The 114350-nt window shown below is 71.5% G+C and carries 96 protein-coding genes and 2 pseudogenes (1 of these 98 running past the window's edge); 43 read left to right on the top strand and 55 right to left on the bottom strand.

Translation table 11 applies throughout. The annotated features are described in order from the left end of the window. Nucleotides 1-22 precede the first annotated feature (22 nt). The 4 genes from rimO (at nt 23) to PWG71_RS01390 (ending at nt 3112) form a co-directional block, all read left to right on the top strand. The gene (rimO, locus tag PWG71_RS01375; protein WP_274807598.1) at nt 23-1471 is read left to right on the top strand and encodes a 30S ribosomal protein S12 methylthiotransferase RimO; all 1449 of its coding nucleotides are present in this window, start codon (nt 23-25) and stop codon (nt 1469-1471) included. After that, entirely contained in the window at nt 1468-2073 is a 606-nt protein-coding gene (pgsA, locus tag PWG71_RS01380; protein WP_274807599.1) for a CDP-diacylglycerol--glycerol-3-phosphate 3-phosphatidyltransferase, read from the top strand. Before rimO ends, pgsA begins: the two co-directional genes overlap by 4 nt. Further along, complete coding sequence (locus PWG71_RS01385) at nt 2070-2597, top strand: CinA family protein (RefSeq protein ID WP_446724958.1); 528 nt, start codon at nt 2070-2072, stop codon at nt 2595-2597. Before pgsA ends, PWG71_RS01385 begins: the two co-directional genes overlap by 4 nt. A gap of 158 nt (nt 2598-2755) precedes the next feature. Further along, the gene (locus PWG71_RS01390) at nt 2756-3112 is read left to right on the top strand and encodes a helix-turn-helix domain-containing protein (protein ID WP_073375890.1); all 357 of its coding nucleotides are present in this window, start codon (nt 2756-2758) and stop codon (nt 3110-3112) included. Nucleotides 3113-3252: 140 nt separating this feature from the next. Here PWG71_RS01390 and PWG71_RS01395 read toward each other — a convergent pair whose 3' ends face one another. From PWG71_RS01395 to PWG71_RS01415, 5 genes are all read right to left on the bottom strand, one after another. After that, nucleotides 3253-3717, bottom strand: a complete 465-nt coding sequence (locus PWG71_RS01395; RefSeq protein WP_274807600.1) for an RrF2 family transcriptional regulator — start codon at nt 3715-3717, stop codon at nt 3253-3255. A gap of 242 nt (nt 3718-3959) precedes the next feature. After that, complete coding sequence (locus PWG71_RS01400) at nt 3960-5426, bottom strand: glycoside hydrolase family 3 protein (protein WP_274807601.1); 1467 nt, start codon at nt 5424-5426, stop codon at nt 3960-3962. A 204-nt stretch (nt 5427-5630) separates the two neighbouring features. Continuing rightward, nucleotides 5631-6545 carry a carbohydrate ABC transporter permease gene (locus PWG71_RS01405; RefSeq protein ID WP_274807602.1) on the bottom strand — a complete coding sequence of 305 codons (915 nt, stop codon included), beginning with the start codon at nt 6543-6545 and terminating at the stop codon, nt 5631-5633. Beyond that, the gene (locus PWG71_RS01410) at nt 6542-7534 is read right to left on the bottom strand and encodes a carbohydrate ABC transporter permease (RefSeq protein ID WP_274807603.1); all 993 of its coding nucleotides are present in this window, start codon (nt 7532-7534) and stop codon (nt 6542-6544) included. The genes PWG71_RS01405 and PWG71_RS01410 overlap by 4 nt, the downstream gene beginning before the upstream one ends. A 99-nt stretch (nt 7535-7633) precedes the next feature. Further along, a complete protein-coding gene (locus tag PWG71_RS01415; RefSeq protein ID WP_274807604.1) occupies nt 7634-8914 on the bottom strand; it encodes an extracellular solute-binding protein in 1281 nt (426 codons plus the stop codon). Between the two features lie 255 nt (nt 8915-9169). Here PWG71_RS01415 and PWG71_RS01420 point away from each other — a divergent pair, with 255 nt between their 5' ends. Beyond that, nucleotides 9170-10384 carry an ROK family transcriptional regulator gene (locus PWG71_RS01420; protein ID WP_274807605.1) on the top strand — a complete coding sequence of 405 codons (1215 nt, stop codon included), beginning with the start codon at nt 9170-9172 and terminating at the stop codon, nt 10382-10384. A gap of 47 nt (nt 10385-10431) precedes the next feature. Here PWG71_RS01420 and PWG71_RS01425 read toward each other — a convergent pair whose 3' ends face one another. From PWG71_RS01425 to PWG71_RS01435, 3 genes are all read right to left on the bottom strand, one after another. Further along, nucleotides 10432-12312: a serine/threonine-protein kinase gene (locus PWG71_RS01425; RefSeq protein WP_274807606.1), complete on the bottom strand. Its 1881-nt coding sequence runs from the start codon at nt 12310-12312 to the stop codon at nt 10432-10434. A 100-nt stretch (nt 12313-12412) separates the two neighbouring features. Continuing rightward, entirely contained in the window at nt 12413-12895 is a 483-nt protein-coding gene (locus tag PWG71_RS01430) for a GNAT family N-acetyltransferase (protein WP_274807607.1), read from the bottom strand. A 68-nt stretch (nt 12896-12963) separates the two neighbouring features. Continuing rightward, nucleotides 12964-17553 carry a DEAD/DEAH box helicase gene (locus PWG71_RS01435; protein ID WP_274807608.1) on the bottom strand — a complete coding sequence of 1530 codons (4590 nt, stop codon included), beginning with the start codon at nt 17551-17553 and terminating at the stop codon, nt 12964-12966. 105 nt (nt 17554-17658) lie between these two features. Here PWG71_RS01435 and PWG71_RS01440 point away from each other — a divergent pair, with 105 nt between their 5' ends. The 4 genes from PWG71_RS01440 to PWG71_RS01455 all read left to right on the top strand — a co-directional run bounded on the left by PWG71_RS01440 (nt 17659) and on the right by PWG71_RS01455 (nt 20264). Continuing rightward, nucleotides 17659-17853: a DUF3046 domain-containing protein gene (locus PWG71_RS01440; RefSeq protein ID WP_274807609.1), complete on the top strand. Its 195-nt coding sequence runs from the start codon at nt 17659-17661 to the stop codon at nt 17851-17853. 167 nt (nt 17854-18020) lie between these two features. After that, on the top strand, nt 18021-19166 hold the full coding sequence (recA, locus tag PWG71_RS01445) for a recombinase RecA (protein WP_446724959.1): 1146 nt from the start codon (nt 18021-18023) through the stop codon (nt 19164-19166). Then, entirely contained in the window at nt 19159-19722 is a 564-nt protein-coding gene (locus PWG71_RS01450) for a regulatory protein RecX (protein ID WP_274807611.1), read from the top strand. Before recA ends, PWG71_RS01450 begins: the two co-directional genes overlap by 8 nt. Nucleotides 19723-19931: 209 nt before the next feature. Beyond that, nucleotides 19932-20264, top strand: coding sequence for a glyoxalase superfamily protein (locus tag PWG71_RS01455; protein WP_274807612.1), 333 nt, complete (start codon nt 19932-19934; stop codon nt 20262-20264). A gap of 34 nt (nt 20265-20298) precedes the next feature. Here the strand turns inward: PWG71_RS01455 and PWG71_RS01460 are convergent, their stop codons facing one another. The 5 genes from PWG71_RS01460 to PWG71_RS01480 all read right to left on the bottom strand — a co-directional run bounded on the left by PWG71_RS01460 (nt 20299) and on the right by PWG71_RS01480 (nt 26238). After that, nucleotides 20299-22434: a S9 family peptidase gene (locus PWG71_RS01460; RefSeq protein WP_274807613.1), complete on the bottom strand. Its 2136-nt coding sequence runs from the start codon at nt 22432-22434 to the stop codon at nt 20299-20301. A gap of 304 nt (nt 22435-22738) precedes the next feature. Beyond that, nucleotides 22739-23803, bottom strand: a complete 1065-nt coding sequence (locus PWG71_RS01465; protein ID WP_274807614.1) for an amino acid ABC transporter permease — start codon at nt 23801-23803, stop codon at nt 22739-22741. Further along, complete coding sequence (locus PWG71_RS01470) at nt 23800-24474, bottom strand: amino acid ABC transporter permease (protein ID WP_274807615.1); 675 nt, start codon at nt 24472-24474, stop codon at nt 23800-23802. The genes PWG71_RS01465 and PWG71_RS01470 overlap by 4 nt, the downstream gene beginning before the upstream one ends. A 79-nt stretch (nt 24475-24553) precedes the next feature. Next, nucleotides 24554-25426, bottom strand: a complete 873-nt coding sequence (locus tag PWG71_RS01475) for a glutamate ABC transporter substrate-binding protein (RefSeq protein ID WP_274807616.1) — start codon at nt 25424-25426, stop codon at nt 24554-24556. Nucleotides 25427-25494: 68 nt separating this feature from the next. Beyond that, nucleotides 25495-26238 carry an amino acid ABC transporter ATP-binding protein gene (locus PWG71_RS01480; RefSeq protein WP_274807617.1) on the bottom strand — a complete coding sequence of 248 codons (744 nt, stop codon included), beginning with the start codon at nt 26236-26238 and terminating at the stop codon, nt 25495-25497. Nucleotides 26239-26588: 350 nt separating this feature from the next. Between PWG71_RS01480 and miaB the strand changes: the two genes are divergently transcribed. Next, nucleotides 26589-28055 carry a tRNA (N6-isopentenyl adenosine(37)-C2)-methylthiotransferase MiaB gene (miaB, locus tag PWG71_RS01485; RefSeq protein WP_274808107.1) on the top strand — a complete coding sequence of 489 codons (1467 nt, stop codon included), beginning with the start codon at nt 26589-26591 and terminating at the stop codon, nt 28053-28055. Nucleotides 28056-28293: 238 nt separating this feature from the next. On the opposite strand, the gene miaA is transcribed toward miaB, so the two are convergent. After that, complete coding sequence (gene miaA / locus PWG71_RS01490) at nt 28294-29283, bottom strand: tRNA (adenosine(37)-N6)-dimethylallyltransferase MiaA (protein ID WP_274807618.1); 990 nt, start codon at nt 29281-29283, stop codon at nt 28294-28296. A 132-nt stretch (nt 29284-29415) separates the two neighbouring features. Between miaA and dapF the strand changes: the two genes are divergently transcribed. Next, nucleotides 29416-30234 (top strand): diaminopimelate epimerase, encoded by an 819-nt coding sequence (gene dapF, locus PWG71_RS01495; RefSeq protein WP_274807619.1) that lies wholly within the window; start codon nt 29416-29418, stop codon nt 30232-30234. A gap of 48 nt (nt 30235-30282) precedes the next feature. On the opposite strand, the gene PWG71_RS01500 is transcribed toward dapF, so the two are convergent. The 6 genes from PWG71_RS01500 to aceB form a co-directional block, all read right to left on the bottom strand. Then, nucleotides 30283-31377 (bottom strand): CU044_5270 family protein, encoded by a 1095-nt coding sequence (locus tag PWG71_RS01500; RefSeq protein WP_274807620.1) that lies wholly within the window; start codon nt 31375-31377, stop codon nt 30283-30285. Next, nucleotides 31344-31919, bottom strand: a complete 576-nt coding sequence (locus PWG71_RS01505; RefSeq protein WP_274807621.1) for an RNA polymerase sigma factor — start codon at nt 31917-31919, stop codon at nt 31344-31346. The genes PWG71_RS01500 and PWG71_RS01505 overlap by 34 nt, the downstream gene beginning before the upstream one ends. A gap of 148 nt (nt 31920-32067) precedes the next feature. After that, entirely contained in the window at nt 32068-33381 is a 1314-nt protein-coding gene (locus PWG71_RS01510) for a (Fe-S)-binding protein (RefSeq protein WP_274807622.1), read from the bottom strand. Further along, entirely contained in the window at nt 33378-34724 is a 1347-nt protein-coding gene (locus PWG71_RS01515; protein WP_274807623.1) for an FAD-binding oxidoreductase, read from the bottom strand. Before PWG71_RS01515 ends, PWG71_RS01510 begins: the two co-directional genes overlap by 4 nt. Before the next feature lie 14 nt (nt 34725-34738). Then, a complete protein-coding gene (locus PWG71_RS01520; protein WP_274807624.1) occupies nt 34739-36223 on the bottom strand; it encodes an FAD-linked oxidase C-terminal domain-containing protein in 1485 nt (494 codons plus the stop codon). 184 nt (nt 36224-36407) lie between these two features. Next, nucleotides 36408-38012, bottom strand: coding sequence for a malate synthase A (gene aceB, locus PWG71_RS01525; RefSeq protein WP_274807625.1), 1605 nt, complete (start codon nt 38010-38012; stop codon nt 36408-36410). A 336-nt stretch (nt 38013-38348) separates the two neighbouring features. Between aceB and hflX the strand changes: the two genes are divergently transcribed. Both hflX and PWG71_RS01535 read left to right on the top strand, forming a co-directional pair. Next, nucleotides 38349-39884, top strand: coding sequence for a GTPase HflX (hflX, locus tag PWG71_RS01530; protein WP_274807626.1), 1536 nt, complete (start codon nt 38349-38351; stop codon nt 39882-39884). A 467-nt stretch (nt 39885-40351) separates the two neighbouring features. Next, nucleotides 40352-41560 (top strand): amidohydrolase family protein, encoded by a 1209-nt coding sequence (locus PWG71_RS01535; RefSeq protein WP_274807627.1) that lies wholly within the window; start codon nt 40352-40354, stop codon nt 41558-41560. A gap of 148 nt (nt 41561-41708) precedes the next feature. Here PWG71_RS01535 and holA read toward each other — a convergent pair whose 3' ends face one another. From holA to PWG71_RS01560, 5 genes and pseudogenes are all read right to left on the bottom strand, one after another. Continuing rightward, nucleotides 41709-42671 carry a DNA polymerase III subunit delta gene (gene holA / locus PWG71_RS01540; RefSeq protein ID WP_274807628.1) on the bottom strand — a complete coding sequence of 321 codons (963 nt, stop codon included), beginning with the start codon at nt 42669-42671 and terminating at the stop codon, nt 41709-41711. 49 nt (nt 42672-42720) lie between these two features. Next, nucleotides 42721-45018, bottom strand: a pseudogene (locus PWG71_RS01545) (ComEC/Rec2 family competence protein); the annotation flags it as partial. Between the two features lie 17 nt (nt 45019-45035). Beyond that, a complete protein-coding gene (locus PWG71_RS01550) occupies nt 45036-46640 on the bottom strand; it encodes a helix-hairpin-helix domain-containing protein (protein ID WP_274807629.1) in 1605 nt (534 codons plus the stop codon). Nucleotides 46641-46748: 108 nt separating this feature from the next. Continuing rightward, complete coding sequence (gene rpsT / locus PWG71_RS01555) at nt 46749-47018, bottom strand: 30S ribosomal protein S20 (protein WP_274807630.1); 270 nt, start codon at nt 47016-47018, stop codon at nt 46749-46751. Nucleotides 47019-47212: 194 nt separating this feature from the next. Continuing rightward, entirely contained in the window at nt 47213-48139 is a 927-nt protein-coding gene (locus PWG71_RS01560) for a hypothetical protein (protein WP_274807631.1), read from the bottom strand. 211 nt (nt 48140-48350) lie between these two features. Here PWG71_RS01560 and lepA point away from each other — a divergent pair, with 211 nt between their 5' ends. Further along, nucleotides 48351-50189, top strand: a complete 1839-nt coding sequence (gene lepA / locus PWG71_RS01565) for a translation elongation factor 4 (RefSeq protein ID WP_274807632.1) — start codon at nt 48351-48353, stop codon at nt 50187-50189. Between the two features lie 220 nt (nt 50190-50409). Here lepA and PWG71_RS01570 read toward each other — a convergent pair whose 3' ends face one another. The 5 genes from PWG71_RS01570 to PWG71_RS01590 all read right to left on the bottom strand — a co-directional run bounded on the left by PWG71_RS01570 (nt 50410) and on the right by PWG71_RS01590 (nt 57511). Continuing rightward, entirely contained in the window at nt 50410-51318 is a 909-nt protein-coding gene (locus PWG71_RS01570) for a sugar ABC transporter permease (protein ID WP_274807633.1), read from the bottom strand. Continuing rightward, nucleotides 51315-52928: an ABC transporter permease subunit gene (locus tag PWG71_RS01575; RefSeq protein ID WP_274807634.1), complete on the bottom strand. Its 1614-nt coding sequence runs from the start codon at nt 52926-52928 to the stop codon at nt 51315-51317. The genes PWG71_RS01570 and PWG71_RS01575 overlap by 4 nt, the downstream gene beginning before the upstream one ends. A 2-nt stretch (nt 52929-52930) precedes the next feature. After that, nucleotides 52931-54175, bottom strand: a complete 1245-nt coding sequence (locus PWG71_RS01580) for a sugar ABC transporter substrate-binding protein (RefSeq protein WP_274807635.1) — start codon at nt 54173-54175, stop codon at nt 52931-52933. A gap of 306 nt (nt 54176-54481) precedes the next feature. Next, nucleotides 54482-55753, bottom strand: a complete 1272-nt coding sequence (locus tag PWG71_RS01585) for a sugar ABC transporter substrate-binding protein (RefSeq protein WP_274807636.1) — start codon at nt 55751-55753, stop codon at nt 54482-54484. A 156-nt stretch (nt 55754-55909) separates the two neighbouring features. Next, nucleotides 55910-57511 carry a glycoside hydrolase family 13 protein gene (locus PWG71_RS01590; RefSeq protein ID WP_274807637.1) on the bottom strand — a complete coding sequence of 534 codons (1602 nt, stop codon included), beginning with the start codon at nt 57509-57511 and terminating at the stop codon, nt 55910-55912. A 96-nt stretch (nt 57512-57607) separates the two neighbouring features. Here PWG71_RS01590 and PWG71_RS01595 point away from each other — a divergent pair, with 96 nt between their 5' ends. After that, nucleotides 57608-58666 carry a LacI family DNA-binding transcriptional regulator gene (locus tag PWG71_RS01595; RefSeq protein ID WP_274807638.1) on the top strand — a complete coding sequence of 353 codons (1059 nt, stop codon included), beginning with the start codon at nt 57608-57610 and terminating at the stop codon, nt 58664-58666. Nucleotides 58667-58934: 268 nt separating this feature from the next. Further along, entirely contained in the window at nt 58935-60167 is a 1233-nt protein-coding gene (gene hemW, locus PWG71_RS01600; protein WP_274807639.1) for a radical SAM family heme chaperone HemW, read from the top strand. A 59-nt stretch (nt 60168-60226) separates the two neighbouring features. Here the strand turns inward: hemW and PWG71_RS01605 are convergent, their stop codons facing one another. Both PWG71_RS01605 and PWG71_RS01610 read right to left on the bottom strand, forming a co-directional pair. Beyond that, nucleotides 60227-61003 carry a DUF4870 domain-containing protein gene (locus PWG71_RS01605; RefSeq protein ID WP_274807640.1) on the bottom strand — a complete coding sequence of 259 codons (777 nt, stop codon included), beginning with the start codon at nt 61001-61003 and terminating at the stop codon, nt 60227-60229. A 42-nt stretch (nt 61004-61045) separates the two neighbouring features. Then, nucleotides 61046-61375 carry a DUF4870 domain-containing protein gene (locus PWG71_RS01610; RefSeq protein WP_274807641.1) on the bottom strand — a complete coding sequence of 110 codons (330 nt, stop codon included), beginning with the start codon at nt 61373-61375 and terminating at the stop codon, nt 61046-61048. Here PWG71_RS01610 and PWG71_RS01615 point away from each other — a divergent pair. Continuing rightward, nucleotides 61364-62173, top strand: a complete 810-nt coding sequence (locus PWG71_RS01615; protein WP_274807642.1) for a hypothetical protein — start codon at nt 61364-61366, stop codon at nt 62171-62173. The genes PWG71_RS01610 and PWG71_RS01615 overlap by 12 nt on opposite strands. A gap of 97 nt (nt 62174-62270) precedes the next feature. Here the strand turns inward: PWG71_RS01615 and PWG71_RS01620 are convergent, their stop codons facing one another. After that, nucleotides 62271-63107 (bottom strand): DUF3097 domain-containing protein, encoded by an 837-nt coding sequence (locus PWG71_RS01620; RefSeq protein ID WP_274807643.1) that lies wholly within the window; start codon nt 63105-63107, stop codon nt 62271-62273. A gap of 122 nt (nt 63108-63229) precedes the next feature. On the opposite strand from PWG71_RS01620, the gene hrcA reads away from it, so the two are divergent. From hrcA to PWG71_RS01635, 3 genes are read left to right on the top strand one after another with little or no spacing between them, the layout of a single operon-like run. Then, a complete protein-coding gene (hrcA, locus tag PWG71_RS01625; protein ID WP_274807644.1) occupies nt 63230-64243 on the top strand; it encodes a heat-inducible transcriptional repressor HrcA in 1014 nt (337 codons plus the stop codon). Nucleotides 64244-64247: 4 nt separating this feature from the next. Further along, entirely contained in the window at nt 64248-65390 is a 1143-nt protein-coding gene (dnaJ, locus tag PWG71_RS01630) for a molecular chaperone DnaJ (RefSeq protein WP_274807645.1), read from the top strand. Beyond that, nucleotides 65387-66124, top strand: coding sequence for a 16S rRNA (uracil(1498)-N(3))-methyltransferase (locus tag PWG71_RS01635; protein ID WP_274807646.1), 738 nt, complete (start codon nt 65387-65389; stop codon nt 66122-66124). The genes dnaJ and PWG71_RS01635 overlap by 4 nt, the downstream gene beginning before the upstream one ends. Before the next feature lie 86 nt (nt 66125-66210). On the opposite strand, the gene PWG71_RS01640 is transcribed toward PWG71_RS01635, so the two are convergent. Beyond that, entirely contained in the window at nt 66211-66969 is a 759-nt protein-coding gene (locus tag PWG71_RS01640; protein WP_274807647.1) for a hypothetical protein, read from the bottom strand. Beyond that, a complete protein-coding gene (locus PWG71_RS01645) occupies nt 66966-67496 on the bottom strand; it encodes a SigE family RNA polymerase sigma factor (protein WP_073376023.1) in 531 nt (176 codons plus the stop codon). Before PWG71_RS01645 ends, PWG71_RS01640 begins: the two co-directional genes overlap by 4 nt. A gap of 281 nt (nt 67497-67777) precedes the next feature. Here PWG71_RS01645 and PWG71_RS01650 point away from each other — a divergent pair, with 281 nt between their 5' ends. The 6 genes from PWG71_RS01650 (at nt 67778) to era (ending at nt 72787) form a co-directional block, all read left to right on the top strand. Further along, a complete protein-coding gene (locus PWG71_RS01650; RefSeq protein ID WP_274807648.1) occupies nt 67778-68131 on the top strand; it encodes a histidine triad nucleotide-binding protein in 354 nt (117 codons plus the stop codon). Nucleotides 68132-68344: 213 nt separating this feature from the next. Then, nucleotides 68345-69463 (top strand): PhoH family protein, encoded by a 1119-nt coding sequence (locus PWG71_RS01655; RefSeq protein ID WP_274807649.1) that lies wholly within the window; start codon nt 68345-68347, stop codon nt 69461-69463. Nucleotides 69464-69587: 124 nt separating this feature from the next. Then, a complete protein-coding gene (gene ybeY / locus PWG71_RS01660; protein ID WP_274807650.1) occupies nt 69588-70076 on the top strand; it encodes an rRNA maturation RNase YbeY in 489 nt (162 codons plus the stop codon). Further along, complete coding sequence (locus PWG71_RS01665; protein ID WP_274807651.1) at nt 70076-71467, top strand: hemolysin family protein; 1392 nt, start codon at nt 70076-70078, stop codon at nt 71465-71467. Before ybeY ends, PWG71_RS01665 begins: the two co-directional genes overlap by 1 nt. After that, nucleotides 71464-71808 (top strand): cytidine deaminase, encoded by a 345-nt coding sequence (locus tag PWG71_RS01670; RefSeq protein ID WP_274807652.1) that lies wholly within the window; start codon nt 71464-71466, stop codon nt 71806-71808. Before PWG71_RS01665 ends, PWG71_RS01670 begins: the two co-directional genes overlap by 4 nt. 10 nt (nt 71809-71818) lie before the next feature. Next, the gene (era, locus tag PWG71_RS01675; protein WP_274807653.1) at nt 71819-72787 is read left to right on the top strand and encodes a GTPase Era; all 969 of its coding nucleotides are present in this window, start codon (nt 71819-71821) and stop codon (nt 72785-72787) included. A 73-nt stretch (nt 72788-72860) separates the two neighbouring features. On the opposite strand, the gene PWG71_RS01680 is transcribed toward era, so the two are convergent. After that, on the bottom strand, nt 72861-73604 hold the full coding sequence (locus PWG71_RS01680) for an IclR family transcriptional regulator (RefSeq protein WP_274808108.1): 744 nt from the start codon (nt 73602-73604) through the stop codon (nt 72861-72863). Between the two features lie 284 nt (nt 73605-73888). Here PWG71_RS01680 and PWG71_RS01685 point away from each other — a divergent pair, with 284 nt between their 5' ends. Both PWG71_RS01685 and allB read left to right on the top strand, forming a co-directional pair. Then, nucleotides 73889-75169, top strand: coding sequence for a DUF6986 family protein (locus PWG71_RS01685; protein ID WP_274807654.1), 1281 nt, complete (start codon nt 73889-73891; stop codon nt 75167-75169). A 111-nt stretch (nt 75170-75280) separates the two neighbouring features. Next, the gene (allB, locus tag PWG71_RS01690) at nt 75281-76630 is read left to right on the top strand and encodes an allantoinase AllB (protein ID WP_274807655.1); all 1350 of its coding nucleotides are present in this window, start codon (nt 75281-75283) and stop codon (nt 76628-76630) included. An 83-nt stretch (nt 76631-76713) separates the two neighbouring features. On the opposite strand, the gene alc is transcribed toward allB, so the two are convergent. The 6 genes from alc to uraD form a co-directional block, all read right to left on the bottom strand. Continuing rightward, on the bottom strand, nt 76714-77841 hold the full coding sequence (gene alc / locus PWG71_RS01695) for an allantoicase (RefSeq protein ID WP_274807656.1): 1128 nt from the start codon (nt 77839-77841) through the stop codon (nt 76714-76716). Nucleotides 77842-77930: 89 nt separating this feature from the next. Continuing rightward, the gene (locus PWG71_RS01700) at nt 77931-78857 is read right to left on the bottom strand and encodes a LysR family transcriptional regulator (RefSeq protein ID WP_274807657.1); all 927 of its coding nucleotides are present in this window, start codon (nt 78855-78857) and stop codon (nt 77931-77933) included. A 95-nt stretch (nt 78858-78952) separates the two neighbouring features. Next, nucleotides 78953-80440, bottom strand: coding sequence for a nucleobase:cation symporter-2 family protein (locus tag PWG71_RS01705; protein ID WP_274807658.1), 1488 nt, complete (start codon nt 80438-80440; stop codon nt 78953-78955). Between the two features lie 208 nt (nt 80441-80648). Then, entirely contained in the window at nt 80649-81545 is an 897-nt protein-coding gene (pucL, locus tag PWG71_RS01710; RefSeq protein WP_274807659.1) for a factor-independent urate hydroxylase, read from the bottom strand. Between the two features lie 192 nt (nt 81546-81737). Beyond that, entirely contained in the window at nt 81738-82082 is a 345-nt protein-coding gene (gene uraH / locus PWG71_RS01715) for a hydroxyisourate hydrolase (RefSeq protein WP_274807660.1), read from the bottom strand. After that, entirely contained in the window at nt 82079-82636 is a 558-nt protein-coding gene (uraD, locus tag PWG71_RS01720) for a 2-oxo-4-hydroxy-4-carboxy-5-ureidoimidazoline decarboxylase (protein WP_274807661.1), read from the bottom strand. Before uraD ends, uraH begins: the two co-directional genes overlap by 4 nt. 341 nt (nt 82637-82977) lie before the next feature. On the opposite strand from uraD, the gene PWG71_RS01725 reads away from it, so the two are divergent. From PWG71_RS01725 to gcl, 3 genes are all read left to right on the top strand, one after another. Further along, nucleotides 82978-83775 (top strand): hydroxypyruvate isomerase family protein, encoded by a 798-nt coding sequence (locus PWG71_RS01725; RefSeq protein WP_274807662.1) that lies wholly within the window; start codon nt 82978-82980, stop codon nt 83773-83775. A 52-nt stretch (nt 83776-83827) separates the two neighbouring features. Further along, nucleotides 83828-84712, top strand: a complete 885-nt coding sequence (locus PWG71_RS01730; protein ID WP_274807663.1) for a 2-hydroxy-3-oxopropionate reductase — start codon at nt 83828-83830, stop codon at nt 84710-84712. A gap of 131 nt (nt 84713-84843) precedes the next feature. Beyond that, nucleotides 84844-86559, top strand: a complete 1716-nt coding sequence (gene gcl, locus PWG71_RS01735) for a glyoxylate carboligase (protein WP_274807664.1) — start codon at nt 84844-84846, stop codon at nt 86557-86559. Between the two features lie 194 nt (nt 86560-86753). On the opposite strand, the gene PWG71_RS01740 is transcribed toward gcl, so the two are convergent. Further along, entirely contained in the window at nt 86754-88052 is a 1299-nt protein-coding gene (locus tag PWG71_RS01740) for a M14 family metallopeptidase (RefSeq protein WP_274807665.1), read from the bottom strand. Between the two features lie 206 nt (nt 88053-88258). Continuing rightward, complete coding sequence (locus tag PWG71_RS01745; RefSeq protein WP_274807666.1) at nt 88259-91540, bottom strand: AfsR/SARP family transcriptional regulator; 3282 nt, start codon at nt 91538-91540, stop codon at nt 88259-88261. Between the two features lie 163 nt (nt 91541-91703). Here PWG71_RS01745 and PWG71_RS01750 point away from each other — a divergent pair, with 163 nt between their 5' ends. Both PWG71_RS01750 and leuA read left to right on the top strand, forming a co-directional pair. Next, entirely contained in the window at nt 91704-92768 is a 1065-nt protein-coding gene (locus tag PWG71_RS01750; RefSeq protein WP_274807667.1) for an alkene reductase, read from the top strand. Between the two features lie 675 nt (nt 92769-93443). Beyond that, a complete protein-coding gene (gene leuA / locus PWG71_RS01755; protein WP_274807668.1) occupies nt 93444-95144 on the top strand; it encodes a 2-isopropylmalate synthase in 1701 nt (566 codons plus the stop codon). A gap of 47 nt (nt 95145-95191) precedes the next feature. Here the strand turns inward: leuA and PWG71_RS01760 are convergent, their stop codons facing one another. Further along, complete coding sequence (locus PWG71_RS01760; protein WP_274807669.1) at nt 95192-95905, bottom strand: DUF2625 family protein; 714 nt, start codon at nt 95903-95905, stop codon at nt 95192-95194. A 123-nt stretch (nt 95906-96028) separates the two neighbouring features. Here PWG71_RS01760 and PWG71_RS01765 point away from each other — a divergent pair, with 123 nt between their 5' ends. Continuing rightward, nucleotides 96029-98227, top strand: coding sequence for a hypothetical protein (locus tag PWG71_RS01765; protein ID WP_274807670.1), 2199 nt, complete (start codon nt 96029-96031; stop codon nt 98225-98227). Between the two features lie 256 nt (nt 98228-98483). Here the strand turns inward: PWG71_RS01765 and PWG71_RS01770 are convergent, their stop codons facing one another. Further along, nucleotides 98484-99326, bottom strand: a complete 843-nt coding sequence (locus PWG71_RS01770) for a CAP domain-containing protein (protein ID WP_274807671.1) — start codon at nt 99324-99326, stop codon at nt 98484-98486. Nucleotides 99327-99654: 328 nt separating this feature from the next. Between PWG71_RS01770 and recO the strand changes: the two genes are divergently transcribed. The 4 genes from recO to PWG71_RS01790 all read left to right on the top strand — a co-directional run bounded on the left by recO (nt 99655) and on the right by PWG71_RS01790 (nt 102925). Beyond that, entirely contained in the window at nt 99655-100386 is a 732-nt protein-coding gene (gene recO / locus PWG71_RS01775) for a DNA repair protein RecO (RefSeq protein ID WP_274807672.1), read from the top strand. Next, entirely contained in the window at nt 100383-101207 is an 825-nt protein-coding gene (locus PWG71_RS01780; RefSeq protein WP_274807673.1) for an isoprenyl transferase, read from the top strand. The genes recO and PWG71_RS01780 overlap by 4 nt, the downstream gene beginning before the upstream one ends. Next, nucleotides 101207-102004 (top strand): SGNH/GDSL hydrolase family protein, encoded by a 798-nt coding sequence (locus tag PWG71_RS01785; protein ID WP_274807674.1) that lies wholly within the window; start codon nt 101207-101209, stop codon nt 102002-102004. Before PWG71_RS01780 ends, PWG71_RS01785 begins: the two co-directional genes overlap by 1 nt. Nucleotides 102005-102106: 102 nt before the next feature. After that, complete coding sequence (locus tag PWG71_RS01790) at nt 102107-102925, top strand: SGNH/GDSL hydrolase family protein (protein WP_274807675.1); 819 nt, start codon at nt 102107-102109, stop codon at nt 102923-102925. Between the two features lie 131 nt (nt 102926-103056). On the opposite strand, the gene PWG71_RS01795 is transcribed toward PWG71_RS01790, so the two are convergent. The 4 genes from PWG71_RS01795 to PWG71_RS01810 all read right to left on the bottom strand — a co-directional run bounded on the left by PWG71_RS01795 (nt 103057) and on the right by PWG71_RS01810 (nt 105602). Next, complete coding sequence (locus PWG71_RS01795; protein WP_274807676.1) at nt 103057-103440, bottom strand: Fur family transcriptional regulator; 384 nt, start codon at nt 103438-103440, stop codon at nt 103057-103059. After that, on the bottom strand, nt 103437-104339 hold the full coding sequence (locus PWG71_RS01800; RefSeq protein ID WP_274807677.1) for a metal ABC transporter permease: 903 nt from the start codon (nt 104337-104339) through the stop codon (nt 103437-103439). Before PWG71_RS01800 ends, PWG71_RS01795 begins: the two co-directional genes overlap by 4 nt. Further along, nucleotides 104332-105168 (bottom strand): metal ABC transporter ATP-binding protein, encoded by an 837-nt coding sequence (locus PWG71_RS01805; RefSeq protein ID WP_274807678.1) that lies wholly within the window; start codon nt 105166-105168, stop codon nt 104332-104334. The genes PWG71_RS01800 and PWG71_RS01805 overlap by 8 nt, the downstream gene beginning before the upstream one ends. A 62-nt stretch (nt 105169-105230) precedes the next feature. Then, a complete protein-coding gene (locus tag PWG71_RS01810; protein ID WP_274807679.1) occupies nt 105231-105602 on the bottom strand; it encodes a DUF6703 family protein in 372 nt (123 codons plus the stop codon). Between the two features lie 351 nt (nt 105603-105953). On the opposite strand from PWG71_RS01810, the gene PWG71_RS01815 reads away from it, so the two are divergent. Continuing rightward, complete coding sequence (locus PWG71_RS01815) at nt 105954-109640, top strand: CDP-glycerol glycerophosphotransferase family protein (protein ID WP_274807680.1); 3687 nt, start codon at nt 105954-105956, stop codon at nt 109638-109640. 63 nt (nt 109641-109703) lie between these two features. Here PWG71_RS01815 and PWG71_RS01820 read toward each other — a convergent pair whose 3' ends face one another. Genes PWG71_RS01820 through PWG71_RS01835 form a run of 4 tightly spaced genes read right to left on the bottom strand, consistent with a single transcriptional unit; the run spans nt 109704 to nt 110949 of the window. Next, on the bottom strand, nt 109704-109844 hold the full coding sequence (locus PWG71_RS01820; RefSeq protein ID WP_274807681.1) for a hypothetical protein: 141 nt from the start codon (nt 109842-109844) through the stop codon (nt 109704-109706). Between the two features lie 3 nt (nt 109845-109847). Further along, nucleotides 109848-110087 carry a hypothetical protein gene (locus PWG71_RS01825; RefSeq protein ID WP_274807682.1) on the bottom strand — a complete coding sequence of 80 codons (240 nt, stop codon included), beginning with the start codon at nt 110085-110087 and terminating at the stop codon, nt 109848-109850. Next, entirely contained in the window at nt 110084-110302 is a 219-nt protein-coding gene (locus tag PWG71_RS01830; RefSeq protein WP_274807683.1) for a hypothetical protein, read from the bottom strand. The genes PWG71_RS01825 and PWG71_RS01830 overlap by 4 nt, the downstream gene beginning before the upstream one ends. After that, entirely contained in the window at nt 110302-110949 is a 648-nt protein-coding gene (locus PWG71_RS01835; RefSeq protein WP_274807684.1) for a hypothetical protein, read from the bottom strand. The genes PWG71_RS01830 and PWG71_RS01835 overlap by 1 nt, the downstream gene beginning before the upstream one ends. 226 nt (nt 110950-111175) lie before the next feature. On the opposite strand from PWG71_RS01835, the gene PWG71_RS01840 reads away from it, so the two are divergent. The 4 genes and pseudogenes from PWG71_RS01840 to PWG71_RS01855 all read left to right on the top strand — a co-directional run bounded on the left by PWG71_RS01840 (nt 111176) and on the right by PWG71_RS01855 (nt 113623). Then, the gene (locus tag PWG71_RS01840) at nt 111176-112030 is read left to right on the top strand and encodes a helix-turn-helix domain-containing protein (protein ID WP_274807685.1); all 855 of its coding nucleotides are present in this window, start codon (nt 111176-111178) and stop codon (nt 112028-112030) included. 10 nt (nt 112031-112040) lie between these two features. Continuing rightward, nucleotides 112041-112232 (top strand): DUF397 domain-containing protein, encoded by a 192-nt coding sequence (locus PWG71_RS01845; RefSeq protein ID WP_274807686.1) that lies wholly within the window; start codon nt 112041-112043, stop codon nt 112230-112232. A 197-nt stretch (nt 112233-112429) separates the two neighbouring features. Beyond that, nucleotides 112430-112588, top strand: a pseudogene (locus tag PWG71_RS01850) (DUF397 domain-containing protein); the annotation flags it as partial. A 243-nt stretch (nt 112589-112831) separates the two neighbouring features. Then, on the top strand, nt 112832-113623 hold the full coding sequence (locus PWG71_RS01855; RefSeq protein WP_274807687.1) for an alpha/beta hydrolase family protein: 792 nt from the start codon (nt 112832-112834) through the stop codon (nt 113621-113623). Here the strand turns inward: PWG71_RS01855 and PWG71_RS01860 are convergent. After that, nucleotides 113604-114350, bottom strand: partial view of a helix-turn-helix domain-containing protein gene (locus PWG71_RS01860; RefSeq protein ID WP_274807688.1) — the 3' portion only. 474 nt of this gene lie beyond the right edge of the window; the window shows 747 of its 1221 coding nt (coding positions 475-1221); the start codon falls outside the window, past its right edge; its stop codon occupies nt 113604-113606. The genes PWG71_RS01855 and PWG71_RS01860 overlap by 20 nt on opposite strands.

Here is a 114350-nt window from a genome sequence, read left to right on the forward strand (position 1 = left end):
CTCTCCCACACGCTTGGAAGCCATGTCATCGCGCCGTACTGTCTCACTGGTCACCCTGGGGTGTGCGCGTAACGAGGTCGACTCCGAAGAGCTGGCCGGGCGCCTGTCCGCGGGCGGCTGGGAGCTGGTCGACGGCGACGCCAAGGCCGACGTCACCCTCGTCAACACCTGCGGGTTCATCGACGCCGCCAAACAGGACTCCATCGAGAGCCTGCTGGAGGCCGCCGAGAACGGCGGCAAGGTCGTCGCCGCCGGATGCATGGCCGAGCGCTACGGTTCCGAGCTCGCCGACGCCCTCCCCGAGGCCCAGGTCATCGGATTCGACGATTACGCGGCCATCACCGATCGCCTCGACGACGTGGTCGAGGGGCGCCCCCTGGTGCCGCACACCCCGCGCGACCGGCGCACGCTGCTGCCGATCAGCCCGGTGGAACGCGACGCCTCCCGGGTGCACGTCCCCGGCCACGGCGCGTTCGCCGAGTCCACCGGGGCCGACGGCACCGAACTGCCCTACCGTGCCGCGATCCCGCGCCGCCGCCTGACCGGCGGCCCGGTGGCCAACCTCAAGATCGCCTCCGGTTGCGACCGCCGGTGCACCTTCTGCGCCATCCCGACCTTCCGCGGCGCCTACATCTCCCGCCACCCCGACGAGATCGTTCGCGAGGCCGAGTGGCTGGCCTCCGAGGGCGTGCGCGAGGTCTTCCTGGTCAGTGAGAACTCCACCTCGTACGGCAAGGACCTGGGCGACGTGCGCGCCCTGGAGAGGCTGCTGCCGCGCCTGGCCGCCGTCGAGGGTCTGGACCGGGTCCGCGTCAGCTACCTCCAGCCCGCCGAGGTCCGCCCGGGGCTGGTGGACGTCCTCACCGGGACGCCCGGCGTGGTGCCCTACTTCGACCTGTCGTTCCAGCACGCCAGCGGCACCCTGCTGCGCCGCATGCGGCGCTTCGGCGACCGCGAGCGCTTCCTGGAACTGCTCGACACCGTGCGCTCCCGGGTGCCCGAGGCGGGCGCCCGCTCCAACTTCATCGTCGGCTTCCCCGGTGAGACCGAGGCCGAGTTCGAGGACCTGGTCTCCTTCCTGGAATCGGCGCGCCTGGACGCCATCGGCGTCTTCGGCTACTCCGACGAGGACGGCACCGAGGCCAAGGGCCACGCCGACAAGGTGCCCGAGGAGGTCGTCGCCGAGCGCGTGGACCGCCTCAACCGTCTCGCCGAGGAGCTCATGGCCCAGCGCGCCGAAGAGCGCCTGGGCGACGAGGTGACCGTGCTCGTGGAGACGGTGCTGGAGGACGGGGCCTACGAGGGCCGCTCCGAGCACCAGGCCCCCGAGGTGGACGGCAGCACCATCCTCTACGGTGAGGACCTGGCCGTGGGCGATCTGGTCCGGGCCACCGTCGTGCAGGCGATCGGTGCCGATCTGGTGGCCGAGCAGGACGAGGATCGGCCGGACGGGGAAGCCGGAGAGAGATGAGCACCCACAACGCGGCGACGCCCGCCCCCCACGTTCCGCTGTGGAACATCGCGAACATCCTCACCATGAGCCGACTGGTCATGGTCCCGATCTTCGTGTGGTTCATGTTCCTGGACGGCACCTGGTGGCGTGCGGCCGCCTTCGCGGTCTTCGTGCTCGCGGCCATCACCGACCGCATCGACGGTGAACTGGCCCGTCGGCACGGCCTGGTCACCGACTTCGGCAAGATCGTCGACCCCATCGCGGACAAGGCCCTGACCGGAGCGGCCCTGGTGGTCCTCTCCCTCCAGGGCGACCTGTGGTGGTGGGTGACCATCGCGATCCTGGCCCGCGAGTGGGGCGTCACCCTGCTGCGCTTCGCGGTGCTGCGCTACGTCGTCATGCCCGCGAGCAAGGGCGGCAAGCTCAAGACGGTCCTTCAGATCGTCGCGATCAGCGTCTACCTGTTCCCGTTGTGGATCCTGCCCTTCAGCGACGTGTTCGTCTGGTTCGCCCACGTGGTGATGGCCGCGGCCCTGGTGGTCACCCTGTGGACCGGTGCCATCTACGTGCTGGACGCGATCCGCGCGGTCCGCGCCGGCAAGCGGGAGACCTCGGAGTGAGCACCGTCCCCGAACCCACCGCCGAGGTCGCGACCCTGGCGGAGCGGCTGCACCGTCACCTGGAGGAGCGCGGGCTGACCTGCGCGGCCGCCGAGTCGCTCACGGGCGGGCTCATCGGCGCCCACCTGACCGGGGTCCCGGGCAGCTCCGCCACCTACCGGGGCGGGGTGGTGACGTACGCCACCGACACCAAGGCGTCCCTGCTCGGTGTTCCCGAGGACCTCCTCGCGGCCGAGGGCGCCGTTCACCCCGAGGTCGCCCTCGCCATGGCCACGGGGGTCCGGCGTCTGCTGGGCGCCGATTTCGGGGTGTCGGTGACCGGTGTGGCCGGCCCCGAACCCCAGGACGGCAAGCCCGTCGGCACCGTCTACGCCGCGGTCGCCGGCCCCGACGGGAATGCGACGGCCCGGCATTTCCGTTTCACCGGTGACCGGGGGGGTATCCGATACCGCACGGTCGAGGGCGCACTGGAGCTCCTGGACTCCGCTGTTCGCGGCGACGTGGCGGGGAACACCCGGTCCTGAACCCTCCGGTCCGGTCCCTTCTCCTCTCCCGTGGGAACGAAACCATCTCAAGAGGCGGTTCCCCCTCCAGCGAACAGGACGGCAAGAGGTGCCCGAATCGGGCGTGGGGCAGGTACGGTGTTGTATATGAAGGTCGCTACCGGTGGGAGGGAGCGCGAATGATGGTCCTGCTTCGTCACCTACTTGGTGACGTGCTCAGGCGGCTGCGACAGCGCCAGGGCCGCACCCTCCGCGAGGTGTCGGCCGATGCACGGGTTTCCCTCGGCTACCTGTCGGAGGTCGAGCGTGGGCAGAAGGAGGCTTCTTCCGAACTGCTCTCATCGATCTGCGGGGCCCTCGGGGTCCCGCTCTCGCAGGTGCTGAGAGAGGTCTCCGACCAACTCGCCCTGGTCGAGCTTCAGGAGGCGGCGCTGCTGGAAGACGCGGTCACGACCGACCCCGTCCCCGCGCAGGACCTCGGCATCGGACCGGTTCCGGATCGCGTTCCCCAGGTTCCCGACATGGTGGGGGTCTGAGACCCCGCACCGTTCGTCCTGTTCACGGACATCTACACGGTCCTCCCTCGGGGGGACTTCGGATCGTGAGAGGGGCCGGCCACATGTGGTCGGCCCCTCTCACATATGTGCGCTTCTCACTATACGTGATCGAACGGTGGCTACCGGTGGGTATGGTTGACCCACGCCTCAGGGTCCTCCGCGAGGGTGCGCACCTGTTCGGGCAATTCGTTGGTGGCCAGGTGCTGGAGGGTGACCCCCTCCAGGATGGCGCGCTCGCTGGCGCGCAGGGCGATCCACACCTGTTGCAGGCTGCGGGCCGCACCATCGTAGTCGACGTGCTCGGGGCGTTCCCCGCGCACGTTGGCCAGCGGTCCGTCGACCGCTCGGATGATGTCGGCGAGCGAGATCTCCGCCGCCGGACGGGCCAGCCAGTAACCGCCCACCGGGCCGCGTTGACTGCGCACCAGACCGGCCCTGCGTAGCTGGGTGAGGATGTTCTCTAGGAATTTTCCGGGGATGGCCTGCGCTCGCGCGAGCTGCTCGGCCGTCACCGGTCCTTCGCTGGCGACAGCGAGTTCCGCTGCGGCGCGCAGCGCGTAGTCGACCCGGGCTGAAAGGCGCATGCTGTGATTATGCCGTGGTTAGAAGGGCGAATGGGGCACCGGGCGCCGACGGGAGAGCCGACGGCCGGGGTGCTGCGTGATCAAGGGTACTTCTCCTACCGGGTTTCGGGGACATCGGTGACGTTCCACCCGGCGGGGAGCACCCGGGGCCGCCCCGGGCGGGAAACGCCCCTCGAAGCCGTGACCCGGACCGGTCATGGTCTCCGGTCCGGGTCACGACGGGGGAGCGGGGTCCGTCCGTCTCAGGCGTGGTGGGCGGCCGGTACGGCGCCGCCCAGGAGTTCGGCGGCGCTGATCCCGTTGACGTGGGCGGCGCCGTACGTGCTCACGTGGGCACCGCAGGAGGGGCGCCAGATGGGCAGGCCCATCTCCACCAGCACGGCGTTCGGGAAGGCTCCCAGAAGACGTTCGACGAGCTCACGGGCCTCCGGATAGCGGTGCGCGTCGCGCACCACGATGACCAGGTCGCGCTCCTGCGCGGCGGCGATGATCCGCTCGGCGTGGGCGATGTCGGGGGAGACCCGCTCGGCACCGGGGAACCAGGCGGACAATCCCCAGGGGACCTCGCCCACGGCCATGCCCGCGGGCGCGTCCACCTCGACCACGTACGGGGAGTCCAGGGCGGGCAGGTCGCCCTCGACCCGGATCGCCCGGCGGGCCCCGGACAGGCCCACGCCCTCGGCCTCGGCGGCCGTCGTACGGTACGCGGCGGCATCGCGGATCCAGGCGCGCAGTCGCAGGTTGCGGTCGGCGGCCTCCTCCAGCCGCTCGCCCGGCAGCCGGCCGTCGCGGACCGCCGTCACCAGCGCGGCACGGATCGCCGCCACCTGGTCGGCGTAGACGTACCGGCCCAGGCACAACAGGTCGCACCCGGCGGCCACGGCGAGCACGCAGGCCTCGGGGATGCCGATCCGACCGCTGACACCCCGCATGTCCATGGCGTCGCTGACCACGACCCCGTCGAAGCCCAGCTCGTTGCGGAGCAGGTCGTTGAGCACGTGCGGGGCCAGCGTCGCCGGGCCCGTCACACCCAGCCCGGGCACCTCGATGTGCGCGGTCAGGATGGAGCGCACCCCGGCGTCGATCGCGGCGCGGAAGGGCACCAACTCGCGTCGGCGCAGTACCTCGGCCCCGGCCTCCACCAGCGGCAGCGTGTGGTGGGAGTCCTGGGAGGTGGCGCCGTGGCCGGGGAAGTGCTTGGCGCACGCGGCCACACCGGCCTCCTGGAGGCCGATCACGGAGGCGGCGGCGTGACGGGCCACCAGCTCGGGATCGGAACCGAAGGAGCGGGTGCCGATGACCGGATTGTCGTCGGCGACGTTCACGTCCACCGACGGGGCCAGGTCCAGGTTGAAGCCCAGTTCGGCGAGTCGGCCGCCGAGCGAGCGCAGCGTCGCCCGGGTCAGGTCGGGGTCGTCGACGGCGCCCAGGGCGGCGTTGCCCGGGTAGGCGCTGCCGTGCTCCTGGCCGATGCGGGTCACATCGCCGCCCTCTTCGTCGAGGGAGATCAGCGGGGTGTCCACGGCCTGGGACAGGCGCGCGTTCAGCGCGGTGATCTGCTCGGGGGTGTCGAGGTTGTTGTGGAACAGGCAGACGCCGGAGATACCGTCCGCCAGGCCCTCCAGGATCCAGCGCGGGGCGTGGTGGGACTCGAAGGGGACCAGCAGGGTGGCGTTGGCCAGGCGCGCCAGGGTCGGATCGAGCGACATGACGGACTCCGTTCGGTGAGCGAGGGTGCCCAGGGGTGAGGGCAGACGAAGGGCGGGTGCGGTGATGGGAGTGGCGCGGGCGCGTGCGAGGCGGATCCACGGCGCCCCCGGGCGTGTCCGGTGGATCGTTCCGGCGCGAGCGCCGAACCGAACGAAGGCATCCACCGGACACGCCCGTGTGGACCCGCCTCGAAGGGGCGGCCGTCAGCCCTTGACGGCGCCCATGGTCAGACCGGAGACCATCCGCCGCTGGACGAACAGGAAGAAGATCATCACCGGGATGGTCAGCAGGGTGGAGGCCGCCATGATCGGTCCCCACTCGGTGCCGAAGCGGCCGAAGTAGTAGGACAGGGTGAGCGGCAGGGTGTAGTCGTCCGTACTGCGACCCAGGAACGTGAGCGCGACGATGAACTCGTTCCACGCGGTGATGAAGGCGAAGATGCTCGCCGCGACCAGGCCGGGCGCCACCAGCGGCATGAGGATGCGCCAGAAGATGGTCCAGCCGCTCGCGCCGTCGATCGCCGCGGCCTCCTCCAGCTCCTTGGGCACCGCGACGACGAAGCCGCGCAGCATCAGGATCGTGATCGGCAGCGACACCGCCGTGTACACGATGAGCAGGCCGGAGAGGTTGCCCAGAAGCTGGGCGCCGGTGGCGTCCGACAGCTGACGGAAGTTGATGAAGATCGAGATGATCATCGCTTCCATCGGCACCATCTGGATGATGAGCAGCAGGATGATGAACGCCGTCCGCAGCTTGAAACGGAACCGGGCCACCGCCACCGCCGCCAGCAGTGACAGGAAGGCGCCCATGGCGACGGCGCCGATGGTGACCAGGAGGCTGTTGCCCAGGAACTGCCAGAAGTTCACACCCGGGATGAGCTGGCCGTTGAGCACCCGGTCGAAGTGCATCAGGGTCGGGGCCTGCGGCAGGAACGTCTGCTGCCGGGTGAAGATCTCCCCGACCGGCTTGAACGCCGTGGCGACCATCCAGTACACGGGGAACACGGAGAACACGAACACCGCGAGGCCGGCCAGGTACAGCGGCAGGGAACGCAGGCGGTGCAGCGGGCTGCGGCGGTAGCCTCCACGGTTCGGGGCGGTGGTGCTGGTCGCGCTCATCGGGTCTCCCCCTGGCGGATCATGATGCGCAGGTAGTACGCGGTGACGGCGAGGATCATCACGGTCATCACGACCGCGATCGCCGAGCCCATGCCGTAGTTGGCCGGGCTCGCGCTGAAGCCCTGCTGGTAGATGTAGTAGGAGAGCAGGTAGACGTCCTTGTTCTGGAAGCTGTTCGCCAGGATGTACAGCTGGGTGAACACCCGCAGGTCCCAGATGATCTGGAGGACCAGCAGCAGGGCGAACAGCGGACGCAGCATCGGGAACGTGACGTTCCAGAAGGACTTCCAGCCACTGGCCCCGTCCATCCTCGCGGCCTCGTACAGCTCGCTCGGGATGCTCTTGAGTCCGGCGAGGACGGAGACGGCCACGAACGGGAACGACTGCCAGACGATGACGGTGATGAGGATCGTGAACAGCGATCCGGGCTGGAGGAACCAGTTGTACTCCAGCCATCCGCTGCCGACGAGCCAGTCGGGGAGCCGGTCCAGGATCACGTTGACCAGGCCCCGCTCCGGCAGGAACAGCCAGCGGAAGACCAGGGAGGCGCTCAGCGCCGGGGTGGCCCAGGCGAGCATCATGCCGATGGAGACGAACCCGGAGAACCACGTGGGCAGTTTGTTCAGCAGGATCCCGACGAGGGTGCCCAGAACCATGGTGATGCCGACCATCAGCACGCAGACGACCACGGTGTTGCGCAGGATCGTCCAGAACGAGGGGTCGGTCAGCAGGTTCTTGTAGTGGGCGAAGTCGTTCCACTCCGGCCCGGGCTGGTTCGGCAGGAGGTTGCGCGTGGTGAAGCTGGTCAGCGAGTACCACACCATCTGCGCGATCGGCCAGAGCAGCACGACCGCGAGGAGGATCAGTGCCGGGGCGATGAGCAGGTACGGGGTGGGGAGCTTGCGGCGGCGCGGGGCGGAGGGGCCGTCGGTCACCCGGTCGGTGTCCTCATGCCCCTGCTCGGCCGTTCGTTCGACGGTGTGTGCCATGGTCTTCTCAATCGAGGCGTGGGCCGGCCGGGCTGCGGGCGGGGTCCGGTGACGGCCCCCGCCCGCGTTCGGCTCTGCTCTGTGGAGAGGAGTCGGTGGTTACTCGACCGGCTCGTTGAGGATCTCGGTCAGCTGCTCGTTGGCGGCGGTCAGGACCTCTTCGGGGTCACCGCCGTTGACGATCTCCAGGACGGCGCCGGGCAGGATCTTGTTGTCCTGGTCGGCGGCGGTCCAGCGCGGGGTGCTCGGGAAGAAGCTGGTGTGCTGCATCTGGGTGGCGGCGGCGACGCGGTCCGGGTCCTTCTGGTACTCGTCCTCGGCCAGCAGGTCCGGGTAGGCCGGGAAGAAGCCCGCGGTGTCGGCGTAGCCCTTGCCGCCCTCCTGGTCGCCCAGGACGGTCAGCAGCTCGAACGCCAGGTCCGGGTGCTGCGTGGTGGAGAAGACGGAGAGCGCGGAACCGCCGGCGAAGGCCGGCGCGATGCCGTCGGCACCCGGGATCGGGGCGGCGACGATGTCCTCCAGGATGTCCGGGTTCTCGGCCTGCTCCTCCATGGAGCCCAGCGCCCATCCACCGTCGATGTACATGCCGACCTGACCGTTGGCCATGTCGGCGAGGGGCACCAGCTCGTTCTCGCCGACGTAACCCTGCGGCGAGATGCCGTCGGTGGTCAGGCTCGCGTAGAACTCGACGGCCTCGACGGCGGCGGGGTCGGTGAGCTTGCCCTCCCACTCGCCGGCGTCGTTCTGGACGGCGATCTCGCCGCCGTTGCTCCAGATGAAGGAGGCGATGCCGTTGGTGAAGTCGGTCGGCGCGGCGAAGCCGGGGACGTCGTACTCGTCCTTGATGTCCTCCGCGACGGTGACCAGCTCGTCCCAGGTGGCGGGCGGCTCGTGGCCGAGCTCCTTCAGCCAGTCGGCGCGGTAGTACAGGGTGCGGACACCGGAGAACCACGGCACGCCGTACTGGACACCGTCGTAGGTGCCGTACTCCAGGGCGTTCTGGTCGATCTCGGCGGCGGCGTCCCAGCCTTCGACCTTCTCGGTGATGTCGAGGAGGGCGCCCTGGGAGGCCCAGCCGGAGACCTGGTCGTTGCCGATCTCGATCACGTCGGGGGCGTCACCGCCGGCGAGGGCGTTGGTGATCGACTCCTGTGCGTCCGGCCAGGGGATGAACTCGACGTTGACGTCGACGTCCGGGTTGTTCTCCTTGAAGCGGGCCTCGGCGCCGTCGAAGTACTCGACCAGTGGCGGCTGCGAGGTGCCCATGACCCAGACGGTCAGGCTGTCGGCGTCACCGCCGCCTTCGGAGTCGGCACCGCCGCCGCAGGCCGCGGCGAGCAGGACCACGGCACTTGCCGCGGCGATCTTGGGGAACCTCATTGTGAACCTATCTCCCTTCGCACGACGCGCCGGTGTTCGACGCCTGTGCTCGAATCGGACTGGGATGATGGAACGCCATCCCCGCGATTCGACGTCTCTGTGGGGGTGTGCTGGGATAGCACGTTGCCGTTCTGCCGGCGCGGGTACCGGAGGGTCCGCATGAACTCGGACCTGCCAGGACGTGACCTCCTGTGAGGTTGTGAGCTAAATTAACAGGAAACTTTCCTAATAAAAACAGGGTGAGGTGTCACGGTTATGTCTCAACGTCCGGGGACTCCCCGGCTGCTACGCCAGCTCAACGACCGTGCGGCGCTGGAACTACTGCTGTCCGCGGGCCCGTTGACGAGGACGCAGCTGGGTACGAGGACCGGCCTCTCCAAGGTAACGGCGTCGCAATTGCTGTCCCGGTTGGAGGAACGCGACCTGGTGCGCGTCGTGGGGAGCCAGGCCGGTGGCCGGGGCCCCAACGCCGCCCTCTACGCCGTCGTCCCCGAGAGCGCCTACGTCGCCGCCTTGGACGTCAGCGCCCGCCGGGTGACCGCCACCATCGCCGACATCACCGGCCGGATCGTAGGCGACGTCACCGTCGACCCCAGCAGCTCCGACGACCCCGTGTCCCTGGTCCACACGGCCGTGATGCGCCTGGTCGAAACGGCGGAGGTGCCGCTGGACAGGCTCCGTGCCTGCGTCATCGGCACCCCCGGCGTGGTCGACCCGCGCACCGGCGACATCCGGTTCTCCTTCGACCTCATGTCCTGGCACGAGGGCATCCTGGAGGCGCTGCGCACCGACCTGAAGCGGTCGGTGATGATCGAGAACGACGTGAACCTGGCCGCCCTGGCCGAGCACGCCGAAGGGGCCGCCCTCGGGGTCTCGGAGTTCGTGCTCATCTGGCTCAGCGCCGCCGGCGGTGTCGGCATGTCCACCATGATCGACGGACGCATCCACCGGGGCCGCTCCGGCGGCGCGGGCGAGATCGGCTACCTGCCCGTGCCCGGCGCCCCCATGCCCGGCGACCTGGGCCTGTCCGGTGGATACGAGTCACTGCGCCACGACGAGAACCGGGAACTGCCGCACGGTTTCCAGGCGCTGGTCAAGGCCGGCCAGGTCGTACGCCTGGCCGCCGAACACGGGATCGAGGGCGCCGACGTCGTCGACGTCGTGGGCCGCGCCGCCGCCTCCGGCACCTCCGAGGCCGACGCCTTTCTCGACGCCTTCGCCGAAAGGCTCGCCCGGGGCGTCGCCGCGGTCAGCGTCATCATCGATCCGGGCCTGGTCGTGCTGGGCGGCGACGTCGCCCGGGCCGGCGGCGCCAAACTCGTCGAACGGGTGCAGGCGGCGACCGCCCGCATCGCGCCCAACGCCACCGAGATCGGACTCAGCGCCGTCGAAGGCGGACCCGTCGTACGAGGTGCCCTACTGCACGCGCTGGAGCACGCCCGCGACGACGTGTTCTCCTCCACGGTCTGATCCGAACGGTGTCGCGCGGTGGCCGATTGTGGCCGTCCCCCAGGGCCTCAACCGGTCACCGCGAAGGAGGAGAAGACCTCGTCGACCACGGGTCCGTACTCCTCGCGGTCCACGGCCCGGCCGTTGAACCGGAGGTAGTAGGCGGTGGTGTCGTCGACCACGAGGAAGCGCCACACCATCCACCGCTCCGGCTCCGCCCAGACGGACTCCTCCATCATGGTGAACGTCACCTCCATGTCGGACCCCCGGTGACCGGAGGGCAGCCCGGGGACCTCCTCCAGGCTCAGCCGGTCCCAGTCCCGCACCACCCCGTCCGCCTCAAGGGACTCCTCCCACCCCTGCTGCATCTCCTCGGTGCTCAACCCCCGGGACTCCTCGTCCGGGGTGAAGACGGTGAAGGCGACCTGGCGCGACCGGTCGGGTGAGTCGAACTCGTAGTGGGAGAGGATGTCGGGGAAGGACCTCTGTTCGCGGGACGTGGCGTCGACCGGCGTCCAGTCCCACGGGTGGACCAGGGAGACGTACTCGTTCTCGAAGGGGACGTTGCCGGAACCGGTCCCCGGCGAGGGGTCGCCCGCCGGTGAGGGCACGCCCGCCTCGGAGGGTTCTCTCGCGGTGAGCGGGTCGGGGCCGTCCTCGGCGATGAGGAGCGCGCCGGGCACGACGACGAACGTGACGACCATGCCCAGCACCAGCAGCAGACAGCCGCCGCCCAACCCCCACCACAGCCCCGTGCGGGAGGACGAGGCCGGGGAGGCGGGGACCGGCGCCCCGGCCCGTGTCGGCGGGGACACGACCACGCCCCCGGGGCCCGTGGGGAACACCGGCGCGTACCCGGCGCCGGGCGGCGGCCCCGGCCGTCCCGGAGCGGGACGTCCCGGAGCGGCGTGCGCGACGTGGGTCGGACGACCGCCCATCGGCGCGTTGGGGCGCGGGGTCGGGTTCGGGGGCGACAGGGGTCGCGGCCCGCTCGAAGAGGGCGCCGGGGACGGGCCGGCGGGCGGCCGGTGCGCGGGGACCCGGGCCGTGGACGCCCGCGGGACCCGAGGGGAAGGAGGGGCCTGGGGGCCCGGGGAGTCGGCCCGCTCCGATGCCGCCCGAGGTCCCGTCGCGGGCGAGGACAACAGCTCCAGCGCCCGTTCGGCGGTCAGGCGCCGATCCGGTTCGCGCACGAGCAGACCGTTGATCACCGAGGCCAACGGTTCCTCCGTCGCCGCCTCGGGGATCGGCTGGGCCATGACGGCGCTCAGCGTCGCGGTCAGACTCTCCCGTTTGAACGGGGACTCCCCGCTCAGGGCGGCGTACAGGGTGGCGCCCAGGCTCCACAGGTCGGAGGGCTCGGCGACGGTGCCCTGCTCCAGCCGCTCGGGGGCCATGTACTCGGGGGTGCCCACCACCATGCCGGTCCCCGTCAGTGAACTGGACGCGCCCTCCATGAGGTTGGCGATGCCGAAATCCGTGATCACGACCCGTTCGCCGTCGGTGGACACCATGACGTTGGCGGGTTTGATGTCGCGGTGCACCACCCCGGCCCGGTGCGCCGCCCGCAACGCCTCCAACAGGGCCCGGGAGATCCGGGCGATCCGCGCCGGCGGCAGCGGACCCTCCTCCTCCAGCACCTCCTCCAGCGAGGAACCGTCCAGCAGGGCCATGACGATGTAGGGGGTGCCGTCCTCCTCCAGCACGTCGTGCACGGTCACCACCGACGGGTGGCCGATCCGGGCCGCGGTACGGGCCTCGCGCATCATCCGCGCCTTGGCGGTCCGCTGTTCCTCATCGGACAGGCCGGTCGGCAGGTGCACCTCCTTGATCGCCACCTCGCGTTCCAGACGAGGGTCGAACGCCCGCCAGACCGTGCCCATGCCGCCGCTGCCCAGTTTCCCGGTCAACCGGTAGCGGGCGGCGACGATCCGTTCCGAAGGGGGCATGAGGGGCCTTTCACGAGGGGAGCGGGGGGTTCCGGTCGAACCCTCTGATCACACGGACCCGGTTCCGGTTCTCCCCGTCGCCCTCCTCGTTCGGGCCCGCTCACCCCGTGGGGCGCGCCATGGCGACCCGGGGGCGCACCCGGATCGGCTCCTCGTCCGCCCACACGGCGCGCATCCCCTCACCCCACTCCTCCTCGGGCAGCACGGAGAACCCCCGGGCCGTGTACCAGGGGCCGTTCCACGGCAGGTCGCGGAAGGTCGTCAGGGTCACGCGGGGGCTCCCGCCGACGGCCGCCCCGGCGCACACCTCCTCCAGCAGGGCCGAGCCGATCCCCAGCCGTCCGTGGTCGGGGTGGACCGACAGCTGTTCCAGATGTACGCCGCCGTCCAGGGGCACGGTGGCGGCCAGCCCGGTCACGATCCCCGCGTCCACCGCGACCAGGATCCGGTCGGCGTGCGCGAACAGCTCCCGGGGGTCGTCCGGCGGCAGGAGGACCCCGGCCCGCTCGAACAGCACTTCGGCGGCCAGCGACACCTCCACGGCCCGGGGCTCGTCGTCGGCCCGCATCGGTCGGATCTCCATGCTCCCCGCCCCTCCATCGACGACGCCCGCCATCATGCCCGCCGACCGCGCGCCGCGACCAGGGATTTTCACGGACGCAGCCGCAGCCCCTTGGGCGTGACGTGGAAACCGGCGGAGACCAGGGCGGCGTCCAGCGGCGTCCCGAACACCTCGGTCCCGTCGGCCCGCTCCACCGTCACCGCCCCCAGGGCGCCCTGGCGCACCACCCCGGCCAGGGCCCGGCCGGCCCGTGCCAGCGCCCGGGCCGGCACCCCGAAGGTGAGCACCGAACGCCCGCCCCGCCCCACGTACAGGGTCGGGCGACCCTCGTCGATGATCACCACCGCGCCCGCCGCGCGTGCGGGCCTGCCCCCCTCACCGGTCTCCGGCCAGGGCAGCTCCCGCCCGAACGGGTTCGCGGGATCGTCGGCGGCCAGCACCACCGGGTCCACCGCGCCCTCGGCGTCCGACAGCGCCCGCAGCCGGTCCACCGCGCCGGGCAGGGCGAACTGGGCGCCGCCCAGTCCCTCGACGAAATAGCCGCGCCGCACCCGGCCCGCCTCCTCCATCGACCGCAGCACCCGGTACTCGTCCGGGGTGATGCCCCCGCCCTGCCACCCCTTGAGCAGCAGGCCGCGCCGTTCCAGCCGGGCCTCCACCGCCGCCAGGGTCCGCCGGGTCGGGTCGGCCTTCCGCTCGGGCAGCACCCACCAGCGACCCGCCGCGGTCGGCGGCCCCGACCGGGTGGGAAGCCCCGCCCGCCGCGGCCGGCCCGACCGCGCCGGCCGCGGCCGCGACGGGACCCCCGTCCCCAGGAGGGCGCGCACCGGGGCCAGGGTGTCGTTCGTGATCACGCCGTCCCACACCAGTGACCACAGAGCCGCCACCAGGTCGGCGTCGGAGGGGGCGCCGATCCCCGCGTCGAGGGTCACGCGGTCGGCGAGGTCCCGGAAGAACAGCGCCCCACCCTCGCGCAGCGCCCCCAGTACGGCGTGCCCGATGGTGCCCTCCGCGGGCGGCGCGGACTCGGGGGCCAAGAGCGCGACCTCGTCGGCCGGGACCACGGTGATCCGCCCGTCCCCGCCGGGCAGCGCCCCGGCCCCGACCCACACCACCTCGCCGGCCTGGGTGAGCTCGTCCAGCATCCGGGGCGCGTACCCCTCCACCCGCGCGGGCAGCACCAACGACTCCAGCGCCGAGGCCGGCACGGAGGAACCGCGCAGCGACACCACCGCCTCGAACGTCGCGTCCGGACCCCGCCACCGTTCACCGGGCACGGCCCGCTGCCACAGCGGGGAGAACCGGGCCAGTGCCTCCGGGGCGACCGGCTCGACCTCCTTGCGCAGGCGGGCGATCGACCCGCGCCGCAGCCGGCGCAGCACCTCGGCGTCGCACCACTCGGTCCCCGTCCCCCCGGGCCGGAACCCGCCCCGGGAGATCCGACCCTCCCGGGACAGCGCGCGCAGCACCCCGCCCACGGTCTCCTCGTCCAGCCCCAGACGGGCGGCGGCCCCGGTCACCGTGAACGGGCCGTGCGTGCGCGCGTACCGGGAGACCAGATCGCGCACCGGGTCCGTCGTCGGCTCCAGGAACACCGGCGGGACCCCGGGCGGGGGTACGGCGCCCACCGCGTCCCGCAGCCGAGCGACGTCCTCCACCGCGCACCAGCGCTCCACCCACGCGCCCCCGTCGCCGTCCGGGGCGGCGTGCGGCTCCACGGTCCCGGGGAGGGCCATGCGCACCAGGCGGCCCGCCGCCTCCAGCGCGGTGGACCACTCCGGCCGCACGCCCCGCGCGGCGGCCTCCGCCGTGGTCAACGGACCCACCTCGCGCAACAGGTCGGCGGCGCCCTCCTCGTCGCGGACCGGGGAGCCGAGCCGCTGCAACAGCGCGTCCACCTCGGTCACGACCCGGGGATCCAGCAGCTCTCGCAGATCGGTCCGCCCCAGCAGGTCCGACAACAGCGACGGGTCCAGCGCCAGCGCCCCGGCACGCGCCTCCGCCGCCGGAACGTCCCCCTCGTACAGGAACGCCGCCGTGTACTCCATCAACAACGACCGCGCGAACGGCGAGGCCCGCTCGGTCTCGACCTCCACGACACGGACGTCGCGGGAACGGATCCCGCGCAGCACCTCCACCAGGGCCGGCACGTCGAACAGGTCCCGGAGACATTCGCGCGCCGTCTCCAGCACGATCGGGAACGAACCGTGGCGGCCCGCCGCACCCAACAGGTGCGCGGCCCGCAACCGCTGCTGCCACAGCGGCATCCGCCGGTCCGGGCGCTGCCGGGGCAGCAACAGGGCCCGCGCCGCGCACTCGCGGAACCGGGCGGCGAACAACGCCGACCCGGTCAGCTCGTCGGTGACGGCGGCCTCCACCGTGTCGGGGTCCAAGGCCACCAGGTCGGCCAGGACACCGGGGGAGTCGAGCCCGCCCTCGGTCTCGGGCAGGTTCAGCACGATCCCGTCGTCCCCGTGCGTCGCCCGGCTCTCCACCCCGAACCGCTCCCGGATCCGCGCGGCGATCGCCAACGCCCACGGAGCGTGCACCCGGTCGCCCAGCGGCGAGTGGACGACCACCCGATGATCGCCCACCTGGTCGCGGAAACGCTCGATGACCACGGTGCGGTCGTCGGGCACCTGCCCGGTGGCCGCGCGCTGGTCGGCGACGTACGCCACCAGGTTGTGCGCCGCCCACGGGTCCAGACCCTCGACCGGCACCGCGTCCCGTGGCGCGGCCTCGGCCAGCCGGCGGGTCATCGCGCCGATCGCCCGCCCCAGTTCGACCGGGCGACCCTGGGCGTCGGCCTTCCAGAACGGCATCCGGCCCGGCCGCCCCGGCGCGGGGACGACCAGCACCCGGTCGGCGGTGATCGCCTCGATCCGCCACGAGGTGGAGCCCAGGACGAACACGTCGCCCACCCGGGACTCGTACACCATCTCCTCGTCCAGCTCCCCGACCCGGGTGGGGGCCCGGCCGCCGGAGGCGTCCCCGCCGGCCAGGTGCACCGCGTACATGCCCCGGTCCGGGATGGTGCCGCCGGCGACCACCGCCAGCCGCTGCGCGCCCGGCCGGGCGCGCAGCACGTCGGCCTGCCGGTCCCACACCAGACGGGGGCGCAACTCGGCGAACTCGTCGGAGGCATGGCGGCCCGTCAGCATGTCCAGCACCGACTCCAGTGCCGCGTCGCCCAGATCGGCGAACGGGGCGGCCCGCCGCACCAGGGCGGCCAGTTCGGCCACGGGCACGTCGTCCATCGCGACCATCGCCACGATCTGCTGGGCGAGCACGTCCAACGGGGACCGGGGCATCCGCAGCGGTTCGATGTCGCCCGCGCGCATCCGCTCCACCGCCACCGCCGTGGTGAGCAGGTCGCCTCGGAACGCGGGCAGGAAGACCCCGCGCGAGGTCTCCCCGACACGGTGCCCGGCCCGGCCCACCCGCTGGAGGCCCGACGCCACCGACGGGGGCGCGGCCACCTGCACCACCAGGTCCACCGCGCCCATGTCCACACCCAGCTCCAGGCTGGACGTGGCCACCACACAGCGCAGCCGCCCCGCCTTGAGGTCGTCCTCGACGAGGGCCCGCTCGGACTTGGACATCGACCCGTGGTGGGGCCGCGCGATCACCGGCGGTGCCCCCCGGTTGCCTCCCGACTGGGCGATGACCAGGGCCGGGACCTCCTCGGGCGGCAATTCCACGCCGTGCCGTTCGGCGTACAGGTCGTTGAGGCGCGCGCACAGGCGCTCGGCGGTGCGCCGACCGTTGGTGAACACGATCGTGGACCGGTGCCCTTCCACCAGGTCCAGCACCCGTCTCTCCAGGTGCGGCCACAGCGACCCGGTGCCGGAGGCCGCGGGCACGGGGGGAGCCGGGACGTCGAGCGGCGTCGCCTCCGCGCCCGTCTCCTCCGGAGGCCCGTCCGGCTCCCGCCGGGGCTCGGGCAGGTCCGGCTCGTCCATGTCGAACACCGGCACCGCGACGCTCAGATCCAGGTGCGGCCGGTCCGGCGGGGCCACGATGTCGGCACCGCCCAGGAACTCCGCGACGGTCTCCGCCGGGCGCACCGTCGCCGACAGGCCGACGCGCAGGGTCCGCCGGTCGACCAGTGCCTCCAGGCGCTCCAGGCTGAGCGCCAGGTGCGCGCCGCGCTTGGTGCCGGCCAGGGCGTGCACCTCGTCGACGATGACCGTGTCCACCCCGGCCAACCCCTCGCGGGCCCGCGAGGTGAGCACCAGGAACAACGACTCGGGGGTGGTGATGAGGATGTCCGGCGGCCGGGTGGCCATGCGCCGCCGCTCACCGGGCGGGGTGTCACCGGTGCGCACGCCCACCGTCACCGGGGACACCGGGGCGCCGAGGTCGGCGGCGGCCGCCGAGATGCCCGCCAGCGGGACCCGGAGGTTGCGTTCCACGTCGGCGGCCAGGGCCTTGAGCGGGGAGACGTACAGCACACGACAGCGCCGCGCGGGGTCGTCCGGGGGCGGGGAGGAGAGCAGCCGGTCCAGGGACCACAGGAACGCGGCCAGCGTCTTACCCGATCCGGTCGGGGCCACGACCAGGGTGCCGCGGCCCCTCGCGATCGACGCCCAGGCGCCCTCCTGCGCGGGGGTCGGGCCCCCGGGGAAGGCGCGGTCGAACCAGGTCCGGGTGGCGGGGCCGAAGGACGACGGTGTCATCGGGCCAGTCTGCCCGCCGGCACCGACGAATCCGGGGAGGCGATCGGACGGGGCCTGTGGACGACTCCCCCTGAAGGGTCGGGCCGATCGGCGATACTGAGGCCGATGAGACTCACAGTGTTCTGGCGCAACATGCACGAACAGTTCGGCGAGGCGTACGCGGAGAGCCTGGCCGTGGACTACGTCCTCGCGGGACTCGACTCGCGGACCGTCCACCGGGCGCTCGCCGACGGGGTCGCCCCCAAAGAGGTCTGGCGGGCCGTGTGCGAGGCGTTCGACCTCCCCGCGGCCGTGCGATGAACAACGAACGGAGGACGACTTTCCCGCGTTCGAACCGATAATCGAACAGGGGTTCGGGTAGGCTGGGGTTGTCCACAGGCCGACGCCGGACATCGCGATTGTCGGACCGACCGCGTAGCGTCGTGCGCATCATGAAGAAGAAGGCATCGACCCAACAGGGGTATCCCGTGGCATCTGGAGACCGAGAGAAGGCTCTCGAAACCGCACTCGCGCAGATCGAGCGACAGTTCGGCAAGGGCTCCGTCATGCGCCTGGGCGATGACGACCGTCCGCCCATCGAGTCGATCCCCAGCGGGGCGATCGCCCTCGACGTCGCCCTGGGCATCGGAGGCCTGCCCCGCGGCCGCATCGTCGAGATCTACGGCCCCGAGTCGAGCGGAAAGACCACCGTCGCGCTGCACGCGGTGGCCAACGCGCAGAAGGCCGGCGGCATCGCCGCGTTCGTCGACGCCGAGCACGCCCTGGACCCCGACTACGCCGGCAAGATCGGCGTCGACACCGACAACCTGCTGCTGTCGCAGCCGGACACCGGTGAGCAGGCGCTGGAGATCGTGGACATGCTGATCCGCTCCGGCGCGGTCTCCGTCATCGTCATCGACTCCGTGGCGGCCCTGGTGCCCCGCGCCGAGATCGAGGGCGAGATGGGCGACAGCCACGTCGGCCTCCAGGCCCGCCTCATGTCGCAGGCGCTGCGCAAGATCGCCGGTGCCCTGCACCAGACCAACACCACCGCGATCTTCATCAACCAGCTCCGCGAGAAGGTCGGCGTGATGTTCGGCTCCCCGGAGACCACCAGCGGTGGTCGGGCGCTGAAGTTCTACTCGTCGGTGCGTCTGGACGTGCGACGCATCGAGACCCTCAAGGACGGCACCGACGCGGTCGGCAACCGCACCCGGGTCAAGGTCGTCAAGAACAAGGTCGCTCCGCCCTTCAAGCAGGCCGAGTTCGACATCCTCTACGGTGTGGGCATCTCCCGCGAGGGCAGCCTCATCGACCTGGGCGTGGAGAACGGCATCGTGCGCAAGTCGGGCGCCTGGTACACCTACGACGGCACCCAGCTCGGCCAGGGCAAGGAGAACGCGCGCAACTTCCTGCGCGAGAACTCCGACATCGCCAACGAGGTCGAGAAGAAGATCAAGGAGAAGCTCGGCGTCTCCACCGGAGACGACAGCGCCTCGGGCCCGGAGGCCCCCAAGGCGGCGGCCACTGACAAGGCCCCCGCCGCGGCTCTGGCGACCGAGGCCAAGGCTCCGGCCAAGAAGGCCCCGGCGGCCAAGACCACCACCGTCAAGGCGCCCGCGACGGATGCGTGAGCCGGACGCCCCGCCGGACGGTGACGACGGTCCCGACGCCGCATCGGCTTCCGGCGGGGAGAAGGCGCTGAACAGGGCCCGTACCCTGGCCCTACGGATGCTCGCGCACAAGCCGCGCACCGCGGCGCAGCTGGAGACGGGACTGCTCCGCCGCGGTCACTCCGAGGAGGTCGTCACCGCGATCGTCGAGGAGTGCACGGCGGCGGGGCTGGTGGACGACACCGCCTTCTCCCGCGCCTGGGTGAGCTCCCGCCACCACGGCCGGGGCCTGTCCCGCAACGCCCTGACCAGGGAGCTGCGCACCCGGGGCGTGGACGAGGACACCGTGCGCGAGGCGGTCGCCGAACTCAGCGACGACGATGAGGACGAGGCCGCCCGCGTCCTGGCCCGGCGCAGCCTCGCCGGTAGCCGGGGCCGCGAACGCGACACCCGGGTCCGCCGGGCCGTGGGCGTCCTGGCCCGCAAGGGATACGGGGGCGGCCTGGCCTACCGGGTCGTCCGCGAGGAGCTGGAGGCCGAGGGCGTCGAGACCGACCCTGGGTTCTCCGGCTCCTGAAGCCCGTCCCGGTGCGCGCGACACGGGGCACGGTGACCGATGGCGGGGCCGGAGTCCGTTCCTCGAACGGTCGGGAGCGGGTCCGCGCACGCAAGGCGGGCGGGACGGACGCCATCGTTCGGTCGCCCCGCGACGAGACCTCGGGGCCGGACCGCGTCGTCGGAGCGGCGAGCCCGGGGCACGTCTTCTTCACGAGAGGAGAAGGGTCCATGACCGAGGAGGTCGTCCCGATCCTGCGGGTGGCCGACGCCGCCACGGCGGCGCGGTGGTACGCGCGGCTCGGGTTCGCGTTCGGCTGGGAGCACCGGTTCGAGCCGGGGTTCCCGGCGTTCGTCGAGGTGCACCGGGGGAGCGTCCGCCTGTTCCTGTCCGAGCACACCGGTGACGCACGCCCCGACACCCTCGTCTACCTGCGCCTGACCGACGTCGACGCGATCGCGGCCGAGTTCGGCGTCCCGGTGGAGGAGGCGCCATGGGGCCGGGAGCTGGCGCTGCGCGACCCCGACGGCAATCGGCTGCGGGTGGGCGAACCGGCCGACTGAACCCGGATGGTGGCCGGTCGGGGGCCCGCGCGGCTCAGTTCTCGTGTGCGGACGCGGGTTCCGCCGTCTTCACGGCCTCCGACCCTTCGGCGGACTCCGTGTCCTCGATCCCCTCCGGGGCGACGACGGACGCGGCCGAGACCCCGCCCGGCGGGGTCACCAGCGGCTCGGCGCCATCCGTCGGCTCCGGTTCCGGCTCGGGGCGCGGTGCGGGCGGCTCGGTGGCCAGTTCCAGCGGCGGTACGTCCGCCTCGAAGCCGAACACCCGGGCGTACAGTCCCAGTTCCGCCTCCAGCGACTCGCGCCGGGCCCTCTCACCGGTGAACCCGTGCGCCTCGCCCTCGAACTCCACCAACGCGTACGGCACGGTGCGCTCGCCCAGCGCCGTGGCCATGGCGAACGCCTGGTCCGGTGTCACCACCGGGTCGTCCAGGCCCTGGAGCAGCAGCACCGGCACCTCGATCTCCGAGGTCCGGTTGATCGGCGACCGTTCCCGGTACCGCTCCACGAACCCCGGCAGCAGCCCCACCAGCGAGTCCAGGAAGCGCGACTCGAAATCGTGGGTGGTGCGCGCCAGGCCCAACAGGTCGGCCACGCCGAAGTAGGACACCCCGCAGGCGAACACGTCCCCGGTCACCGCCGACAGCGCGGTGTACCCGCCCGCGCTCGGGCCGCGCACCGCCAACCGTCCGGCGTCGGCCCTTCCCTCCTCCACGAGGGCCCGCGCGACGGCCGTGACGTCCTCCACGTCCACCACGCCCCACTCCTTGTCCAGGCGTTTGCGGTAGGAGCGGCCGTATCCGGTGGACCCGCCGTAGTTGACGTCCACGATGCCGATGCCCCGGCTGGTGAAGTAGGCCTTCACGGGGTCGAACGCGATGGTGGAGTGCGACACCGGCCCGCCGTGCGCCCACACCACGTAGGGCGCGGGCCCTTCCGGGGAGCGTTCCGGATGGGTCGGCGGGTAGACGTTGGCGTGCACCGACGCGCCGTAGCGCCCGGGGAGGGTGACCTTGCGGGGGATCGGAAGGTAGGCCGGGTCGGGCATCGCCTCCACCGACCGGTGCAGGATCTCCACCCGGCCCGCCACCGGGTCCAGCCGGACCAGGGAATGCGGGACGGTCGGCGACGACGCCACCGCGACCACGCCGTGTCCGTCGGTGTCGAGCATCGACCACGACGTCAGGTCGGTGTCCACCGGTGCCAGGTCCAGGGTGTCGGGGTCGTACACCCCGGGCGCCATGTCGGCGTCGCCGTGCAGCGCGACCACCTTCCCCGAGTCCAGGACGCAGAACGACCGGTCGCCCAGCCGCCCCGGCGGTGCGTGGAACTCCTCCTCCGCCGGGTACAGGGCGATCGCCGGGCCGGTGAGCCCCACCTGGTAGAGGTTCCACCAGCCGGGCCAGTCCGAGGCCACGTACAGCGTGGAGGGGGAGTTCCACACGGGGGAGACCACCGACTCCTCCGAGGACCCCCTGAGCGTGTACTCACCGGTCAGGCCGCTGTCGGTGAGCAGACCCATCCGCAGCTCGGTCCCGTCCCAGGGCATCTTGGGGTGATTCCAGCGCACGTACGCGAGCCGGCTCCCGTCGGGAGAGGGGGCCGGTGAGGCGTAGAAGTCGGCGCCCGAGACCACCTCGCGCACCGCCGCGGCGTCGTTCGCGCCCCGGCCGGACAGCGGCACCGACACGATCGACCGCCGTACCGTGCCGCCGGCGTGGTGCTCGCGCACGCACAGGACGCTGCGGCCGTCGGGGCCGACCACCGGATCGGCGTGGCGCAGGGCCGCGGGGACGGCCGGTTCGGGGGTGAGCGGTACCGGTTCGGAGGACCCGTGCTCCAACAGGTACAGGCGCTGATCGGGGGAGTTGACGAAGACGACACCCATGCGGACCAGGGCCTTGTCGTCGCGCCGGGGCACCGGGCGGAAGGACCGCCCCCCGTACTCGTGCACACGGCTGCCGACGCTCCACGGTGCCGCCAGCAGGTCGGTCACCGTGCCGTTCGCGGCGCGCCGCATGATGGTCCGGCGGCCCTCCTCGGGCCGGGCCTCCTCCCACCAGACCTCGTCTCCCACGATGGAGGGGAAGGCGATGGCGCGCACTCCCCGGGCGACGTCGGCGGCACTGATGGGCGATGGCCAGGAGCCGTGACTCGACAGTTCAGACATGTCCCGCTCAGGATGGGTCGTGGGGTGTATGGGTGACATGTCGACCTTAGTCCTCGCACGGGCGCGTGTGCAGTCCCGCCGGATCCCGTATCCGTCTTTTGATCTTCTCCGCCGCAAGGCGGGGCGGGGCCCTCCGCAGGGGCGGCTCCGTTCGCGCGGAGGGTCCCACGGCGTCGGTCCCCGGACCTCCCGCCTCGGGGCCGGGGCGACCTCCGGGGAACCGCGGAGGTCCGTCGGGTGCCGGCCGGGAGAACGGACGACGGCCCCGCCGTGGGGGCGGGGCCGTCGATCGGACACGGGAGGGTCAGTCCCGGCGTTCCTCGTCCTCGTCGTCGGGCCGCTCGTCGGTCTCCGTGACCGACGTCGACGGCTCCCCCGTGGAGAACGCGGCGGACGTGCCCGCGGTCGCTCCGGCCGCGGTGCCGGTGGCCTCGATCGCGACCGGGGCGCCCCCGGCGGCCGTCGGCTTGGCGGAGGGACGGCCGCGTCGGGCGTTGCGCCGCTCCAACCAGATCGCGCACCGGCTGAGGGTCATGTTGATGATGATGTAGATGACGGCGCAGATGATCGCCGCGGGGATCACGTTGCTCTCCCGGGTGGCCAGGAGGGTGAAGCTGCGCAGCAGCTCCGGGAAGGCCACGATGTAGCCGAGCGCGGAGTCCTTGAGCAGGACGACCAGCTGGGCGACGATCGCGGGCATCATCGAGGTGATCGCCTGCGGGATCAGGATCTGCCACATGGTCTGCGACCTGGTCATCCCGATGGCCTGGGACGCCTCGGACTGTCCCTTGGGCACGGCCAGGACGCCCGCCCGGAACACCTCCGCGAGCACCGAGCCGTTGTACAGGGTCAGACCGACGACGACCGCGGCCAACGCGGTCACCTGGAAGGTGCCGGTCGGGATGTCGAACAGCTGCCAGGCCACGATGGGCAGGGCCATGGTGAAGAAGATGAGGATCAGCAGCGGGATGCCGCGGAAGAACTCCACGACCGCCCCGGACGGGATCCGGATCCACCAGCGCTCCGACATCCGGCCGATGCCGAAGACCAGACCGAACAGGATCGCCAGCACCGACGCCGTCAGCGCGGCCGTCAGGGTGTTCTGGAGACCCGGCAGGACGTAGGAGGTCCAGGTGTCGGGCCGCAGGAACGGCTCCCACTTGTCGGCCGCCCACTGCCCCTCCGGGTTGACCGCCCAGACGGCGGACGAGAACAGCGGGTCCTCACGGTCCACCAGGGTCCTGTTGAACCCCAGGTAGAGGATCGCCAGGCCCACCAGCGCCAACACGACGGTGAAGACCGTGTAGAGGGCGTTGCGCATGCGGGCCTTGGGCCCGGGAACGTCGAAGAGAACGGACTGGGCGCTCATCGGACCACCGCCACGCGCTTGGAGAGCCAACCGAAGAAGTAGCCCGTCGGCAGGGTCAGGATCAGGAAGCCGATCGCGAACCCGAGGAAGGTCGGCAGGACCGGCGCGATGCCCTGATCGAACATGAGCTTCATCTGTCGGGACGCCTCCTGGACGCCCAGCCCCGCGACGGAGGCGACGGTGGTGTTCTTGGTGAGGGCGATGAGCACGCTGCCCAGCGGGCCCACGACGGCGCGCAGTGCCTGGGGGATGACGATCAGGCTCAGGTTCTGGGTGAAGGTCAGGCCCAGGGAGCGGGCGGCCTCGACCTGGCCCAGGGGGATGGTGTTGATGCCCGAGCGCAGTGACTCGGACACGAAGCAGGCGGTGTAGGCGGACAGGCCGATGACCGCCCACCAGAACACGTCCCACATGACGCGGTCGTGCAGGCTCAGGCCCAGGGCGCTGTTGAGGCCCAGACCGCAGAACAACAGCACCAGGGTCAGCGGCGTGTTCCGGATGCCTTCGACGTAGGCCGTGGACAGACCGCGCAGCAGCGGGACGGGGGAGACCCGCATCGCGGTGAGCAGGATGCCCAGGACGAAGGAGAAGAAAGCGCTGAAGAGGGTCAGCCGGACGGTCCATGAGAAACCGTCGACAACCCTGTCGATATTGCTGAGAAAGGCTTCCATGGGTCCCAGCCGGTCAAGGGCCGGGCGGTGGTGCCGGAGGGTTCCGGCACCACCGCCCGGCCGGGGTCAGATGACGGTCTTAGGCGCAGGCGCCGAGCTCGGGGACGTTCTCCTCGTAGGAGAAGTCGGTGTCACCGAACGCCGCCTCCAGGAACTCGGTGGCCTTGCCCTCGTCCCACATCTTGGTGATGGCCGCGTTGACCTCTTCGCAGCGCTCGGTCGAGCCGGCGGGCAGGCCGACGCCGTACTGCTCCTCGCCGAACGGGGCGTTGACGACCCGGTACTGGTCCGGGTTCTGGGCGGCGAAGCCCGCCAGGATGGTGTTGTCGGTGGTCACCGCGTCGACGGTGCCGTTGCCGAGGAGCTCCAGGCACTCGGAGTAGTTGCCGGCCTCGCGCAGCTCGGCGTCGATGCCCAGGCCGCCCTCGTCCTCGGAGTCGACGATGGTGTTGGCGGAGCGGGAGCCGGAGGCGGAGCAGAGCACCTTGTCGGCCAGGTCGTCGGGGCCGTTGATGTCGGTGTTGTCGGCCTGGGTCAGGATGTCCTGCTGGGCGACGTAGTACGGGCCGGCGAAGTCCACGACCTGGCGGCGCTCGTCGGTGATGGAGTAGGTCGCCACGACCATGTCGACGGTGCCCTGCTGGAGGAACGCCTCGCGGTTGGCGGAGGCGGCCTCCTCCCACTGGATCTGGTCCGGGGAGTAACCGAGCTCACCGGCGATGTAGGTGGCGACGTCCACGTCGAAACCGACCGGGGCGCTGCCTTCGAGCAGGCCGAGGCCGGGCTGGTCGTACTTGACACCGATGGTGATGGTGTCGCCGCCGCCGTTGCCGTTGCCCTCGCCGCCGTCACCGTCGCCGTCACCGCCGACGTCGGCGGTGCCACAGGCGGTGAGAGCGAGGGCCAGGGCCGCGGCGCTGCCCAGAGCGGTGCTGATGCGACGGACTCGCATGGGGTGTACCTCTTCCTTGGGTGTTCGTGCGAAGCTCACACGACCCTTGTCCGGGCCGCGGGGGGAAGCTAGTGGGTCAGAATCTTGGAGAGGAAGTCCTGGGCCCGCTCCGACCGCGGGTTGGTGAAGAACTCTTCGGGGGTGTTCTCCTCGACGATCTCCCCGTCGGCCATGAACACGACCCGGTTGGCGGCACGACGGGCGAAGCCCATCTCGTGGGTGACCACGACCATGGTCATGCCCTCGCTCGCCAGGTCGGTCATGACGTCCAGGACCTCTTGGACCATCTCCGGGTCCAGCGCGGAGGTCGGCTCGTCGAACAGGAGGACCTTGGGGTTCATCGCCAGGGCACGGGCGATGGCCACACGCTGCTGCTGGCCGCCGGAGAGCTGGGCCGGGTACTTGTCGGCCTGCTCGCCGATGCGGACCCGTTCCAGCAGCTCCATGCCGCGGGCGTCGGCCTCGGTCCTGGACTTGCGCAGGACCTTCATCGGTCCCAGCGTCACGTTCTGCAACACGGTCTTGTGCGCGAACAGGTTGAACGACTGGAACACCATGCCCACATCGCTGCGCAGACGCGCGAGCGCGCGCCCCTCGGCCGGGAGCGGTTGACCATCGAGGGTGATCACGCCCGAGTCGATGCCCTCCAGGCGGTTGATCGTGCGGCACAGTGTCGACTTGCCGGACCCTGACGGCCCGATGACGACCACCACCTCGCCGGAGTTAACCGTCAGATCGATGTCGCGGAGCACGTGCAGGTCGCCGAAATGCTTGTTGACGTTCTCCAGCACGACGAGAGGAGTTGAGGTCATGGTGGGAACCTAGTGTGTTGTTGTTGCCGTGTCATCACGAAAACGCGGACCGCTCATGGAGTAGCAGACTTGTTACGGCGTGATCCGCGAAACCGTTATCGGTTCGAAGGATTAAATTCTCGTCCGTTGCGCAGAGTGGCCGTTTCGTCCTCCAGAGTCCCGCCCGGCGTGACGTGCGGGCTGCCGATGTCCCCCTTCCTTCCCCGGTCACGGGCTCGACACCCGCGGCCCTCGGCGGCGTTCCGGAGCGGTCCCCGACGGGGCCGGGCCGTGACCGGATCGGTGGAGGGCGTCGGCGGGTCCGCGGCACCGGATAGCCTGGAACCGTGAGCCAGAGTCGTACCTACCAAGTGCGGACCTACGGCTGCCAGATGAACGTCCACGACTCCGAGCGCCTCTCCGGTCTGCTGGAGGACGCTGGGTACGCTCGGGCGGCCGAGGACACCACCGCGGACATCGTCGTCTTCAACACCTGTGCGGTCCGGGAGAACGCGGACAATCGCCTGTACGGCAACCTCGGGCATCTGCGCCCGGTCAAGGACGCCAACCCCGGCATGCAGATCGCCGTCGGGGGCTGCCTGGCGCAGAAGGACCGGGGTGAGATCGTCCGGCGTGCCCCCTGGGTCGACGTCGTGTTCGGCACCCACAACATCGGCTCCCTGCCGGCCCTCCTGGAACGCGCCCGCGTCCAGAAGGAGGCGCAGGTCGAGATCGCCGAGTCGCTGGAGCACTTCCCCTCCACGCTGCCCAGCCGTCGCGAGTCGGCGTACGCGGCGTGGGTGTCGATCTCGGTCGGGTGCAACAACACCTGCACCTTCTGCATCGTCCCGGCGCTGCGCGGCAAGGAACAGGACCGTCGCCCCGGCGACGTCCTCGCCGAGGTGCGCGCCCTGGTCGCGGAGGGCGTCAGCGAGATCACCCTGCTCGGCCAGAACGTCAACGCCTACGGCAGCGGATTCGGCGACCGGCAGGCCTTCTCCAAACTGCTGCGCGCCTGCGGTGAGATCGAAGGGCTGGAGCGGGTCCGCTTCACCTCCCCTCACCCGCGCGACTTCACCGATGACGTCATCGAGGCGATGGCCGAGACCCCCAACGTCATGCCGCAGCTGCACATGCCGTTGCAGTCGGGTTCCAGCCGCGTCCTCAAGGCGATGCGCCGCTCCTACCGCCAGGAGCGTTTCCTGGGCATCGTGGAGAAGGTGCGCGAGGTCATGCCGCACGCCGCCATCACCACCGACATCATCGTGGGCTTCCCCGGCGAGACCGAGGAGGACTTCGTGGAGACGCTGCACGTGGTCCGGGAGGCCCGCTTCTCCGCCGCGTTCACCTTCCAGTACTCCAAGCGCCCCGGTACCCCGGCCGCGACCATGGACGACCAGGTGCCGCCGGAGGTCGTCAAGGACCGCTACCAGCGACTGGTCGACCTCCAGGAGGAGATCTCCTGGGAGGAGAACAAGAAGTTGGTCGGCACCGAGGTCGAACTGCTGGTGGCCGACGGCGAGGGCCGCAAGGACGGAGAGCACCGCCGCCTGTCCGGCCGCGCCCCCGACAACCGCCTGGTGCACTTCGCCGTCGGTGACGGCGAGGAGCCCCGACCGGGCGACGTGGTGACCGTCCGGGTGACCTACGCGGCACCGCACCACCTGGTGGCCGACTCCGGGGTGCGGCGGCTGCGCCGTACGCGCGCCGGCGACGCCTGGGCGGCCCGCAACGGCGAGCCCGTCCAGGAGAAGAAGCCCGACGTCCTGTTGGGCATGCCCCGTATCGGCAGGCCCGCCGAGCAGCCCGCCCCCGTCGGCGGCTGCGACCTCGTCTGACCGACACCCGTGTCGTGGACGGCCCCGGTGCTCCGGCACCGGGGCCGTCGTCGTGGGGCGGGAGGCCGCCCCGTTCGCGTGCGCCCTCCCGGGGCGTTCACCCGAGGGGTGGGGGGCACTCCTCCAGCGCCGCGCGGGCTTGCCCGGGCCGGCCGTCGAACAGGGCGACGACCTCGGGGCGCGCGGCGACGCGGGGACGGCGGTCTCCTCCGGGCCCCGGCGCACGGCCTCGACGCGGCTACAGACCTCGGGGGACCATCGTGGCGATGTCCACCAACGCCTCGCCGGGATCCTCGACGGAGGTCGACAACGCCGTCTCCACCCGGTTCAACGCCCGCTCCAACAGATCCGGGGCGTCGTAGGGCAGCCACCGCACCCGCGGATCACGGCGGAACCACGACTCCTGACGGCGGACGAACCGACGGGTGGCCTGGGCGGTGGCCGCCTTGGCCTCCTCCTCCGACAACTCCCCGTCCAGCTGCGCCAGCGCCTGGGCGTACCCGAGCGCCTTGGCCGCGGTGCGCCCCTCGCGCAGTCCCTGGGAGTCCAACCTTCGGACCTCGTCGAGCAGGCCCTTCTCCCACATGCGCTCCACCCGCAGGTCGACGCGCTCGTCCAGTTCCGGGCGCGGCGCGTTCAGCCCGATCTGGGCGCACGGGTAGAAGGGCGTGTGATCGGGCAGGGTCGCCGTGAACGGCCGTCCCGTCAGCTCGATGACCTCCAGCGCCCGCACGATCCGTCGACCGTTGCCGGGCAGAATGGCCCGCGCCGCCGCCGGATCGGACTCCGCCAACCGGGCGTGCAGGACACCGGGACCCACGTCGGCCAGCTCCGACTCCAGGCGGGCGCGCACCTCGGGGTCGGTGCCGGGGAAGTCCAGATGGTCCAGGACCGCGCGCACGTACAGCCCGGACCCACCCACCAGGATCGGCAGGACGTCGCGGTCGGCGCAGTCCTCGACCCGTTCGCGGGCCATCGTCTGATAACTCGCGACGTCGGCCGGCTCGGTGACGTCCCACACGTCCAACAGATGGTGGGGCACCCCCCGCCGCTCCTCCTCGGAGAGCTTGGCGGTGCCGATGTCCATTCCCCGGTACAGCTGCATGGAGTCGGCGTTGATCACCTCACCGCGACGACCGACGCGCTCTTCCAAGCGCAGGGCCATCTCCACGGCCAGGTCGGATTTGCCCACGGCGGTCGGACCCACGACCGCGATCACCTTGATCATCTTCTCAGCCTAAGCCGCGTCGGGGCCGGTCCGGACGGTCCTGCCCTCAGAGGTCGTTCGAGGGGACCCGAAGGTGTCCTCGAAGAACCTTTCCTGACCTCTGAGGACCCTTGTGGGCACTAATCTGGGCGCATGCGATTCGCCAAGGGCCACGGCACCGAGAACGACTTCGTGATCCTCCCCGACCCCGAAGGGGAGCTCGACCTCACGGAGGCGGACGTCCGACTGCTGTGCGATCGACGCGCCGGCATCGGCGGCGACGGCATCCTGCGCGTGGTGCGCACCCGCGCGCTGGGCGAGACGCTCGCCCCGTCCGCCCGGACCGCCGAGCGCACCGGGTGGTTCATGGACTACCGCAACGCCGACGGGAGCATCGCCGAGATGTGCGGGAACGGGGTGCGGGTGTTCGCCCGCTACCTCCGCCACGCCGGGCTCGTGGACGCCGACCGATTCGAGGTCGGCACCCGCGACGGCGCCAAGCCGGTCGTGATCGAGGCGAACGGCGACGTCACCGTGGACATGGGCCGGGTGGAGCGCCTGGGGACCTCCTCGGCCGAGCTCGCCGACCGTAAGGTGCACGGCATCCGCATCTCCGTGGGCAACCCGCACCTGGCCTGCGAGATCGCGGCGCCGGTGGCCGAGGTGGACCTCACCGGTTCGCCGGTGCTGGACCCCGACGCGTTCCCCGAGGGCGCCAACGTCGAGGTCTACAACGAGGTCGGTCCGGGCCTGCTGGAGATGCGCGTCCACGAGCGCGGCGCCGGGGAGACCCGCTCCTGCGGCACCGGCATCGTGGCCACGGCCGCGGCCGCCACCCCGCCGGGGGAGGGCGCCACCTGGCGGGTGCGCGTCCTCGGCGGCGAGTGCACCGTGTTCCTCGACGCCGACGGGGCCCGGCTGCGGGGCCCCGCCGTCATCATCGCCGAGGGCGACACCACTCTCGTGTCCTGACGTCGTCGGCGCCGGACCCGGGGAAGAGGGGCCGGCGCCGACGTCCGGTCAGGGGGTCTCGCCGATCCCGGTGACCCAGCCGGACCACAGGACGGTCCGGTAGAGGATGGTCACCGGGAGTTCCAGCCCGTGCTCGTCGAGGGAGTGGTCGCTCCGCTCCTCCTCGACGAGGGTGACGTCGCGGTAGAGGACCTCCCCGGTCTCCGGGCGGAGGACGTAGCGGTACTCGTGGGTCTGGACGCCGTTCGATACCCGGACCTGGAAGAGCTCGCCCTCGCGGTCGACCGGGTCCCGGGTGGGACCGGCGTACGCGACGCCGGGGAACCCGGCGAGGACGCGCAGGGTCGCGGCCCGCTCGTCCCCGTCGAGGGGGCGGTGGTCGTAGAGGTGGTTCAGCGCGTTGACGAGGACGTCGTCGGCGAAGGGGGCGTCGGCCGGGACGTCGTCCAGACCCCAAGTGAGCAGGGTCAGGGTCAGTTCGTCGGTACCGGTGGGCAGGTCCCGGGGGAGCACGAGGCTTTCGTGGAGGGTCTCCTCGTGCTCGCGGTTCCGATCCGCGAGGAAGTCCCGGTGCTCCTCGACGTCACCACCGGTCTCCTCGGCCTCTCCGGCGGTGCCGACCTCGCGCATGTCGCCGTCCGGCCCCTGCCAGTACCGCCACTCGTAGGGGATGAACCCGGCGCTGCGCAGGTCGTCCTCGCTCGGTTCCTCCTCGGCGAAGCCCGTGATGACCAGCAGTTCCTTGCCGGTGGAGGAGACGTGCGCGGTGTCCCCCTCTCCCGGGGCGTCGCCGGAGGTCTCGGCGAGGTCGGCCAGGGCGAGCAGCCGCTCGGCACCGGGTTCGGGGGTCCCCCCCGTGACGGTGAGGGGCTCGGGCGGTGCCGCGTAGGCGGCCGGGATCCCGGCCGTACCACCACCGGTGCCGCCGATGCCGACGAACAGGGCGACGGCGGTCGCGGCGGCGACGGTGGTGGCCCCCGCGAGAACGGGGACCCTGCGCCACAGGGGACGGCGGGCGGGGGAGGCGTCGAGCATGGCGATGGCCTTCGTACGTGCGCGTTGACGATCGGAGAAGCCGACGGACTCGCCGGCGCGGGGGTCGCTGTCGTTCAGGAGCGCGCGAAGCGCGGTGACGTCGTCCACGACGCGTCCTCTCTGTCGGGGGTGTTCTCGGGGAGGTCCGCGTCGTCCATGAGCGACCGGAGGCGTCGGCGGGCACGGTGCAGGCGTCCCCGCGCGGTGACGGGCGCACAGCCCACCACCCGGGCGGCCTCCCGACTGCTCAGGCCCTCCCAGGTCACGAGCATCACGAGCTCGCGATCGGTGTCGGAGAGTCCGGCCAGGGCGGCGAGCGCCGCTTGGCGGTGGACGACCTGCTCGGCGTCGTCCCGGGAGCTCCGCCAGAGCTCCTCCGGGGGTGTGGCGACCTCGCCCCGGTCGCGGACCTCGCGCAGCTTGGCGAGGGTGATGCGTCGGGCGCAGGCGTACAGCCAGGGCAGTTCCCGGCCCTCGGGGACCTTCTCGCGTCGGCGCCAGGCGACGACGAAGGCCTCCGAGGCGACGTCGTCGGCCAGGTCGGGGCCGACCCGGCGGCGGGCGTAGGAGTACACCGCGTCGTAGTGTCGCTCGAACAACGCGTTGAAGGCGGCGTGCTCGGGTGGGTCGCCGTCATGGTCTCTCGCCATGGGCAACCTCCTCTCTGTCACCCTCTTGTGTCGCCCGGGCGGGCGTTGTTCGAGGGGCGGGAGGAGAAATCCGCGCCCGGCCGTGTGATCCGGGTCATGGCAAGGGTCCGCGGGCGGAGAGAACAGCGTATGCGCGGACGGGGACCGGTCAGGGGCGGAGAAGGCGCTCCACCGGCAGGCCGCGCAGAGAGGCGTCCAGCAACCGGGCCGTGTGCGTCACCGCCATCGGGGTGCCCGCGCGGTCCAGGGCCGAGGCGATCTGGAGCGAGCATCCCGGATTGCCCGACACCAGCAGGTCGGCCCCGGTCGACGCCGCGTCGGCGGCCTTGCGGTCGCCGAGTTCCCGGGCCGGCTCCGGCTTGAGCAGGTTGTACACGCCCGCCGACCCGCAGCAGATCTCCGCGTCGGGCAGGTCCGACACCCTCAGCTCCGGGATCGCCGCGAGCAGCGCGCGCGGCTGTCGGGTGACCCCCTGGCCGTGGGACAGGTGGCAGGCGTCGTGGTAGACCGCGTGCAGGGGGATCGGGTGCCGCTCGGCGACCGGGCCGAGCTCTACCAGGAACTCGGAGAGGTCCACGACCTTCGCGGCGAAGGCCCGACCGCGACGCACCCACGACTCGTCTTCGCCGGCCTCGGCCAGTACCCGGTCGGTGTGGCGCATCCCCGACCCGCAGCCCGCCGAGTTGACCACGATCCGCTCCACGTCGGCGCGCTCGAAGCACGCGATGAGCGCCTTGGCGAATCCGGCCGCCTCCGCGCCGCGTCCGGCGTGCCCCGACAGCGAACCGCAGCACCCCTGGTCGCGGGGGATCACGACGTCGCAGCCCTCCATCGCCAGCACCCGGGCCGTCGCCGTGTTCACCTCCGGGAAGAAGGCGTCCTGCACGCACCCCAGCGGCATTCCCACCCGTGCCCGTACCCGGCCCACCGCCGGGACCCGTTCCGGGAGCGCGGGAGGACGGGCCGACAGCGGCGGCGCGACGCGCTCCATGGTGGCCAGCGCGGGGGAGACCCGCTCCAGCAGCCCCGACCGGCGCACCAGCGACGACGCCCCCGACGCCTGGTAGGCGCGCAGCGGCCCGCGCAGCAGCCGCAACCGGCGCCGGTGGGGGAACAGCGCGAAGATCGCCCCGCGCAGCGCCCGCTCGGGCAGGGGGCGGTCGTGCTCCTCCTCCACCCGGATCCGCGTGTGCTCGATGAGCGCGTCGTAGGCCACCCCGGACGGGCACGCCGTCACGCACGCCAGACACCCCAGACAGTTGTCGAAGTGGCCGACCGCCGCCTCGGTCAGCACGTCGTCGTGGGTCTGCGCCATGAGGTGGATGCGCCCCCGAGGGGAATCCATCTCCTGCCCCCACAGCACGTGGGTGGGACAGGTGGGCAGGCAGAAGCCGCAGTGGACACAGTCGCCCAGCAGGTCCTCGAAGGACCGCGCGGTCGTCGGTTCGGACGGGTCGGTCACGGTTCCTCCCGGAGGTCGTCGGGTCTGTCGGTCACGAAACGGCCGGGCGCCAGCCGATGGCCGGGGTCCAGCGCGTCCTTGATCGCGCGCATCACCGCCAGGCCGGGTACCTCGCCCCACAGGTCCACGCCCGCCTCGTGGACGTGCGGTTCGGCGCGCAGCACCGTCGCCGACCACTCGGGGACCGAGCGCAGCCCCTCCAGGAGAAGGCCGATCACCTCGGCGGACGCGCCCGGCGGGACGGCGACGACCAGGGCTCCCGCCCGTGCCGACCCGGTCGTGCGGAGGTCCGTTCCCACGGCATCGCCCAGTTCGGCCGCACGGGCGGCCGCCGCCGCGCTCCGCGCCGGGGGCACGGACAGCCGGATCAGCGTCCCCTCGGTGGGCAGCAGCCCCCAACCGTCGGGGAGCCGGTCGGTCACCCGCACCCCGTTCTCCGGGGCACGGTCGGACGAGGTGGCGTCCTCGGTGCCGCCGTGTCCCTCGCCCCGGGCCATCGCCGTCCCACCGTCCCCGGGCGTGCCGCGGCCCTCGACGGCCAGGGCGGCGCCCAGGACGCGGACGGTCTCGTCCGCGCGGGCCTCGACCCCGGCGGAGGTGCCCTCCAGGACCACGTGGAGATGGGACCGCCCACCCGGCGCACGGTCGAGTTCCACGGCGGCGGGCACCACGGTGCTCCGGCGCAACGCGGCCAGAGCGCGCGTCGCGGCCTCGCGGGACGGCAGGGGCGCGTCGAGGACGCGCAGCGCGGGCGGCAGCGGGTGCAGCCGGAAGGCCGCCGAGGCGATGACGCCCAGCGTTCCGTACCCGCCGGTGTGCAGTTTGGCCAGGTCGTACCCGGCGACGTTCTTCACCACCCGACCGCCGCTGCGGGCGACGACCCCGTCGGCGCGCACCACCGTCATCCCGATGACCAGGTTCCGCAGCGTCCCGGTGCGCAGGCGGCGCGGCCCGCAGACGCCCGTGGCGAGCAGGCCGCCCACGGTCCCCCCGGCCCGGACGGGGTCCACCGACAGGCGTTGACCCGCCTTCGCGAGCGTCGCCGTCAGCTCGGCCACCGGGGTGCCCGCGCCGACCTCCACCACCAGATCGCCCGCGTCGTGGTCGATCCACGTCAGCGCGCCGGTGTCCACCAGCAGGTCCACGGTGCGCGGCCGGCCGCCCCAGTCCTGCGCGGTGCCTCCGCCGCGCACCGCCACCGACCAGCCGCGTTCGGCGGCCCCGGCCAGCAGACGGCCCAACGTCTCCGTGTCCCGCGGCCGTGCCACGTGCGTCGGGACGACACCGCACACGGCGTCGTCCGGCCCGCCCGCGCGGACGTCTTCGATCCCCTGCCGCGTCACACCCGCCCCCTCGCTCAGAACTGTTCGGCCTCGCCCGACTCCACCAGCGGGTGCGCACCCCGCCGTACCCCCGGTACCTCCCCGCACAGGCGGGGCGTGGGCAACAGCTTGTCCGGGTTGGCGATCCCCCTCGGATCCAGGGCACGGCGGAACAGGTCGAAGGTCTCCAGGTCGTCGGGGGAGTACATGCGCGGCATCTTGCACGCCTTGTCCACGCCCACGCCGTGCTCACCGGTGATGGACCCGCCGTGTTCCACGCACAGGTCGAGGATGGCCCCCGACACCTCCTCGGCGCGTTCCGCCGCGCCGGGCTCGGCGTCGTCGAACAGCACCAACGGGTGCAGGTTGCCGTCCCCCGCGTGGAACACGTTGGCGACGCGGATGCCGCTCTCGGCCGACAGTTCGGTGATCCGGCGCAGCACCTCGGGCAGGGCGGTGCGGGGCACCACCCCGTCCTGGACGATGTAGGCGGGGCTGATCCGTCCCACGGCGGCGAAGGCCGACTTGCGGCCCTTCCAGATCCGGGCCCGTTCGTCCGCGTCGGCGGCGGTGCGGGTCTCGAACGCCCCGGCGGACGCGCACAGCCGGACGACCTCGGCGAGCTCCGCCTCCACCTCCACGGCCGGGCCGTCCAGCTCCACGATGAGCACGCAGGCGGCGCCCGCCGGGTAATCGCAGGCCACGGCCGCCTCGGCGGCCTCGATGGCCAGGGCGTCCATCATCTCGATCGCCGAGGGCAGCACCCCCGCGGCGATGATCGCGCTCACCGCCCGTCCGCCGGCGTCCATGGAGGTGAACGCCGACAGCAGGGTCACGGTCCGCTCCGGTAGCCGGGTCAGGCCCACGGTGATCCGGGTGGCGATGCCGAGGGTGCCCTCGGAGCCGACGAAGGCGCCGATGAGGTCGTGGCCGGGCGCGTCCGGGGCCTTGCCGCCCAGGCGCAGGAGGGCGCCCTGGGGGGTGACCACGTCCAGACCGCGGACGTGGTCGACGGTGAACCCGTACTTGAGGCAGTGGGCGCCGCCGGAGTTCTCGGCGACGTTGCCGCCCACCGAGCACACCTGCTGGCTGGAGGGATCGGGCGCGTAGTAGAGGCCGTACGGGGCGGCGGCCCGGCTGACGTCGAGGTTGGCCACCCCCGGTTCGACGACGGCGCACTCGTTGTCGGGATCGACCTCGATGATCCGGCGCATGCGCGACGTGGACAGCAGTACGCCCTCGGGGTGGGGGAGGGCACCCGCCGACAGGCCGGTGCCCGCGCCCCGGGGGACGAAGGGGACACCGGTCTCGGCGCACAGACGCACCACGGCGGTGACCTGTTCGGCGGTGGTGGGCAGGACCACGACACCGGGGACCGCGCGGTGGCGGGTGAGGCCGTCGCTCTCGTAGACGCGGCGCCGCGAGGCGTCGGTGAGGACGCCGTCGCCGCCGCAGATCCGGCGCAGCCGGGGGACGAGCGCGGCCACGGCGGCCGGGATCGGGTGGGCGGTCTCGGTCATGGGCGCCTCCCGGGGCGTCTCCGGAGTCGGACCCTCCCGATTCTCCGGTGGTGACCTCGCCTGGGAACGGTACGACCGCGTGTCCCACCACACAAGAGGTGGCGCGGAACTTGTTTCTCGTTGGGCGGAAGGAAAGGGGGCGGTGGTCCGGACGGACCACCGCCCCCGAGGGACCGTGACGCGGTTACGGCATGCGCTCGTAGGCCGGCAGGGTCAGGAAGTCGACGTAGTCGTCGGCCAGCGCGACCTCGGAGAACAGTTCCTTGGCCTGCTTGTACAGGTTCTCGTCGAACGCCGCGCCCAGGGACTCGCGGATGGTCACCAGCTCCTCGTCGATGATCCCGGAGACCAGTTCGGCGGTGACCTTCGGGCCGCCGTCGAGGGTGACGTCGTTGTGCAGCCACTGCCAGATCTGGGAGCGGGAGATCTCGGCGGTGGCGGCGTCCTCCATGAGGTTGTGGATCGCCACCGCGCCGTTGCCGCCCATCCAGGCGGCCAGGTACTGGAGGGCGACGTTGACGTTGCCGCGCAGACCCGCCAGGGTGACGCCGCCCGGGGTCCGGTCCACGGCGAGCAGGTCGGCCGCCGTCACCTCGACCTCGGGGCGCTTCTTGTCGATCTGGTTGGGTCGCTCGCCCAGGACGCCGTCGAAGATCTCCATGGCGATGGGGACCAGGTCGGGGTGGGCCACCCAGGAACCGTCGAAACCGTCGCCGGACTCGCGGGACTTGTCGTCGCGGACCTTGGCGAAGGCGACCTTGTTGACCTCCTCGTCCCTGCGGGAGGGGATGAACGCGGCCATGCCGCCGATGGCGTGGGCGCCGCGCTTGTGGCAGGTCTTGACCAGCAGCTCGGTGTAGGCGCGCATCATCGGGGCGGTCATGGTGACGGCGTTGCGCTCGGGCAGCAGGAACCCGCGGCCGCGGGTGCGGTGCGTCTTGATGATGCTGAACAGGTAGTCCCAGCGACCCGCGTTGAGGCCGGCGGAGTGCTCGCGCAGCTCGTAGAGGATCTCCTCCATCTCGAACGCGGCCGGGATGGTCTCGATCAGGCAGGTGGCGCGGATGGTGCCGCGCGGGATGCCGACGCGCTCCTGGGCCAGGAGGAAGATGTCGTTCCAGAGGCGGGCTTCGAGGTGGCTCTGCATCTTGGGCAGGTAGAAGTACGGCCCCTTGCCCTTGTCCAGCTGGCGCTGCGCGCAGTGGAAGAAGTAGAGCGCGAAGTCGACGATGCCGCCGGCGACCCGCCCGCCGTCGACGAGGATGTGCTTCTCGTCCAGGTGCCAACCGCGCGGGCGGACGACGATGGTGGCCAGTTCACCGTCCTCCTTCAGGGCGTAGGTCTTGCCCTGGGGGGAGGTGAAGTCGATGGTGCGGTCCAGGGCGTCGCGCAGGTTGAGCTGCCCCTGGATCATGTTCTCCCACAGCGGGGTGTTGGCGTCCTCGAAGTCGGCCAGCCACACCCTGGCGCCGGAGTTGAGCGCGTTGATGGTCATCTTGCGATCGGTGGGGCCGGTGATCTCGACGCGGCGGTCGGTGATGCCGGGGGCGGGCGGAGCGACCTGCCAGGAGTCGTCCTCGCGGATGTGCTTCGTCTCGGGGAGGAAGTCGAGGTCGATCCCGGAGGCGACCTGCTCCTCGCGGACCTTGCGCGCGGCCAGCAGCTCCTGGCGTCGTCCCTCGAAGGCGCGGTGCAGCTCGGCGACGAGGGCGAGCGCCTCGTCGGTGAGGATCTCGTCGAACCGGTCGTTGAGAGGGCCGGTGATCTCGACCCCGTGGGTGGCGCCCATGGAAAACCTTCCGCGATACGAAACAAGCTTCTGGGATGTGGAAAACGCTACCGTCGCCGGTGAGTGCGGGTCAACGCGCCCCCCGCCTCATATGACGACGAAGTTTCGCACAATGTGAATTGTGTCAAAAATTCTCCGGCAACTTCCGTGATTCTTCAGGTGATGCCCGCGGTCGGGTATCGCGGTATGTCCGAGCGGCGTCTCCTCCCATGCCCCGGAGCCTGCGATAATTCAGATGCCCCGACGGGAAGCGCGTGTCACCATCGACAAGGTGGTCCACACGGCCCGGACCGGGAAGAATCACCCCGATGGCCGCGTTGACCCACTTGGAGGGATATGAATACTGCCGATACCCGTGGAAGCGCCCGTGACGGCTTCGAGGCCGCCGACGAGGAGACGCTCCACGACACGTTCACCGTCGAGGACGGGACCGACACCGACGAGGGGTCCCGCCGTGACACCGGCGGTGACCGTTCCGGGACGTGGGACGTCCCCGATCAGGGCGAGATGGAACTCGCCGACCGACACGCGCTGCGTCGCGTCCAGGGGCTGTCCACCGAGCTCACCGACATCACCGAGGTCGAGTACCGGTCTCTGCGTCTGGAGCGCGTCGTCCTCATCGGCGTGTGGACCAACGGGACCCAGATCGACGCCGACAACTCGCTCGTCGAGCTGGCCGCCCTGTCCGAGACGGCGGGAGCCCTGGTCCTGGAGGGGCTGACCCAGCGCCGCTCCAAGCCCGACCCCGCCACCTACGTCGGTAAGGGCAAGGCCGCCGAACTCCGCGACATCGTCGAGGCCACCGGTGCCGACACCGTCATCTGCGACGGTGAACTCACCCCCGGCCAGCTGCGTCAGCTGGAGGACGTGGTCAAGGTCAAGGTCGTCGACCGCACCGCGCTCATCCTGGACATCTTCGCCCAGCACGCGCGCAGCAGCGAGGGCAAGGCCCAGGTCGAACTCGCCCAGCTCAGCTACCTGCTCCCGCGTCTGCGCGGTTGGGGTGACAGCCTGTCCCGTCAGGCCGGTGGTTCCGGTGGCGGCGGCGCGGGCGGCGGCGTGGGCCTGCGCGGTCCCGGTGAGACCAAGATCGAGACCGACCGACGGCGCATCAACGACAAGATGGCCAAGCTGCGCAGGCAGCTCGCCCACATGCGCACCGCCCGCGACGTCAAGCGCGACGTCCGGCGCACCCGCGAGGTGCCCTCGGTCGCGATCGCCGGTTACACCAACGCCGGCAAGTCGAGCCTGCTCAACCGGTTGACCGGGGCCGGCGTCCTGGTGGAGAACGCCCTGTTCGCCACCCTGGACCCGACCGTCCGCCAGGCCCGCACGCCCGACGGTCGCGGGTTCACGCTCAGCGACACCGTCGGATTCGTCCGCCACCTGCCGCACCAGCTGGTGGAGGCGTTCCGATCCACCCTGGAGGAGGTCGCCGACGCCGACCTGATCCTCCACGTGATCGACGGATCGCACCCGGACCCGGAGAGCCAGATCACCGCGGTGCGTGAGGTGTTCGCCGACATCGACGCCACCGAGGTGCCCGAGCTGATCGTGGTCAACAAGGTCGACGCGGCCGACCACGACGTCCTCAAGGCCCTGCGGACCCGCCACCCCGGCATGGTCGAGGTCTCCGCCCGTACCGGCGAGGGCATCCCCGCCCTCATCACGGCACTGGCTGAGGCCCTGCCCGAGCTCGCGCACGAGGTGCGCGTCCGGGTTCCCTACTCGCGCGGTGACCTGGTCGCCAAGATGCACGAGGAGGGGCGCGTTCTCGCCGAGGAGCACACCGCGGAGGGCACCGAACTGCACGCCTTCGTCTCGCGGATGCTGGCCGGCAAGCTGGAGGACTACGCCCTCAGCACGGCCTGACCCGCCCGCGACACGGGCCCCGACCGCCGACGCGGCCGGGGCCCGTTCGCGTTCGCCGACGGGCCGCGCGCAGGGACCCGTCCGCGTTCGGGACAGTGGGTTTCACGTTTCGGACGTATCGGGATGTGTTCCGAGAGTGCCGGAGAGTCGCAGGTCACGAATGGTTCACATGGCGTTCGTCACTCCGCCCACTCGCGAGCCGTGCCCCGGAACGCTCGCATTCGTCCCTGTGGAGAGGTGTACACGGAGTCCGAGAATGGACTACGGTTTCAGCACCGGCCGCTGCCTTCCCGAACAGTGGACGTGGCGTGCCAGGTGCGCCGACGTCCCCCGGCCCGCGCGGCGGTGCCCCCGGCCGCACCCATCGGCTCTGTCGGATCGTCCCAGATACGAGGTCGCCATGTCCGCCCGTTCCCCGCACGACCCCTCCCCCCACTCCTCGCGGTGGAACTGACCGGCGGCGGACCATGACGGTCGTACTCCTCAGCAACATCGGTCGGCTGTGGACCGGCAACGAGATGCTGACCAAGGCCGCCCTCCTGATCGATGAGGACCGGGTGGCCTGGGTCGGACACGCCGCCGAGCTGCCCCAACACCTGCCCGGTGTCTACGACGACCTCACCGATGTGGACGAGGTCGTCAACATCGGTGGCGGACTCATCACCCCCGGCCTGATCGACGCCCACTGCCACCCCGTCTACGCGGGCGACCGCTACGCCGAGGTCAACCTGTGGGCCAAGGGCGCCTCCCAGGGGGACATCTTCGCGGCCGGGGGAGGCGTGTCCACCACCGTCACCATCACGCGCGGCACCGACCCGTGGACGTTGTGCAACGCCGTGCGCGAGCGGTTGCGGCACTGGGTCATCACCGGCACCACCACGGTGGAGGCCAAGACCGGCTACCACCTGACCCGCGACGGTGAACTCGCCGACGTGCGCCTGCTGCGCTCCCTGGAGGAGGAGCCCGGCATGCCGCGCCTGCACATCACGTTCTTTCCCGCGCACGGAGTCCCGCCCGAGTTCTTCGGCCGTCCCGCCGAGTACGTCGCCACCGCCGCCTCCTGGCTCGCCGACGCCTCCTTGGCCGGTGCCGACGGGGTCGACGTCTACTGCGACAACCGGCAGTTCACCACGGACGACGCGCGGATGCTGCTCTCGGTGGGCCAGTCCGTCGGACTGCGCACCACCCTGCACGCCTGCTCGCGCCCCCGCCACGGCGCCGTGCGCATGGCCGCGGAACTGGGCTGCACCTCCGTCGACCTGCTGCACGAGACCGATGACGAGGACGTGCTGGCCCTGGCCGCCACCCGCACCCCCGTGGTCGCCTGCCCCACCACCTCGCTGCACGAACGGCGCAGGCCCCCGGTTCGGGCCCTGCTCGACCACGGCGTCCCCATCGGCCTGGGCACCGACCACAACCCCGGGCAGAGCGGCGCCACGTCGATGCCGCTCATCATCTCCCTGGCCATCGCCATGTTCGAGATGACCGTTCAGGAGGCGTTGCACGCCGCCACCGTCGGCGGCGCCCGCGCCCTGGGGGTCACCGATCGGGGCATGCTCACCCCCGGCAACCTCGCCGACCTGGTGCAATGGGACGCCGACCACGAGGGCGCCTTCGCCTGGTCGATGGGCCTCAACACCCTGCGTGTCTGGCAGGGCGGCCGCACCATCCACTGAGGCGTCCGCCCTCGCGCGAGCACGCCCGAGGACACCCGCTCCGCCGCACGAAGCCCGGGCAGGCCCTAACCTCTCAGGGCAGTACACCTAGGCGTGTTCCGCGGATACTCACCCTGCTGCGCGACGGGCGGCATCCACGGAACACGCCCTAACGGCGGCCGCGGGCCCGAGCGATCTCGATGACGGCACGCTCCAGCGCGTACTCCGGGTCACGGCCGGCGCCCTTGATGAGCGCGTCGGTCTCCGCGACCACCGTCATCGCCCTCCCGATCCCCGCCGGGCTCCATCCGCGTGCCTGCTGGCGCAGCGTGCGCAGCTTCCACGGCGGCACCTTGGCGCTCTTGGCCAGATCGGCGTCGGATCCGCCGCGCGAAGGCCCCGCCACCACCGCGATCCCGCGCACCGCGCCCGCCAGCGCGCTGTTGATGAGCACCGGGGCGGTGCCCACCGCCAACGACCACCGCAACTGCTCCAACGCCTCGGCCGGCCGGCCCTCCACCGCCCGGTCCGCGACGGTGAACCCCGACGCCTCCGCCCGGCCGGAGTGGTACTTGGCCACCGCCGTGACGTCGACCCGCCCCTCGGTGTCGGCGATCAACTGGGTGCAGGCCGCCGCGATCTCGCGCAGTTCGGTGCCCACCGCGTCGAGCAGCGCCTGCGCGGCGTCCGGGGTGATCTGCCGCCCCGCCGCCGCGAACTCGCCCTTGACGAACGCCACCCGCTCGGGACCCTTCGACGGTCCCTTGCAGTCCACCCGGGCCGCCCCGGCCTTGAGCGCCGCCTGCAACAGGACCTTGCCCTTGTTGCCGCCCGCGTGGGTCAGGACCAGGGTGACGTCGTCGGCCGGGTCCCGGAGGTAGGCGGTGACGGTCTCGGTCAGGTCCTTGACGAGGTCCTGGGAGGCGCGCAGGACGACCACCCGGCGGTCGCCGAACAGCGACGGCGAGGTGGCCTCCACCATGGTGTTGGGGCCCACCTGGGCGGGGACCAGGTCGTGGACGTCCACCTCGGGGTCCTCGGAGCGGACGGCGGCCACGATGGCGGCGACGGCCCGGTCGACGAGGAGCTCCTCGTCGCCGACGATGATCGTGATCGGGGCGGGTGCAGGCATACCACGAGCATGCCACGCCCCACCGACCGGCCGCGCGTCGAAGCGACCGTTCCGGTCCCCGCACCAGCGCCCGTGGCTCGTCGCCGGAACCCAGGACCGCGATGTCGCCGGACAGGTCGGTGCGCAGGTCCAGCGCGCCCATCCGGCGCAGGAGACTCCGCGTGAACGGGGCCGGGTGACCGTAGCGGTTGTCGGCGCCCACCGAGGTCAACGCGATGCGCGCCCCCGTGGCCTCCAAGAACTCCGGTACCTGGGCCGCCGAACCGTGATGGGGCACCGCCAGGACGGCCACCGCGAGCGGTTCCCCGAGCAGCCTTCGCTGCGCGTCCTCCTCGATGTCCCCCGTCAGCAGCACCGACAGGTGCGGATCGTCGGCCCGCACCACCACCGAGCCGTCGTTGACCGAACCCCGGTAGCCCGGCTCCGGCCACAGCACGCGCAGCGTCCAGACGCCCACCCGCACCAGGGAACCGCGTTCGGCGGTCACCGACTCCACCCCCTCCCCGGCGAGCAGTTCCCCGACCGGGGTGTCGGCGAAGCCCGGTGGGACCAGCGCCCGGTCCACCCGCCGGTGCCGCAGCACCCCGGGGGCGCCGTCCACGTGGTCGGCGTGATCGTGGCTCAGCACCAACAGGGGCACCTCGCGCACCCCCAGCCGGTCCAGACAGGCGTCGATGGCCTCCGGGTGCTCACCGGTGTCGGCCACCACCGCCGTCCCCGGAGCCACCGACAGCACGAACGCGCTGCCCTGGCCCACATCGCAGGCCACCACCGACCACCCCGTGGGCGGCCACCCGCCCGGAAGGCAGCGGGCCGCCAGACCCAGCAGCAGCACCGCCGCCACCACGGCGGCGATCATCCGCCGGGCCCGCCCCCGCGACAGCACCAGGACGGCCAGGAGGGCGGCCAACAGGAGCGCGCCCGCGAGGTCGGGCCGCCAGGGCAGCGAACCGTGCGGGATCCGGGCGCCGGCCTCCGCCACCGTCGCGATCCAGGACACACCCCACCCGGGCACCGGAGCCAACGCGGCCGCCGCCCCGGGGGCGACCACCGCCGAGGCGGCCACCAGCGAACCCAGCACCGTCACCACCGCCACGACCGGGGCGGCCAGCATGTTGGCGGGGATCGCCACCCACGACACCTCGCCCGACAGGGTGACCAGCACCGGGGCGACCGCCACGTGCGCCGCCACCGCCACCGCCAACGCCTCCGCCAGCGGAGCCGGCATCGACCGCGACCACTCCCGGGTCCACCCCGGTACCAGCACCACGATGCCCGCCGTGGCCAGCACCGACAGCGCGAAACCATAGGAGGAGGCCAGCGCCGGGGCGACGAACAGCACCCCGACCACGGTCACCCCCAACGCCCCCAACGCCGCGTGGGCGCGGCCCGTGGCCAACGCCAACAGGCCCAGCGAGCCCATGAAGGCGGCCCGCACGACACTGGGTTCGGGACGGCACACCAGGACGAACAGCCAGATCATCACGGCCCCGCCCACGACCGTCCACCACGGCGGCGCGCGCACCAGCCGGGCGGTGGCCACCACGACACCGGTCAGAATGGCCAGATTGGCCCCGGACACCGTCAACAGATGGGTCATGCCGGTGGCCCGGAAGTCCTCGGCCACCCGGGGGTCGACGCCGGAGGTGTCGCCGACGATCAACGCGGGCAGCAGGTCCCGCTCCGGCTCGGGCAGACCGGCGGCCGCGTCCCGCAACCCGGCGCGCACCCCGCCGGCGAACTCCTGCGACCGCGATGCCGGTCCCACCTCCCGGGGCGGCCCGCGCACCACCACCAGGGCACCGAGGAAGGGGTCGCCCTCGGCGGCCACGAATTCACCCCGGGCGCGCAGGACCTGACCGGGCAGCAGCCCGGCCCATTCCCCACCGGAGGCCAACACCACCACCGGCGCCGCCGATCCCTTCCCGTCCACCTCCGTGGCGCGGGCTCGGATCACCCACTCGGCCCGGCCGGGCCGGGGTGTCCCGGCCCGGGCCCGTGGGTCACCGGTGAGCTCGGCGGTGAACCCCACCTCGCCCCGGTCGATCGCCTCCCGGGCCGCGCTCGACGCCACCCGGTGCACCTGGACGCCGGCCACCGCGGAGACCGTCCCGGCACACGCCAGGGACGCGGCGACGGTCAACGCCACCGCCTCCGTCGGCGCCCGCGCCGACACGAAGACCAGCACCGCCGCGACCCAGGCCGTGCCGCCCACGGCCCACGCCGCCCAGGGCGGCAGGGCCGGTACCGCCAGCGCGGCCGCCCACGCGGTCCCGGCGGGGATCGCCGACCGCAGATCCAGCGGACGCCCCACACCGTGGCCGTCCGACCCCAGCCACACCACCACCGCGGGTCACCCCCTCCTCAGCCGACGGTCGCGTGCGGACGGATCTCCTCCAAGGTCCGGGCCCCGATCCGGTCGACGTTGATGAGGTCGTCCACGCTGGTGAACGGTCCGTTGGCCTCGCGATAGGCGACGATCTTGGCGGCGGTCACCTCGCCCACCCGGGGGAGCGTCTCCAGTTCCTTCTCATCGGCCAGGTTGATGTTCACCAGCGGGCCCTCGGACGTGCCCGCCGGCGGTGCGGCGGCCTCCGGCTGCGGCAGGCCCACCAGGATCTGCTCCCCGTCGATCAGGGAGCGCGCGAGGTTGAGCAGGTCCAGGTCGGCGTCGGGCAGGGCGCCGCCGGCGGCCTCCACCGCGTCGGCCACCCGGGAACCCGGTGGCAGCGTGTACAACCCGGGATCCTCGACCTCCCCGCCCACGTGCACCACCAGGTCCGTCGCGGGGTCGGTCTCGCTCCCGGGTCCGCCCCCGGTCTCGGTCCCGACCTCGGCGGGGAGCACATGGGCCACCGTCTCGGGTGCCGCGGCCTCGCTCGGCCGGTCCCGCAGGAACAGCACGGCGGTGATCGCGATCAGCCCCACCACGAGAAGGGCCGCCACCGCCCGCCGGGACATGGTCGCCTCGGGGAGCCACCCGCGCGACAACCGCTCCACGAACGTGCCGTGCCGCTCCGGCAGGAACTCCGTGTACCCCACCGGCGGCCGTGACACGGTCGCGTCCGCGTCCTCCCCAGGTCGACGGGGTGTCCGGACCGGCCCTTCCGGACCGGCCTCTTCGACCACCGGACCGTCCTCGGGGCCTCGTGCTCCACCCGCCCTGGTCGACCGGAGTTCGTCGTCCGGCCCGCCGCCTCGGAGCGGATCGCCCTCCACCGTCCCCGGCGCGCGGCCCCTCCCGCGGCCTCGGTGCCCGCCCGGGTCGTCCGCGTGTCGCCGGGGCCGGTCCCCCGGGCCCGGAGCGTGATCGGCGGAAGGCCGTGGTGAGGGCGTCGCCCGTCGCGCGTCGCCCGCCTCGGTGTCACGGTCCCCGGGCCACCGAGCGCCGCCCACCGGTGTCGGCGCGACGCGCGGTCGTCCGCGCCGGCCGGGGCCCGTGCGCCGGGCACGCCCGTGTTCCTCGGACGGGCCCCCGTGCCGGTCGTCGGTGCCGGTCACGCGGATGTCCGGGGAGGGTTCGGCGGTGCGGGCCGGCCCGTCGGCGCCTCGTGCATCGGCGGTGCGGGTCGGCCGGGCGGCATCGTCGGGCCCGGGGCCGCCTCGGGACCGGGGGGTGAGGCGGACGGTGCCGTGCGGCCCGACCCCGGCGGTGTCCTCGGCGGTGTCGTCGGCGGTGTCCGGCCACCGGGCACCGGTCCACGGGACCGGGCCGCGCGGAGGCGGGGTGCGCACCGTGCGCGCACCGGTCGGTTCCGGGGGAGCCGGGGTGCGGTCCCGCGGGTCGCGTTCGGGCCACGCGTACGGAACGGCGGACTCCGGGACGGCGTAGGGCGCGCTCGGGATGCCCGCCACGGGTTCGGTGGGCGGCCTGGGAATGCGGTCGCGCAACCGGCGGGCGGCGGGGGAGGCGTCCAGCCCCAGGGCGCGGAGTCGGTCCTGCTGGTCGTGGGAACGTCGAGGGGTCATGAGCCCAAGGTAAGAAGGGCGTTCACGGTCCGCCACCACGAATGCGCGACCTGTGGATAACTCGAAGGCCCGGCCCCCGATGGGGGACCGGGCCTTCGAGAAGGGCCCTTAGGCGCTCTGCACCTCGTGCAGGCGCTTGGCGATCGCGCTCTTGCGGTTCGCGGCCTGGTTCTTGTGGATGACGCCCTTGCTCACGGCCTTGTCCAGGGCGCGAGCGGCGGAACGCTGCGCCACGGTGGCCTTCTCGGCGTCCCCGGCCTCGGCAGCCTCACGGAACTTACGGACGGCCGTCTTCAGCGAAGAGCGCACCGCCTGGTTGCGGACACGAGCCTTCTCGTTCTGCCGAATGCGCTTCTTCTGCGACTTGATGTTCGCCATGCGAAAACGTGCTCCAGTTGATCTGTTTCTGTGCGTCGATCCGTCCGAGGGCTCTGCTCACGGGCAGCCGTTCCGCGAGCGGCCGGCACGGGCACCGACGCCGGGTGTGCAATTCCACGAGGCTCGAAAGAACGTGGAAGTCCGAGACACGGACTTCCAGTATGCCGCACTCCCCTCACTGCTTCGCGCACCGGTCAGCCCAGCCACCCCGAGGTGTACGCCGTGGTCTGCGCGGGGTCGCTCAGAACCACCCCCAAACGAATGCCCTCGGGTGTGTCCGCCCTGGTCATCCCCAGTCGGATGGCGGACAGCGCCGTCTCCGCGCTCTCCTCATCACCCTCGGCCGGCACCCCGAACCGCAGGGTCAGCCCCTCCCGGGCGCGCACCGCCGACACCGACTCGGTCACCTGCCGCACCATGAACCCGCCGTACAGGGAGTCCATCGGCATCTCCGCCCCGGTTCCGGGCAGCACGACCTCGTCGGCGTTCTCCGCGACCCGCGCCAGATACCCCTGGGACCAGTACTTCTCCTCCCGGTTCACGATGAACGACGGGATCCGACCGCCCGGGACCGGTTCCACGTGGTGCGCCCGCACCGACAGGACGGCCTCCTCGCCCAACTCCTCGCGCACCATCTCCATGAGCGTCGGCAGCGACGGGTCGTTCACGGTCACCGGCCGGATCTCCAGGTGCGCCCCCGCGAACCCCTCGGCGGCCTCCGCCACGGCGGGGGCGAGGGCCTCCCGCGCCTGCCGGTCGAACCGGTCGACCAGCAGGGACGACCCCTCGGTGACGTGCCGCAGCCACGCCAGGGCGCGGACGTCGGGGTGGGCCGCCACCCGGGCCAGGATCGCCTCGACGTCGGGCGCGGGCTCGATCGCCCCGTCGGCGTCGATCTCACCGACGAGCACGTACACCGTGTCCACCGAACCGGTGTCGAGCAGCGGACCCAGCGCCTCGGCGTCCTCCTCCGACTCCACCCGGACGGCGTCCGTTCCCTGGGAGAGCGCCCACGCCGCGGGCGTTCCGGAGTACTGGGCCGCGAGCAGTACGCCGACCCCGGCGAGCACGACCGCGATCGCCGCCACCCCCGCCAGCAACCGCGTCAGAAACCACCTCACCGAAGAGCTCCTCCACCGTTTCCGCGACGCGCACCGACCGGGTCCGTTCCCGGCGCGGGGTCGCATAATCTGGACATCGGAAAGACCCGCGTGCGCGACCCATACTGTCGCACCGTCCGCCGTCCTCCCAGGGGAGGGCGCGCGCCCGTCGTGGGACAATGGACGACGGCCCGCGGGCCGCACACCCCGAACCCTTGTCGAACGGAGCACGGTGGCACAGCCGAACTGGACCGATCCCGCGCTGATCCGCAACTTCTGCATCATCGCGCACATCGACCATGGCAAATCGACGCTGGCCGACCGGATGCTCCAGATCACCGGCGCCGTCGATGACCGTCAGATGCGGGCCCAGTACCTGGACCGCATGGACATCGAGCGCGAACGCGGCATCACCATCAAGTCCCAGGCCGTGCGCATCCCCTTCACCGCCCTGGACGACCAGACCTACACCCTGGACCTCATCGACACCCCCGGGCACGTCGACTTCACCTACGAGGTCTCCCGTTCGCTGGCCGCCTGCGAGGGCGCCGTCCTGCTGGTGGACGCGGCCCAGGGCATCGAGGCCCAGACCCTGGCCAACCTGTACATGGCGCTGGAGAACGATCTGACGATCATCCCGGTGCTCAACAAGATCGACCTCCCGGCCGCCCAGCCGGAGAAGTACTCCGTGGAACTGGCCGGCATCATCGGCTGCGAGCCCTCCGACGTGCTCAGGGTCAGCGCCAAGACCGGCGAGGGCGTCGAGGAGCTCCTCAACGAGATCGTCCGCCAGATCCCGCCGCCCGTCGGCGAGGCCGAGGCCCCGGCCCGCGCGATGATCTTCGACTCCGTCTACGACACCTACCGCGGCGTGGTCACCTACGTCCGTGTCATCGACGGCCGGCTCAGCCCGCGCGAGCGCATCCAGATGATGTCCACCCGGGCCTCCCACGAGATCCTGGAGATCGGCGTCAGCTCCCCCGAGCCCACCAAGTGCGAAGGTCTGGGCGTGGGCGAGGTCGGCTACATCATCACCGGTGTGAAGGACGTGCGCCAGTCCAAGGTCGGCGACACCATCACCTCGCTGAACCGGCCCGCCACCCGGATGCTGGAGGGCTACCAGGACCCCAAGCCCATGGTCTTCTCGGGCCTGTACCCGATCGAGGGCACCGACTACCCGGTGCTGCGCGACGCCCTGGAGAAGCTCCAGCTCAACGACGCCGCCCTGGTGTTCGAGCCGGAGACCTCCGCCGCGCTGGGCTTCGGGTTCCGCTGCGGTTTCCTGGGTCTGCTGCACCTGGAGATCACCCGCGCCCGCCTGGAGCGCGAGTTCAACCTCGACCTCATCTCCACCGCGCCCAACGTGGTCTACCGGGTGGAGATGGAGGACGGCACCGAGCACGTGGTGACCAACCCCAGCGAGTTCCCCGCCGGAAAGATCGCCGCGATCTACGAGCCGATGGTCAAGGCCACCGTGCTCAGCCCCTCGGACTACATCGGCCAGATCATGGAGCTGTGCCAGGAGCGCCGCGGCGACCTCCAGGGCATGGACTACCTGTCCGAGGACCGCGTCGAGATGCGCTACACCCTGCCGATGGCGGAGATCGTCTTCGACTTCTTCGACCACCTCAAGTCCCGCACCAAGGGGTACGCCTCCCTGGACTACGAGCCCATCGGCGAGCAGCAGGCCGAGCTGGTCAAGGTCGACATCCTGCTCCAGGGCGAGGCCGTCGACGCCTTCTCCGCGATCGTCCACAAGGACAAGGCGTACACGTACGGCGTGGAGATGACCAAGAAGTTGCGCGAGCTCATCCCCCGGCAGCAGTTCGAGGTGCCCATCCAGGCCGCGATCGGCGCCCGGGTCATCGCCCGCGAGAACATCCGCGCCATCCGCAAGGACGTGCTCGCCAAGTGCTACGGCGGTGACATCAGCCGTAAGCGCAAGCTGCTGGAGAAGCAGAAGGAGGGCAAGAAGCGCATGAAGATGGTGGGCCGGGTCGAGGTGCCCCAGGAGGCCTTCATCTCCGCGCTGTCCACGGACACCACCGGCGAGGACAAGAAGAAGAAGTAGGAGTCCTCCGCGCCGGGGCCCAGGGGCTTCCGTCGGCCGCGGCACCCCCACTCACGGGGGTGCCGCGGCCGCGTCCTTTCGCGGGGACGCCGGCCGGGGACGCCGACGGGCGGTCCCGCCTCTCCCGCCGCGTTCCGGCTACCGGGGGACCGTCGGGCCGGACACGACGAAGGGGCGCCCCTCGACCATCGGGGCGCCCCTCTCGCGTGCGACGGGTCGCTCAGCCCTTGACCGCCCCCGCGGTCAGACCCTCGGTGATGTAGCGCTGGAGGAACCAGAACACGATCAGTGTCGGCAGCGACAGCATGATCGCCCCCACCGCGAACATCCCGAAGTTGGCGTTGCGCTGCGACTCCACCAGTTGGTACAGGCCCAGTCCCAGGGTCTTGGCCCCGGTGTCGCGCAGGAACACGCTGGCCATGAGGAACTCGTTGATGGTGGAGATGAACACCAGCAGCCCCACGATCGCCAGCACCGGGGTGACCAGCGGCAGCATGATCCTGAAGAACACCTGCGCGTGGGTGGCCCCGTCCATCTGCGCGGACTCGTCGAGCTCCTTGGGCACCGTGTCGAAGAAGCCCTTCATCAACCACGTGTTGATGCTCAGGGCACCGCCCAGGTAGACCAGCAGCAGCCCCCACCGGGTGTCGAAACCGATCTCCGGCCGGTACTCGCCGATGGTGCTGAACATCAGGTAGATCGCGACGATCGCCAGGAACTGCGGGAACATCTGGATGATCAGCAGGCCGATCATCCCCACCCGGCGGCCCCTGAAGCGCATCCGGCTGAACGCGTACGCCGCCAGCGCCGACAGCAGCACCGTCACGACGGCGTTGGTCAGCGCGAAGAACAGCGAGTTGGCGTACCAGGTGGTGAACGGCGTGTTCGTGAAGAGGTCCCGGGCGTTGTCGAACCCGGCCCCGGTCGGCCACAGTCGGGCGCTGCTGAGCGTGCCCACCGGGTTGACCGCGGCCGACACGACGAACAGCACCGGGAACAGCGCGAACGCGGCGACCACGATCATCACCAGGTGCCGCCACCCGACCCGTCCCGCCCACAGCGCGAACGCGCTGCCGGGGCTCCTGCGGTAGGTCGCCCGGGTGCCCCTCTCGGAGGTCTGCGCGGTCATCGGTCCACCTCCTGCAAGGCCTTGCTGCGACTGAGGCTGATCACCGACATCACGGAGACGATCACGAAGATCATCACCGACAGCGCCGCCGCGTACCCGTACTCGGCCGTGGCCTGGCTGAAGGCCATCCGGTAGGTGTAGGTGATGAGCAGGTCGGTGGCCCCGGCGGACGGGTCGTTCGACGGGAACGGTCCGCCCTTGGTGATCAGCCACACCGCGTTGAAGTTGTTGAAGTTGAACGCGAACGTCGCGATGAGGATCGGCGTCATCGCGACCATGAGCATCGGCAGGGTCACGTGCCGGAACGCCTGCCAGGCCCCGGCCCCGTCGATCCGCGCCGCCTGGGTCAGCTCGCGCGGGATCGCCTGGAGGGCGCCGGTGGCGACCAGGAACATGTACGGGTATCCGAGCCACACGTTGGCGAGGATGACCGCGAACCGGGCCGTCCAGGCGTCGCCCAACCAGTCGACGTTCGTCCCCAACAACTGGTTGAACAGGCCGAAGTCGGTGTTGAACATGTCCCGCCAGAGCAGGTACATCGCCAGCGAGCTCATCGCGTACGGCAGGACCACCAGGACCCTGTACACGACCTTGCCGCGCAGCCGCGGCGTGTGCAGCGTGAGGGCGATCGCCAGACCCACGACGAACACCAGGAAGGTGATGCTCACGGCGAAGGCGATGTTCCACACCAGGATGGAGAAGAACGAGGAGGCGAACGTCGGGTTGAACAGGAAGCGGGCGAAGTTGTCGAAGCCGACGTTCACCTGCCAGCCCTGGGGGAGCCGCTGCCCGTCCTCGTCGTAGAACGCGCCCCGTTCGTCGTCGGCGGTGTAGACGACGCCGGTCTCGGTGTCGGTGACGCAGTCGCAGTCCGCGTCGTAGACCCGGGTGGCCCTGCCCTCGTAGGCGGTGGACAGGCTGTTGGCCCGGATGCCCGAGCCGTCGCCGACGGGGACGGCGAACTCCTCCAGTTCCCGACTGCGCGCGTTGACCTGGGCGGGCGTCAGGACGGTGTATCCGAACGCCTCGGTGACGCGTCCCGAACCGGGATCGACGGTGGCGTCGTCGAGGGGACGCAGCCCTTCGATGTCACCGACGTAAGGGGTGCCCTCGGTGTCGGTGAGCAGGAAGACCAGTTCGCCGAGGTCGGGGTCTCCGACGGTCGCGACGGTCAGACCGAACTCGCGGCCCTGCTCGGCGCGGGTCACCGAGTAGGCCTCGATGGCGGCGATGGCCTGGTCCTTGTCGCCCCGGTGGCCGTCGCTGAAGTTCGTCACCGAGGTGCTCATCGTGTAGAGCACCGGCAGGATCTGGAAGGCCACCAGCAGCAGCACGCCGGGGAGCAGGTACTTGAGGGGCACCGTCCGCTTGGACAGGTACACCAGGTAGACGAGGACGAGGACGGCCGCCACGACCGCCATGCCCCACCAGTTGCCGTCCACGTACAGCGGCAGGACCGCCCAGACGGCGAGGGCGGTGAACAGACCGAGCAGGGAGATCTTGACCAGCTGTCCCCAGAGGGAGCCGGAGCCGGAGGAGCGTCCCCCGGACGGGGAGGTGCGGGCGGGCACCCCCGGTCCGGGGGCGCCCGCGTTGCTGTCGGAGGCCACGCCTACCCGCCGATCTTCTCGGCGATCGTGTCGTGAGCGCTCTCCATGGTCTCGCGGACGTCGGCCCCACCGATGATCGCGGCCTCGGCCTTGCCCAGCGGCTCCCAGGTCTCGCCCATCTCGGGGATGGACGGCATGGGGGTGCCCTCGGCGCCGGCCTCGGCGATCGCGGCGATGTTGGCGTCGTCGGCGGAGACCTCCTCCAGCGCCTCCAGCTGGACCGGGGTGCGCGGGTCGGCCTCGTACAGGCTCAGGATGAAGTCGGCGTCGGTGACGTGGTTGGCCAGGAACTCCTGGGCCAGGGCGCTGTTGGCGCCGCCCTCGGTCACGAAGAAGGCCTGGTAGCCGATGTAGGGGCTGGCCGGACCCTCACCCTCGAAGCCCGGGATCGGGCTGATGGCGTAGTCGATGTCGGACGCGTCGGCGTCACCGATGTTCCACGGGCCGGCGATGAAGAACGGGGCCTCACCGTCGAAGAACAGCGCGGCGTCGTTCTGGGTGTCGATGGAGCGGCGCAGCACGCCTTCGCCCTCTTCGCCGTACTCGGCGATCTTCTCCATGGCGGCGATGGACTCGTCGGTGTTCAGGCCCAGGTCGTCCGGGTCCCAGTTGCCGTCGGCGTCCTGACCGAAGAGGTAACCCCCGGCTGAGGCGAACAGGGCGTTCATCCGGTAGGGGTCGCCCTCCTGGCCGACCGCCATGGACAGCACCTCGCTGGTCTCGCCGTCCTCCTTCAGGGTGGTGCCGACCTCGACGAGCTCCTCGAAGGTCTCCGGGGCGTCCGGAGCCAGTTCGGTGTTGCGCATCAGGAAGATGTTCTCCTGCGAGTACGGCACACCGAAGAGCTGGCTGTCGTAGGTGAGGGCCTGCACCGAGGTCTCGTCCAGCGCGGCGGCGCGGTCCTGGGGGAGCTCGACGGGCTGCACGGCGCCGTTGCGGACCAGGTTGCCGGTCCAGTCGTGGGCGCCGATGAAGATGTCGGGGGCGTTGCCGGCCTGGTGGGCGTTGAGCAGGTCGCCCTGGATGTCGCCGAAGGCCAGTTCCTGTACGTCGACCTCGACGCCGTTGGTCTCCGCGAACTCCTGCGCGGCGGTCTCGATGGCGGCGGCGCGCTCGGGGTCGGACCAGATGACCAGGGTGGTCTCGGCGCCGCTCTCGGTGTCCTCACCGCCGCCGCCTCCGCATGCGGTCGCCATCAGTGCGATCGCGGCGATCCCCGCGACCGCAGGTGCGCTGCGGAATCTCATGGTGTCTTCCTTCCGAGAGGCCGAACTGAGGGGCCGCGCATGCGGTCCGCCGGACGATCCGGGGTGTGCCCTCGGCATGCGTGGTGATGTGACGTTAGCAATAACTTGCAATCATTGAAAGAGTTTGCAGGCCTCCGGGATAAAGATGTGGAAACGCCATGGAAACGATCGTGTGATCGGGTTCCCTGTGTCGCCGAAGCGTCACGGTGCGTTGATGCTATCTGTGATGATGCACCATTTGGTCACACCATTACCCGTTGACCTGCAAGAACCCGGCGCAATCGGCGGGGCCTCACCGCAAGCGGGTCACTCGAACCCGGACCGGATGCGATCGGCCGCCAGCCGCGCCTGCTCCTCCGCGTCGGCTCCGCCGATCACGGCGGCGCCGGCCTCGCTCAACGGCGTCCACACCGCCTCCATCTCCGGGATCGCCGGCATCGGCGTCCCGAGTTCGCCCGCGCGCTGGAACTCCTCCAGGTCCGGATCCTGCTCGGCGACCACGTCCAGCGCCGTCATCAGCGCCGGGACGCGGGGGTCGGCCTCGTAGAGGATCACCGAGAACTCCGGATTGGCGGTGAAGTCGGTCGCCAGCCGCGCCGCCAGTTCGGGTTCGGCGGCCCCCGAGGAGAGGAAGAACGCCTGCACACCGATCAGCGGCCGGGCCGGGCCCCCGTCCTCGAACGGGGGGATCGGGCCCACCGCGTAGGGCACACCGGCCTCTCGGATCGCCGCGACGCTCCACGGGCCGCTCACCAGGAACGGAGTCCGTCCCTCCTCGAACAGCCGACCCGCGTTCCCCGAGTCGACCTTCCGGGTCAGCGCCCCCGTGCCGCCCTCGCCCAGTTCCCCCAGGCGCTCGAACGCGGCGATCGACTCCGGGTCGTCCACCCGGAGGTCGGTGGGATCGGGTTCCCCGTCGGTGTTCGAACCGAACAGCTCACCGCCCGCCGAGGTGAACAGGGGGTGCAGGTGGTAGGCGTCGCCGTCCTCGCCCACCTGTAGGCCCAGCGGTCGTTCCACCCCCTGCGAGCCCACCAGTGCCTCGCCCGTCGCGACGAGTTCCTCGAAGGTCGCCGGCTCGTCCGGGGCCAGATCGGTGTTGCGGAGCAACGCCAGGTTCTCGGTGGCGTAGGGGATCCCGTACACCCGACCGTCCACGGTCAGCGCGTCCAGCGCCCCTCCCGTGAACAGGTCGGCGTCGGCCCGCGGGTCCAGGTCCACGGGGGCGATCGCCCCGGCCGCGACCAGCTCACCGGTCCAGTCGTGCGGGCCCACCAGGATGTCGGGCCCCAGACCGCCGGCGTGGGAGTCGAGGAAGGCCGAGCGCAGTTCCTCGTTCTCGACCACGACGATCTCCACCTGGGCACCCGTGGTGCGCGAGTAGGACTCGGCGAAGGTCATCAGGGCGAGGGCGCGTTCGTCGTCGGCCCACACGATCAGGTGACCGCCGCTCGTCGGGGCGGTGGCCGCGTCGTCATCGGAGGCGCAGGCCGAGGTCAGTAGCAGCGAGGTACAGGCGACGGCGCCGACCAGGGCCGCGCGGGGACGGGAAGAGGGGCGTACGGGTGCGGGGTTCACACCGACCTCCTGGGAACCGGGGCTGAAGGGTGGGGGAAGGGTTCCGATACGGGACGGCCGGGCGTGTGGAACACCCGGCCGGAAGGGGGGAAGGGGAGGAGAGGGCGGGGCGGCCCCGGCGGTGCGCCGGGGCCGCGCGGCGCACCGCCGCCTCCGTCACACGCGCAGCCACACCGCGCTCTCGGCGGGCAGCGTCAGCGAACCCTCGGCCGGGGCGTCCACGGGGCCACTGGCCAGCAGCACCTCACCGCCGGTCGCCAGCTCCACCGGCTCCCCACCGAGGTTGACCGCCACGCGCACGCCCGGCTCGCGCTCGAAGAACAGCACGTCCTCCGGCGATTCCAGCCAGGTCATCGCGCCGTCGCCGAGCGCCTCCAGTTCACGGCGCAGCCCCAGGGCGCGGGTGTACAGCTCCAGCGTGGAACCCGCCACGCCCCGCTGCGCGGTGCGCGCCAGCGCGCTCCACCCCTCGGGCATGGGAAGCCACGGCGTGGAACCCTCGGGGCCGAACCCGAACGGCGCGGTCCCCTCCTCCCACGGCAGCGGCACCCGGCAGCCGTCGCGACCGCGCTCGGTGCGCCCGGAGCGCTCCCACGTCGGGTCCTGGAGCGACTCCTCCGGCAGGTCGGTGACCTCGGGAAGCCCCAGCTCCTCACCCTGGTACAGGTAGACCGAACCGGGCAGCGCCAGCATCAGCAGGGTGGCCGCCCGGGCCCGGCGCAGACCCTGCTCCCCGCCGCCGAACCGTGTGACGTGGCGGGTCACATCGTGGTTGGACAGCACCCACGTGGTGGTCGCCCCCACGGCGCCGTTGGCGGCCAGGGAACCGTCGATCACCGTGCGCAGCCGCGCGGCGTCCCACGGAGCGGTCAGGTACTCGAAGTTGAACGCCTGGTGCAGCTCGTCGGGGCGCAGGTAGCGGGCGATCCGCTCGGCCTGCTCCACCCATGCCTCGGCGACCAGCGTGCGCTCGCCCGGGTAGGACGCGGCGATCGTCGACCAGCGCCGGTAGATGTCGTGCACGCCCTCCTGGTCGAAGTAGGGCAGGGTGGTGCTGCCGTCGAGCAGGTCGGCCTTGGCGCCCTCGGCGATGTCGGGCAGCGCCGGGTCCTTGACCATGCCGTGGGCGACGTCGATGCGGAACCCGTCCACACCCCGGTCCAACCAGAACCGCAGGACGTCGTCGAACTCGTCGTGCACCTCCTGGTCCGTCCAGTCCAGGTCGGGCTGCTCGGCGTCGAACAGGTGCAGGTACCACTGCTCGGGGGTGCCGTCCGGACGCTTGAGCCGCGTCCACGCGGCACCGCCGAAGATCGACTTCCAGTTGTTGGGCGGTTCCTCCCCGTCGGGGCCCTTGCCGTCCCGGAAGACGTAGCGGGAGCGGGCGGGATCGCCGGGCTCGGCCGCCACGGCCTCACGGAACCACCGGTGGGCGGAGGAGGTGTGGTTGGGGACCACGTCGATGATGACGCGGACGCCCAGCCCGTGCGCGGTGGCCAGGAGCGCGTCGAAGTCCTCCAGGGAGCCGAAACGCGGGTCGACGTCGCGGTAGTCGGCGACGTCGTAGCCGCCGTCGGCGAGCGGGGAGACGTAGAACGGGGTCAACCAGATCGCGTCCACGCCCAGCTCGGCCAGGTGGGGCAGACGCTCGCGGATCCCGTTGAGGTCGCCCTCGCCGTCCCCGTTGGAGTCGGCGAAACTGCGGACGTAGATCTGGTAGATGGCCGCGTCGCGCCACCAGTGCGACTCATGGGTCATCGTGGGGGTCCTTCCCGGTCGGTGGCTGCAAGTTCTTGCGCAAGGTTACCGCCAACTTTCAACCATGTGACGGCGATCTCGACTAGAGTTGCCACCATGGGTCCACGACTTGCCGACATCGCGCGGCACGCAGGTGTCAGCGAGGCGACGGTCTCGCGGGTGCTCAACGACAAACCCGGCGTTGGCAGCGAAACCCGTAAAGCCGTCCTGACCGCGCTGGACGTCCTCGGTTACGAACGCCCCGCTCGGCTGAGACAACGCTCCGCCGGTCTGGTGGGCATGGTCATCCCCGAACTGGACAACCCGGTCTTCCCGATGTTCGCCCAGGCCGCCGAGGGGGCCCTGGCCCAGCGCGGCTACACGCCGGTGCTGTGCACGCAGACCCCCGGCGGGATAACCGAGGACGAGTACGTCGAACTGCTCCTGGAGCGCAACGTCTCGGGCATCCTGTTCGTGTCGGGCAAGCACGCCGACACGACGTCCTCCCACGACCGCTACCGGGCCCTGGTCTCCCGTCGGCTCCCCATCGTGCTGGTCAACGGGTTCGCCGAGGAGATCCCGGCCGCGTTCATCTCCTGTGACGACAGCGAGGCCGGTCGACTGGCCGTCGACCACCTCGTCGCCCTCGGCCACACCCGGATCGGCTTCACCAGCGGCCCCGAACGCTACGTCCCCGTGCGCCGCAAGCTGGAGGGCTACCACCAGGCGCTGCGCCGGCACGGCCTGAACGGCTCCGACCTCGTCGAACTGTCCCTGTTCGGCGTCGAGGGCGGCCACGCCGCCGCCGGCCGGCTCATCGAACGCGGCGTCACCGCGATGGTCTGCGGATCGGACATGATGGCGCTGGGCGCGATCCGCGCGGCCCGCCAGCGCGGGCTGAGCGTCCCCCGGGACTTCTCGGTGGTGGGCTACGACGACTCCCAGCTCATCGCGTTCACCGACCCCCCGCTGACCACCGTGCGCCAGCCGATCAACGCCATGGCGTTGGCCGCCGCCCGCGCCCTGTGCGACGAGATCGCCGGACACCCGGTCTCGCACACCGAGTACATGTTCGGCCCGGAACTGGTCGTGCGCGGCTCCACCGGCATCGCCCCCGGCGCCGGAGCGGCCCGGGTCCCCCTCGACGGCGCCTCCGTCCAGGGCTCCGCCCTCTGACCCGTCCTTCGCACCCCCCGGTCCGTCCTTCGGACCCGCTTCCCCCGGACCCCGACCCGTTCCGCGAACCGGGCGGCCGGCAAAGGCCCCTCCCCGGACGGGGAGGGGCCGCTCCGCGCGAGGTCGGCGCGGCCCCCGACGATCCGGGACCTTCGGCGAACACCCTCCGCGGAGCCCCCGCCGGGGTCCCGGGGCCGCGCCCGCGGGCGACCTCTCCCGCCCGACCGGGGCGGATCGGGCACACCGGCGGGTCGGTGACACTGGGTACATGCCTTCCGTTGCCCTCGACGGCGAACCCGTACCGCGCACCGGCGCCCTGCCGGAGGCCTCACTCGCCGAACTCGGCGACCGGCCGCTGGGGTTCTACGTCCACGTGCCCTTCTGCGTCACCCGCTGCGGCTACTGCGACTTCAACACCTACACCGCCGAGGAACTGGTCTCCCGCGACGGCACCGCCGTCGCCTCCCGCGACACCTACGCCGACCAGGCCATCGCCGAGATCGCCCTCGCCGACCGGGTCCTGGAGGGCGTGCGCCCCGCCGTGAGCACGGTGTTCGTCGGCGGCGGCACCCCCACCCTGCTGCCCGCCGAGGACCTGGGCCGCGTTCTCGCGGCCATCGCCGACCGGTTCGGCCTCGAACCCGGCGCGGAGGTCACCACCGAGGCCAACCCCGAGACCGTCACCCCCGAGTACCTGGCCCGCCTGCGCGAGGCCGGCTTCACCCGGGTGTCCTTCGGCATGCAGAGCGCCCGCGCGCACGTGCTGCGCGTCCTGGAGCGCGGGCACACCCCCGGCCGTCCCGAACAGTGCGTCACCTGGGCCCGGGAGGCCGGGTTCGAGCACGTCAACCTCGACCTCATCTACGGCACGCCCGGCGAGGGCGACGACGACTGGCGTGCCTCCCTGGAGGCCGCCGTGGCGGCGGGTCCGGACCACGTCTCCGCCTATTCGCTCATCGTCGAGGAGGGCACCCGCCTGGCCGCCCGGGTCCGGCGCGGCGAACTCGCCGAACCCGACGACGACACGATGGCCGACCGCTACCTGATGGCCGACACGATCCTGGCCGCCGCCGGGTTCACCCCCTACGAGGTGTCCAACTGGGCGCGCACCGTCGAAGGGCGCAGCCGGCACAACATGCTCTACTGGACCGGAGCCCACTGGTGGGGCGTCGGTCCCGGCGCCCACGGTCACATCGGCGGAACCCGCTGGTGGAACGTCAAGCACCCGGCCGCCTACGCCGCCCGGCTCGCCGAGGGCGCCAGCCCCGCCCACGCCCGCGAGGTGCTCACCGAGGACGAGCGCCGCTTCGAGCGCATCCTCCTCGAACTGCGGGTCGAACAGGGCTGTCCGCTCGACCTGCTCGAACCCGAGGGGCGGACGGCCGCCGCCCGCGCCGTCGCCGAGGGGCTCCTGGACGCCGACGCGCACCGGGCCGGTCGCGCCGTGCTCACCCGCCGGGGACGGCTGCTGGCCGACGCCGTCGTCCGCGATCTCACCTGAGCGTTCCGCGCACGACGAGGGGCCCGATCACCGATCGGGCCCCTCTCCACTTCAGGGACCTACTTGATCCAGGACACGTTGAACGGGTAGCGGTACCACTCGCCCTTGTTCGCCGCCACGGTGCCGAGGATCCCGAACACGAGTCCGCCCACCCACAGGGCGAACCACAGGAGCCAGGCGATGAAGACGATGAAGGGCAGGAAGATGCCGAGGAAGAACGAGAAGAAGCTGGCGGCCACGATCCCGATCAGCAGGATGATCTGGAAGTTGAGCGCCTGCGTGGACTGGTCCCGCACGTAGGGGGACTCGTCCTTCTTCACCAGGAAGATGATCAGGGGGGCGACGACGCCCAGGTAACCGCAGGTCAGGAGGAAGCCGAGCATGCCGCCCAGGTGGGCGAACATGCCCATCTGCTTCTCATCCGGGTTGGGCTGGCCGGTCGTCGCCGACGAGGGTCCGCCGTGACCGCCGTGCGGCGTCGCGCCGTAACCCGGCTGGTGGCCGGGGGCCTGGTAGCCGCCGGTCTGCTCCTGGTAGCCGCCCTGCGGCGGGTAACCGGGCTGTCCACCGGACGGGCCCTGGTAGCCGGGCTGGCCGCCGGAGGGACCCTGGTAGCCGGGCTGGCCGCCGGAGGGCGACGGGTAGCCGCCGCTCGGGTATCCCTGTCCCCCCTGCTGGGGGTTCTGGCCGTAGGGGTCCTGCCCACCATGCTGAGGATTCTGGCCGTAGGGGTCCTGCCCACCATGCTGAGGATTCTGGCCGTACGGGTCCTGTCCGCCCTGGTAGGGGTTCTGGCCGTACGGGTCCTCGGGTGGGGGAGTGTTGGGATGGGACATATCGGATTCCTTAAGGACGAGTGCGCTCGTGTGTACGGGCGATCACTTGAGCAGACGGATGCTGACCGGGTAGCGGTACCACGTTCCCTTGTTGGCCCCGTTCGCTCCTAGGACGCCGAACACGATCGAAACGATCCATATCAGTGCGATGAGAAGCGAGCCGATCCAGGACAGGTTCGGGAAGAAGATACCCAGACCGATGAAGACCACCCAGGCGAAGACGTACGGGATCAGCAGGGTGATCTGGAAGTTCGCCGCCTCGGCGGCGTGGTGGCGCACGTACGGGGAGCCGTTCCGCTTGGCGAAGTAGATCGCCAGCGGCGGGATCCAGCCCAGGCAGGCGATGACGAATCCGGACAGGTGGGCGAGCATCGCCACCAGGGTGTCGTTGTCGGACCCGCCCTGGGCGGTCGCACCGGGTGCTCCGGGAACGCCGGGCTGCGGCTGCCCGTACTGCTGAGGCTGCTGGGGCTGTCCGTAGGCGGGCTGCGCCTGCGGGGGGTGCGGCTGCCCGTACTGCGGCTGTCCGCCGTACTGGGGCTGGGGCGGCTGCGGTCGCCCGTAGGGCTGCCCGCCGTACGCCTGCTGCTCGGAGCCGCCGGGAGGAGCGAACCCGGGCTGCGGCTGGGCCTGTTCGTACTCCGGCCGCCCGTACGCGGGCCGGCCGCCGGTGGGGTGTTGCTGCGGCTGTCCGTATCCCGGCTGCCCGGGGTCGGGCCGGCCGCCGGTGGGGTGTTGCTGCGGCTGTCCGTATCCCGGCTGCCCGGGGTCGGGCTGCTGTCCGTAGGCCTGCTGCTGCGCCTGATCGTGACCCTGGTGTCCGTACGCGGGCCGGCCGCCGGAGGGCTCTCCGTGGGCCTGTGGCCGTCCCTGCTCGTAGCCCTGCTGCTGCGGCAGCCCATGACCGGGGTGGGGCCCGGAGGGCTGTCCGCTCTGCTGTTCGTAGCCCTGCTGGGCGCCCGAGGGCGCTCCGTACGCCGGCTGTCCGCCGGACGGCTGCGCCTGACCGTACTCCGGGGCGTAGGGGGAGGGTGGCTGGGGCTGTTCACCCTGCTGTTCGTACTGTTCGTAGCCCTGCTGCTCACCGGAGGGCCGCCGCCCTTGGTCCGGGTCCTCCGGGGACGGGGGGTTCGTCGGGGTCTCGCTCATGCTCTTCCTCGGCTCCGCTGATGGGGGGCGCTATCTCGTGTCCACCGGGCTGTACCGACGACCGGAGGTGGATCGGACCTCGCATCCGATATCCGGTTCAAATCCTAGGCGCAGCGGCTCAGGGCCCGCCCGGGTGCGGGCCGGTGACGAAGTCGATCAGCTCCTCCACCCGACCGAGCAGGGCCGGTTCCAGGTCAGCATAGGTACGGACCGAGCCCAGGATCCGGCGCCACGCCTCGCCCGTCTCCATCCGCCAACCCAAGGCCGCCAGCACCCCCTCCTTCCAGGGGATCCCCTTGGGCACGTCCGGCCAGGTGGAGAAGCCCAACACCGAGGGCCGCACCGCCTGCCACACGTCGACGTAGGGGTGTCCGGCCACCAGGACGTGTTCCCCCCGTACCCGTTCCGCGATCCGCGACTCCTTCGACCCGGGGACCAGGTGGTCGACCAGGATCCCGAGCCGGCGCCCCGGGCCGGGCGTGAACTCCGCCACGATCGCGGGCAGGTCGTCGACCCCCTCCAGGAACTCGACGGCCACGCCTTCCACACGCAGGTCGTGTCCCCACACCTTCTCGACGAGTTCGGCGTCGTGGGCGCCCTCGACGTAGATACGGCTCTCCCGCGCCGTGCGCGCCCGCAGGTCCGTCACGGCGACCGAACCGGAGGCGCTGCGCAACGGTCCCTTCGGGGCGGCGGCCGGCCGCACCAGGGTCACCGGCCCACCGTCCACCAGGAACGCGGCCGGGGCCAGGTCGAAGACCCGACGCCGTCCGTGCCGGTCCTCCAGGGTCACGGTCGCCTTGTCCCAGCCGACCACGGCGCCGCAGAACGCCTCCCCGACGTCCTCCACCACCAGATCCCGGCTCAGCGGGACCTCGCGCACCGTGTTCTTCGGCCGTCGCCGCTCCTCGGCGAGCACATCCCGGCCGTACCGGCCGGTTCCCTTGGTAGCCACGGTGGTGCAGTCTACAGACGGTGCACCGCGTCGGAGGGGAAGAGAGGACGTGCCTCTCCGCCGGGGTTTGCGTTCGGGCATAGAATTAGCACTGAGGACCATGGAGTGCCAGGAGGTGACGAGTGCTGGATGAGCGCAAGCTCGCGGTCCTGCGTGCCGTCGTCGAGGACTTCGTCAACACCAACGAACCCGTCGGGTCCAAGGCCCTGGCCGATCGTCATCGGCTCGGTGTCTCCCCGGCCACCATTCGCAACGACATGGTGGCACTGGAAGAGGACGGGTACATCACCCAGCCCCACACCAGCGCCGGACGCGTGCCCACGGACAAGGGGTACCGGCTCTTCGTCGACCGGCTCTCCTCGGTCAAGCCGCTCTCGGGCGCCGAGCGCCGTGCGATCGAGTCGTTCCTCACCGGCGCCGTGGACCTCGACGAGATCGTCGCCCGTACGGTCAGGCTGCTCGCGCAGCTCACCCGGCAGGTGGCGATCGTCCAGTACCCTTCCCTCACCCGTTCGTCCGTCCAGCACGTCGAACTGGTCCCCCTCGGTGGGCAACGGCTCATGATGGTGGTCATCACCGACACCGGACGGGTCGAGCAGCGCGTCATCGACGGGCTGGGGGAGGTCGACGCCGACGCGGTCTCCGACCTGCGCGGCATGCTCAATCGCGCCATCGCCGGACTGCACCTCGCGGCGGTCCCCGGAGCGGTCGAGGACCTGCCGCGTCAGGTCCCCGAGGAGAACCGCGCCATGGCGATATCCGTCCTGTCGGTCTTGCTGGAGAGTCTGGTCGAACGCCACGAGGAGAAGATCGTCCTCGCGGGCACCGCCAACCTCGCGGCGGTCGATTTCGCCGCCAGCCTGAGGGACGTCCTGGAGGCATTGGAAGAGAACATGGTCCTCATCCGTTTGTTGGGTGAGGCGAAGGACCCGTCCATGCTCACGGTGCGCATCGGCGCGGAGAACTTCCACGAGGGGCTGCGGTCCACCTCCATCGTGTCGGCCGACTACGGTGTGGGAAACCAGTCGCTCGCCAAGATCGGTGTCGTGGGACCCACCCGGATGGACTACCCCGGGACGATGGGAGCGGTACGCGCCGTGGCTCGGTATGTCGGACAGATTTTGGCAGGACAGTAACTCAGTGGCCAGAGACTATTACCAGGTCCTCGGTGTGCGTCGCGACGCTTCCAAGGACGAGATCAAGAAGGCGTACCGCAGGCTCGCACGCGAGCTGCACCCGGACATCAATCCGGATCCCGCCACCCAGGAGCGCTTCAAGGAGGTGACCCAGGCCTACGAGGTCCTCTCCGACGAGAACAAGCGTCGGATGTTCGACATGGGCCAGGATCCCTTCGCCCCGGGCGGGGGCGGCGCGGGCGGCTTCGGCGGCGCCGCGGGGTTCCCCTTCGACGACATCATGAACGCCTTCTTCGGCGGTGGGCAGCCCGGTGGGCGCGGCCCGCGCGACCGGGTCCGGCGCGGACGCAGCATCAAGATCCGCGTCGAACTCGACCTCGCCGAGACGGCCTTCGGCGTGACCAAGGAGATCACCTTCCCCACCGCCATCCTGTGCGCCACCTGCCAGGGTGAGGGGACCGCCGCCGGCACCCATCGCACCACCTGTGACATGTGCCACGGCCAGGGCGAGGTCTCCCAGGTCACCCGGTCCTTCCTCGGCCAGGTCATGACCTCCCGCCCCTGCCCGCAGTGCGCCGGCCAGGGCTCGGTCATCCCCGAGCCCTGCCCCGACTGCGCGGGAGAGGGCCGGGTGCGGGAGAAGGTCACCCGCACGGTCAAGATCCCCGCCGGCGTCGACGACGGCACCCGCATCCAGCTCGCCGGCGAGGGCGAGGTCGGACCCAACGGCGGCCCGCGCGGCGACATCATCCTGGAGATCGTCCAGCGGCCGCACCCCACCTTCGAGCGGCGCGGCGACGACCTCCAGTGCACGGTCACCGTTCCCATGACGGCGGCCGCGCTGGGTGCCTCCTTCGCCTTCGAGACCCTCGACGGCACCGAGAACATCGACCTGCGTCCGGGCACCAATTCGGGCCACGTCATCACCCTGTCCGACAAGGGCGTCACCCACCTCGACGGCGGCGGCCGGGGCGACCTGCGCATCCGCGTCGACGTGGAGACCCCGGGCAAGCTGGACGAGGAGCAGGAGGCCCTGCTGCGCAAGCTCGCCGAGTTGCGCGGTGAGGACCGCGCCCCCGGCCGGTTCAGCCCCGGCCACGGGGGCCTGTTCTCCAAGCTCCGCGACGCCTTCGGCGCGGGCAAGTGACGCCGCCGGTCTTCCTCGTCGACACCGCCGACCTGGCGGCCGACACGATCACCCTCGCCGGTCCGGAGGGGCACCACGCCGCGGCGGTGCGCCGTATCCGGGCCGGTGAGACGGTCGACCTCGCCGACGGCCTGGGGCTGCGCGCCCGCTGCACGGTCGTCGACACCGCCAAGGACCACATCGTCTGCCGGGTCCTGGAACGGGTCGACGACCCCGCACCGCGTCCGCGACTGACCGTGGTCCAGGCGCTCGCCAAGGGGGACCGGGGCGAAACGGCCGTGGAGATGATGACCGAGGCCGGTGTCGACGTCATCGTCCCCTGGACGGCCGAACGCAGCATCACCCGCTGGAAGGGCGACCGGACGGCCAAGTCCCTGGCCAAGTGGCGGGCCACCGCCCGGGAGGCCGGCAAACAGGCCCGTCGGGCCCGGCTGCCCGAGGTGACCGATCTCGCCGATCGGACGGTCGTCGCCGACCTGCTGGCCACCGCCGACCTGGGCCTCGTCCTGCACGAGGACGCCGATCGGCGGTTGTCGGAGATGACCGTCCCCACCGGGGACGGAACCGGCGTCGTCCTGGTCGTGGGGCCCGAGGGCGGGTTCTCCGATGCCGAACTCGACGCCTTCGACCGGGCGGGGGCCGTGCGCGCCCTCCTGGGCCCGAGCGTGCTGCGCACCTCCACGGCGGGGGTGGCCGCCCTGGCGGTCCTCCAGACGCGCACCGGACGCTGGTAGCCGCTCGCACGAACGGGAATCAGTGAGGAGGGGCGCCCCGGGAATCCCGGGGCGCCCCTCCTCACATGTCCTCGTGCGTCCTCGGGTCACTCCCCGACGGAGGACTGGGACGTGGACTGTTCGGTGCCGCTCCCGTCGCCACCGGTGGAACCGCCGTCCGAACCGCTCCCGCCGCCCGAGCCGTCACCGGTGCCCCCGCCGGTGGAGCCGCCTCCCGAGGAATCACCGCCGCCCGAGCCGTCACCGGTGCCCCCGCCGGTGGAGCCGTCCGGCTCCTCACCGTCGGGAGTGGGCTCCTTGGAGGGCTCGCAGTCGTCCTGCTCGTCCTCCTCCTTCTTCTTCTTCTCGTCATCGGACGAGGAATCCCCCGTGGAGGTGGTACCCGTGGACGGGCAGGCGGTGGTCGCCGCGGGCCCGTCGCCGTCGCCTTCCTCCGCGGATCCGCTCGGTTCCTCGGACGGGGAGGGCGACGGCTTCCGTTCGGGGGTGGCGGCCTCCTCCTCGGGCTCGACGGAGGGAACGGGGGCCGCCACGCCGCCGCCGGCGTCCTCCTCGGGCGGGGTGCCCTGCCGGTCGGCGCCCGCGGGCACCATTTCCAGCACCTGGTCGCGGACCTGGGGCGTGGACATGACCACGGACGCCGCGATGAGCACGGTCCCGGCCACGGCCAGCACGGGGCGCAGCCAGGGGAGCCCGAACCAGGCGCCGGTGCGATCGCGGGCGGTCCGTTCCCGGATGAGGTTCAACGCCTCGGGAGAGGTCGTGACCGCGTCGGCCTCGGCCTTGAGCAATTGGCGGAGTCCGTTTTCGAACTCGTCGTTCGTGGGATCTGTGGGACTCGTCATGTCGTCTGCTCCAGAACAGATCGGAGCGCGGAGATGCCTCGGGAGGTGTGGCTCTTGACCGCACCCCGGCTGATGCCCATGGCGTCCGCGATCTGTGCCTCGGACAGGTCGCCGTAGTACCGGAGCACGATCGCCTCTCGCTGACGGGTGGGTAGTTTGCGCAAGGCGCGGATGACGGCCTCGCGCTCCAACAGGTTCAACGCGCCGTGTTCGGCGCTGGGGGCGTCGGGTAGGGCCTTGGGCGCGTGCTTCTCCACGACCGCCCTGTGACGCAGCACGGAACGGGCCTTGTTCACCACCGCCTGGCGGAGGTAGGAGAGGGCCTTGTTCGGGTCGCGCAGGCGTCGCCAGGCGCCGTGCATGGCGACGAAGGAGTCCTGGACGACCTCTTCCGCGGTCGCGTGATCGCGGACGAGAAGGGAGGCGAGACGGACGAGCGGACGGTAGTGCTCCCTGTAGAGCTCCGTCACGGCATGGTCGGCGTCCCACTCCACGGCGAGGGGTGCCGTGGTGGCTCCTGCCACCATGGTTTCTGTCGTCACATCAGTTCGACGCACACCCTTGTCGCGGGGTTTACGAAAGGGCATACCTCTTCTTTTCCAGGTAGGGGTGCGGTTGGACCCGGATACGCCCGGAAACGACCGGGTGTGGACGGTGATCGGCCGACCGGGGCGCACGGGGGAAAAGCCTATCGCGCCGAAGAAGGCCCCGATGGTGAATAGTGCTTTTCGGGGCGGAAAGGACGAGGGTGGACCGCCCCCGGGCTGCGGCATCATGGTGCCGACCCGACGCGACGACGGAGGTTCCGATGTCCACACAGGCCGATTGCCTGTTCTGCAAGATCGTGCGGGGAGAGGTGCCCGCCGAGATCGTCCGCGAGGGGGAGCGGACCATCGCCTTCCGCGACATCAACCCCCAGGCGCCCACCCACGTCCTGGTCATCCCGCGTGAGCACTACCCCGACGCCGGCAGCGCCGCCGAGGCGGACTCCGGACTGGTGGACGCGGTGGTCCGCGAGGCCCGGGCGGTCGCCGAGGCCGAGGGCATCGCCGAGAGCGGCTACCGGCTGGTGTTCAACACCGGCAGCGGCGCCGGGCAGACCGTCTTCCACCTGCACGGACACCTTCTGGGCGGCCGCGGCCTCAACTGGCCCCCCGGGTGAGCCGGAAATAACCGATCGAGGGGGTGCGGGGCGCCTTGGTAGACTCGTGACCGTGGGCTTCACGGGGTTGTAGGGGCTCTGGATCCCTACGGCCGAGGCCCCACCGGCATCGCAGGAGAGCGACGTCCGGATCGTCACATGAGGCGCCCCGCCCGTCGGATCGGACGGGCGCCCGACCCCGAAGGGCAGGGACAGCGGCCGCAAGGCCACACCATGGCCGAGACAACGCACACGCACCCGCGACGGGACACCCAGGTCAAGGTCGTGGTGCCCGACGAGCACACCATGATCAGCCTGCTGGGTTCGGGGGACCGGCTCCTCAGGGCGCTGGAACGGGCCTTCGAGAGCGACATCCACGTCCGCGGCAACGAGTTCACCATCAGCGGTGCCCCCGAGGAGACCGCCCTCGTCGTCCGGTTGGTGGAGGAGCTCATCGAGCTCGCCAAGAGCGGTACCCACGTCACCCCCGACACCATCGAGCGGATGGTCCACATGCTCCGCTCACCGGGGACCGAGCGTCCGGCGGACGTGCTCACCACCAACATCCTGTCCAACCGGGGCAAGACCATCCGCCCCAAGACGGTCAACCAGAAGCGGTACGTCGACACCATCGACCGGCACACCGTCGTCTTCGGTATCGGCCCGGCGGGCACCGGCAAGACCTACCTGGCGATGGCCAAGGCGGTCAAGGCGCTCCAGGACAAGCAGGTCAACCGCATCATCCTGACCCGCCCGGCGGTGGAGGCCGGCGAACGGCTGGGTTTTCTGCCCGGCACCCTCTACGACAAGATCGACCCCTACCTGCGGCCGCTGTACGACGCCCTGCACGACATGCTCGACCCGGACTCCATCCCCAAGCTGATGGCGGCCGGCACCATCGAGGTCGCCCCCCTGGCGTACATGAGGGGCCGCAGCCTCAACGACTCCTTCATCATCCTGGACGAGGCGCAGAACACCTCGCCGGAGCAGATGAAGATGTTCCTGACGCGGCTGGGGTTCGGGTCCAAGATCGTGGTCACCGGTGACGTCACACAGGTGGACCTGCCCGACGGGCAGGCCAGCGGACTGCGCACCATCGAGTCGATCCTGCGTGATATCGACGACATCGCCTTCTGCAAGCTGAGCAGCGAGGACGTCGTCCGGCACAAGCTGGTCGGGCAGATCGTCGACGCCTACGGCCGTTACGACGCGGCCAGGGAGAACGGTCCGCACCCCGGGCGCGAGGAGCGTCGCGGCGGTCGGGGGAAGGGCCTGTCGCCCCGGATCGAGGGGGCCGACGTCCCGAACGGCGACGGGGTGGGGAGCGCCCACCCGCAACAGCGGGCAGACTAAGGGACGAGTACGGCAACGGAGCCGGTGGACCCGCGTGAGGCGGGTCCACCGTTCTTCCGTTGCCCGCGGCGCGCCCGTCCCGGTGGCGCCCGCCCGCAACGATCAAGTGAGGCATCCGCAACCGATGAGTATCGACGTCGCCAACGAGTCCGGCGTCACCACCGTGGACGAGGAGCGGCTCTCGCGTCTGGCCCGGTTCGTCCTGGACGCCATGCGGGTCCACCCGCTGGCCGAGCTGTCCGTGGTCCTGGTCGACGAAGGCCCCATGGCGGACCTGCACGTGCGCTGGATGGACGAACCCGGTCCCACCGATGTGCTGTCCTTCCCCATGGACGAACTGCGCCCCGGCGGCCCCGGCCGCACCAGCGAGCCCGGCGTCCTCGGTGACGTGATCATCTGCCCGCAGGTGGCCGAGCGCCAGGGCGAACAGGCCGGGCACGGCACCGAGGCGGAGATCGACCTGCTGTGCACGCACGGCATCCTCCACCTGCTCGGTTACGACCACGCCGAACCCGAGGAGCACAAGGAGATGTTCGGTCTCCAGGGTGAGATCCTCGCCGCCTGGCGTGAGAGCGAGGCCCCCCGGCCCGCCGAGGGAAGCGAGAGCTCCTGATGAGACCGTCGGTGTGGCCCGATGTCGTGTCCCTGACCACCGGCGAACCCGCCGAGTGGATCACCTCGTTCGCGGTCGCCCTGGTGTTGACCGCCGTGGCCGGGTTCCTGGTGGCCGCCGAGGTCGCCGTCACCCGGGTGATCTCCGTTGGTCTGCCCGGCGGCGGCGCCGAGAAGGGGACCGGCAAGGGGTGGGAGAAGGTGAGCGCCGACCCCACCCGCCACCTCAACGTGCTGCTGTTCCTGCGCGTGGTGTGCGAGGTGTGCGCCGTCATCGCCGCCGCCGTGGGCATGGTCTTCCTGCTGGGTCTGGGCTGGCCCGCGCTGATCCTGACGGCCGTGGCCATGGTCGTGGTGGAGTCGGTGCTCATCTCCGTCACCCCGCGCATCCTCGGCCGCCAGTTCTCCGGACAGTTGGCCCGCGCCTCCGCCACGATCGTCTACCCGATCCAGGTCGTGCTGGGTCCGCTGGCACAGCTGCTGGTCGGGGCGGGCCGGGTGCTCACCCCGCGCGGCAAGGGCGACCGGGAGGGCCCGTTCAGCACCGAGGTGGAGTTCCGCCAGCTGGTGGACCTGGCCGAACAGGGCGATGTCATCGACCCCGAGGAACGCCAGATGATCCACTCGGTGTTCAAGCTCGACGACACCTCGGTGCGCGAGGTCATGGTGCCCCGCCCCGACATCGTCTTCACCGCCCGTGAGGCCGACGCCGACGCCGTGCTCACCCTGGCCCTGGCCAGCGGGTACTCGCGCATCCCCGTCACCGGTGAGGACGAGGACGACGTGGTCGGCATCGTCTACCTCAAGGACCTGGTGGACCAATTGCGCGACCGGTGGGCCGCCGCCGCGGGCAACCCCGACGGCGAGGTGCCGCTCACCGCGGGCGACGTGATGCGTCCGGCCACCTACGTGCCCGACACCAAGCCCATCGACGAACTGCTGCGCGAGATGCAGAAGCAGCGCAATCACGTCGCGGTCGCCATCGACGAGTACGGCGGCACCGCCGGTCTGGTCACGCTGGAGGACATCGTCGAGGAGATCGTCGGTGAGATCACCGACGAGTACGACCACGAGATCCCCCCGGTGGAGTGGCTGGACGAGGGCCGGGTCCGGGTGACCGCCCGGCTCCCCCTGGGCGAACTCGACGAACTGTTCCCCGACAAGGACCTGGACGTCGACGACGTCGAGACGGTCGGCGGTCTGGTCGCGTTCGTGTTGGGGCGGGTCCCGGTCGGCGGCGCTCGGGCCGAATACGCTGGGCTGCGACTCACCCTGGAGGGCAAGAGCAGTCGCCGCAACCGGATGACCACCGTCCTGGTGGAACGTCTTCCCGAGGATCAGGGTGAGGACGCGCGGGACGGGAACAAGAACACAAGGAGCACGGAACAGTGACGGACACCACGAACCTGGGCCCCGAGGACGCCAAGCTCATCACGCTCGCGCGGGCCTCCCGGGCCCGCAACGCGGCCGCTGAGGGGGCCGCGGTGCGCGACGAGACCGGACGCACCTATGTGGCGACCACGGTCTCCCTGCCCTCGCTCCGGCTGAGCGCGCTCCAGGCGGCCGTGGCCGCGGCGGTCTCCGGTGAGGCCACCGCCCTGGAGGCCGCGGTGATCGTCACCGGGGCCGCGCAGCCCACCGAGAACGACCGCGCCGTGCTGGACGACCTCAAGACCCGGACGGTGGTGATCGCCGCCCTCGACGGGGTGCCGGCGAGCATCACCCGCCGTTGAAGAAGGACTCATGAACGACCTCGACCTGGAGAAGTTGCGGCTACCGCTGACGATGCCCTCCCGCCCGGAGGGTTTCCGCAGCGGTTTCGCGTGCTTCGTCGGACGCCCGAACGTGGGCAAATCGACGTTGATGAACGCTCTGGTCGGCCAGAAGGTGGCGATCACCAGCAACCGGCCGCAGACCACGCGGCGCACCGTGCGCGGGATCGTGCACCGGCCCGACGCGCAGTTGATCATCGTCGACACGCCCGGACTGCACAAACCCCGCACCCTGCTGGGGGAACGACTCGACTCCCTGGTGCGATCGACGCTGGTCGAGGTGGACGTCATCGCGTTCTGCCTGCCCGCGAACGAACCGATCGGGCGCGGTGACACCTATATCGCCAGGGAACTGGCCGCCCAGACGAACACCCCGGTGGTCGCGCTGGTCACCAAGACCGACCTGATGGACAAGGGCGCGGTGGGCGAGCAGCTGATGGCGGTGAACGAGCTGGGGGACTGGGCCGACATCGTCCCGGTGTCGGCGCGCGCGTCGTACCAGCTGGAGACCGTCACCGACGTCCTGTGCTCGCACCTGCCCGAGGGTCCGCCGCTGTACCACGACGGCGACCTCACCGACGAGCCGGACGAGATGCTGGTCGCCGAACTCATCCGCGAGGCCGCCCTGGAAGGGGTGCGCGACGAGCTGCCGCACTCGATCGCGGTGGTCGTCGACGAGATGGGGGAGCGGGAGAACACCCGGCCCGGCAAGGAGCTGGTGGACATCTACGCGTCGCTGTACGTGGAGCGTCCCAGCCAGAAGGCGATCGTGATCGGGACCAAGGGCGCGCGTCTGCGCGACGTGGGCTCGCAGGCCCGGAAACAGATCGAGGGGCTGCTCGGGCAGCGGGTCTTCCTCGACCTGCGGGTGCGCGTGGCCAAGGACTGGCAGCGCGACCCCAAGCAGCTGCGCAAGCTGGGTTTCGACCAGCAGACGTAGGCCGCCGGGACATGGACGGGCCCCGGAGCGGACGCTCCGGGGCCCGTCGGCGTTCTCGGTGTGATCCCGCGGCCTACTCGCGGGAGTTCTGGTTGTTGAGGTCGCCGGCGAGGGTGGCGGCGCACCGCTGCACGATGGGAGCGGCGCGGTTGACGAAGTCCCAGCTGACCCGGGCCTCGGGTCCGGAGATCGACACGGCCATCCCGGAGGGGGCGCCCGTGACGGGGACCGCGACGCAGCGCACGCCGATCTCCTGTTCCCCGTCGTCGATGGCGTAGCCGTTGTGGCGGATCGTGTGGAGTTCGGCGACGAACCGTTCGGGATCGGTGATGGTGCGGTTGGTGGCCGCGGGCATCCCGGTGCGCTCGACGGTGGCCAGCGCCTCCTTGTCGTCGAGCTGCGACAGGAGCGCCTTGCCGACCCCGGAGGAGTGGGGCAGGACCCGTCGGCCGACCTCGGTGAACATGCGCATCGCGTGCGGGGAGGGCACCTGTGCGACGTAGATGGCCTTGTCCCCGTCGAGCATGGCGAGGTTGGCGGTCTCCCCGAGTTCCTCCACGAGCCGGGCCAGGTGGGGGCGGGCCCAGGTGCCGAGCATCTTGGCGGCCTTGTCGCCCAGGCCGATGAGGCGGGGGCCCAGAGCGTAACGGCGGGAGGGGAGCTGACGGACGTATCCGTTGCCGACCAGGGTGCGGATGATGCGGTGGATGGTCGGTAGGGGCAGTCCGGAGGCGTCGGCGAGTTGGCTGAGGGAGCTCTCCCCACCGGCGTCGGCCATGATCTCCAGCAGCGCGAACGCGCGGTCGAGGGACTGCACCCCGCCGGAGCGCCGGGCCGTCTCGTCGGGGCGCGCCAGGTCGGCGCCGGTCGTCTGTGAGGCTGCCAAGGGTCGTGCTCCCATGCTGAGGGCCGCTGCGGTCACGCTCCTTATTTTGCAATACGAAAGAGGTTTTTCGCTCCTGCTTTGCCAGGGAACCCGCGAGGCGTGTGCCCTGGGCCACTCGCGACCCTTGTTATTCCGGATGGCAGAAGTTAGTATCCGCATATAGGAATTTGAGCGAGCCCGCAGGGGCGCGCCCACCACGGAGGAGGACATCGGACGTGGCCAAGGACAGCCAACGGGACCTCGCGGAACTGGTCACCGGACTCGACGCCCGACTCGCCGACGCGGACGCCCGCCTGGCACGGGAGTACCCCGGCGCGCGCGGCGGCCGACAGCCTGTGCACAGCGTCTACGTGCCCGCCGACCGGATCGGCCCCGGCCTGGCCGCCGACTGGGGGGAACGGGCCCTGGCGTCGCTCGACACCTACGCCCCCGACCCCGCCGACCTGGCCCGCGTCACCGGGCTGGATGAGGAGTCCGTCGCCGGCGCCCTGCCCCGCGTGCGCGCCAAACTCGCCGACGAACCCATCGAGGACCTGCGCGCCGACTTCGAGGACGGCTACGGCACCCCGGGTGACGAGGCCGAGGACGCCCACACCCGCGCCGTCGCCGAGGCGTTCGTCTCCGACCTGGCCGAGGGCACGGCCACCCCCTACTTCGGCATTCGGATGAAGGGCATGGAGGCGGCCGGTCGACACCGCGGTGTGCGCACCCTCGACCTGTTCCTGCGCACCCTCCTGGAGGGCCACGGCTCCCTGCCCGACAACCTCGTCCTGACCCTGCCCAAGATCACCTCCGTCGAGCAGGTGGAGGCCATGGTCTGGCTCGCCGGGCGTCTGGAGGAGCGGTTCGACCTGCCCGCCGGTCGGCTGCGGTTCGAGTTGCAGATCGAGACCCCCCAGTCGATCCTGCTCCCCGACGGCACCGTCGCGGTCTCGCGCATGATCACCGCCGGCCGGGGCCGGGTCACCGCCCTGCACTACGGCACCTACGACTACAGCGCCGCCTGCGGGATCACCGCGGCCCACCAGAGCCTGGCCCACCCGGTGGCCGACCACGCCAAGTCCGTCATGCAGGTGGCCGCCGCCGGTACCGGCGTGTGGCTCTCCGACGGGGGCAGCAACATCCTGCCCGTCGGCACGCCCGAGGAGGTGCACGCCGCCTGGCGGCTGCACGCCGGGCTGATCCGCCGCTCCCTGGAACGCGGTTTCTACCAGGGCTGGGACCTGCACCCGCACCAGCTGCCCATCCGCCACCTGGCCGGTCACGTCTTCTATCGTGAGGCGTTCGCACCGGCGGCCGCGCGGCTGCGCACCTACCTCGGATCCGTGGAGGGCGGCAACGTCGCGGACGAGCCCGCCACCGCCCAGGCGCTGGCCTCGGTGCTGGCCCAGGGGCTGCGCTGCGGCGCCCTGGACGAGGCGGAGGTCGCCGAGGCCACCGGTACCGACGCCGTAGCCCTCCTGGCCCTGGCCACGCGCCGGGTGGGACAGGGCTGACCTCCTCCGGGTGAGGGGGGCCGGCGGAGGGGGACCCGCCGCCGGTGCTCGACGTCGGGACGCCCGGGCGCCTTCGCGGGCCCGGGCGTCCCCGTGAAGGAAGGGTAGGAGATGGACCGTCACGATCTGGTCGTCCGCGCCGAACGGGCGCTCACCCCGGACGGGGAGCGGCCGATCACCGTCGGCGTACGCGAGGGCAGGGTGACCGATGTCCTGGACGGCGCCGACGCGCCCCTGACCGGTGACCGGGAGCTGCGCGCCGCCGACGACGAGGTACTGCTGCCGGGGCTGGTGGACAGTCACGTCCACGTCAACGAACCCGGGCGCACCGAGTGGGAGGGGTTCGCCTCCGCCACCCGGGCCGCCGCCCTGGGCGGGGTCACCACCCTGGTCGACATGCCCCTCAACAGCGTTCCGCCCACGACCACGGTCGCCGGACTGGACGCCAAGCGGGCCGCCGCCGACGGCGCGCTGGCGGTGGACGTGGGCTTCTGGGGCGGTGCCGTCCCCGAGAACAGCCGTTCCGACGCCACCGGGGAGCTGACCGCCCTGTGGACGCGCGGGGTGTTCGGGTTCAAGGCGTTCCTGTCGCCCTCGGGCGTGGACGAGTTCGGTCACCTGTCGGCCGGGGAGCTGACCACGGCGGCCGAGGCGATCGCCGCGTTCGACGGGCTGCTCATCGTGCACGCCGAGGATCCCGACGTGCTGGCCGCCGCCCCCGTCGCCGCCGGACGCGACTACGCCGCGTTCCTGGCCTCGCGGCCCGACGAGGCCGAGACCCGGGCGATCGCGCTGGTCATCGAGACGGCTCGGCGCACCGGGGTGCGGGCGCACATCCTGCACCTGTCCAGCGCCGCCGCGTTGCCGCTCATCGCACGGGCTCGGGAGGAGGGCGTCCGCCTCACCGTGGAGACCTGCCCCCACTACCTCACCCTGGCGGCCGAGACGGTCCCGGCGGGCGCCACCGGTTACAAGTGCTGCCCGCCGATCCGCGACGAGGGCAATCGCGATCTGCTGTGGCGGGCGCTGCGCGACGGGCTCGTCGACTGCGTCGTCAGCGACCACTCGCCGAGCACCCCCGATCTCAAAGACCTCGACACCGGCGACTTCGGCACCGCCTGGGGAGGGATCTCCGGGCTCCAGGTCGGGCTGCCGGCGGTGTGGACCGAGGCACGACGGCGCGGTGTCCCCCTGGCGGAGGTCGTCGGCTGGATGTCGTCCGCGCCCGCCCGGGTCGCCGGGGTGCCGGGCAAGGGGGCGATCGTGCCCGGGGCCGACGCCGACCTGGTCCTCTTCGCCCCGGAGGAGGAGGTGCGCGTGGACGCCCGGGACCTGGCCCACCGCAACCCGGTCAGCGCCTACGACGGCGCGATCCTGACCGGCCGGGTGCGGCGCACCCTGCTGCGCGGGGTCGAGGTCACGGCGACCTCCACGACGGGACGGATGATCCGGCGGCCCTGAGCGGCCATCGCCCGGGGGCGGCGCATCCCGCGGGGTGCGCCGCCCCCGGTGTTCCGCTGACGGGGGCCGCCCGGAGACGGCGGTCAGCCCCGGGTGGCCGCCCACCGGTGCTCCAGTTCGGCGGTCCCGGTCGGGGTCGGGGACCCGTACACGTGCAGGCGGGCGATGCCGCCGTCGGGGAAGACGTCGGCGCGCACGTGGGTGGCGGTCACCGGCGCGTCGAACACGAACCGGTGGATGCCGTCCGGCTCCAGTCGTGTGCGGCCCACGATCTCGAACCACGCCTCGGGGTCGGCGCCGTGCGCGTCGCGTCCCAGGACGGTGACCCACCCGGCGGAGTTGCCCTTGTAGTAGGAGGTGTCCAGCTCCAGGGCGCGGATCTCCCCCTGGGCCGCCAACCGGAAGCGCACCCAGTCGTGGCCGGTGTCGCGGCGGCGCCGGTTCTCCCAGCCGTCGTCCATCTTGTGGGAGCGGCCCGGCGCGATGATGTTGGCGGGGGAGGAGTAGAACCGGTCGGAGGCGTCCTCCACCGCGCCGCCGTTGACCAGGGCGACCAGGTCGAAGGCGCCCAGGGCGGCCAGCCAGGAGGGGTCGGCGACCGGCTCGCCGTGCACGCGCAGGCGGGCGACGCCGCCGTCGGGGAACTGCCGGAGTCGCAGGTGGGTCCAGCGGTGCCCGTCGGCGACCTCGAACCCGTTGGCGGCGTGCCCGTACACGGGTGTGCGGGCCACGAGTTCGGTCCACTCCGCCTTGAGCAGATCGTCGGTGGTGGGGGTCCCCTCCACGTGGGCGGCCTCCACGCTCACCTCGGTGGGGTGATTGCCGCGGAAGTGGGCGGTGTCCACGATCAGCCCGCGGACCACCCCGGGCAGGGCCAGCCGGATCAGCGCCCAGTCGTGGTCGTCGGCCGAGGGGTGCGGGCGGTCGGCGTCGGGGCCGCGCCGTCTCCGGGTCTCCCAGCCGTCCATGACCTTGCCCTTGTGCCCGAAGGCGTGCGGGTCGAACACCGCGGGTTCGGGCCGCAGCAGGTTCTCGCGGTCGGCGAAGAACTCGTCGTTGGCGGCGACCACGGCGCCCCCGAGCCTGCGATCCGCGAGATCCACCAGGGCGCCGAAGTCGAGTGCGGCGCCCCGGTAATCCGCGTAGGGGTCACCGCCCGGGTAGGGGCGGGCGTTGTAGGCGCGCGGATCGAAGGTCGGAGTCGTGCTCATGGTCCTCCTCGTCGTGACGGGTCGTTCGGACACGTCCAGACTGACAGGAGGAATCGGTCATTTCCAGCGAAACTTTTCGATCATCATGTTCACGAGAACTGAACGTTCGCGGTGGCCAGGGTGGCGGCCCGGTCGATGAGGGCGCCCAGGGTCACGGCGATCTGCGGACGTTCGCGCGATCCGGCGCGCACCGCCCAGACCACGTGCCGACGCGGCCGGTCCTCGTGCAGGACCCGCAGGTCCACACCGGGCGCGTCACCGGTGGCGGCCAACCGGGGCACCAGCGCCACCCCCAGCCCCGCGGCGACCATGTCGAGGATGGCCCGCCAGTCGGAGGCCACGTGCGCCTGTTCGGGAACGAACCCGGCCTGGGCGCAGGCCGCGACGGTGATGTCCCGCCAGGGACCGGCGGCGCCGTAGATCCACGGTTCCCCGGCCAGGTCGCGCAGGCGCAGCGCCGGGACCCCGGACGACCGGTGGTGGACGGGCAGGGCCGCGTCCAGGGGGTCGGTGAGCAGCTCCCCCCGGTCGAAACGGTCGTCGCGCCCGGTCGGCGCCTGGGCGGCGAGAGACAGGCCGATGTCGATCTCCCCCGCCGCGAGCAGGTCGTACACCTCCGAGGCCTCGGCCTGGTGGACCCGTACGGTCAACCCCGGGTGGACGCCGCGCACCGCGCTCAGCGCGGGCACCACCAGGCCGGGCACGGCCGTGGCGAACGCGCCCACGCGCACGGTCCCCGACCCGCCCCGGGCGAACCCGTCCAGTTCGGCCTCGGCCCGCTCCAGTTGGGCCAGCACGATGTCGGTGTGCCGCAACAGGACCCGGGCGGCGTCGGTGAGCCGCACCCGGCGCCCGTGCGGCTCCAGCAGTTCCACTCCCACCTGGCGGGACAGGGCGGACAACTGCTGGGAGACGGCGGAGGGGGTCGTGCACAGGGCCTCGGCGGTGGCGCGCACCGTCCCGACCCGGTCGAGCGTGCGCAGCACGCGCAGCTTGCGCAGATCCCAGTCGGTCATGGATCAGACATACCATTCGACCTCGGTGAACAGAAGCGGCGGAACGGTGAGGGCGGGTGCGCCCGATGACGCGCACCCGCCCTCACCGAGGGGGATCAGGGCCGTTCGGCGTCCTCCTCGCGATGGGCGGCCCCCGCCTGATCGGTGTACTCGGCCTCACCGGGACCCGTGCCGCCGATCTCCTCGATCGCCGCCGGGGCCTCCCGCGCCCCGCCGCCGATGACGTTGAAGCAGACGTTCAGCAGGATCGCCACCACCGCGGCGCCGATGATGCCCGAGTGCGCGATCATCTCGACCGACGCGGGCAGGAACGCGTAGAACGTCGGGTAGGCCAGCGGGATGACCGCCACCCCGAACGCGGCGGCCACCAGCACCAGGTTGAGGTTGCGGCCGAAGTCCACCTTGGCCAGCGTCTTCACGCCGCTGGCGGCCACGCTGCCGAACAGCACCAGACCGGCGCCGCCCAGGACCGGGGCGGGCAGGGCGGCCATGACCCCGCCCAGGATCGGGAACATCCCCAGCAGGACGAGGATGCCCGCGCCCACCGCCACCACGTAGCGGCTGCGGACGCCGGTCAGCGCCAGCAGCCCGATGTTCTGCGCGAACGAGCTGGTGGGGGTGGAGTTGAGGATCGGGCCGATGATCGACCCGCTGACGTCGGCGCGCAGCCCGGCGGAGATGCGCGCGGCGTCCACCCGGGAGCCGGTGATCTCGCCGACCGCGATGATGTGCGAGGCGCCCTCGGTCAGGACGACCAGCATGATGACGCACATGGTGACGATCGCGGCGACCTCGAAGCGCGGGGGGCCGAAGTAGAACACCGAGGTGGGGTCGAACACGATGTCGGCCTCGCCGACCCGGCTGAAGTCGGCCATGCCCAGGGACAGCGCCACCAGGGTGCCCACGAGCATGCCCAGCAGGACGGACAACCGTCCCCAGACCCCGGGAAGCACCCGGGAACCGATGAGGATGACGGCCAGCGTGACCCCGGCCAGGGCCAGGTTGGCCAGGGGGGCGGCGGGGACCGTCGTGCCGTCCGCGCCGGTGTGCGTGCCCCCGTCCATGATCCACCGGGCGGCGACCGGCATGAGGCTGATCCCGATGACGGTGATGATCGTGCCGGTCACGATCGGCGGGAAGAAGCGGATGAGCTGCCCGAAGAACGGGGTCAGGCACAGGGCGAAGACCCCCGCGGCCAGCGAGGCGCCGAAGGCCACGGGCAGGTTCTCGCCGTCCTGCCCGGCGGCCAGGGCGGTGATGGCGCTGACCGGGACGAAGGAGGCGGCGACCACGATCGGCATCTGGGCGCCGATCCTGCGGTGGCCGACGGTCTGGAGGAGGGTGGCGATCCCCGCCACCAGGAGCGCGCCGCTGACGAGTATGCCCATGGAGGCGGGGTCGTTCGCGAGTCCGGCGGCGGCGCCGATGACGAGGGCCGGCGCGACCGCGCCGGCGTACATGGTGAGGATGTGCTGCATCCCGTAGACGAGCAGCAGCCGCAGCGGCGGCTTCGCGTCCTCGGGGCGGGAGGGGAGGGTGACGTTCGTAGTGGCCGAGTCCTTCGCGGACGGACTGTTCGACATGGGCCGGTTTCCAGCCTTTGTGTTGGCGACCACGGGGGGTGGTCGGGTTCTCGGGCGCACGCGCCCGACGAATCGCACCGCCGCGCGTCCCGTTTCCGGGCACGCCGAGGGCGGGCAGCCCGCTGCGCCGCGGGCAGGCGAGGGGTCACCTCGGACCGGGGAGGGCCGGGGCCCGGCCGCACGTCGGGCCCCGGTGGTCAGGAGACGATCAGACGAAGCCCGGGACGGTCTTCCACGCGTCGCCCGGCTCGGGGGCGTCGTCGCGCTCGACGACGGCCTCGATCTTGCCGTAGGGGCGGTCGGCGGCGAAGAACACCTCGTTCGGGTTGTCCAGCCCGAACGGCGTCAGGTCCACCGGGAAGTGGTGGTTGTTGGGCATGGAGAAGCGGATCTCGGCGACCTCGGGGTGCGCCTCCAGGACGGCCCTGCCCATCTCGAAGAGGGTCTGCTGGAGGGCCAGGCTGTGCGTGTTCGCGAAGGCCTCCAGGCACAGGGCGCGGATGGAGGCGTAGGCCTTGTCGAAGTCGTGGTCGGTGCCGACGTAGCGCCAGCGGGCGGTGACGTCGGTGGCCAGGATCCGGTCGGTGGTCTCCCGCAACGTGGTGTAGCGGGTCTTGGGGTAGCCGTGGAACTCCGAGCCGGTGGACTTCAGGACGGTCAGGCCGGTGAAACCGGAGAGGACCCACTCCCGGTTGCCGTCCTTGGTGACGACGGTGGTGCGGGTCTCGGCGTTGTTGCGCACGAAGGAGTGATCGTGCGGCCCCGCGGAGGTGGTGATGCGCTCCCAGGAGTACTCCTCGATCTCCTGGCGGGCACCGCGCACGTACTCGTGCTCGTCCACGAAGTGGCGGGCCAGGCGCAGGGCGAAGTCCTCGATGGCGCCGACGCCGCCCCACTCGCGGGCCTTGGCGTAGACCGTGTTCTTCTGGGTGTCGGTCGGCAGGCACGTGGCGTTGTCGCCGACGGTGTGGACGTCCTCCAGGTCGCCGCGGAGCTGGGAGGTGACGTTGACGTCCTTGATCCGGTGCACGTCGGTGTGGCGGTCGACGTGGACGAGGCGTACCTCGGCCTTGCCGTACTGGTTGTCTCCGAGTCTGATGCCCATCAGGGTGAACTCCATCCGTATGGATAAGTCTTCGTCGTTGGCGTCGTGAGCGCCGTGCGTACGAGGGAGGACCGCTGTGGTCATGCGGAAGGACCTGTCACGCACCCTGAGTCTGTGATCCCGCGTTCGTTCCCTGCCCTGGGCGTGTCCCTTCTGTCGCGGGGAGGTGTCGGATACCGGCGCGGTCGCGGACTACGAGCCCCGGTAGGTCGAGTAGGCGAACGGGCTGAGCAGGAGCGGCACGTGGTAGTGGGCGTCCTCGTCGGCGAGGTCGAACACGATGGAGACCTCGGGGTAGAAGCCGCGCTGTCCGGTCGCCGTGAAGTAGGCGGCGGTGTCGAAGGTGATCCGGTGGTATCCGGCGGCGAGCCGCTCGGGCCCCAGGTCGCCGACCCGTCCGTCGTCGTCGGTGCGCCCCTCGGCCACCGTCCTCCAGGAGGCGCGGTCGGCGTCGGAGGCCGCTTCCAGCCGGACGGGTACACCGGCCGCGGGGCGGCCGAGCGCGGCGTCGAGGATGTGGGTGGTCACGTGGCTCATGCCGTCGCCTCCAGGAGTTTGACCAGGCGCAGGGCGGCGATCCCCCGGAGTTCGTCGCCGACCACCGCCAGTTCGGTGTCGCGGTCGTTGTCGAGACGTCCCACCAGGTCGGCCAAGAGGTCGCGGGCGCCGCGGCCGCTGGCGCAGACCAGGTAGATCTGCCCGAACCGTTCCTCGTACTCCCGTTGGGCGTACTGGAAGATCCGCTGGACGCGGACGGCGGCGTCGTCGGTGTCGGCGGCGAAGGCGGACTGTTCGCCCCGCGACCACGCCGCCTCGGTGTCCCGCCCGTGGGCCTTCTCGCCGATGCGCGGGTGGCGGGCCAGCGCCGAGGCGACCTCGTCGGCGGTGATGGCGCGGGCGTGGGCGTCGGCCGTGTCGAGGAGGGCGGCGCGGTCGGCGTAGGGCGCGGCGGCCGCGACGGCCCGCACCCAGCGTTCCACGTCGAGGCACCGCGCCAGTTCGGTGCGCAGCTCCTCCTCCGACAGGGCGTTGAGCCGCTCCAATCCCAGGTCGGGCCGGAGGTCCGGCTCCGCCGAGGTGCTTTCGGGCATGGGTTCTCCCGTGGCCCGGCCGAAGCCGGGCTTTCGTAGTGCAGACATGCGATTCCGTATGACGGATTGGAGGGACTCTAATTGATGGGAGTGTGACCTTGTCAACACTCGCAAGGGGTATCCGGCGAAAAACAGGCGGATTCATGACATCCCCGGAAGAACCTCCGAACATGCGTGTCCCCGTGCGGGAGCGGCGTCGACGGGGGAGCGCGGGCGGCGTGGCGGGCGAGGGTCGGCGCGCGGGGCGGTTGACAACCGGGGGCGACCGGGCCCACACTCATGTCATTCCTCAAAGTGAAAAGCAAGTTCCGCATAGCGGAATCTGATGCCGGAGGTAGTGCATGAGCCACACCCTCGGGTACACGGTGAACTGCTCCATGCTGTTCACCGAACTGCCCCTTCACGAGCGCCCGCAGGCCGCACGCGACGCCGGGTTCGACGCGGTCGAGTTCTGGTGGCCGTTCGAGAGCGCCACCCCGCCCCGCGAGGAGATCGACGCCTTCGTCGCCGCCCTCGACACCGCCGGGGTCCGCCTCACCGGCCTCAACCTCTTCGCCGGCGCCCTGCCCGGACCCGACCGGGGCGTGCTCTCACAGCCCGCGCGCTCCGCCGAGTTCCTCGCCAACCTCGATGTCGTCGTCGCCATCGCCGAACGCACCGGCACCACCGCCTTCAACGCCCTCTACGGCCTGCGCCAGGACGGGGTCGACCCCGCCGAACAGGACCGGCTGGCCCTGGAGAACACCGTCGCCGCGGCCGAGGCGGTCGCCCGGGTCGGCGGCATCGTCCTCATCGAGCCGCTCAGCGGCGCCGAGGGCTACCCGCTCAGGACCGCGCGCGACGGACTCGACTTCGTCGCGAAGGTCCGGGAGGCCGGGGCCGACAACGTCGCCCTCCTCGCCGACCTGTACCACCTGGCCGTCAACGGCGACGACGTCGCCGCCGTGGTCCGCGACCACGCCGCGGAGTTCGGACACGTCCAGATCGCCGACGTCCCCGGCCGGGGAGAGCCCGGCACCGGCGCGCTCCCCATCGACGACCTGCTCACCGCCGCCCAGGCCGGCGGCTACCAGGGCCTCGTCGGACTGGAGTACAAGCCCACCGTCCCCACCGAACAGAGCCTCGGTCGACTGCGCTGAGCCCGCATCGACCCCGCGCGTCCCACAGCCACGAAGAAAAGGGGGCACCCCCGTGTCCATCCGCAAGGTCGCCTTCATCGGACTCGGCATCATGGGCCTGCCCATGGCCGTCAACCTCGCCCGCGCCGGATACACCGTCACCGGCCACAACCTCTCCCCCGAGCGCGTGGACGCCCTCGTCGCCGAGGGCGGCCTGCGCGGCGGCTCCGTCGCCGGGGCGGTCGCCGACGCCGACGCCGTCATCACGATGGTCCCCGACTCCCCGGACGTCGAGGCCCTCCTGCTCGGCGCGGACGGCGTCTTCGAACACGCCGGGCCCGGCACGCTCGTCATCGACATGAGCACCATCCGCCCCGACGTCTCCCGCGCCGTGGCCGCCGCCGGTACCGAACGCGGCTTCCGGGTCCTGGACGCCCCGGTCAGCGGTGGCGAGGCCGGTGCCGTCGAGGCCGCACTGTCCATCATGGTCGGCGGCTCCCGCGAGGACTTCGACGCGGCCCGCCCGCTCTTCGACGTCCTGGGCACCACCCCGGTCCTGGTCGGCCCCCACGGGTCCGGGCAGACCGTCAAGGCCGCCAACCAGCTCATCGTCGCCGGCAACATCCAGCTCCTCGCCGAGGCCCTGGTCTTCCTGGAGGCCCACGGTGTGGACACCGAGGCCGGCCTGGAGGTGCTCGGCGGAGGCCTGGCCGGCAGCACGGTGCTCCAGCGCAAGGGCGCCGCCATGCGCGAGCGCGACTTCGCCCCCGGCTTCCGCATCGCCCTGCACGACAAGGACATGCGCATCGTCACCGACTCCGCGCGCGCCGCCGGGGTGGCGATCCCGCTGGGCGCCCAGGTCGCGCAGTACGTCGCCGCCCTCGCGCGGCAGGGACACGGCGGCCTCGACCACTCCGCGCTCCTGAAGATCGTCGAGGGGCTCTCCGGCCGCGAGTAGCCGCCGACCACGCGGCGGAACCGAGCACTCCGCCGCCCGAGCCGCACCGGCACCCGCGCGTGTTGGCCGCACCGCGGGATCCGCCGGGCCCGGCTCCCACCGATCCTCCCCCTAGCACCGAAGGAACAGCCATGGCACGGATGCCCGTGATGAACGCGGTCGTCGAGGTTCTGAAGGACGAAGGCGTCGACACCGCCTTCGGCTGCCCCGGCGCCGCCATTCTGCCCCTCTACAAGGCGATGGAGGACGTCGGAGGGATCGAGCACCTCATCGTCCGCCACGAGGAGGGCGCCACCCACATGGCCGACGGCTGGTCGCGCACCACCGGCGGTGTCGGTGTGGCCATCGGTACCTCCGGCCCGGCCGGCACCAACATGATCACCGGCCTGTACACCGCGATCGCCGACTCCATCCCGATCGTGTGCGTCACCGGCCAGCAGCGCACCGACCTGCTGGACAAGGAGGGTTTCCAGGCGGTCGACATCGTCGAGATCGCCAAGCCCGTCACCAAGTGGGCGGTGCAGATCAAGGAGGCGGCGACCGCCCCGTGGATCTTCCGCGAGGCGTTCCGGATCGCCCGCGAGGGCCGGCCCGGCCCCGTCCTCATCGACATCCCCGTGGACGTCGCCCAGCAGGTCATCGAGTACGACCCCGAACTGGACGCCCCGCTCAAGGTCGACACCGTCGCACCCCACCCGCCCCGGGTCGAGCGCGCCCTGGACCTGCTGCTCGCCGCCGAGCGCCCGCTGATCCTGGCCGGCGGCGGCGTCATCCTCGCCGAGGCCTCCGACGAACTGCGCGAACTCGCCGAGTACCTGAGGGTCCCCGTCCAGGTCACGCTCATGGGCAAGGGCTCCTTCGACGAGGACTCGCCCCTGTACGCGGGCATGACCGGCGTGCAGACCTCCCAGCGCTACGGCAACGCCTCGTTCCTGGAGTCGGACCTGGTCCTGGCCGTGGGCGCGCGCTTCGCCGACCGGCACACCGGTCGGATCGACGTCTACCGGGGCGAGCGGACGTTCATCCACGTCGACGTCGAGGCCACCCAGATCGGCCGGGTCTTCGAACCCGACCTGGGCGTGGTCTCCGACGCCCGCCTCTTCCTGCGCGAACTGCTGGCCGCCGCGAAACGGCGCGACGCCCGAGCCCGGGTCGAGGGCTGGGTCGACCGGGTCGGCGAGCTCAAGTCCACCCTCACCCGACGCGAGGACTTCGACACCGTCCCCATCAAGGCGCCGCGCGTCTACAAGGAGATCAACGAGGTCTTCGACGAGGACACCTACTTCGTCACCGCCATCGGCCTCTACCAGATCTGGGGCGGCCAGCACCAGAAGGCGTACAAGCCGCGCCGTTACCAGATCTGCGGCCAGGCCGGTCCGCTGGGCTGGGAGATCCCGGCGGCCATCGGCGTCAAGAAGGCCCTGAAGAACACCGAGCCGGACGCCGAGGTCGTCGGCATCGTCGGCGACTACGGGTTCCAGTACATGGTCGAGGAACTGGCGGTCGCCGCCCAGTACAACGTCCCGTACGTGCTCGTCATGCTCAACAACGAGTACCTGGGCCTGATCCGTCAGGCGTCCATCCCCTTCGAGATGAACTTCCAGGTGGACATCCACTACGACGAGTACGGCACCGACAACGTCAAGATCATGGAGGCCTACGGCTGCTCCGGCCGCCGGGTCTGGGAGCCCGGGGACGTCCGCGACGCCCTGGAATGGGCCCGCAAGGAGGCCAAGGCCACGTCGCGGCCGGTGCTCGTGGAGATCATGATCGAGCGCGAGGCCAACACCCCGCACGGTCCGTCGATCGACGCGGTCAAGGAGTTCGAGCCGCTCCCCGGCGCCTGACCTCCCGCCTCGGCCCGTGCGATGGCGCTCGGGGAACGAGAACCCCCGGGACGTTCACTCCGGGCCTTGCGGAACCCCGTGGGCGCCACCGCCCCCAGGCCGCCGCCGACGGAGGCCTCCCGCGCTCCGGTCCGCGGCGAACAACGGCCCCTCTGCCCGACCCTGTCGGGGGGAGGGGCCGTCCAGGCGCGGGGTCAGCCGCAGTGGGCGTCCTCCTCGCCGATGATGCGGTACGGGCAGTCGGCGTAGTCGAGCAGCCGCAGCACGGCCTCCTTGTTACGGGCCGTCTCCCGTTCGATCACCGACGACGGCGGGTAGAAACCGCCGCCCCAGGCGCTGCGAGGGTACATCTCATACGTGAAATTGATGATGCGCTGGTCGCCCCACAGCCAGTCGTTGATCGACCCGTCGGTGATGTACAGGTCGCTCGCCTGCTGCGGCGTGTACCCGTTGGCGTCGGCCATGTGGGTGCCCAGCGCGACGTGGGTGTCGTACTCCGCGCGGGTCATCCCGCTGGTGACCTCGTTGTAGGTGTAGCCGAACGGCCACAGGATGAGCTCGCTGTAGGTGTGGAAGTCGATGGCGGCGGTGATCTGCTGCTCGCCGCCCACGACCCGGCTCCGCACGAAGTCGGCGATCACCCTGACCTCGGGAGCCGATTCGGGGGCCGGACCCCGGTAGGTGATGCTGCTCGGGTTGCCGGAGGAACCGCCGCAGCAGCCCCACCTGTAGTCCCAGTTGCGGTTGAGGTCGGTGCCGATGGCGGAGGTGCCCGCGTTGGGCTGGCGGTTCTTGCGCCAGTTCCGCCAGTTGGTGCCCGCCATGTCGTACTCGGAGCCGTCCGGGTTGACGTTGGGGACGATCCAGATCTCCCGTTCGTCGACCAGCCCGGTGATGCGCTGATCGGTGCCGTACCCGTCGGTGAGCAGGTCGAGCAGGTACACGGCCATTTCGACGGTGAGGTGCTCGCGCGCGTGCTGGGCGTGCGTGAACAGCACCTCCGGCTCGTCCTCGTCGGTGCCGACGTTGTCGCTGATCTTGATCGCGACGATGTCGCGGCCCTGATGGGAGGTGCCGATGACCGTGCTCGCGGCGATGTCGGGGTGATCGGCGGTGACCTCGTCGACGATGTCGAGGAGTTCGGGGTACGTCGTGTACCCGGGGTCGGGGTTGGCGAACGGCTGCGGGATCTCCAGCAACTCCACCCCGAACCCGAGGTCGGCGATCTCCTCGGCGTCGTCGGGGGTGGCGGTGACCAGTACCGCGTCGGCGGCGACCTGGTCGATGGCGGCACCGGTCGAGGCGATGGCGGTGCGTTCCCGCGGGGTCTCGACACCGTCCACCCGGTACAGGTCGTACTCGGGTTCGGCGGTCGCGCTCCCGGGGGCCAGGGCGCCGAGCAGGAGGGCGGCGGTGGTCAGGGGGACGAGGGTGCGACGGACGCCCTTGGGGATGCGGGCGCGTCGGGGGGACGGGAAACGGGTGGTCTCCACGAGATGCCTCCGTGAGCGGGGGTGAGGCGATCGGACACGGTGGCGACATTGCAAAGGAGATCAACACGTTCTGTCAATATTCATGATCTCTGAGTCATGAACGTATGTTTGCCGTCGAAAGGGGCGAAACCCCACTTCGCGCCCGTCGGGCCCGGTCCTCCCGCCGCGGGTACCCCGTCCCCACCCGGCCACATCCGGCCGGCCGCCTACCGGGGCTGAGGTTCCCGGGCGGGGGCCAGGGCCAGGGCGATCGCCGCCTCCAGCGACAGGGCGCGCCCCTCGGCCCCGGCCCGCTCCGTCGCCTCCTCGCCCAGCAGGGCGCGCGCGGCGTTCAGGATCCGGTCCACGTCGAAGCGTTCGGCCTCGGGCATCGGCACCCCCGCCTCCTCCCTGGCCCGCTCGGCGGCGCCCACCAAACGCGCGGCGGACCGCCCGTCGCCCGCCAGGGCCGCGGCGCCCGCCAGTCCTTCCAGGGCCAGCGCCACCGTACGCGGATCCCCGCTCTGGCGCGCGTCCCCCAACCCCTGGAGGTGCAGGTCACGGGCTTCGTCGGCGTCCCCGCGCAATTCGGCGGCGAACCCCAGCTCGGCCAACGCGAACGCGGACCCCGGCCGGTACCCGTCCATGCGATGGGTGGCCAGCACCTCGTTCATGTACTCCTCCGCGAGGTCGAGGTCGCCCCGGCGGCGGGCGGTCATCCCCAGCCCGGCGACGCTGAACCGCCGTCCCGCGTGGAACGCCTGCTCGGCCGCGATCCGCAGGGCCCGCAGGTTGTACTCATCGGAGGTGCGCAGATCCCCGGTCAGCATGTGCACCCGGGCCAGCCGGCCCAGCTCGTCCACGACCGTCGGCCACAGTCCCAGGCGTTCGGCGTGCTCCAAGGCGAGTCCGTGGCGGTGCGCGGCCTCCGCGTAGGCGCCCTCGATGCCCGCGACCACCCCCAACAGGCTGTTCGCCCGGGCCGCCCCCCACGGTTCACCGGTCCGGGAGAACAGGGCCAGGCTCCGGTCGGCGTCGTGGCGGGCGGCGCGCAGGTCGCTGCGGCGCAGCGACCGCCATCCGCGCAGGTGAAGCGAGAACGCGGTCCACCACGGTTCGTCGGTCGTCTCGAACACCCGAAGCGCCACGGCCAGCCGGTCGTCGACCGAGGAGCCTTCTCCTCGATCCGGGTCGGCGAAGGGGGCCATGAACACCAGCAGGGCCTCCGCGCGCGCCGCCGCCCGGGGGTCGGTCAGCCGTTCGGTGAGCCGGACCGCCGCGAGCGCGGACTCGGGCGCGCCCTGTTCCGCGCACTCGGTGACGCCCAGCGCGGCGTGCCACAAGAGGGCCTCGGCCCGATCGGCGGGCGCGGCCGTCCCCTCGGCCGCCAACGCCCGCGACAGCAGCCGGTACCCCTCCCGGTACCGTCCGCTCAGGTACCAGAACCAGCCGTGGTAGGCGGCGATGCGCAGCGCGATGTCCGCGTGCCCGTGGTCCGCGGCCCACTCGATCGCCGTGCGCACGTCGACCGCCCGCAGGTCGGACTCGGCCGGGTGCGGGTCCAGGGTGAAGTCCCGCGCCTCACCGCGTCCCGAACGCTCGGCGATGTGCCGTGCGTACCGGTACCGCGTCCGGTCCTCCTCCCCGGCGGCCACCGACCGTTCCCCGGCGTAGGCGCGGATCGTCTCCAACAGGCGGTACCGGGTACCGCCCCGCTCCACCGCGATCAGCGACCGGTCCACCAGCCCGGCGAGGATCCCGGCGACGTCGGCCGCCGTCACCGCGGGCTCTCCGTCCGGGTCGGCGGCGACCACCTCCGCCGTCTCCAGGGTGAACAGACAGGTCGGAACCGAGAGCCGGCGCAGCACGGCGCGCTCGGCCCCGGTCAACAACCGCCAGCTCCAGTCGACCGTCTCCCACAGGGTGCGCCTGCGGTCGTAACCGCCGGTGCCCAACACCCGGAACCGGTCGTGCAGCCGGTCGGCCAATCGGTGCACCCCCAGGGACCGTACCCGGGCGGCGGCCAGCTCCAAGGCCAGCGGAAGCCCGTCGAGGTGCCTACAGATCGCGGCCACCGCTTCGGCGTTGGACCCGTCCACCGCGAAGCCGGGCACGGAGGCCGCCGCCCGACGCACGAACAGGGTCGCGGCGTCGGACGCGGCCACCTCCTCGGGAGAGGATCCGGTGGGCAGCCCCAAGGGATCCACCCGGTGCAGACGCTCACCCGGGATCCCCAGCGGTTCGCGGCTGGTGGTCAGCACGCGCAGCCCCGGCGCGGCCCCCAGCAGCCGGGTCACCAGGTCCGCCACCGACGCGATCAGGTGCTCGCAGTTGTCCAGGACCACCAGGGCCGGCTCCTGCCCCAGGGACTCGGCGATGCGGGCGGTCATCGGCCGGGCCGACCCCATGCGGGGGGTCTCGTCGTGGATGCCCAGTACGGCGGCGACGTCGTCGGCCACCCCGTCACCGGCGTCGCCGTCGCGCCCCGAGAGCTCCACGAACCACACGGGGCCGAACCGGCCGTCCTCGACGCCGACCGAGGCCAGGGCCATGGTGGTCTTGCCGACCCCGCCGGGGCCGAGCAGTGTGGTCAGCCGTGACTCGGTGAGGTTCCGGCGTACCTCGGCGACACAGGCGTCCCGTCCCACCACATCGGTGACGGGAGCGGGGACCGAACCCCGGGACCTCCCGGAGGGCGCCGTCGTCCCGGTCGCCACGACGTGGGGGTGATGCTCCGTCGCCGCCCGAGGCGGAGCGGCCGGGGTCAGGGCGGGGGACTGGGCGAGGATGTCCTCGTACAGCCGGGTGATCTCCGGCCCCGGGTCCACGCCGAGCTCCTCGGTCAGCGACTCGCGCAGCCTCCGGTGGCTCTCCAACGCCTCGCCCTGGCGGCCCGCGCGGTACAAAGCGAGCATGTGCGCCGCCCGCAGCCGCTCCCGGACGGGGTGCTCGCGCACCAGCTCACCGAGTTCGGCGACCAGTTCGGGGCCCTCGCCCAGGTCCAACCTGGCCCGGACGCGGTCCTCCAGGGCGGCCAGCCTCATCTCCTCCCACCGGGCCAGGGGCGCCGCGGCGAAGGGGGCGTCGGCGTGGTCGGCCAGGGCCGGGCCCCGCCACAGCGCCAACGCCTCGTTCAGGATCCGCACCCGTTCCCGGGGGGCCTCGGCGGCACGGGCCGCGGTGATCAGGACCTCGAACCGGCCCGCGTCCACGTCGTCGGCGTCCACCCGCAGCCGGTAGCCGGACGGGCCCGACGCCACCCGGACGCGGTAGCCGGGCTCGGCCCGGTCCAGGGCGCCGCGCAGGCGGGACACCGCGGTCTGCACCGCACCCGCCGGATCCGGGGGAGGGGCGTCCCACAGCTCGTCGATCAGCCGGTCGACCGATACGGCCTCGTCACGGTGGGCGAGCAGCAGGGCCGCCAGGGCGCGCACCTTGGCCCCCGGTACGCGCACGGTCGTGCCCTCGTCGGTCCACACTGCCAACGGCCCCAGCACCCCGAATCGCATGCCGGAAAGCCTATACGCGGCCCCTCGGGCCCGGTCTCGGGTGAGAGCCGGGTCACGACAGCGGGCGGACAGCGCGCGGCAAGGGGACGGACGGCGCTCCGTCCTAGGTTCCGAGTGTTCCCGAGGGCGCGGCCCTCACCATCGAGAACCCCGGAGGACCACCGTGAACGAGTCCCTGTTCCAGCCGACGAAGATCGGTCGGTACGAGGCGGCCAACCGCCTGTTCATGGCCCCGATGACCCGTTCGCGCGCCTACGGCGGCCGCCCGGACGCGCTCGTCGCCGAATACTACGCCCAGCGGGCGGCCGCCGGACTGATCATCACCGAGGGCGTCCAGCCCAACGTGCGCGGCCAGGGCTACATCGACACCCCCGGTCTGCACGGGCCCGAGCAGGTGGAGGCGTGGAAGGCCGTCACCGGTGCCGTCCACGAGCGCGGCGGGCTCATCTTCGCGCAGATCATGCACACCGGCCGCATCGGCCACCCGTTCCTGTACCCGGACGGTGGCCTGCCGGTGGGCCCGTCCCCGGTCGCCTCGGGCGAGTCGCTGTTCGACGGCTCGGGCATGGTCCCGCACCCGGTGCCCCGGGAGCTGACCGTCGCGGAGATCCAGGAGGTCGTGGACGACTTCGCCGCGGCCGCCGGCAACGCGATCGCCGCCGGTTTCGACGGGGTGGAGCTGCACGGGGCCAACGGCTACCTGATCAACCAGTTCCTCTCGGACGAGTCCAACCTCCGGGACGACGAGTACGGGGGCGACGCCGAGCGCCGTTCCCGGTTCGCGATCGAGGTGGTGGACGCGGTGGCCGACGCCATCGGAGCCGACCGCACCGCCCTGCGCATCTCGCCGTCGAACGGCTACAACGGCATCGTCCAGAGCGACCCGGTCGAGCAGTACACGGCCCTGCTGGAAGGGTTGCGCCACCGTTCCGACCTGGCCTTCCTGCACACCGCGCAGATCGGTGGCGCCGAGCACACCCCGCTGGTCCGCGAGCTGTGGGAGGGGACCCTGGTCGTCAACCCGGCGACGGGGCTGGACCTGTCGGGCGTGGACACGGCCCTGGGGCGGGGCGCCGACGCGGTGGCCCTGGGCGCGGCCTGGCTGGCCAACCCCGACCTGGACGTCCGCCTGCGCGCGGGCGCCCCGCTCAACGAGCCGGACGCCGCGACCTTCTACGGCGGCGACCACTCCGGGTACACCGACTACCCGTACCTCCAGAGCGCCTGACGCCGAACGGTCCGCCGCCCGCGTCCTCGTCGGCCGGGACGCGGGCGGCGGACCGTTCCCGGAGAGCGGTGTCGACCGCGACCTTCTCGGCCTCGGCCGGAGCCTCCTCATCGACGTCGGTCGGTGTCCCGGGCGGGGTCGCCTCCCGAGTGAACGGACCCGGGGTCGAGTGAGCGCCGGGGTGGACGTCGACGCGCGGGAAAGGAGAAATCCCGCCGGGGGACAGGCGCTGCCGTCGTCCGCGGCTTACGTGTACACGGCGCGGCGCGACGGCGGCCTCGGGTGTTGGCCGCACCCTGGGTCCCCCGGCGGGATTCGAACGACCCCCCTAGCACTGAAGGGTTCGGGTCAATGGTACAGACCTCTCCTTTGTATCTCGAAGTCGAGGTATCGGTTTTCTCGAAAACGAGATATCGATGGCGAGGGGCGGATGAATCCCGGTCATCCCCGTGTTCAAGGAAACGCAGGTCACGTGAGACGCATCCCATCATGTGGACGGGGAGTACCGGCATTTCCGGGCCGTCTGCTAGCGTGGCCCCCATCATGCTGTGCGAGCTGCTCCTTCTTAGCGGCCGCGGCGGGGGTCGTTAGTACGGGTCGGCTCCCTCGCCGCGGGGCTTCGGCTTGTCCACGGTCGGCCATTGACCACGCACCGCGATTCCTAGGAGCCACCAGATGGTGCCCCAGCAGCAGACCTCCCCCATGCCGTTCCAGCGCTACGCGCCCTTCAAGTCGATCGATCTGCCCGATCGCACGTGGCCGTCCAAGACCATCACCGAGGCGCCCCGCTGGCTGTCCACGGACCTGCGCGACGGCAATCAGGCCCTGATCGAGCCCATGGACCCCGCCCGCAAGCGCGAGATGTTCCAGCTGCTGGTGAAGATGGGCTACAAGGAGATCGAGGTCGGCTTCCCCGCCGCCAGCCAGACCGACTTCGACTTCGTCCGGTCCCTGATCGAGGACGGCCTGATCCCCGACGACGTCCAGATCTCGGTCCTGACCCAGGCCCGCGAGGACCTGATCGAGCGCACCGTACAGAGCCTGATCGGCGCCCGGCGCTCCACCGTGCACCTGTACAACGCCACCGCGCCCACCTTCCGCCGCGTCGTGTTCAAGGTGGACCGCGAGGCCTGCAAGGCCATCGCCGTCGAGGGCACCCGCCACGTCATGCGCTTCGCCGAGCGGTACCTGGGCGACACCGAGTACTTCGGCTACGAGTACTCGCCCGAGATCTTCATCGACACCGAGCCGGACTTCGCCCTGGAGGTCTGCGAGGCCGTCATGGACGTGTGGAACCCCGGTCCGGGTCGGGAGATCATCCTGAACCTGCCGGCCACCGTCGAACGCTCCACCCCCAACGTCTACGCCGACCAGATCGAGTGGATGAGCCGCAACCTGTCGCGGCGCGAGCACGTGGTGGTGTCGGTACACCCCCACAACGACCGCGGTACCGGTGTCGCCTCGGCGGAACTGGCCGTCATGGCCGGCGCCGACCGCGTCGAGGGCTGCCTGTTCGGGCACGGCGAGCGCACCGGCAACGTCTGCCTGGTCACCCTGGGCCTGAACCTGTTCAGCCAGGGCGTCGACCCGCAGATCGACTTCTCGGACATCGACGAGATCCGCCGGACCGTCGAGCACTGCACCCAGTTGCCCGTCGCCCCCCGCCACCCCTACGGCGGCGACCTGGTCTACACCGCCTTCTCCGGCTCCCACCAGGACGCCATCAAGAAGGGCTTCGCCGCCCTGGAGGCCGACGCCGAGGCCGCCGGGGTCCCCGTGGACGCGTACGGCTGGGACGTGCCCTACCTGCCCATCGACCCCAAGGACGTCGGCCGCAACTACGAGGCCGTCATCCGGGTCAACAGCCAGTCCGGCAAGGGCGGCGTCTCCTACATCATGCAGCGCGACCACTCCCTGGACCTGCCCCGCCGCTTGCAGATCGAGTTCTCCCAGGCCATCCAGAAGTACACCGACGCCGAGGGCGGCGAGTTCTCCGGCGACCGCATCTGGGAGATCTTCTCCGACACCTACCTGACCGACCGGGGCCCGGTCGCGGTCCTGGCGCACCGGTCCTCCACCGACGCCGACGGCACCTACCGGATCGAGGCCGACGCCCGCGTCAACGGCGAGATCCGCGAACTGGTCGGCACCGGCAACGGCCCCATCTCCGCGTTCTGCGACGCCCTGACCGACGTCGACGTCAAGGTCCGGGTCATGGACTACGTGGAGCACTCCATGGGTGCCGACGGCGACGCCCGCGCCGCCGCCTACGTCGAGGCCGAGATCGAGGGCCGGGTGGTGTGGGGCGTGGGCATCCACAGCAGCATCACCACCGCGTCGCTGCGCGCCCTGTGCAGCGCCATCGGTCGCGCCTGACACGATCCGACGTGGGGCCCGCGGCGACGCCGCGGGCCCCACGCCCGTCACAGGGTCCCGAACGGGCCGGGGTCGGCCCCGCCCATCCCGGTGCGGAACTCCCGGTGCAGCGCCACCAGCTCGCCGAACGGCACCGGCCGCCGGGAGACCGCCGCCGGGTTCCGCGCGGCCTCCTTCGTCCACAGGGACGGGGACGCCGCCAACCCCTGGTCCGGTGTCAACCCCGCCACCGACTCCCGCCACCCGGGCCAGCGCAGATCGGCGTAGAAGTTCTCCAGGTTGTGCTCCTCCAGCATCCACGGCAGCCACGAGGAGTAGGCGGCCTCCAGCGGCTCCCACGCCAGGGAGTCGGGGGCGAAGTACACCATCTCCCCGGGGCGCCCCGGATACCGGTCGTCCTCGCAACCGGGGCCGTTGAGCGCGAAGATCCCGCCCAGCACGTCGTGCCCCACGATCAGGCGCACCGGGGGCCCGTGCACCACCGCGGCGCTCAGGTCGTTCACCTCGCCCAGACCGGGCAGCTCCGGGCCGCCGCCCCCGTACACCCGCAACCATCCGTCGTCCACGAGCAGGCCGCCGCTCTCCAGCGCCATCGCGCCGAGGAACGAACGCGCCGTGATCTGCAACCGGTGCAGGCAGGTCCGCCCCCTGTCCGGGTCGCCGGGCAGCGCGCGCACCGGCACCCGCGCGCGTTCCAGGTGTTCGATCACCACCGGCCAACCGGGCCGTTCCACCTCGACCAGCTCACTGAGTTCGCGCACCCGTACCCTCCCACCCATCTGTTCGCCGCGGTGCCGCTCACCCTAGTACCGCCCCCGGACACCTCGCCCGGGGGCGGGAAAATCCCTGGCGGGCGGGATTCCCGCGATGGGACCATTCCGGGCATGGTGCACACCGAGATCATCCAGCGGACCCTGCGGGTCCCCCTCCCGGCGGCCGGGCCCGGCGACGGCACGGCCGCGGTGCGGCGGCTGGACGCCGCGCTGCTGTCCCTCGGGTTCGCGCTCACCGCGGACCTGCGCACCCACCTGGAGGGACTGGCCCCCGACGCGGTGCTGCGCACCGCGGCCCCCCTGCTCGCCGCCGTCCGCGAACTCGTCGGCGCCGCGGCCGAGCACAACGTGTACTTCACCGACTTCCCCGAGAACGTCCCCGACACCGTGGACTTCTGGCTGGAGTGCCTGGTCTCCGCGGTCACCGACCCGGCCCACCGGGACGCGGTGGTTTCGGACCCCGACGGCCTGGACCTGCTCTCCCTGCCCGCCTACGGACGCCTCCGGCACACCTACGCCGAGCTCGCGGCCGTCCGCGACGCCTTCGTCGCCGGGGCCGAGGACCGGTGGACCCTGTTGCACCTGGGCGGAACGTTGGAGGAGGAGACCCGCCGGCTCTACACCGACCTGGCCGGATCCACCGTGCCGCTCGCCGACGCCGACCGCGACCTGCTGGGCCGCCTGGCCGCCGCGTGCCCCGACCACGAGCCGCCCGCGATCCCCGTCCGGGAGAACCGCGCCGTGGTCAACGCCGCCCGCGTCCGAGCCGGGCTGTCGCCCGTGCTCGACACCGTCACGGACGTCCTGCGCCTGGCCCAGGCCCTGTCCGGCGGCGACCCCACCCTGGTGGAGCCCAAGCGCCTGCGCTCCTTCACCCGGCGCGAACGCCGCCTGCTGCTCACCGCGCTGGACGGCGTCGTCGCCGCCGACCCCGGCAAGCTGGCCGATGTGGGCCGCCGGGTCCAGGGCTGGAAGCGCCTGGGCGAGGGGCTGCACCCGCACGAGTACCCGGCGCTGGGCCACGCCCGCGACGTGTTCGCCGTGGCCCGGGGCGACAAGCGCGTGCGCACCCTCGCCGCCCGGGTGGAGGCCGCGTTCGGCGCCGGTGACGTCCCGGCCGCCGTCCACCTGCTGGCCGGGGCGCCCGGAACCCTGGTCCGGTCCCTGGACCGGATCATGGTCGCGGGCGGCCCCGCCGTCACCGGCCTGCTGGTCGAACACCTGAACGCGGTCGGCCACCGGGTGGCCGGCCGGGTGCTGGCCTCGGCCCGCGAACAGCTCGCCAACCGGAGCCTGCCCGGCTCGGTGCGGCTGTTCGCCAACGAGACCGCCCGCGGCTGGACGGTCGCGGACACCCGGCCGCCGCTGCCCGAGGCCGACACGGCCGCGGTGACCGCCGCCCTGGACGCGCTGATCGCCCGCCGCCTGCCCGACGTGGACCTGCTGCTGGTCGACCCGGCGGTGCGGGGCGTGGCGGTCCCGCGCTCGGGCCGTGGAACCTCGAAGGGGCTGGGGGTGCTGCCGCGCGGCAGCGTCACGGCGGTGGAGGGAGAGCGGCTGCGCTTCTTCGTGCACTGGGCCGACGGCCCGGACACCACTACCGACCTGGACCTGTCGGTGATGCTGCTCGGTGCGGACTTCGCCCCCGTCGGACAGGTCTCCTGGACCAACCTCCAGAGCACCGGGGTCGTGCACTCCGGCGACCTGGTGGAGGCCCCGGCGCCCGGCGGCGCCACCGAGATGATCGATCTGGAGCCCGCCGCGCTGGACCCGAAGGTGCGGTACGTGGTGCCCCAGGTGCTGGTGTACAGCGGCGACCGGTTCACCTTCCTGCCCGAGGCGTTCTTCGGCTACCTGTCGCTGGACACCGTGCAGCAGGGGATGCCGTTCGAGCCGCGCACCGTCCGGGTCCGCTCCGACCTGGAGGGGGAGTCGCGGGTACTGGTGCCGCTGGCTTTCGCCAAGGGGGAGGACGGGACCTGGTCGGCCCGCTGGACGCACCTGTTCCTGGCGGCGGACGAGCAGTTCAACCGGGTCGAGGAGACCGGGGTCCCGGGGAGCCTGCTGGCCCGGGGGGTGCTGTCGCGGCGGTACCTGACCGTCGGCGACCTGGTCGACCTGATGGCCGAACGCGGTGTCCGGGTGCGCGAGGCGGGTCCGCTCACGCAGGAGGAGGCGGAGGGGCTGCGTGTGGGTTACGTCGGCACGGAGCTCCCGGAGGGGCTGCCGGAGGGCGTGGAGGCGATCACCCTGCCGGCGCTGGCCTCGCTGCTCCCCGACACCGGTCCCGAACCCGAGCCGGTGTCCTGAAAACCCGGTGACATCCGGCCGCCCCGCTCGCTAACGTTGCGGACAGGGCGGCACCGCGACGACTTCCTTCTCGTAACTCTCACGGACCCAGTCGTCGCACTCTCCGCCCACGTAGTACCCGAGGCACCGGGGGTGCTTCCTTCTAACCCTCTTCGGAGGGCTCCGCTGCTAACGGTTCAGCGCTCCCACCCTCCTCATCGATACGGCGAAGGGCCGCACCCCGCGGGGTGCGGCCCTTCGCCGTATGCGTGTGGACTCACTCCCAGCCGAACTTCTGGGTCCAGGCGTTGCCGGACTCGCCGACACCGATCGCCTTCAGCCCGCAGTTGAGGATGTTGGCGCGGTGGCCCTCGCTGTTCATCCAGGCGTCCATCACCTGCGCGGCGCTGGTCTGCCCCTTGGCGACGTTCTCGGCCCCCCACGCGTCGTAGCCGTGGCGGGCGGCCCGCTCGCCGGGGCCCTCGCCATCGGGGTTCTGGTGGCTCATGTAGTTCCGCCGGTCCATGTCCTCGCTGTGCTCCTGCGCGGCGCCGGTGAGTCGCGAGTCCACGCGCAGTGAGGAGCAGCCGGCACCGGCGCGCTCGGCGTTGACCAGTCGCACGACCTCGTCGGTCACGGCCGAGGACGTCCCTCCGCCTCCGCCCCCGCCTCCGCCGGACCCGCCTTGGCCGCCGCCCGCGCTCTCGCCGCCACCGCCACCACCGCTACCGCCGTCACTCTCCTCACGGCCGTCGTCCTCCCGTTCCTCGGGCGAGGACGACGCGGTGACGTCGGCGCTCTGAGGTTCGTTGTCCCCGGCCGGCGAGGGCACCGGGATCGGTGCGTCATCGCCGGGCGTCACGAAGAAGTCGTCCTCTTCGGAGGCGTCCGGGGCGGGCGGGTCCGTGGAGACGGACGAGGTCGACCCGTCGGGCACCGCGGACCCGTCCGCGGTGTTGCGAAAGGGGTTCAGTTCCTCTCCGGTCCCCGTGACCAGCAGCGTTCCGGCCAGGGTCAACCCGAGGGGGACCGCCGCCAACGTGACGAAGAAGGGCACCGATCGCCTGCGCCGGGAGCGCCGGGTGCTCGTTCGTCGTGTGCCTCGACGACCACGCGCCATGATCGATCTCCTCTGGAAATGGACTGGAACGGGCGTTCTCGACCGCCCGAGTCGGGGTTCGTACCCTCGGGCGGCTTTGCGCTCGCCCATGGCAACGTGACTTCTCGTCGGCCGGGCGCCGGAAGGCCGCACGTCGGCGTGGCGACGCCGGTGGTGCCGCGGGGGAAAGGCGGCGGACCCGACGAGTGACGTCTAGCGCGTGAGAGTAGACCAAATATCTCGAAAAGGGAATCCAAAACGTAATCAACCTGGTCAAGGGGGTGCGCGTCCGGCGTATGTGGTCAGGTCGGGCGCGAGGACGGTCACCGGCATCCGCGACAATGGGGGAGTGAGCCTCTACCGTGACGAGGGCGTCGTCCTGCGCAACCAGAAGCTGGGCGAGGCCGATCGCATCATCACCCTCCTGACCCGACGCCACGGCCTCGTCCGGGCCGTGGGCAAGGGCGTGCGGCGTACCCGGTCGCGATTCGGCGCCCGGCTGGAACCCTGCACCCACGTCGACCTACAGCTCCACTCCGGGCGCACCTTGGACGTCGTCACCCAGGCCGAGACCGTGCGCGCCTACGGTGAGGCGATCGTCACCGACTACGCCCGCTACACGGCCGCCACCGCCATGCTGGAGACGGCCGAGAAGGTCGTCGCCGTCGAGAAGGACCCGGCCCTGCGCCAGTTCCTCCTGCTCCTCGGCGCGCTGCGTACCCTGGGTGAGGGCACCCACGACGCCCGGCTGGTCCTGGACGCCTACCTGCTGCGCTCCCTGGCGGTGGCCGGATACGCCCCGGCCCTGTCCGAGTGCGCCCGGTGCGGCGGCCGGGGGGAGCACCGTTCCTTCGCGATCCACGCCGGTGGAACGGTGTGCTCGGTGTGCCGCCCCCACGGCAGCGTGCACCCCTCACCCGACACGATCCGCCTCATGTCGTCACTGCTCGGCGGGGATTGGGCGGCCGCGGACGCCAGCGACCCGCAGCACCGGTCCGAGTGCAGCGGTCTGGTCGCGGCCTACCTACAGTGGCACCTGGAAAACGGAATCCGATCACTGCGCCATGTGGAGCGTTCTTGAGTCTGTTCAGCTTCGACACCGGTAACCGCCGGGAGTACACAGCGCCCGTCCCGCACCCGAGCGGGGTACGTCCGCCCGAACTCCCCGCCGACCTGGTGCCCCGACACGTGGCCGTGGTCATGGACGGCAACGGCCGTTGGGCCAAACAGCGCGGCCTGCCGCGCACCGACGGCCACAAGGCCGGCGAGGCGTCCCTCTTCGACGTCATCGAGGGTGCCCTGGAGATGGGCATCCCGAACCTGTCGGCGTACGCCTTCTCCACGGAGAACTGGAAGCGCTCCCCCGAGGAGGTGCGCTTCCTCATGGGCTTCAACCGCGACGTCATCCGCCGCCGCCGCGACGAGCTGCACGCGCGCGGGGTGCGGGTGACCTGGGCCGGTCGCTCCGGCATGCTCTGGAAGAGCGTCATCAAGGAGCTGCGGGACGCCGAGGAGATGACCCGCGACAACACCGCGCTCACCCTTCAGTTCTGCGTCAACTACGGCGGTCAGGCCGAGATCGTCGACGCCGTTCGCACCCTGGCCCGCAAGGCCGCCGCGGGTGAGATCTCCCCGGAGAAGATCACCGAGGAGACCCTCGCGCAGCACCTGTACTCGCCGGAGCTCCCCCCGGTGGACCTGTTCCTCCGTTCCTCGGGCGAGCAGCGGCTGTCCAACTTCCTCCTGTGGCAGTCCGCCTACGCGGAATTCGTCTTCCTGGACACGCTCTGGCCCGATTTCGACCGCCGCGACCTGTGGCGGGCCTGTGAGATCTACGCGCGCCGGGACCGCCGCTACGGCGGGGCCGAGCCCAACCCGGTGCCCAAGGAGGATGAGGAGTGATGGCGGTTCCCACGGAGGGGTCCCCGCTCCGGCCGGGCATGTCCCTGGTCTCGATCGGTGACAGCTTCACCGAGGGGGTCGGCGACCCCTACCCGGACGGTTCGGGCTTTCGCGGCTGGGCGGACCGGGTGGCCGAGCACCTGGCCGACCACCTGGGAGAGGTCCGGTACGCCAACCTGGCCGTGCGCGGCAAGCTGATGCGCCAGATCGTCACCGACCAGCTCCCGCCGGTCCTGGAGATGGGACCCGACCTGGTCACGCTCTGCGCCGGCGGCAACGACCTGTTGCGCCCGGCCGGTGACCCGGAGCGGATGGCGAAGATCCTGGAGCACACGGTGGCCCGGCTGCGCGAGCGCGGCTCACGGGTGGTGCTCTTCACCGGCGTGAACGTCGCCAACGGGTACATGCGCGGCACGATCGGCCTGTTCGCCCGTTACTACATGAACGTGCGCGCCATCGCCGACGCCCACGACTGCCTTCTGGTCGACCAGTGGTCGATGAAGGTGCTGACCGACTCCCGCGCCTGGGACGCCGACCGGTTGCACATGTCCCCGGAGGGCCACCGCCGACTGGCGCTGCGGGTCGCGGAGGTGATCGGCGTTCCGGTCGACGAACGTTGGGACGAGCCCTGGCCGGAGTCGGAGCCGATGGCACGGGCCCAGCTCCTGAGGGAGGACCTGACCTGGGTCAAGGAGTCTCTGGGACCGTGGATCGGACGTCGTCTGACCGGGCGTTCCTCGGGTGACACCATCACCGCCAAACGTCCCGAGCTGACCACGCTGACCAAGGACCGGTGAGCCTGTCCGAAGCCGCTCATGGTGTGACGTCCAACCCAAAAGTGGACGAATCAGCAACCTACTGTCGCGTAACCATGGCGCGGAGTTGCATGATCACTGACCATGAGCGGCTTTGGGACGAACGACCTCACCGACAGGGACATCCTGTCCTACGTGGCCCTCGGTGACAGTTTCACCGAGGGCATGAGCGACCCCTACCCCGACAGCGACACCGTGCCCAACGGTCGCTATCGCGGGTGGGCCGATCGCGTGGCCGAACACCTCACCGACCACGTCGGCGAGGTGCGCTACGCCAATCTCGCCGTGCGCGGCAGGCTCATCGGACAGATCCTCGAAGAGCAACTGCCCCGCGCCGTCGAGCTCTCCCCCGACCTCATCACCATCTGCGCCGGCGGCAACGACATCATCCGTCCCGGTTCGGACCCCGACGCGGTGGCCGCCCTCTTCGAGGAGGCGATCGCGGGGCTCGCGGGCACCGGCGCGCGCGTCGTCGTCTTCACCGGGTTCGACACCAACTGGCAGCCGGTCATGCGCCACCTGCGCGGCAAGATCGCCACCTACAACATGCACATGCGCGCCGTCGCCGACCGGTACGGCTGCGACGTGGTGGACGTGTGGAGCATGCGGATCCTCGACGATCCCCGCGCCTGGAACTGGGACCGACTCCACCTGTCCCCCGAAGGCCACCGCCGGTTGGCGCTGCGCGTGTGCGAGGTGCTCGGCGTCCCCCTCGAAGGCGACTGGAACGAGCCCTGGCCGCCTGCGGAGCCCCGGGCCTGGCGCGCCGCCCGCCAGGAGGACCTGTACTGGGCCCGGGAGTTCCTGATGCCGTGGATCCACCGCCGGCTGACCGGACGCTCCTCCGGAGACGACGTCAGCCCCAAGCGCCCGGCCCTGGAACCGCTGCGCCCCGACCACTGAGGGGCCGCGCCCCCAACGGATGATCGAGATGATCCGGCGGCGGGACCGCCGCCGGATCCCCGGTGGGGCGGCCCCGCCCGGCGGCCTCACCGGGATCGATCATCCTCCCGGCACACCCGCGCCGGGCCCTCTCAGGAGAGCCGGGAGCAGGAGGCGCAGGTACCGAAGATCTCCACGCTGTGGGTGACGTCGGTGAACCCGTGCGCCTCACCCATCTCCGCGGCCCAGCGTTCCACGGTCGGCCCCTCCACCTCGACGGCGGTGGAGCACACCCGGCACACCAGGTGGTGATGGTGACTCCCGCTGTCGCAGGCGCGGTAGACGGCCTCGCCGTCGTCGGTGCGCAGCACGTCGATCTCACCGGAATCGCTCAACGCCTGTAGGGCGCGGTAGACGGTGGTCAGCCCGATCTTGGAACCGTCGGCGCGCAGGTCCGCGTACAGATCCTGGGCACTGCGGAAACCGGCGGACGCGTTCAGCGCCTGACGGACCGCCTCACGTCGTGTCGTACTCATCGGCTCACCCTCCCTCGGTCGCTCTCGGGCATCGTACCGACCGCGCCGGCCATCACGGGGGGCCGGGCGCCCGCGGCCCTGCGGCCGGAGGCGCGGCGCAGCACGCCGCCCACCCCCACGGCCACCACGAAGACGGCCAGTGCCAGCAGCACGATCGTGGCGCCCGGGGCCAGATCGACCTGGGCCGCGACACTCAGACCGCCCAACGAGGACAGCAGTCCGATCACCACGGCCAGCGCCATCGTCACCCGGAAGCTGCGGGTGAGCTGCTGGGCGGCGACCACCGGCACGATCATGAGGGCGCTCACCATGAGCAATCCCACCACGCGCATCGCGATCACCACGGTCAACGCCGCGGTGACGGCGAGCAGGACGCTCAGGAAACGCACCGGCAACCCGTGCGCCCTGGCCACGTCCTCGTCCTGGCACAGGACGAACAGCTCACGGCCGAACACGGCCACGACGGCGGCCACACCCAGCGCGAGCACCGCCACCACCCACAGGTCCTCCTCGCCCACGGTGCTCACCGAACCGAACAGGAATCCGGTCAGGGTGGAGTTGTTCGCGCCGGGGGTCAAACCGATGAGGAGCACACCGCCCGCGATGCCCCCGTAGAACAGCAGGGCCAGGGCCGCGTCCCCCGTGGTGCGGGTGCGCACCCGCATCACCTCGATGAGCACGGCGCCGACCATCGACACCAGCGCGGCGGTGAGCACCGGAGAGGTGCCGGTGAGCAGGCCCAGGGCCACCCCGGTCAGGGCGACGTGCCCGATCCCGTCGCCCAGCAGCGCCAACCGCCGTTGGACGAGGTACGTACCGATGACCGGGGCGATCAGGCCGACCAGTACCGCGGCCACCAGGGCCCGCCGCATGAATTCGTACTGGAGCAGGTCAATCACGGCCGGGTACCTCAAGTCTCATCAGGTCCGCGGGGGAGGGCCGCTCGGCGGCCCGCGGGTCGGGGTCGTTGGGGTCGGGGTGGGGGTGCTGGTGCTCGTGGCCGGGGCGGGCGCACTCGCCGGTCGGCAGGAGCGGGGCGCCATCGTGCACGATCCGGCCCGACTCCAGGGCCACGGTGCGCTCGATGACCTCCTCCAACGGCCCCAGTTCGTGCAGGACCAGGATGACGGTGGCGTCCCGTTCGCGCAGGCGGGCGATGATACGGGCGAGCGCGCGCTGGTTCTCGGCGTCGACTCCGGCCATGGGCTCGTCCATGACGAAGGTGTCGGGACGCCCGGCCAGGGCGCGGGCGATGAGCACGCGCTGCTGCTGGCCGCCCGAGAGCTCTCGCACCGAGGCCTTGGCCAGATCGGTCAGATCGACGGCGGCCAGCGCCTCGTCGACGGCGGCCCGGTCGGCCCGGGTGGGCAGGGAGAACCGTCGGCGCGCGGCGACCTGCCCGGAGGAGACGATCTCGCGCACCGTGGCGGGCACGGCCCCGCCCGCGGTGAGGCGCTGGGGGACGTAACCGATCCGACGCCAGTCGCGGAACCGGGACAGCGGCGTGCCGTGGACGCGGATCCCACCTGAGGTGAGGGGCACGATGCCGAGCATCGCGCGCACGAGCGTGGACTTGCCCGATCCGTTCGGCCCCAGGAGGGCGACGGTCCGGCCCCGGGGTATCCCGACGTTCACCCCGTCCAGGACGGGGACACCGTCGTAGGCGACGCGGGCGTCGGTGACCTCGAAGGCGGGTGGGACGTCGGCGTCCTCGATCTGGGCGTGCACGACCTCATTATCACGAAAACGAAAATGATTGTCAAAACTCTCGGGTTTCGTGTGCGACCGGCTCAAAAACCCAGGAAACGTGCCACGGCGAGCACCGTGATCACGACCACCACCAACACCCGGGGGACCCGCCGGCGCGGGTCCATGCCGGGCCAGGCCAGATACGCCAGCCAGGCCAGGAAGAGCGCCACCGGCGTCAGGCACAACGCACCCGCCACCCCGGGCGCCAGCAGGCCGGTGACGAACAACACCCCCAGGATCAGGGGGGAGAACCAGCGCGGCGCCCGGTGCAGCCACACCAGGGGCACCGCGCTGCGCCGCTCCACGGCGCGCCGCAGCGGGCCCGCGCCCGGGGTGTACAGGGATTCACCAGGGGGGAGGGGGCGCCCCCCGTCCTCGCTCGACTGTTCGCCACCGTGCAGGGGAGGGGTCATGGGCGTCCGTTCCGCTCCTGGGGGTCGTCACCGTACCGACGGCCGGGGCGGGTGAGCCGTTCGCCGTCGTCACACGACCGATACCCGCACGGAGCGACCGCACCCCGAGCCTGTGATACTTGTGGATCGAAACCCTAACGCAGGGTCCGGGCGCGCCGCCGATGTCGACTCAGACCGGCCCCGCGCCCTCCCCATCCCCCGGAGTGGGCCTCTCCACAGAGAGATCGCTCACCAAGGGTGAGAATATGAATACGAAAAGTCTTCACCGCCGTGTCGTCCACGCGTGAACCGCGCCTGTCGGGTCCCGCGCGTCGTCCGCGGCCGCGAACCCTCCGGAGGGTGTCAACTTCCGTGCCCGAACCGACAGTCGTCGTGACGTTCGACGTCACCGAACCCCATCTGCAGCACTGCCTCGACTCCTTGGCCCGTCAGGACGGGACACCGGGGAGCCGGGCTTCCGCGTCCGACGAGGACGGCGGGATCGAGGTCGTCCTCGTTCCCATCCGCACCGCCCCCGAGACCATGGTCGAACGGCCGGAGGGCGGCGACGCCGACCTCGGCCCCGAGGACGCCCTCGAAGAGGAGGAGGCCGAGGCCGAAGCGGGCTCCACCACCCCGCAGGGAGAAGAGAACGACCAGGGGGACGAGGCCGTCGCCGAGTCGGAGGACGCCGTCGCCGTCGCCGCCGCCTTCGCCTCCGCGCCCCCCGCCGGGCTCACCGTCACCCTCCTGCCCGGAGACCCCGCCCCGGACGCCCCCACCGCCCGGGCCCGCGGCGCGGCCGCGGCCCACGGCACCCATCTGCTCTTCCTCGAAGGCTCGGACGCCCTCACCGGCTACGCGCTGTCCTACCTCACGCGCGGCGCCCTCGACAGCCGCTCCGACCTCGTCGTCGGCAACGTGTACATGTTCGACGAACTCGGTGCCGCCCCCTCCAAACGGCACCGTGGATACTGCGGCCGCCCGCGCCTGGCCGAGGATCCCCGGAACATCCCCGGCCTGGTCTCGGACGGGACCCTGGGCAACAGGCTCTGGAGCCGCGAACTCTGGGACTCGCTCACCGACCACGGCCTGCACCCCGACGACGCCGACCTCGGGCTGCGCCGTGCCGTCCTGTCCGCCCGCACCGTGGACGTCCTGCCCGGACCGGTCCTGCTCATGCGCCGCCGCGAACGGACCGCGCTGCCCCTGGACGAGGAGACGCTCACCCGCCGTCTCACGGCCATGACCCGCCTCTCCGAGGACCTGGCCGCCCACGACCGCCGGCTGTGGGACACCACCCTCCTCCAGGGTGAGCTGCGCCGGCTCCTGATGCGGCTCGACGACGCCGACGAGGCGATCCGCGTCACCGCGATCGGTCTCCTCGCCACCTACCTCGACCACGTCCCGGCACGCCTGATCCACGACCTGGGCGTGCTGGACCGCCTCCTGTACCACCTGGTCCGCGAACACCGCGTCGAGGACGTGCTGGAGGTGGCCACCTTCGCCAAGAGCGTCGAGCTCAAGAAGGCCACCCTGGTCCGACGCGGGTTCGGCTACTACATCCGCTACCCCTTCTTCGAATCCGACGACCCGGCCAAGGCCGTCCCCCGCGAGATCTACCGGATCGACGAGGACGTCAAGGTCCGCCAGAAGACCGAGGAGATCTCCTGGGAGGACGGCCGCCTGCACATCCGCGGCCGCCTGGGCATCCGCCACCTGCGGGCCCACCGCCGCTGGCACCAGCACGTCACCGCCTTCGCCGTACGCTCCGACGGCCGCCGCCGGGTCCGTCTGCCCGTACGGATCCGGCTCGCCGCCGAGTACCGGCTGCCCGACGTCCTCGACGCCGCCCGTCACGACTACGGCGGCTTCACCGTCATCGTGGACCCCCGTCGGCTGCGCGACTCCGGCCGCTGGGACGCCTCGGACTGGAGGATCGAGCTGTCCGTCCTCAACCGGGGCATCAACCGGCGACGGATCGTCTCCAACCCGGTCCCCGGTCCGGCCAAGCGACCCGGCTACCGGCAGGTCGACGAGGACGTGTGGATCCGTCCGTACTGGAACCGGGACCAACAGCTGGTCATCGGTATCGAGCCCTGCCGGGCCCGGATCACCGCACACCGCTTCGACGACCGCGGCGGCGCACTGGAGATCCGCGGTGAAGCGCTCTCCGCCCCCGCCACCGAGGCCACCGAACTGCTGCTGACCCGCCGACCGGGCACCGCCGTGCTCTCCCTGCCGCTCACCGTCGAGGGCGGCCGCTTCGAGAGTCGGATCGCGGCCTCGGAGCTGTTCGCGCACAGTGTCACCGAATGCGGCGGCGTCATCCGCCAGGAGGAGTGGGACGTCCACCTGGTCGGCCCGGACGGGTCGCCCCTCGCCCCGGTCCTGCCGGACGACGTCGCCCCTGCCGCCTACGCCGACGAGAGCGGCCATCGGGAGCTGGCCGTGCTCCGCTCGGTCACCGGACACCTGAGGCTGCGTGCCGGTCACGCCCGCCCCTCCGTCGAGGAGGCCCGTTGGGAGGGACGCCACCTGCTGCTGTCCGGTGCCTTCCGGGCCGCCGCCGACCTCGCCCTGGTCGCCAAGGCGCGCGGCCGTGACGAGGAGCACGCGCTGACCGTGGAGCGTTCGGGAGACCGTTTCACCGCCCGGTTCGCCCCCGCCGACATCCGGACCCTGTCCGGTGACCTGTCCCTGTCCGCCGGCGCCTACCAGCTGTGGGCGCGCGTGGGATCCGAGGACTCCGCGGAGGCGGTCGACGTCGGCGTGGAGTTCGCCGAGGCCCTCCTCGCCGCGCTGCCCCTGGCGATGCAGACCTCCGAGCGCTCCTACACCCTCTCCTACCAGGGAAGGGGCATCCCGGTCCTCCAGGTGGGCAGCGATCTGCGCCCCGCGGAACAGGGCACGTTCGCCCAGCGCGAGCTGCGCGAGCGCTTCTACCCCGCCCAGCGCCTCGAACCGATCGTCGACGGCGTCCTCTTCGACACCTACACCGGCCGCCAGTACTCCGACAGTCCGCAGAGCATCTACGCCGAGCTGCGTCGCCGGGGGAGTTGGGCCGACCGCCCCATGTCGTGGCTGGTCGCCGACGGTCAGGTGAGCCTGCCCGACGATCTCACCCGCGTCCGGCACCGGGGCCGGGAGTACTACGAGGGCCTGGCCCGCACCCGGTACCTGGTCACCAACTCCCGCCAGCCGGCGTGGTTCCATCGCCACCCCGACCAGACCGTCGTCCAGACCTGGCACGGATCGATGCTCAAGCGCATCGGATTCGACGTGGAGAACATCCGCGGCAAGTCCCGGGACTACTTCGACAAACTGGCCTGGGAGACCCGGCAGTGGGACTACCTGGTGTCCCCGAGCCCGTGGGCGACCCCCATCCTGCGCAGCGCCTTCCGGTTCGAGGGCGAGGTCCTGGAGACCGGTTACCCGCGCAACGACGTGTTCTTCGCGCCGGAACGGGACGCCATCGCCGAACGCACCCGCGCCCGGCTCGGCCTGCCCGGCGACAAGAAGGTGGTGCTGTACGCGCCGACCTGGCGCGACGACAAGTACTACACGCGCGGCAAGCACAAGCTGGATCTGCACCTGGACCTGCAACGCATGTACGACGAACTCGGCAAGGACCACGTGCTGCTGGTGCGCCGCCACCCGCGCGTGGTGGACAGCGTGCCCATCGTCGGCCGGGACTTCGTGTACGACGTGTCGCTGTACCCGGAGATCATGGAGCTGTTCCTGATCACCGACGTCCTCATCACCGACTACTCGTCGATGATGTTCGACTTCGCCAACACCGGCCGGCCCATGCTCTTCTTCACCTACGACCTTGAGGGCTACCGGGACAACCTGCGCGGGTTCTACTTCGACTTCGAGTCGACCGCGCCCGGGCCGCTGCTGATGGAGTCCGACCAGGTCATCGACGCCCTGCGCGGTATCGACGACGTCGCCCGCGACAACCGGGACGCCTATCGCGAGTTCGTGGAGCGGTTCTGCCCGCTGGACGACGGCGGCGCCGCCCGCCGGGTCGTCGACCGGGTCTTCGGCACGGACTGACGGACCGACGGACCGACCGGGGCGGCGGGCGCACGCCCGCCGCCCCGGTCTGATTCGTCCCGGTCAGGTGTCGTCGGTCGGGTCGTCGAGGACCGAGCGCCGCCACGCCAGGAATTCGCCCTGGCGGCGGACGGCGTTCTTCTCCTCCTCGGTGAGATCGTCCGGGATGGGGTCGTCGGCCGGGCCGTAGCCGGGCTCGTCCATGTCCTACTCCGCGATGTCGGTCGCTTCGGTGGTGTGGCGGCGGGCCAACAGGTCCCGCAGGGTGGCGTGGTCGGGTGCGGCCAGGCGCTCGTGCGGGTTCGGTCCGGTCCAACCGAGGGGCCGGTAGGCGACCACCTCCGTCCCGCCGTCGGAGGTGGGCTCCAAGGTGAGGGTCCAGCGGCCGTGGATGAGGTCGTCCAGCATCCGCACCCTCGGGTCCGGGGGCGTGGGTTCGGTGGTCACAGAACCTCCAGGGGGCTGCGCCAGACCAGCGGGAGGGGGTGGGGGTCGCGTCCGGAGGTGACCGCGACCCGGGTGGTGCATCCATGCGTGGCCGCGTACACCGCGTGGCCCTCCAGGGTCGGCCCGAGGTAGCGCAGCGGAACGTTGTGGTCGTGCGCCCAGAACCCGAGGGCCTGGAGGGAGGAGAACTCGCGGATGTCGCAGATGCGCCGCATCAGGCCGCCCTCCCCAGGTCCCACTTCAGGATGCGGGCGGCGGCCATGGCGTCCTTCCACGAACCGTCGCGGTCGGCGATCAGGTGGTCGGTGTTCCGGAACGCTGCCGTGCGCGCCCGCAACCGCGCCGCCGCCCTGCTCTTGGCCGTGGGGGACCCCGCCCTGCTCTCGGCCGTGGGGGACCCCGGCCGGGTACGGGAGCGGGTGCCCTCGCGCAGGGCCTGGATACGCGGCCGGGACGCCAGGGCGGCGGTGAATCCCGAGCCGGGCACCGACTCCCCGGCCGGGAGCGGCACCGAGACCGGGACGTCCACCGGGTTCATGGCCGGGAGCGAGGCTGCGGTCGGGGTGGCCGAGGGCTTCGGCCGCAGGTCCGGGCTGGTGCGGGGCTCCGCAACCCGGGGCCGGGTGGAGGCCGTGTTGTCGGTCTGCTCGGGAACCGGGAGCGAGGGCGCCCCCGGCGTCGGGGTGTTCCGGGAGATCCACTGCCGCACCACCAGGGCGAGCGGGACCATGTCGCGTCCCGGGTGGGTGACGTACAGGCGGGCCCGGGCCGCGCGGCGGGGCCGCCGCCATCGGAGGGCCTCGGAGGCCGGCCGGCGGACGGCCACGAGTTCGGAGCGGTTCAGGTAGCGGTATCGCGCCATACGCGCACACCTCCGGTCAGGGTGCCGGATGGGAAGCCCGGCTGCTTCTGTCGTACCTCCATGTTCGTGGCCACCATAGAAATTTGCAAGCCCCAAGTTTTAGTATTGCCATGCAAGTTTCTCGATGGCTCCCAGGTAATGATGCGAGGTGCGTTAAATGTCTGACTCCAGCAAGGTCGGCATAGGATCAGGGCACGATTCGGGACCTCCGAGGAAGGACTTCGCCTTGGTCAGCCCGACCCTGCGTCGGCGTCGCCTCAGCCGCCTCCTGTTCCAGCAGCGCGAACAAGCCGGACTCACCGCAAGAGCCGTCGCGGCGGAAGCCAAGCGGCGCAGCGGCAAAGCGCGCGGGTGGTCAGAGTCCAAGATCAACCGCTTGGAGACCGGCGACTGGAAGCGGCTCTCCGTCGATGACGTCCACCTGCTCCTCGACATCTACGGTGTGACAAGTCCGTCAGAGCGCCTGGCCTATGCGGGACTGGTCAAGGAAGCCAGCCAAAAGGGCTGGTGGGCCACCTACGAGAACGTCCTGGGCACCGGCCAGCTCATCGGCCTGGAAGCAGAGGCGTCTTCCATCCGCTCCTACCAGTCGATGACCATCCCCGGGCTCTTGCAGACCGAGTCCTACGCGCGGGCCATGGCGGTCGCGAGCGCCATGGGCGAAACGGACGATGTGGACCGTCGGGTAGAGGCGCGCATGCTCCGCAAAGCCGTTTTCAGCCGAGCCAACCCACCCGCGTTCTGGACCGTCATCGACGAGGCGGCGCTCCTTCACATCACACCGGAGCTGCGTGACCAGTTGGAGTACCTTGTCGAGGTCGGCCACCGCCCGAACGTCGGCATCCAGGTTCTCCCGGTCGCACACGGTCCACACGCCGCTATGACGGGCCACTTCGTCATCATGGAGTTCCCGATGCCGGACCCGCCGCTCGTGTACCTGGAAGCCGTGTCCGAAGAGCTCTACCTGGAGTCCGAAGAGCGAGTTCGCCAGTACAAGCGCCGGTTCGACTTCGTGCAGGCATCCGCCTTGTCCGTGGAAGAGTCACGTGAGCTGATCCGCACCCGACTGTCAGCCCTCTGAGAAAGCAACCATGCCTGAAGCATCCCACCTCATGACGTTCCGCAAGAGCAGCTACAGCGGCGGTCAGACTCAGGACTGCGTCGAAGTCGCCGACCTCCCGTCTGCTGCCGCCCTGCGCGATTCCAAGCATCCCGAGGCTGGTCACCTGACCTTTGAGGCCGTCGAGTGGACCGCTCTGCTGAAGGCCACCATCCGCGGCTGACCTCGCACAGGACGAAGGCCTCGGTCACACGGACCGGGGCCTCGCCCATGCCTGCCAGAAGCATGATCCCGCGCTCACCGCATCCCGGAGGGACCGGGCGGGGAAGGTTCTGCGACCCGGTGGCCCCATGAGGACAGGGCGGCCGGGAGCGGGGGACGACACAGGCTGAAAGCCCTTATCCCCTTACCTTCCGCAAGTCCTCGTGCAACACGACCGCGCAGGAATGTGTCGAGGTCGCGGACCTGCCCACCAGTGGGGCCGCCGTCCGCGACACCCGGAACCGGGAGGCCGGGCACCTCGCCTTCACCGCGCCCGTCGAGTGGCTCGCTCTGCTCAAGGCCCCCATTCGCTGGTGATCTCGCACAAGACGAAGGTGCGGGACGGTAAAGATGAGGTCTCCGCCCCGCTTTCGGCGGTGGGCGGTCAGCGATCTCGCTGAAGGAGGACGCGGTGGTGATTCCCCCGGCAGAACACACGAAGAGGTGAGCGGTACTGTTCGAGCGAGCTTTCTGGCACCCAGGCGGAACCGGAGAAACGACGTGGCGACATCACCAGACGGTGCCCACGGGCATGAGACCGTATTTGCGAGCCTGGACGGTGTGAGACTGCACGGAACCTTCACCGCTCCCCGCAACACGCCCCCTGCCCGTGTGGCGGTCCTGGTCCACGGCGGCGGTGTCACCCGGGAGGAGGGCGGGTTCTTCGCCCGGATGGCCGACGGGCTCGCGGCCACAGGCACGGCTTCGCTTCGATTCGATCTGCGTGGTCACGGCACCAGCCAGGGAGACCAACGAGACCTCACCCTCTCCGGAGTCGTCAATGACATCCGTGCCGCGGTCGATCACGCCCGCGAGTTGGCGTCGTCTGCCGGTGGGCGCGTCGTTGTGCTCGGCGCGAGCTTCAGCGGCGGGTTGTGCGCCTACTACGCCGCCCACCACTCCGCAGCGGTCGACTCGCTCGTCCTGGTGAACCCGTTGATCGAGTACAAGAAGCGGTTCATCGACGACAAGCCGTACTGGGAGAACGACCGCATCGCACCGCAGGAGGGCGCGGCCCTGCTGCGCGACGGGTTCCTCGCCCACTCGGCGACGTTCAAGCTCGGCCGGGCCCTGCTCAACGAGGTGTTCTACGTACGCCCTGACCATGCGTTGGGTGATGTGCGGTGCCCGACGCTGATCGTGCACGGCACCGCCGACACCTTCATCCCCGTGGACAGCTCCCGGCGTGCGGCGGCACAGATCTCCGGCCCGGTCCGCTTGTGGGAGATCGATGGCGCCCAGCACGGCATCGCGGTGCACGACGATCCCACCTATGCCGAGCCCCGGACACAGCGGTGGCAGGCCGAGGTGATCGAAGGGGTCCGCACGTGGATCACCGGGCAGCGAGGGTGAGTTCTTGGACGGTGTCGCGCACCACCGAGCGGTTGCGCCACGGCCTCAGCCGCTCGGGCAGCCGGGCCAGCTCGGCCACCGTGCGCTTGGATCCGACCTCCTGCGCCACGGGTAGGGCCTTCAGCGCGGCCTCGCACGCCTTCTCCGGATATCCCGCGTCGACCAGGGCCAAGGCATGCAGGGAGCTGAGGTAGGCGTGGTCGCGGTGGGAGAAGGCCTGGGGGTTCAGGTGCTCCGCGTACAGGTCGACTGCGTGTGCCGCCCGGCCGGCCTCGGCGTGGCACAGCGCCGCCTGGAGGGCGAACAGAGATCGCCCGTAGTGTTGTGACAGTGACCCGGATCCATCGCTGGAGGCCAGCAGGCCCGCCGCCCGGTCCAGGGTTCGGGAGATCCTGCTGACCGGTTGGCCCACCAGGGCTTGGCCCCGTGCTTGCTGTTGCAGGGCTTCGGCCCGCACGTGTGCAGGCAGACCCCAACGGCGGTCCAGGACCGTGGTGGACAAGGTGATCATGGTGGCCCCGTCGCGGGTGTCCCAGGCCGCTTGGGCGCGTCGCAGGAGAACGTAGGCCTCCAACGTCGGCTCCTCCGACTGCCGGGCCCAGGCGATGGCCTGGTCGCGCCACTGTTCGGCTGCTCCGGGGTGGCCGAGGTCCCGGTAGAACCACGCCGCCAGCTCGGCCCCCCGAACGCCCACACGCAACAGGGGTATGCGGTGTGCGGGGCGCGC

Source organism: Nocardiopsis sp. N85 (assembly GCF_028882275.1).
In the GTDB taxonomy this organism is placed as follows: Bacteria; Actinomycetota; Actinomycetes; order Streptosporangiales; family Streptosporangiaceae; genus Nocardiopsis; species Nocardiopsis lambiniae.

What these genes read in the sequence shown, in the direction of transcription:
- rimO (WP_274807598.1), top strand. Translation starts at nt 23, where the DNA reads ATGTCATCGCGCCGTACTGTCTCACTGGTCACCCTGGGGTGTGCGCGT.
- pgsA (WP_274807599.1), top strand. Translation starts at nt 1,468, where the DNA reads ATGAGCACCCACAACGCGGCGACGCCCGCCCCCCACGTTCCGCTGTGG.
- PWG71_RS01390 (WP_073375890.1), top strand. Translation starts at nt 2,756, where the DNA reads ATGATGGTCCTGCTTCGTCACCTACTTGGTGACGTGCTCAGGCGGCTG.
- PWG71_RS01395 (WP_274807600.1), bottom strand. Translation starts at nt 3,717, where the DNA reads ATGCGCCTTTCAGCCCGGGTCGACTACGCGCTGCGCGCCGCAGCGGAA.
- PWG71_RS01400 (WP_274807601.1), bottom strand. Translation starts at nt 5,426, where the DNA reads ATGTCGCTCGATCCGACCCTGGCGCGCCTGGCCAACGCCACCCTGCTG.
- PWG71_RS01405 (WP_274807602.1), bottom strand. Translation starts at nt 6,545, where the DNA reads ATGAGCGCGACCAGCACCACCGCCCCGAACCGTGGAGGCTACCGCCGC.
- PWG71_RS01410 (WP_274807603.1), bottom strand. Translation starts at nt 7,534, where the DNA reads ATGGCACACACCGTCGAACGAACGGCCGAGCAGGGGCATGAGGACACC.
- PWG71_RS01415 (WP_274807604.1), bottom strand. Translation starts at nt 8,914, where the DNA reads ATGAGGTTCCCCAAGATCGCCGCGGCAAGTGCCGTGGTCCTGCTCGCC.
- PWG71_RS01420 (WP_274807605.1), top strand. Translation starts at nt 9,170, where the DNA reads ATGTCTCAACGTCCGGGGACTCCCCGGCTGCTACGCCAGCTCAACGAC.
- PWG71_RS01425 (WP_274807606.1), bottom strand. Translation starts at nt 12,312, where the DNA reads ATGCCCCCTTCGGAACGGATCGTCGCCGCCCGCTACCGGTTGACCGGG.
- PWG71_RS01430 (WP_274807607.1), bottom strand. Translation starts at nt 12,895, where the DNA reads ATGGAGATCCGACCGATGCGGGCCGACGACGAGCCCCGGGCCGTGGAG.
- PWG71_RS01435 (WP_274807608.1), bottom strand. Translation starts at nt 17,553, where the DNA reads ATGACACCGTCGTCCTTCGGCCCCGCCACCCGGACCTGGTTCGACCGC.
- PWG71_RS01440 (WP_274807609.1), top strand. Translation starts at nt 17,659, where the DNA reads ATGAGACTCACAGTGTTCTGGCGCAACATGCACGAACAGTTCGGCGAG.
- PWG71_RS01450 (WP_274807611.1), top strand. Translation starts at nt 19,159, where the DNA reads ATGCGTGAGCCGGACGCCCCGCCGGACGGTGACGACGGTCCCGACGCC.
- PWG71_RS01455 (WP_274807612.1), top strand. Translation starts at nt 19,932, where the DNA reads ATGACCGAGGAGGTCGTCCCGATCCTGCGGGTGGCCGACGCCGCCACG.
- PWG71_RS01460 (WP_274807613.1), bottom strand. Translation starts at nt 22,434, where the DNA reads ATGTCTGAACTGTCGAGTCACGGCTCCTGGCCATCGCCCATCAGTGCC.
- PWG71_RS01465 (WP_274807614.1), bottom strand. Translation starts at nt 23,803, where the DNA reads ATGAGCGCCCAGTCCGTTCTCTTCGACGTTCCCGGGCCCAAGGCCCGC.
- PWG71_RS01470 (WP_274807615.1), bottom strand. Translation starts at nt 24,474, where the DNA reads ATGGAAGCCTTTCTCAGCAATATCGACAGGGTTGTCGACGGTTTCTCA.
- PWG71_RS01475 (WP_274807616.1), bottom strand. Translation starts at nt 25,426, where the DNA reads ATGCGAGTCCGTCGCATCAGCACCGCTCTGGGCAGCGCCGCGGCCCTG.
- PWG71_RS01480 (WP_274807617.1), bottom strand. Translation starts at nt 26,238, where the DNA reads ATGACCTCAACTCCTCTCGTCGTGCTGGAGAACGTCAACAAGCATTTC.
- miaA (WP_274807618.1), bottom strand. Translation starts at nt 29,283, where the DNA reads ATGATCAAGGTGATCGCGGTCGTGGGTCCGACCGCCGTGGGCAAATCC.
- dapF (WP_274807619.1), top strand. Translation starts at nt 29,416, where the DNA reads ATGCGATTCGCCAAGGGCCACGGCACCGAGAACGACTTCGTGATCCTC.
- PWG71_RS01505 (WP_274807621.1), bottom strand. Translation starts at nt 31,919, where the DNA reads ATGGCGAGAGACCATGACGGCGACCCACCCGAGCACGCCGCCTTCAAC.
- PWG71_RS01520 (WP_274807624.1), bottom strand. Translation starts at nt 36,223, where the DNA reads ATGACCGAGACCGCCCACCCGATCCCGGCCGCCGTGGCCGCGCTCGTC.
- aceB (WP_274807625.1), bottom strand. Translation starts at nt 38,012, where the DNA reads ATGGGCGCCACCCACGGGGTCGAGATCACCGGCCCTCTCAACGACCGG.
- hflX (WP_274807626.1), top strand. Translation starts at nt 38,349, where the DNA reads ATGAATACTGCCGATACCCGTGGAAGCGCCCGTGACGGCTTCGAGGCC.
- PWG71_RS01535 (WP_274807627.1), top strand. Translation starts at nt 40,352, where the DNA reads ATGACGGTCGTACTCCTCAGCAACATCGGTCGGCTGTGGACCGGCAAC.
- holA (WP_274807628.1), bottom strand. Translation starts at nt 42,671, where the DNA reads ATGCCTGCACCCGCCCCGATCACGATCATCGTCGGCGACGAGGAGCTC.
- PWG71_RS01550 (WP_274807629.1), bottom strand. Translation starts at nt 46,640, where the DNA reads ATGACCCCTCGACGTTCCCACGACCAGCAGGACCGACTCCGCGCCCTG.
- rpsT (WP_274807630.1), bottom strand. Translation starts at nt 47,018, where the DNA reads ATGGCGAACATCAAGTCGCAGAAGAAGCGCATTCGGCAGAACGAGAAG.
- PWG71_RS01570 (WP_274807633.1), bottom strand. Translation starts at nt 51,318, where the DNA reads ATGACCGCGCAGACCTCCGAGAGGGGCACCCGGGCGACCTACCGCAGG.
- PWG71_RS01580 (WP_274807635.1), bottom strand. Translation starts at nt 54,175, where the DNA reads ATGAGATTCCGCAGCGCACCTGCGGTCGCGGGGATCGCCGCGATCGCA.
- PWG71_RS01590 (WP_274807637.1), bottom strand. Translation starts at nt 57,511, where the DNA reads ATGACCCATGAGTCGCACTGGTGGCGCGACGCGGCCATCTACCAGATC.
- PWG71_RS01595 (WP_274807638.1), top strand. Translation starts at nt 57,608, where the DNA reads ATGGGTCCACGACTTGCCGACATCGCGCGGCACGCAGGTGTCAGCGAG.
- hemW (WP_274807639.1), top strand. Translation starts at nt 58,935, where the DNA reads ATGCCTTCCGTTGCCCTCGACGGCGAACCCGTACCGCGCACCGGCGCC.
- PWG71_RS01605 (WP_274807640.1), bottom strand. Translation starts at nt 61,003, where the DNA reads ATGTCCCATCCCAACACTCCCCCACCCGAGGACCCGTACGGCCAGAAC.
- PWG71_RS01610 (WP_274807641.1), bottom strand. Translation starts at nt 61,375, where the DNA reads ATGCTCGCCCACCTGTCCGGATTCGTCATCGCCTGCCTGGGCTGGATC.
- PWG71_RS01640 (WP_274807647.1), bottom strand. Translation starts at nt 66,969, where the DNA reads ATGACGAGTCCCACAGATCCCACGAACGACGAGTTCGAAAACGGACTC.
- PWG71_RS01645 (WP_073376023.1), bottom strand. Translation starts at nt 67,496, where the DNA reads ATGGTGGCAGGAGCCACCACGGCACCCCTCGCCGTGGAGTGGGACGCC.
- PWG71_RS01650 (WP_274807648.1), top strand. Translation starts at nt 67,778, where the DNA reads ATGTCCACACAGGCCGATTGCCTGTTCTGCAAGATCGTGCGGGGAGAG.
- PWG71_RS01655 (WP_274807649.1), top strand. Translation starts at nt 68,345, where the DNA reads ATGGCCGAGACAACGCACACGCACCCGCGACGGGACACCCAGGTCAAG.
- ybeY (WP_274807650.1), top strand. Translation starts at nt 69,588, where the DNA reads ATGAGTATCGACGTCGCCAACGAGTCCGGCGTCACCACCGTGGACGAG.
- PWG71_RS01665 (WP_274807651.1), top strand. Translation starts at nt 70,076, where the DNA reads ATGAGACCGTCGGTGTGGCCCGATGTCGTGTCCCTGACCACCGGCGAA.
- era (WP_274807653.1), top strand. Translation starts at nt 71,819, where the DNA reads ATGAACGACCTCGACCTGGAGAAGTTGCGGCTACCGCTGACGATGCCC.
- allB (WP_274807655.1), top strand. Translation starts at nt 75,281, where the DNA reads ATGGACCGTCACGATCTGGTCGTCCGCGCCGAACGGGCGCTCACCCCG.
- alc (WP_274807656.1), bottom strand. Translation starts at nt 77,841, where the DNA reads ATGAGCACGACTCCGACCTTCGATCCGCGCGCCTACAACGCCCGCCCC.
- PWG71_RS01700 (WP_274807657.1), bottom strand. Translation starts at nt 78,857, where the DNA reads ATGACCGACTGGGATCTGCGCAAGCTGCGCGTGCTGCGCACGCTCGAC.
- PWG71_RS01705 (WP_274807658.1), bottom strand. Translation starts at nt 80,440, where the DNA reads ATGTCGAACAGTCCGTCCGCGAAGGACTCGGCCACTACGAACGTCACC.
- pucL (WP_274807659.1), bottom strand. Translation starts at nt 81,545, where the DNA reads ATGGGCATCAGACTCGGAGACAACCAGTACGGCAAGGCCGAGGTACGC.
- uraH (WP_274807660.1), bottom strand. Translation starts at nt 82,082, where the DNA reads ATGAGCCACGTGACCACCCACATCCTCGACGCCGCGCTCGGCCGCCCC.
- uraD (WP_274807661.1), bottom strand. Translation starts at nt 82,636, where the DNA reads ATGCCCGAAAGCACCTCGGCGGAGCCGGACCTCCGGCCCGACCTGGGA.
- PWG71_RS01725 (WP_274807662.1), top strand. Translation starts at nt 82,978, where the DNA reads ATGAGCCACACCCTCGGGTACACGGTGAACTGCTCCATGCTGTTCACC.
- gcl (WP_274807664.1), top strand. Translation starts at nt 84,844, where the DNA reads ATGGCACGGATGCCCGTGATGAACGCGGTCGTCGAGGTTCTGAAGGAC.
- PWG71_RS01745 (WP_274807666.1), bottom strand. Translation starts at nt 91,540, where the DNA reads ATGCGATTCGGGGTGCTGGGGCCGTTGGCAGTGTGGACCGACGAGGGC.
- leuA (WP_274807668.1), top strand. Translation starts at nt 93,444, where the DNA reads ATGGTGCCCCAGCAGCAGACCTCCCCCATGCCGTTCCAGCGCTACGCG.
- PWG71_RS01765 (WP_274807670.1), top strand. Translation starts at nt 96,029, where the DNA reads ATGGTGCACACCGAGATCATCCAGCGGACCCTGCGGGTCCCCCTCCCG.
- PWG71_RS01770 (WP_274807671.1), bottom strand. Translation starts at nt 99,326, where the DNA reads ATGGCGCGTGGTCGTCGAGGCACACGACGAACGAGCACCCGGCGCTCC.
- PWG71_RS01785 (WP_274807674.1), top strand. Translation starts at nt 101,207, where the DNA reads ATGGCGGTTCCCACGGAGGGGTCCCCGCTCCGGCCGGGCATGTCCCTG.
- PWG71_RS01790 (WP_274807675.1), top strand. Translation starts at nt 102,107, where the DNA reads ATGAGCGGCTTTGGGACGAACGACCTCACCGACAGGGACATCCTGTCC.
- PWG71_RS01795 (WP_274807676.1), bottom strand. Translation starts at nt 103,440, where the DNA reads ATGAGTACGACACGACGTGAGGCGGTCCGTCAGGCGCTGAACGCGTCC.
- PWG71_RS01810 (WP_274807679.1), bottom strand. Translation starts at nt 105,602, where the DNA reads ATGACCCCTCCCCTGCACGGTGGCGAACAGTCGAGCGAGGACGGGGGG.
- PWG71_RS01820 (WP_274807681.1), bottom strand. Translation starts at nt 109,844, where the DNA reads ATGGACGAGCCCGGCTACGGCCCGGCCGACGACCCCATCCCGGACGAT.
- PWG71_RS01830 (WP_274807683.1), bottom strand. Translation starts at nt 110,302, where the DNA reads ATGCGGCGCATCTGCGACATCCGCGAGTTCTCCTCCCTCCAGGCCCTC.
- PWG71_RS01835 (WP_274807684.1), bottom strand. Translation starts at nt 110,949, where the DNA reads ATGGCGCGATACCGCTACCTGAACCGCTCCGAACTCGTGGCCGTCCGC.
- PWG71_RS01845 (WP_274807686.1), top strand. Translation starts at nt 112,041, where the DNA reads ATGCCTGAAGCATCCCACCTCATGACGTTCCGCAAGAGCAGCTACAGC.